This is a genomic window from Pseudomonas sp. 18-147, assembly GCF_051048045.1.
GTDB lineage: Bacteria > Pseudomonadota > Gammaproteobacteria > Pseudomonadales > Pseudomonadaceae > Pseudomonas > Pseudomonas aeruginosa.
The window spans coordinates 4,527,187-4,637,991 of record NZ_CP182296.1; the positions used below are offsets into that span (position 1 = coordinate 4,527,187).

Annotated in this window: 111 protein-coding genes, 2 tRNA genes and 5 pseudogenes (2 of these 118 cut by a window edge); 40 read left to right on the forward strand and 78 right to left on the reverse strand. The window is 63.2% G+C overall.

From position 1 onward, the window contains the following. The 4 genes from ACM0M4_RS21390 to ACM0M4_RS21405 all read left to right on the forward strand — a co-directional run. Positions 1-440, forward strand: the 3' portion of a protein-coding gene (locus tag ACM0M4_RS21390; protein ID WP_003086343.1) for a DUF6231 family protein. 58 nt of this gene lie to the left of the window's left edge; the window shows 440 of its 498 coding nt (coding positions 59-498); its start codon lies beyond the left edge, outside the window; it ends in the stop codon at positions 438-440. 2 nt (positions 441-442) lie between these two features. Then, positions 443-916: a YchJ family protein gene (locus ACM0M4_RS21395; protein WP_003125052.1), complete on the forward strand. Its 474-nt coding sequence runs from the start codon at positions 443-445 to the stop codon at positions 914-916. After that, positions 916-1,233, forward strand: a complete 318-nt coding sequence (locus tag ACM0M4_RS21400) for a hypothetical protein (RefSeq protein ID WP_009315410.1) — start codon at positions 916-918, stop codon at positions 1,231-1,233. Before ACM0M4_RS21395 ends, ACM0M4_RS21400 begins: the two co-directional genes overlap by 1 nt. A gap of 82 nt (positions 1,234-1,315) precedes the next feature. Beyond that, entirely contained in the window at positions 1,316-1,936 is a 621-nt protein-coding gene (locus tag ACM0M4_RS21405) for a trimeric intracellular cation channel family protein (RefSeq protein ID WP_003081997.1), read from the forward strand. A 116-nt stretch (positions 1,937-2,052) separates the two neighbouring features. On the opposite strand, the gene ACM0M4_RS21410 is transcribed toward ACM0M4_RS21405, so the two are convergent. Beyond that, on the reverse strand, positions 2,053-2,613 hold the full coding sequence (locus ACM0M4_RS21410) for a hypothetical protein (RefSeq protein WP_003123185.1): 561 nt from the start codon (positions 2,611-2,613) through the stop codon (positions 2,053-2,055). A 314-nt stretch (positions 2,614-2,927) separates the two neighbouring features. Between ACM0M4_RS21410 and ACM0M4_RS21415 the strand changes: the two genes are divergently transcribed. The 4 genes from ACM0M4_RS21415 to quiP all read left to right on the forward strand — a co-directional run bounded on the left by ACM0M4_RS21415 (position 2,928) and on the right by quiP (position 7,104). Then, positions 2,928-3,422, forward strand: coding sequence for an LEA type 2 family protein (locus ACM0M4_RS21415; protein WP_003123186.1), 495 nt, complete (start codon positions 2,928-2,930; stop codon positions 3,420-3,422). A 7-nt stretch (positions 3,423-3,429) separates the two neighbouring features. After that, positions 3,430-3,630, forward strand: a complete 201-nt coding sequence (locus tag ACM0M4_RS21420; RefSeq protein WP_003081984.1) for an SEC-C metal-binding domain-containing protein — start codon at positions 3,430-3,432, stop codon at positions 3,628-3,630. Between the two features lie 166 nt (positions 3,631-3,796). After that, on the forward strand, positions 3,797-4,438 hold the full coding sequence (locus ACM0M4_RS21425; protein WP_003112525.1) for a glutathione binding-like protein: 642 nt from the start codon (positions 3,797-3,799) through the stop codon (positions 4,436-4,438). Positions 4,439-4,560: 122 nt separating this feature from the next. Next, positions 4,561-7,104, forward strand: a complete 2,544-nt coding sequence (gene quiP / locus ACM0M4_RS21430; RefSeq protein WP_033876574.1) for an acyl-homoserine-lactone acylase QuiP — start codon at positions 4,561-4,563, stop codon at positions 7,102-7,104. Positions 7,105-7,258: 154 nt separating this feature from the next. Here the strand turns inward: quiP and rmuC are convergent, their stop codons facing one another. The 5 genes from rmuC to amaB all read right to left on the reverse strand — a co-directional run bounded on the left by rmuC (position 7,259) and on the right by amaB (position 13,555). After that, complete coding sequence (gene rmuC / locus ACM0M4_RS21435) at positions 7,259-8,620, reverse strand: DNA recombination protein RmuC (protein WP_003081943.1); 1,362 nt, start codon at positions 8,618-8,620, stop codon at positions 7,259-7,261. 768 nt (positions 8,621-9,388) lie between these two features. Continuing rightward, positions 9,389-10,144: an RES family NAD+ phosphorylase gene (locus tag ACM0M4_RS21440; protein WP_023109087.1), complete on the reverse strand. Its 756-nt coding sequence runs from the start codon at positions 10,142-10,144 to the stop codon at positions 9,389-9,391. Between the two features lie 134 nt (positions 10,145-10,278). Beyond that, the gene (locus ACM0M4_RS21445) at positions 10,279-10,647 is read right to left on the reverse strand and encodes an antitoxin Xre/MbcA/ParS toxin-binding domain-containing protein (protein WP_003086329.1); all 369 of its coding nucleotides are present in this window, start codon (positions 10,645-10,647) and stop codon (positions 10,279-10,281) included. A 72-nt stretch (positions 10,648-10,719) separates the two neighbouring features. Continuing rightward, positions 10,720-12,006 (reverse strand): L-pipecolate oxidase, encoded by a 1,287-nt coding sequence (gene amaA / locus ACM0M4_RS21450; RefSeq protein WP_054376095.1) that lies wholly within the window; start codon positions 12,004-12,006, stop codon positions 10,720-10,722. Positions 12,007-12,061: 55 nt separating this feature from the next. Further along, a complete protein-coding gene (amaB, locus tag ACM0M4_RS21455; protein ID WP_015648322.1) occupies positions 12,062-13,555 on the reverse strand; it encodes an L-piperidine-6-carboxylate dehydrogenase in 1,494 nt (497 codons plus the stop codon). A gap of 174 nt (positions 13,556-13,729) precedes the next feature. On the opposite strand from amaB, the gene ACM0M4_RS21460 reads away from it, so the two are divergent. After that, entirely contained in the window at positions 13,730-14,206 is a 477-nt protein-coding gene (locus ACM0M4_RS21460; protein WP_004353334.1) for a GreA/GreB family elongation factor, read from the forward strand. 2 nt (positions 14,207-14,208) lie between these two features. Here the strand turns inward: ACM0M4_RS21460 and ACM0M4_RS21465 are convergent, their stop codons facing one another. From ACM0M4_RS21465 to ACM0M4_RS21525, 13 genes are all read right to left on the reverse strand, one after another. Next, positions 14,209-14,484, reverse strand: a complete 276-nt coding sequence (locus ACM0M4_RS21465; RefSeq protein ID WP_023088486.1) for a zinc ribbon domain-containing protein — start codon at positions 14,482-14,484, stop codon at positions 14,209-14,211. Positions 14,485-14,582: 98 nt separating this feature from the next. Then, positions 14,583-15,833 carry an OprD family porin gene (locus ACM0M4_RS21470; RefSeq protein WP_003120635.1) on the reverse strand — a complete coding sequence of 417 codons (1,251 nt, stop codon included), beginning with the start codon at positions 15,831-15,833 and terminating at the stop codon, positions 14,583-14,585. Between the two features lie 78 nt (positions 15,834-15,911). Continuing rightward, positions 15,912-16,898, reverse strand: a complete 987-nt coding sequence (locus ACM0M4_RS21475; RefSeq protein ID WP_015648321.1) for an NADH:ubiquinone reductase — start codon at positions 16,896-16,898, stop codon at positions 15,912-15,914. A gap of 15 nt (positions 16,899-16,913) precedes the next feature. Next, on the reverse strand, positions 16,914-17,831 hold the full coding sequence (locus tag ACM0M4_RS21480; RefSeq protein ID WP_003120637.1) for an SDR family NAD(P)-dependent oxidoreductase: 918 nt from the start codon (positions 17,829-17,831) through the stop codon (positions 16,914-16,916). Between the two features lie 40 nt (positions 17,832-17,871). Beyond that, the gene (locus tag ACM0M4_RS21485) at positions 17,872-19,017 is read right to left on the reverse strand and encodes an acyl-CoA dehydrogenase family protein (protein WP_003145549.1); all 1,146 of its coding nucleotides are present in this window, start codon (positions 19,015-19,017) and stop codon (positions 17,872-17,874) included. 1 nt (position 19,018) lies between these two features. Beyond that, the gene (locus tag ACM0M4_RS21490) at positions 19,019-19,780 is read right to left on the reverse strand and encodes an enoyl-CoA hydratase/isomerase family protein (RefSeq protein ID WP_003145551.1); all 762 of its coding nucleotides are present in this window, start codon (positions 19,778-19,780) and stop codon (positions 19,019-19,021) included. Further along, entirely contained in the window at positions 19,780-20,844 is a 1,065-nt protein-coding gene (locus tag ACM0M4_RS21495) for an acyl-CoA dehydrogenase family protein (protein WP_023131841.1), read from the reverse strand. Before ACM0M4_RS21495 ends, ACM0M4_RS21490 begins: the two co-directional genes overlap by 1 nt. A gap of 140 nt (positions 20,845-20,984) precedes the next feature. Next, entirely contained in the window at positions 20,985-21,392 is a 408-nt protein-coding gene (locus ACM0M4_RS21500) for a PaaI family thioesterase (protein ID WP_003108633.1), read from the reverse strand. A 23-nt stretch (positions 21,393-21,415) separates the two neighbouring features. Further along, positions 21,416-22,771, reverse strand: a complete 1,356-nt coding sequence (locus ACM0M4_RS21505) for an MFS transporter (RefSeq protein ID WP_042931112.1) — start codon at positions 22,769-22,771, stop codon at positions 21,416-21,418. An 81-nt stretch (positions 22,772-22,852) separates the two neighbouring features. After that, positions 22,853-23,719 carry a MaoC/PaaZ C-terminal domain-containing protein gene (locus ACM0M4_RS21510; RefSeq protein WP_003123198.1) on the reverse strand — a complete coding sequence of 289 codons (867 nt, stop codon included), beginning with the start codon at positions 23,717-23,719 and terminating at the stop codon, positions 22,853-22,855. Then, positions 23,703-25,850, reverse strand: coding sequence for an acetate--CoA ligase family protein (locus ACM0M4_RS21515; protein ID WP_054376094.1), 2,148 nt, complete (start codon positions 25,848-25,850; stop codon positions 23,703-23,705). The genes ACM0M4_RS21510 and ACM0M4_RS21515 overlap by 17 nt, the downstream gene beginning before the upstream one ends. 109 nt (positions 25,851-25,959) lie before the next feature. After that, on the reverse strand, positions 25,960-27,111 hold the full coding sequence (locus ACM0M4_RS21520; protein WP_004348416.1) for a thiolase: 1,152 nt from the start codon (positions 27,109-27,111) through the stop codon (positions 25,960-25,962). After that, a complete protein-coding gene (locus ACM0M4_RS21525) occupies positions 27,108-27,494 on the reverse strand; it encodes a Zn-ribbon domain-containing OB-fold protein (protein WP_003086280.1) in 387 nt (128 codons plus the stop codon). The genes ACM0M4_RS21520 and ACM0M4_RS21525 overlap by 4 nt, the downstream gene beginning before the upstream one ends. 157 nt (positions 27,495-27,651) lie before the next feature. Here ACM0M4_RS21525 and ACM0M4_RS21530 point away from each other — a divergent pair, with 157 nt between their 5' ends. Further along, complete coding sequence (locus tag ACM0M4_RS21530) at positions 27,652-28,452, forward strand: IclR family transcriptional regulator (protein ID WP_023110299.1); 801 nt, start codon at positions 27,652-27,654, stop codon at positions 28,450-28,452. 39 nt (positions 28,453-28,491) lie between these two features. Here the strand turns inward: ACM0M4_RS21530 and wapB are convergent, their stop codons facing one another. The 6 genes from wapB to dapA all read right to left on the reverse strand — a co-directional run bounded on the left by wapB (position 28,492) and on the right by dapA (position 33,540). Continuing rightward, a complete protein-coding gene (wapB, locus tag ACM0M4_RS21535; protein WP_012614415.1) occupies positions 28,492-29,484 on the reverse strand; it encodes a 1,2-glucosyltransferase WapB in 993 nt (330 codons plus the stop codon). Positions 29,485-29,834: 350 nt separating this feature from the next. Then, a tRNA-Ser gene (locus ACM0M4_RS21540) sits at positions 29,835-29,924 on the reverse strand. 93 nt (positions 29,925-30,017) lie between these two features. Then, a complete protein-coding gene (gene purC / locus ACM0M4_RS21545) occupies positions 30,018-30,728 on the reverse strand; it encodes a phosphoribosylaminoimidazolesuccinocarboxamide synthase (RefSeq protein ID WP_221345427.1) in 711 nt (236 codons plus the stop codon). 28 nt (positions 30,729-30,756) lie between these two features. Beyond that, positions 30,757-31,515 (reverse strand): MBL fold metallo-hydrolase, encoded by a 759-nt coding sequence (locus tag ACM0M4_RS21550; protein ID WP_003123205.1) that lies wholly within the window; start codon positions 31,513-31,515, stop codon positions 30,757-30,759. Continuing rightward, entirely contained in the window at positions 31,454-32,644 is a 1,191-nt protein-coding gene (gene bamC, locus ACM0M4_RS21555; RefSeq protein ID WP_221345428.1) for an outer membrane protein assembly factor BamC, read from the reverse strand. The genes ACM0M4_RS21550 and bamC overlap by 62 nt, the downstream gene beginning before the upstream one ends. Positions 32,645-32,661: 17 nt before the next feature. Then, the gene (gene dapA, locus ACM0M4_RS21560) at positions 32,662-33,540 is read right to left on the reverse strand and encodes a 4-hydroxy-tetrahydrodipicolinate synthase (RefSeq protein WP_003086270.1); all 879 of its coding nucleotides are present in this window, start codon (positions 33,538-33,540) and stop codon (positions 32,662-32,664) included. 183 nt (positions 33,541-33,723) lie between these two features. Between dapA and ACM0M4_RS21565 the strand changes: the two genes are divergently transcribed. Together ACM0M4_RS21565 and ACM0M4_RS21570 are read left to right on the forward strand one after the other, a co-directional pair. Further along, the gene (locus tag ACM0M4_RS21565) at positions 33,724-34,281 is read left to right on the forward strand and encodes a glycine cleavage system protein R (RefSeq protein ID WP_003086267.1); all 558 of its coding nucleotides are present in this window, start codon (positions 33,724-33,726) and stop codon (positions 34,279-34,281) included. Positions 34,282-34,292: 11 nt separating this feature from the next. Next, positions 34,293-34,766, forward strand: coding sequence for a peroxiredoxin (locus ACM0M4_RS21570; protein ID WP_003120646.1), 474 nt, complete (start codon positions 34,293-34,295; stop codon positions 34,764-34,766). A 60-nt stretch (positions 34,767-34,826) separates the two neighbouring features. On the opposite strand, the gene ACM0M4_RS21575 is transcribed toward ACM0M4_RS21570, so the two are convergent. Further along, entirely contained in the window at positions 34,827-35,900 is a 1,074-nt protein-coding gene (locus ACM0M4_RS21575; protein ID WP_003108615.1) for an AI-2E family transporter, read from the reverse strand. A gap of 33 nt (positions 35,901-35,933) precedes the next feature. Next, the gene (locus ACM0M4_RS21580; RefSeq protein WP_003086258.1) at positions 35,934-36,185 is read right to left on the reverse strand and encodes a sulfurtransferase TusA family protein; all 252 of its coding nucleotides are present in this window, start codon (positions 36,183-36,185) and stop codon (positions 35,934-35,936) included. A 162-nt stretch (positions 36,186-36,347) separates the two neighbouring features. Here ACM0M4_RS21580 and ACM0M4_RS21585 point away from each other — a divergent pair, with 162 nt between their 5' ends. Then, a complete protein-coding gene (locus tag ACM0M4_RS21585; protein WP_003112546.1) occupies positions 36,348-37,781 on the forward strand; it encodes a tetratricopeptide repeat protein in 1,434 nt (477 codons plus the stop codon). A gap of 108 nt (positions 37,782-37,889) precedes the next feature. Here the strand turns inward: ACM0M4_RS21585 and nadA are convergent, their stop codons facing one another. Continuing rightward, positions 37,890-38,948 carry a quinolinate synthase NadA gene (gene nadA / locus ACM0M4_RS21590; RefSeq protein WP_003112547.1) on the reverse strand — a complete coding sequence of 353 codons (1,059 nt, stop codon included), beginning with the start codon at positions 38,946-38,948 and terminating at the stop codon, positions 37,890-37,892. A 747-nt stretch (positions 38,949-39,695) separates the two neighbouring features. Here nadA and mvfR point away from each other — a divergent pair. Beyond that, positions 39,696-40,694, forward strand: a complete 999-nt coding sequence (mvfR, locus tag ACM0M4_RS21595; protein ID WP_003108614.1) for a multiple virulence factor transcriptional regulator MvfR — start codon at positions 39,696-39,698, stop codon at positions 40,692-40,694. Here the strand turns inward: mvfR and phnB are convergent. The 7 genes from phnB to pqsA all read right to left on the reverse strand — a co-directional run bounded on the left by phnB (position 40,647) and on the right by pqsA (position 48,329). Beyond that, the gene (phnB, locus tag ACM0M4_RS21600) at positions 40,647-41,249 is read right to left on the reverse strand and encodes an anthranilate synthase component II (RefSeq protein ID WP_054376091.1); all 603 of its coding nucleotides are present in this window, start codon (positions 41,247-41,249) and stop codon (positions 40,647-40,649) included. The two genes, mvfR and phnB, sit on opposite strands and share 48 nt — an antisense overlap. Continuing rightward, entirely contained in the window at positions 41,227-42,819 is a 1,593-nt protein-coding gene (locus ACM0M4_RS21605) for an anthranilate synthase component 1 (protein ID WP_054376090.1), read from the reverse strand. Before ACM0M4_RS21605 ends, phnB begins: the two co-directional genes overlap by 23 nt. Before the next feature lie 117 nt (positions 42,820-42,936). Continuing rightward, on the reverse strand, positions 42,937-43,842 hold the full coding sequence (pqsE, locus tag ACM0M4_RS21610) for a 2-aminobenzoylacetyl-CoA thioesterase PqsE (RefSeq protein ID WP_003086247.1): 906 nt from the start codon (positions 43,840-43,842) through the stop codon (positions 42,937-42,939). Next, positions 43,836-44,849, reverse strand: coding sequence for an anthraniloyl-CoA anthraniloyltransferase (gene pqsD, locus ACM0M4_RS21615; RefSeq protein ID WP_003117014.1), 1,014 nt, complete (start codon positions 44,847-44,849; stop codon positions 43,836-43,838). Before pqsD ends, pqsE begins: the two co-directional genes overlap by 7 nt. 42 nt (positions 44,850-44,891) lie before the next feature. Continuing rightward, entirely contained in the window at positions 44,892-45,938 is a 1,047-nt protein-coding gene (pqsC, locus tag ACM0M4_RS21620; protein WP_003108612.1) for a 2-heptyl-4(1H)-quinolone synthase subunit PqsC, read from the reverse strand. Further along, positions 45,931-46,782, reverse strand: coding sequence for a 2-heptyl-4(1H)-quinolone synthase subunit PqsB (gene pqsB / locus ACM0M4_RS21625; RefSeq protein WP_003108611.1), 852 nt, complete (start codon positions 46,780-46,782; stop codon positions 45,931-45,933). Before pqsB ends, pqsC begins: the two co-directional genes overlap by 8 nt. Beyond that, the gene (gene pqsA / locus ACM0M4_RS21630; protein ID WP_003112552.1) at positions 46,776-48,329 is read right to left on the reverse strand and encodes an anthranilate--CoA ligase; all 1,554 of its coding nucleotides are present in this window, start codon (positions 48,327-48,329) and stop codon (positions 46,776-46,778) included. The genes pqsB and pqsA overlap by 7 nt, the downstream gene beginning before the upstream one ends. A gap of 557 nt (positions 48,330-48,886) precedes the next feature. Here pqsA and ACM0M4_RS21635 point away from each other — a divergent pair. Beyond that, on the forward strand, positions 48,887-49,408 hold the full coding sequence (locus ACM0M4_RS21635) for a methylated-DNA--[protein]-cysteine S-methyltransferase (RefSeq protein ID WP_003086236.1): 522 nt from the start codon (positions 48,887-48,889) through the stop codon (positions 49,406-49,408). Positions 49,409-49,487: 79 nt separating this feature from the next. On the opposite strand, the gene ACM0M4_RS21640 is transcribed toward ACM0M4_RS21635, so the two are convergent. The 4 genes from ACM0M4_RS21640 to ACM0M4_RS21655 form a co-directional block, all read right to left on the reverse strand. After that, a complete protein-coding gene (locus ACM0M4_RS21640) occupies positions 49,488-52,007 on the reverse strand; it encodes a fimbria/pilus outer membrane usher protein (RefSeq protein ID WP_054376089.1) in 2,520 nt (839 codons plus the stop codon). Between the two features lie 110 nt (positions 52,008-52,117). Beyond that, positions 52,118-52,831, reverse strand: coding sequence for a fimbrial biogenesis chaperone (locus tag ACM0M4_RS21645; protein ID WP_003112554.1), 714 nt, complete (start codon positions 52,829-52,831; stop codon positions 52,118-52,120). 57 nt (positions 52,832-52,888) lie between these two features. Next, positions 52,889-53,506, reverse strand: a complete 618-nt coding sequence (locus ACM0M4_RS21650) for a fimbrial protein (RefSeq protein WP_003145562.1) — start codon at positions 53,504-53,506, stop codon at positions 52,889-52,891. A 445-nt stretch (positions 53,507-53,951) separates the two neighbouring features. Further along, positions 53,952-54,329: an Hpt domain-containing protein gene (locus tag ACM0M4_RS21655; RefSeq protein ID WP_054376088.1), complete on the reverse strand. Its 378-nt coding sequence runs from the start codon at positions 54,327-54,329 to the stop codon at positions 53,952-53,954. Between the two features lie 584 nt (positions 54,330-54,913). Here ACM0M4_RS21655 and ACM0M4_RS21660 point away from each other — a divergent pair. Further along, positions 54,914-55,552, forward strand: coding sequence for an NUDIX hydrolase (locus ACM0M4_RS21660; RefSeq protein ID WP_003145564.1), 639 nt, complete (start codon positions 54,914-54,916; stop codon positions 55,550-55,552). Between the two features lie 384 nt (positions 55,553-55,936). Continuing rightward, positions 55,937-56,497, forward strand: coding sequence for a hypothetical protein (locus tag ACM0M4_RS21665; protein ID WP_003112558.1), 561 nt, complete (start codon positions 55,937-55,939; stop codon positions 56,495-56,497). 120 nt (positions 56,498-56,617) lie between these two features. Here the strand turns inward: ACM0M4_RS21665 and ACM0M4_RS21670 are convergent, their stop codons facing one another. Both ACM0M4_RS21670 and ACM0M4_RS21675 read right to left on the reverse strand, forming a co-directional pair. After that, entirely contained in the window at positions 56,618-57,022 is a 405-nt protein-coding gene (locus ACM0M4_RS21670; RefSeq protein WP_003112559.1) for an acyl-CoA thioesterase, read from the reverse strand. 437 nt (positions 57,023-57,459) lie between these two features. After that, positions 57,460-58,598 (reverse strand): IS3-like element ISPa32 family transposase gene (locus tag ACM0M4_RS21675; RefSeq protein WP_086005743.1). Its coding sequence is split into 2 segments (ribosomal slippage): positions 57,460-58,349 and positions 58,349-58,598, totalling 1,140 coding nucleotides; the frame shifts between segments, so codons are not numbered across the junction. 915 nt (positions 58,599-59,513) lie between these two features. Here ACM0M4_RS21675 and ACM0M4_RS21680 point away from each other — a divergent pair. After that, positions 59,514-59,741: pseudogene (locus ACM0M4_RS21680) on the forward strand (pyocin S5); the annotation flags it as partial. 87 nt (positions 59,742-59,828) lie between these two features. Further along, positions 59,829-60,470 carry a colicin-like pore-forming protein gene (locus ACM0M4_RS21685; protein ID WP_223686075.1) on the forward strand — a complete coding sequence of 214 codons (642 nt, stop codon included), beginning with the start codon at positions 59,829-59,831 and terminating at the stop codon, positions 60,468-60,470. Between the two features lie 24 nt (positions 60,471-60,494). Here ACM0M4_RS21685 and ACM0M4_RS21690 read toward each other — a convergent pair whose 3' ends face one another. Then, a complete protein-coding gene (locus tag ACM0M4_RS21690) occupies positions 60,495-60,764 on the reverse strand; it encodes a colicin E1 immunity protein (RefSeq protein WP_409263013.1) in 270 nt (89 codons plus the stop codon). A 330-nt stretch (positions 60,765-61,094) separates the two neighbouring features. Here ACM0M4_RS21690 and ACM0M4_RS21695 point away from each other — a divergent pair. Then, positions 61,095-61,418, forward strand: a pseudogene (locus ACM0M4_RS21695) (TcpQ domain-containing protein); the annotation flags it as partial. Here ACM0M4_RS21695 and ACM0M4_RS21700 read toward each other — a convergent pair. Beyond that, positions 61,396-61,653: pseudogene (locus ACM0M4_RS21700) on the reverse strand (transposase); the annotation flags it as partial. The pseudogenes ACM0M4_RS21695 and ACM0M4_RS21700 overlap by 23 nt on opposite strands. On the opposite strand from ACM0M4_RS21700, the gene ACM0M4_RS21705 reads away from it, so the two are divergent. After that, positions 61,652-62,236: a DsbA family protein gene (locus tag ACM0M4_RS21705; protein WP_094775650.1), complete on the forward strand. Its 585-nt coding sequence runs from the start codon at positions 61,652-61,654 to the stop codon at positions 62,234-62,236. The pseudogene ACM0M4_RS21700 and the gene ACM0M4_RS21705 overlap by 2 nt on opposite strands. Here the strand turns inward: ACM0M4_RS21705 and ACM0M4_RS21710 are convergent. Continuing rightward, positions 62,233-62,451, reverse strand: a complete 219-nt coding sequence (locus ACM0M4_RS21710; protein WP_003112568.1) for a hypothetical protein — start codon at positions 62,449-62,451, stop codon at positions 62,233-62,235. The two genes, ACM0M4_RS21705 and ACM0M4_RS21710, sit on opposite strands and share 4 nt — an antisense overlap. 1,971 nt (positions 62,452-64,422) lie before the next feature. Here ACM0M4_RS21710 and ACM0M4_RS21715 point away from each other — a divergent pair. Both ACM0M4_RS21715 and ACM0M4_RS21720 read left to right on the forward strand, forming a co-directional pair. Further along, positions 64,423-65,585 (forward strand): IS3-like element IS222 family transposase gene (locus tag ACM0M4_RS21715; protein ID WP_086006801.1). Its coding sequence is split into 2 segments (ribosomal slippage): positions 64,423-64,678 and positions 64,678-65,585, totalling 1,164 coding nucleotides; the frame shifts between segments, so codons are not numbered across the junction. An 11-nt stretch (positions 65,586-65,596) separates the two neighbouring features. After that, positions 65,597-65,992, forward strand: a pseudogene (locus tag ACM0M4_RS21720) (site-specific integrase); the annotation flags it as partial. Positions 65,993-66,359: 367 nt separating this feature from the next. Here ACM0M4_RS21720 and ACM0M4_RS21725 read toward each other — a convergent pair. The 15 genes from ACM0M4_RS21725 to aspS form a co-directional block, all read right to left on the reverse strand. Continuing rightward, positions 66,360-66,435, reverse strand: a tRNA-Lys gene (locus tag ACM0M4_RS21725). Between the two features lie 59 nt (positions 66,436-66,494). Further along, on the reverse strand, positions 66,495-67,169 hold the full coding sequence (gene queC / locus ACM0M4_RS21730) for a 7-cyano-7-deazaguanine synthase QueC (protein WP_003111415.1): 675 nt from the start codon (positions 67,167-67,169) through the stop codon (positions 66,495-66,497). A 15-nt stretch (positions 67,170-67,184) separates the two neighbouring features. Continuing rightward, positions 67,185-67,832: a 7-carboxy-7-deazaguanine synthase QueE gene (gene queE / locus ACM0M4_RS21735; RefSeq protein ID WP_003112571.1), complete on the reverse strand. Its 648-nt coding sequence runs from the start codon at positions 67,830-67,832 to the stop codon at positions 67,185-67,187. Between the two features lie 219 nt (positions 67,833-68,051). Next, complete coding sequence (ybgF, locus tag ACM0M4_RS21740; protein WP_003120698.1) at positions 68,052-68,876, reverse strand: tol-pal system protein YbgF; 825 nt, start codon at positions 68,874-68,876, stop codon at positions 68,052-68,054. Between the two features lie 9 nt (positions 68,877-68,885). Continuing rightward, positions 68,886-69,392, reverse strand: coding sequence for a peptidoglycan-associated lipoprotein Pal (gene pal / locus ACM0M4_RS21745; protein WP_003111417.1), 507 nt, complete (start codon positions 69,390-69,392; stop codon positions 68,886-68,888). A 52-nt stretch (positions 69,393-69,444) separates the two neighbouring features. Next, positions 69,445-70,743, reverse strand: coding sequence for a Tol-Pal system beta propeller repeat protein TolB (gene tolB / locus ACM0M4_RS21750; protein ID WP_003086128.1), 1,299 nt, complete (start codon positions 70,741-70,743; stop codon positions 69,445-69,447). Beyond that, positions 70,740-71,783 (reverse strand): cell envelope integrity protein TolA, encoded by a 1,044-nt coding sequence (tolA, locus tag ACM0M4_RS21755; protein WP_003086127.1) that lies wholly within the window; start codon positions 71,781-71,783, stop codon positions 70,740-70,742. The genes tolB and tolA overlap by 4 nt, the downstream gene beginning before the upstream one ends. Before the next feature lie 2 nt (positions 71,784-71,785). Continuing rightward, positions 71,786-72,226, reverse strand: coding sequence for a protein TolR (tolR, locus tag ACM0M4_RS21760; RefSeq protein WP_003086126.1), 441 nt, complete (start codon positions 72,224-72,226; stop codon positions 71,786-71,788). A 22-nt stretch (positions 72,227-72,248) separates the two neighbouring features. Beyond that, entirely contained in the window at positions 72,249-72,944 is a 696-nt protein-coding gene (gene tolQ / locus ACM0M4_RS21765; RefSeq protein WP_003086125.1) for a protein TolQ, read from the reverse strand. 1 nt (position 72,945) lies between these two features. Further along, positions 72,946-73,392: a tol-pal system-associated acyl-CoA thioesterase gene (gene ybgC, locus ACM0M4_RS21770; protein WP_003086124.1), complete on the reverse strand. Its 447-nt coding sequence runs from the start codon at positions 73,390-73,392 to the stop codon at positions 72,946-72,948. 52 nt (positions 73,393-73,444) lie between these two features. Next, complete coding sequence (gene ruvB, locus ACM0M4_RS21775) at positions 73,445-74,503, reverse strand: Holliday junction branch migration DNA helicase RuvB (RefSeq protein WP_003086123.1); 1,059 nt, start codon at positions 74,501-74,503, stop codon at positions 73,445-73,447. 10 nt (positions 74,504-74,513) lie between these two features. Beyond that, positions 74,514-75,119: a Holliday junction branch migration protein RuvA gene (gene ruvA / locus ACM0M4_RS21780; RefSeq protein ID WP_003086122.1), complete on the reverse strand. Its 606-nt coding sequence runs from the start codon at positions 75,117-75,119 to the stop codon at positions 74,514-74,516. 16 nt (positions 75,120-75,135) lie between these two features. Then, positions 75,136-75,660, reverse strand: coding sequence for a crossover junction endodeoxyribonuclease RuvC (gene ruvC, locus ACM0M4_RS21785; protein WP_003112575.1), 525 nt, complete (start codon positions 75,658-75,660; stop codon positions 75,136-75,138). 84 nt (positions 75,661-75,744) lie between these two features. Further along, on the reverse strand, positions 75,745-76,491 hold the full coding sequence (locus tag ACM0M4_RS21790) for a YebC/PmpR family DNA-binding transcriptional regulator (protein WP_003086107.1): 747 nt from the start codon (positions 76,489-76,491) through the stop codon (positions 75,745-75,747). Positions 76,492-76,557: 66 nt separating this feature from the next. Beyond that, complete coding sequence (gene aspS / locus ACM0M4_RS21795; RefSeq protein WP_054376009.1) at positions 76,558-78,333, reverse strand: aspartate--tRNA ligase; 1,776 nt, start codon at positions 78,331-78,333, stop codon at positions 76,558-76,560. A 439-nt stretch (positions 78,334-78,772) separates the two neighbouring features. Here aspS and ACM0M4_RS21800 point away from each other — a divergent pair, with 439 nt between their 5' ends. Both ACM0M4_RS21800 and ACM0M4_RS21805 read left to right on the forward strand, forming a co-directional pair. Next, positions 78,773-79,243, forward strand: a complete 471-nt coding sequence (locus ACM0M4_RS21800; protein WP_003086103.1) for a Dps family protein — start codon at positions 78,773-78,775, stop codon at positions 79,241-79,243. A 214-nt stretch (positions 79,244-79,457) separates the two neighbouring features. Then, a complete protein-coding gene (locus tag ACM0M4_RS21805) occupies positions 79,458-80,072 on the forward strand; it encodes a cold-shock protein (protein ID WP_003086101.1) in 615 nt (204 codons plus the stop codon). Positions 80,073-80,120: 48 nt separating this feature from the next. Here ACM0M4_RS21805 and ACM0M4_RS21810 read toward each other — a convergent pair whose 3' ends face one another. Both ACM0M4_RS21810 and ACM0M4_RS21815 read right to left on the reverse strand, forming a co-directional pair. Continuing rightward, positions 80,121-80,330 carry a SlyX family protein gene (locus ACM0M4_RS21810; RefSeq protein WP_003086099.1) on the reverse strand — a complete coding sequence of 70 codons (210 nt, stop codon included), beginning with the start codon at positions 80,328-80,330 and terminating at the stop codon, positions 80,121-80,123. Continuing rightward, positions 80,331-80,759 (reverse strand): HIT family protein, encoded by a 429-nt coding sequence (locus ACM0M4_RS21815; protein WP_054376010.1) that lies wholly within the window; start codon positions 80,757-80,759, stop codon positions 80,331-80,333. A 718-nt stretch (positions 80,760-81,477) separates the two neighbouring features. On the opposite strand from ACM0M4_RS21815, the pseudogene oprD reads away from it, so the two are divergent. Next, positions 81,478-82,808: pseudogene (gene oprD / locus ACM0M4_RS21820) on the forward strand (outer membrane porin OprD). Positions 82,809-82,871: 63 nt separating this feature from the next. Here the strand turns inward: oprD and ACM0M4_RS21825 are convergent. Then, positions 82,872-83,279, reverse strand: a complete 408-nt coding sequence (locus tag ACM0M4_RS21825; RefSeq protein ID WP_003086091.1) for a PaaI family thioesterase — start codon at positions 83,277-83,279, stop codon at positions 82,872-82,874. 107 nt (positions 83,280-83,386) lie between these two features. On the opposite strand from ACM0M4_RS21825, the gene ACM0M4_RS21830 reads away from it, so the two are divergent. Then, positions 83,387-85,102: a proline--tRNA ligase gene (locus ACM0M4_RS21830; protein ID WP_003120706.1), complete on the forward strand. Its 1,716-nt coding sequence runs from the start codon at positions 83,387-83,389 to the stop codon at positions 85,100-85,102. 8 nt (positions 85,103-85,110) lie between these two features. Continuing rightward, a complete protein-coding gene (locus ACM0M4_RS21835; protein ID WP_115288843.1) occupies positions 85,111-86,067 on the forward strand; it encodes a hypothetical protein in 957 nt (318 codons plus the stop codon). Positions 86,068-86,083: 16 nt separating this feature from the next. On the opposite strand, the gene ACM0M4_RS21840 is transcribed toward ACM0M4_RS21835, so the two are convergent. Then, positions 86,084-86,359 carry an acylphosphatase gene (locus tag ACM0M4_RS21840; RefSeq protein ID WP_003102385.1) on the reverse strand — a complete coding sequence of 92 codons (276 nt, stop codon included), beginning with the start codon at positions 86,357-86,359 and terminating at the stop codon, positions 86,084-86,086. Further along, complete coding sequence (locus tag ACM0M4_RS21845; protein ID WP_017148810.1) at positions 86,359-86,823, reverse strand: TlpA disulfide reductase family protein; 465 nt, start codon at positions 86,821-86,823, stop codon at positions 86,359-86,361. The genes ACM0M4_RS21840 and ACM0M4_RS21845 overlap by 1 nt, the downstream gene beginning before the upstream one ends. Before the next feature lie 344 nt (positions 86,824-87,167). Here ACM0M4_RS21845 and ACM0M4_RS21850 point away from each other — a divergent pair, with 344 nt between their 5' ends. Continuing rightward, positions 87,168-87,551, forward strand: coding sequence for a hypothetical protein (locus tag ACM0M4_RS21850; protein ID WP_003109947.1), 384 nt, complete (start codon positions 87,168-87,170; stop codon positions 87,549-87,551). Positions 87,552-87,561: 10 nt separating this feature from the next. Here the strand turns inward: ACM0M4_RS21850 and ACM0M4_RS21855 are convergent, their stop codons facing one another. Beyond that, entirely contained in the window at positions 87,562-87,747 is a 186-nt protein-coding gene (locus ACM0M4_RS21855; RefSeq protein WP_003112577.1) for a hypothetical protein, read from the reverse strand. Positions 87,748-87,905: 158 nt separating this feature from the next. Continuing rightward, the gene (locus tag ACM0M4_RS21860; RefSeq protein WP_029611031.1) at positions 87,906-89,141 is read right to left on the reverse strand and encodes a YihY family inner membrane protein; all 1,236 of its coding nucleotides are present in this window, start codon (positions 89,139-89,141) and stop codon (positions 87,906-87,908) included. A 124-nt stretch (positions 89,142-89,265) separates the two neighbouring features. Here ACM0M4_RS21860 and arsC point away from each other — a divergent pair, with 124 nt between their 5' ends. The 3 genes from arsC to ACM0M4_RS21875 are packed head-to-tail and all read left to right on the forward strand — an operon-like array spanning position 89,266 to position 90,633. Beyond that, positions 89,266-89,619: an arsenate reductase (glutaredoxin) gene (gene arsC / locus ACM0M4_RS21865; protein ID WP_003112580.1), complete on the forward strand. Its 354-nt coding sequence runs from the start codon at positions 89,266-89,268 to the stop codon at positions 89,617-89,619. Further along, positions 89,616-90,212 carry an NAD(P)H:quinone oxidoreductase gene (gene wrbA / locus ACM0M4_RS21870; RefSeq protein WP_003102394.1) on the forward strand — a complete coding sequence of 199 codons (597 nt, stop codon included), beginning with the start codon at positions 89,616-89,618 and terminating at the stop codon, positions 90,210-90,212. The genes arsC and wrbA overlap by 4 nt, the downstream gene beginning before the upstream one ends. Before the next feature lies 1 nt (position 90,213). After that, complete coding sequence (locus ACM0M4_RS21875) at positions 90,214-90,633, forward strand: DUF2069 domain-containing protein (RefSeq protein ID WP_003117100.1); 420 nt, start codon at positions 90,214-90,216, stop codon at positions 90,631-90,633. 180 nt (positions 90,634-90,813) lie between these two features. Here ACM0M4_RS21875 and hda read toward each other — a convergent pair whose 3' ends face one another. After that, entirely contained in the window at positions 90,814-91,518 is a 705-nt protein-coding gene (gene hda, locus ACM0M4_RS21880; protein WP_003102398.1) for a DnaA regulatory inactivator Hda, read from the reverse strand. A 201-nt stretch (positions 91,519-91,719) separates the two neighbouring features. Further along, positions 91,720-92,757 carry a DUF2066 domain-containing protein gene (locus ACM0M4_RS21885; protein WP_003112582.1) on the reverse strand — a complete coding sequence of 346 codons (1,038 nt, stop codon included), beginning with the start codon at positions 92,755-92,757 and terminating at the stop codon, positions 91,720-91,722. 213 nt (positions 92,758-92,970) lie between these two features. Here ACM0M4_RS21885 and purM point away from each other — a divergent pair, with 213 nt between their 5' ends. The 3 genes from purM to ACM0M4_RS21900 are packed head-to-tail and all read left to right on the forward strand — an operon-like array spanning position 92,971 to position 95,409. Beyond that, complete coding sequence (gene purM / locus ACM0M4_RS21890) at positions 92,971-94,032, forward strand: phosphoribosylformylglycinamidine cyclo-ligase (RefSeq protein ID WP_003112583.1); 1,062 nt, start codon at positions 92,971-92,973, stop codon at positions 94,030-94,032. Beyond that, complete coding sequence (gene purN, locus ACM0M4_RS21895) at positions 94,032-94,700, forward strand: phosphoribosylglycinamide formyltransferase (protein ID WP_003112584.1); 669 nt, start codon at positions 94,032-94,034, stop codon at positions 94,698-94,700. The genes purM and purN overlap by 1 nt, the downstream gene beginning before the upstream one ends. Continuing rightward, positions 94,693-95,409, forward strand: a complete 717-nt coding sequence (locus ACM0M4_RS21900) for a DUF3108 domain-containing protein (RefSeq protein ID WP_003086061.1) — start codon at positions 94,693-94,695, stop codon at positions 95,407-95,409. The genes purN and ACM0M4_RS21900 overlap by 8 nt, the downstream gene beginning before the upstream one ends. 53 nt (positions 95,410-95,462) lie before the next feature. Here ACM0M4_RS21900 and ACM0M4_RS21905 read toward each other — a convergent pair whose 3' ends face one another. Continuing rightward, positions 95,463-96,023: a MarR family winged helix-turn-helix transcriptional regulator gene (locus tag ACM0M4_RS21905; RefSeq protein ID WP_003086060.1), complete on the reverse strand. Its 561-nt coding sequence runs from the start codon at positions 96,021-96,023 to the stop codon at positions 95,463-95,465. Positions 96,024-96,138: 115 nt separating this feature from the next. On the opposite strand from ACM0M4_RS21905, the gene ACM0M4_RS21910 reads away from it, so the two are divergent. The 4 genes from ACM0M4_RS21910 to ACM0M4_RS21925 all read left to right on the forward strand — a co-directional run bounded on the left by ACM0M4_RS21910 (position 96,139) and on the right by ACM0M4_RS21925 (position 97,253). Next, positions 96,139-96,372 (forward strand): glutaredoxin family protein, encoded by a 234-nt coding sequence (locus ACM0M4_RS21910; protein WP_003086058.1) that lies wholly within the window; start codon positions 96,139-96,141, stop codon positions 96,370-96,372. Between the two features lie 11 nt (positions 96,373-96,383). Then, the gene (locus ACM0M4_RS21915; RefSeq protein WP_003086057.1) at positions 96,384-96,638 is read left to right on the forward strand and encodes a DUF2024 family protein; all 255 of its coding nucleotides are present in this window, start codon (positions 96,384-96,386) and stop codon (positions 96,636-96,638) included. 5 nt (positions 96,639-96,643) lie between these two features. Next, positions 96,644-96,967 carry a Rho-binding antiterminator gene (locus ACM0M4_RS21920; protein ID WP_019725916.1) on the forward strand — a complete coding sequence of 108 codons (324 nt, stop codon included), beginning with the start codon at positions 96,644-96,646 and terminating at the stop codon, positions 96,965-96,967. A gap of 94 nt (positions 96,968-97,061) precedes the next feature. Then, a complete protein-coding gene (locus tag ACM0M4_RS21925; protein WP_003454532.1) occupies positions 97,062-97,253 on the forward strand; it encodes a hypothetical protein in 192 nt (63 codons plus the stop codon). A gap of 40 nt (positions 97,254-97,293) precedes the next feature. Here the strand turns inward: ACM0M4_RS21925 and ACM0M4_RS21930 are convergent, their stop codons facing one another. Next, complete coding sequence (locus ACM0M4_RS21930) at positions 97,294-98,622, reverse strand: Wzz/FepE/Etk N-terminal domain-containing protein (RefSeq protein ID WP_047689616.1); 1,329 nt, start codon at positions 98,620-98,622, stop codon at positions 97,294-97,296. Between the two features lie 187 nt (positions 98,623-98,809). Continuing rightward, positions 98,810-99,349 (reverse strand): DUF2058 domain-containing protein, encoded by a 540-nt coding sequence (locus ACM0M4_RS21935; RefSeq protein WP_003086049.1) that lies wholly within the window; start codon positions 99,347-99,349, stop codon positions 98,810-98,812. 232 nt (positions 99,350-99,581) lie between these two features. Between ACM0M4_RS21935 and lpxO2 the strand changes: the two genes are divergently transcribed. Next, entirely contained in the window at positions 99,582-100,520 is a 939-nt protein-coding gene (lpxO2, locus tag ACM0M4_RS21940) for a lipid A hydroxylase LpxO2 (RefSeq protein ID WP_079741943.1), read from the forward strand. A 42-nt stretch (positions 100,521-100,562) separates the two neighbouring features. Here the strand turns inward: lpxO2 and mazG are convergent, their stop codons facing one another. The 7 genes from mazG to pirR form a co-directional block, all read right to left on the reverse strand. Further along, the gene (gene mazG, locus ACM0M4_RS21945) at positions 100,563-101,393 is read right to left on the reverse strand and encodes a nucleoside triphosphate pyrophosphohydrolase (protein ID WP_003086045.1); all 831 of its coding nucleotides are present in this window, start codon (positions 101,391-101,393) and stop codon (positions 100,563-100,565) included. 104 nt (positions 101,394-101,497) lie between these two features. After that, positions 101,498-103,741 (reverse strand): GTP diphosphokinase, encoded by a 2,244-nt coding sequence (relA, locus tag ACM0M4_RS21950; protein WP_003086042.1) that lies wholly within the window; start codon positions 103,739-103,741, stop codon positions 101,498-101,500. Positions 103,742-103,825: 84 nt separating this feature from the next. Beyond that, positions 103,826-105,178, reverse strand: coding sequence for a 23S rRNA (uracil(1939)-C(5))-methyltransferase RlmD (rlmD, locus tag ACM0M4_RS21955; protein ID WP_023117551.1), 1,353 nt, complete (start codon positions 105,176-105,178; stop codon positions 103,826-103,828). Positions 105,179-105,186: 8 nt separating this feature from the next. Further along, complete coding sequence (cysM, locus tag ACM0M4_RS21960; RefSeq protein WP_003102419.1) at positions 105,187-106,086, reverse strand: cysteine synthase B; 900 nt, start codon at positions 106,084-106,086, stop codon at positions 105,187-105,189. A 249-nt stretch (positions 106,087-106,335) separates the two neighbouring features. After that, positions 106,336-108,564, reverse strand: a complete 2,229-nt coding sequence (gene pirA / locus ACM0M4_RS21965; RefSeq protein ID WP_054376011.1) for a TonB-dependent siderophore receptor PirA — start codon at positions 108,562-108,564, stop codon at positions 106,336-106,338. Positions 108,565-108,794: 230 nt separating this feature from the next. Then, positions 108,795-110,132: a sensor histidine kinase PirS gene (pirS, locus tag ACM0M4_RS21970; protein WP_010895528.1), complete on the reverse strand. Its 1,338-nt coding sequence runs from the start codon at positions 110,130-110,132 to the stop codon at positions 108,795-108,797. Further along, positions 110,132-110,805 carry the 3' portion of a response regulator transcription factor PirR gene (gene pirR / locus ACM0M4_RS21975; protein WP_054376012.1) on the reverse strand. The gene runs 46 nt beyond the window's last position, so only the last 674 of its 720 coding nucleotides appear in the window; its start codon lies beyond the right edge, outside the window — the gene reads right to left on this strand; its stop codon occupies positions 110,132-110,134. Before pirR ends, pirS begins: the two co-directional genes overlap by 1 nt.

Sequence of the window (110,805 nt, forward strand, 5' to 3'; positions counted from 1 at the left end):
GCTACGCGCCGAAGCGCTTGCTGCTGGTCGGCGCCAGCCGGCTGCCGGCGGTGGAGGCCTTCATCCACAACCATCCCCAGTGCCAACTGGCGCACAGCCCGGCGGCGGCATTGCCCGCCGAACTGGCCGGCCAGCGCTTCGACCTGGCGCTGTTCGTCGATTGCCTGGAACACCTGCCGCAGCGCACCGGTCTGCAGTTGCTCGCGGGTGTGCGCAACCTGAACGCCAGCCGGGTCGCCGTACTGGTCGACCTCGAGGCCAGCGACTGGCAGGAAACCGACTTCTTCGCCCTCGCCATGCAGAACAGCGAACGCTTCCAGCGCGAAGGCCAGACGCTGACCCTGTACACCTACGACCTGTACGAATACAAGCAGGTCCCCGATTGGCTGAACGCCAAGTTCTGGGCCAACCCGGAAAACTTCGGCAAGTACTGGTGGTAACCATGACCCAACCCTCCTGCCCCTGCGGCAGCGGCGACCCGCTCGACGATTGCTGCGGCCGCTATCACCAGGGACATCCCGCGCCCACCGCGGAAGCCCTGATGCGCTCGCGCTACAGCGCCTATGCTCTCGGACTGGTGGACTACCTGCGCGACACCACGCTGCCGGCGCAACAGGCCGGCCTCGATCTCGACGGCATCCGCGCCTGGAGCCACGGCAGCACCTGGCTCGGCCTGGAGGTGGAAAACCACGAGGTGCTCGGCGGCCAGCCGGAGCATGCGCGAGTCACCTTCGTCGCGCGCTGGCACGACGCCGAGGGGGAACATGCCCATCGCGAATGTTCCGGCTTCGTCCAGCGCAACGGTCGCTGGTACTTCCTCGATCCGACCGTGGCCCTGAAACTCGGCCGCAACGACCCCTGCCCCTGCGGCGCCGGCGGCAAGCTGAAGAAATGCTGCGGTCCGTGGATCACCTGATGCATTCGCTCGCCAGCTATATCCGCGCCATCCATGCCCTGCCCTCGCCAGTCTCGATAAGCGATGCACAGGTCGAAGAGCAACAGCGCTGCGAGGACGGCGTCGAGATCCACAGCTGCGAAGCGCTCTACCGTTTCGACAACGGCGTGCGCCTGCGCCAGCACTGCGAGCGCGACCTCCTGCCGAGCAGCGGGGCCTGCGAGGAATGCTGGATCGGCTACGAAGTGCTGGATTCCGCCGGGCAGGAAATCAGCCCACGCCACAAGCACTTCGTCAACGCCTGCCAGGAACGCTTCTGGTTGCGCATGCACGCCTGAGATGCAGCGCCAGGCGGCGCGGTTTGGGCGTTGACGAGCGCTCGGGTAGAATGCGCAGCCTTTTCATCCGGGCCCCATCCCCATGCTGCTGACCGTGCTCTACATCATCGCCATCACCGCCGAAGCCATGACCGGTGCGCTGTCGGCCGGCCGGCGCAGCATGGACCTGTTCGGCGTGGTGCTGATCGCCTGCGTCACCGCCCTGGGCGGCGGCTCGGTACGCGACATGCTGCTGGGCCATTACCCGCTGACCTGGGTCCGTCACCCGGAATACCTGGCGCTGACCGCAGTCGCCGCGCTGGTGACAGTGTTCATCGCGCCGCTGATGCGCCACCTGCGCTCGCTGTTCCTGGTACTCGACGCGGTCGGCCTGGTGGCCTTCACCCTGATCGGCTGCCAGGTCAGCCTGGAAATGGGCCACAGCCTGCTGATCGCGGCGATCAGCGGGGTGATCACCGGGGTGTTCGGCGGCATTCTCCGCGACATCCTGTGCAACGACGTACCCTTGATCTTCCGCCGCGAACTCTATGCCAGCGTGTCCTTCGCCAGCGCCTGGTGCTACCTGATCTGCGTGGAGCTGGAACTGCCCTCCGAACAGGCGATGCTGATCACCCTGTTCAGCGGCTTCCTGTTCCGCCTGCTGGCCATCCGCTTCCACTGGGAAATGCCCAAGTTCGTCTACCAGGACGATTTCGACCACTGAAGCAAGCGCCTGCCCCTGGTCGACGCGTTCCTCCAACCCCTCGCCTGCCCCGATGCCACGGCCCGCGACGCGGTTATCCGCCCCACGCCCACGCTTGTCGCAGGCCGCTGCCCGCCTCAGTCCTGCAGGCGCAGGTGGCTGGTGTCCGGAGCCGGAGCCGCTGGCTCGGGGCGTGCCTGGCCCATGTCGCTACCGACCGGGGCGACGCTGAAGCGGCTCAGGTCGAGCTTCGGCGCCTCGGCTTCGGCCTTGGCGTCCTGTAGGTCGGCGCCTACCGGAGCCAGGCCGAAATCCGGCGCATCGACCTCGGCGAACGCCGCCATGTAGCCGTCCCGCGGCGCTACCTGCAAACGTCCGGAGGGCGCGCTGTCCCGCGCAGCGACGCGGGCCTGTGGGGCTTCCACGGCGGCCTGCTGCGCAGGCGGCGGCGCCATGACCACCTCCTCGATCTCCATCTCGGCGACCACGGCGATCGCTCCCGCTCGCTCCAGCACGCTGCGGTATTTTTCCGCGGAGGCGGCATCGAGGTTGTTCTTGATCACCACCCGGCGGCCGGAGAACAGCAGTTCGATACGCTGCGCGTCGGCCTGGAACAGCTTGGCCAGGTTGGCCTTGACCACCTCGGGCCGGGCGCCGGCGACCAACTGGCCGGAAAAGGCGATTTCAAAGCGGCTCATTGGCATCTCTCCGAGTGAAGGGCCGCTCGGCATGGCGGCCCTGGCGTTTCGTCGAACGATTGTACCCATCGACAGCCACGCGTGGAGTGACTGGGTCCGGCAGATTGGCCGGCGGGTCCGTTCAGGTTAGCCGAGCCGGTCACGCCAGCCGACGGGAAGACTTGCACGGGCGTACGCGCTTCTCCATGCTCCCCCGACTGCGCTACGGGAAACATATGGACACAGGCCTGTACCTGAAACATCTTTCCTCTATACAACAATAAGTTGCAGCACAATCACTGCTTGTTAAACTGGGGCGTCTCGGGGGGAATAGCATGAATTACCAGGCGCAAATGATAAGAATTATCAGCCTAATAATGGCGTGGGGAGTTCTCTCCAATCTCTCGGGCTGCAGCTGGATGACCGGCAGCTTCGAAGACCCCGACGTCAAGCTGCTGAAGGTGGAAGTGGTCAAGGCACGCTTGCTGGAACAGGAGTTCGTGATGCGCTTCCGTATCGACAACCCCAACGATTTCAGCCTGCCGGTACGCGGCCTGCAGTACGCCGTGCAACTGAACGACATCCAGCTCGCAGAAGGCGAGTCCGGGCAGTGGTTCACGGTTCCCGCCCACGGCCACGAGGTATTCGACGTGCCGGTGCGAACCAATCTCTGGCGCCACATGAAATACATCGTCAAGCTCCTCGAGCGTCCCGAGGAGCCGATCCGCTACCGCCTGCAGGGCGAAGTGAAGACCGGACTGATGTTCGGCCGCAGCGTGCACCTGAGACGAAATGGCGAGATAATTCCCGGCGATTTCATCCCAGAATAGGTCCACCATGAGTCAGGAACCCCACGTACACGGCCCGAACTGCAACCACGACCACGATCATCATCACGATCATGGCCATGGTCATGTCCATGGTCCGCACTGCAACCACAGCCACGAGCCGGTGCGCAATCCGCTCAAGGCCGTAGGCCGCAACGATCCCTGCCCCTGCGGCAGCGAGAAGAAATTCAAGAAGTGCCACGGCGCCTGACCCTTCGCACGCGCCGGCATCCGAAGGCCCGCTGAGCAGCGGGCCTTTTCGTTGGCGCGCCACCAGCCCCGCCGGGGCGTCATGCGCGACAGCGGTTTGCATCGAACCTACGTTCCTGGCGTAGAGTCTTCCGTTCGTAGCCCATCAACGAGCCGGAGACGCACCGATGATCGACCTGTACTACTGGACCACCCCGAACGGCCACAAGATTACTCTTTTCCTGGAAGAAACCGGCCTGCCCTACGCCATCCATCCGATCAACATCAGCCAGGGCGACCAGTTCCAGGCGGATTTCCTGAAGGTGTCGCCGAACAACAAGATTCCCGCCATCGTCGATCGCCAACCGGCCGACGGCGGCGCTCCCCTGTCGCTGTTCGAGTCCGGCGCCATCCTGCTCTATCTCGCGGAAAAGACCGGACGCTTCCTCGCCAAGGACCTGCGCGCGCGCCAGGAAACCCTGCAGTGGCTGTTCTGGCAGATGGGCGGGCTGGGGCCGATGGCCGGGCAGAACCACCATTTCAACCGCTTCGCCCCGGAGAAGATTCCCTACGCCATCGACCGGTACGTCAAGGAAACCGCGCGCCTGTACGGCGTTCTCGACCAGCGCCTGGCGGACCGCGCCTTCGTCGCCGGCGACGACTACAGCATCGCCGACATGGCCATCTATCCGTGGATCGTCCCGCACCAGTGGCAGGAGCAGGATCTCGCCGACTTCCCGCACCTGCAGCGCTGGTTCGAGAGCATTCGCCAGCGTCCGGCGACGCAACGCGCCTATGCTTTGGTGGAGCGCATCAATCCGCCGAAGTAGCGAGTCCCGAGCCGGCCTGCGGACGTCCTCGCGGACGACCGCAGGCGGAGCTTGCGCAGCCCTGCGCTCCTCACTAACGTAGCGCCTCTCGACGCGACCACTCCCGCAGGAGCCCCCACCCCATGGCCTCGCCAGCCTTCATGCGTTTTCTTCCCCGTTGCGGCGCCGCCGCGGCCTTCGGCACCCTCCTGGGCCTGGCCGGTTGCCAGTCCTGGCTCGACGATCGCTACGCCGACAGCCTGCCGCCGACCTCCGGCGTACAACCGATCAAGGGCCTGGCGCAAAACGTATCGATCCGGCGCAACGCGCTGGGCATGCCACTGATCGAAACCGGCACCTTCCATGACGCGCTGTTCGCCCTGGGCTACGTACACGCCTCCGACCGCCTGAGCCAGATGGTCAGCCTGCGCCTGCTGGCCCAGGGACGGCTGGCCGAGATGGTCGGCCCCGGCGCGCTGGAGATCGACCGTTTCATGCGTACCGTGAACCTGCGCCAGGCTGCGGAGATCCAGTACAGGAACGCCTCGCCGCGCCTGCAACGCTTCTTCGAGGTTTACGCGCGCGGGGTCAACGCCTACCTGTATCGCTATCGCGACAAGCTGCCGATGGACCTGGCCCAGTCCGGCTACCGTCCGGAATACTGGAAGCCCGAGGACTCGGCGCTGGTCTTCGCCCTGCTCAACTTCGGCCTGGCGGTGAACCTGCAGGAAGAAATCGCCTCGCTGACGCTCGCGCAGAAGGTCGGCAGCGACAAGCTGGCCTGGCTGACGCCGACCTATCCCGACGAAAACCTGCCGTTCGACGAGGCGGAAAAGCTCAAGGGCCTGCGCCTGGACGGGCAGGTTCCCGGCCTCGCGGGCGTCGAGGGCGCGGCGCGGCAGGTCGCAGCGCTGAGCATGCTCGGGGTCGCCGCCTCGAACAACTGGGCTATCGCGCCGCAACGCAGCCGCAGCGGCAAGAGCCTGATGGCCAACGACACCCACCTGCCGCTGAGCATGCCGTCGGTGTGGAACTACGTGCAGATCCGCTCGCCCAAGTACCAGGCCGCGGGCGTTTCCATTGCCGGTCTGCCGGGCGTGGTGGCGGGCTTCAACGGCAAGCTGGCCTGGGGCATGACCATGGTCCTGGGCGACAATCAGGATCTCTACCTGGAACAGTTGCGACGCCAGGGCAACCGGCTCTATTACCTGGCCGACGGCAAGTGGCAGCCAACCCGCGAACGCCAGGAAACCTTCTTCATCAAGGGCCAGCGGCCGATCCGCGAGGTCATCCACGAAACCCGCCATGGCCCGCTGCTCAACAGCGCCCTGGGCGAGCGCAAGAACATCCTCCAGCCGCTGCCGCTGAAGAGCGGCTACGGACTGGCCTACCGGAGCATCCAGCAGGAAGCCGACAAGACCCTGGACGGCTTCTTCGACCTGTCGCGGGCCAAGACCATCGAGCAGGCCTTCGACGCCACCCGCGAGATTCGCGCGATGCCGCTGAACATCGTGTTCGCCGACGAAAAGCACATCGGCTGGCAGGTCACCGGACGCTATCCGAACCGCAAGGAAGGTCGTGGCCTGCTGCCCTCCCCTGGCTGGGACGGCCGCTACGACTGGGATGGCTATGCCGACCCGATCCTCCACCCGTCCGACCAGGACCCGCAGCAGGGCTGGCTGGGTACCGCCAACCACCGCACCGTGCAGCCCGGCTACGGCGCCCAGTTGTCCAATTCCTGGTACTACCCGGAGCGCGCCGAGCGCATCGCCCAGCTCGCCGGTGCCAGCAAGAGCCACGACACCCAGAGCATGATCCGCATGCAGTACGACCAGACCTCGCTGTTCGTCGCCAAGCTGCAAGCCATGTTCGACAATCCCGGCATGGCGCTGCCGCTGCGCCAGGCCATCGACGCCTTGCCGGAGGCGCAACGCAGCCGGGCGCGGGAGGCCTACGACCGGCTGATGGCGTTCGACGGCAAGCTGACAGCCAGCTCCAGCGACGCCGCGCTGTACGGCGCCTTCCTCCACGAGAGCGCCAGGCAGATATTCCTCGACGAGCTAGGACCGGAGGACGGCCCTGCCTGGAAAGCCTTCGTCGAGACCGCCAACCTCTCCTACTCGGCGCAAGCCGACCACCTGCTCGGGCGCGACGACAGTCCGTTCTGGGACGATACCCGCACTCCGCAGAAGGAGGACAAGCCGGCAATCCTCGCGCGCAGCCTCGCCGCCGCCGTGGAGTTCTGCGAACAGCGACTGGGGAGCGAGCGCAAGGCCTGGCAATGGGGCAAGCTGCACACCTACGAATGGCGGAGCGACAGCTCGAAAATGGCCCCCTACCTGGGCGCCGGCGAGCGCGCCGGACTCGGCGCGATCAAGGGCTATCTCGATCGCGGGCCCTATCCGGCCGGCGGCGACCACACCACGCTGGACGTATCGGCCTACGGCTGGGGCCAGGACTTCGACACTTGGCTGATCCCGGCGATGCGGCTAATCGTCGACTTCGGCCAGAGCGAACCGATGATCGGCGTGAACAGCAGCGGCCAATCCGGCAATCCGGCCAGCCCGCACTACGCCGACGGTATCGACGCCTGGCTCAAGGGGCGCTACGTCAGCTTCCCGTTCCAGCCACAGAACCTCGATCGCGTTTACGGCAACAAGCGGCTGACGCTCACTCCCGCTCGCTGAACGGACGGCGCGGAACTTTCCTCCGCGCCGTGGCTCTGAACAGCCGACTTACTCCATGATCATCTTCAGGGCGTCCTTCCGGACGCCCTTCTTTTATCCCCCTCCCGGAAAGCCTCCGTTTTCTCGAAAGCCCGGGCACGGGATCGAACTGATCTCACTCCTCTCCGGCCTCTTCCACGGGCGCCACCAGCGCCCGGTCCAGCCAGTCCGTCGGCAGGCTCTTGCTGGCGCGGGCACCGAGCAGCTTGAGTTGCTCGCTGCGACTGATCAGGTTGCCACGTCCCTCGGTGAGCTTGTTGCGCGCCGCGGCATAGGCCTTGTCCAGTTGCTGCAGGCGCGAACCGACCTCATCGAGGTCCTGGACGAAGAGCACGAACTTGTCATACAGCGAACCGGCACGTTCGGCGATTTCCCGCGCATTCTGGTTCTGCCGCTCCTGGCGCCAGAGGCTGTCGATTACCCGCAGGGTGGCCAGCAGGGTGGTCGGGCTGACGATCACGATATTCTGCGCGAAGGCGTCCTGGAACAGGTTCGGCTCGGCCTGCAGGGCCGTCGAAAAAGCCGCCTCGATCGGCATGAACAGCAGGACGAAGTCGAGGCTGTGCAATCCTTCCAGGCGTCGATAGTCCTTGCCGGAGAGGCCTTTCACATGGTTGCGCAACGACGTTACGTGCTGCTTCAGCGCCTGCTGGCGCAGCAGATCGTCGTCAGCGGCGATGTACTGCTGGTAGGCCGTGAGACTGACCTTGGCATCCACCACCACCTGCTTGTCGCCGGGCAGGCGGATCAGCACGTCCGGCTGGAAGCGTTCGCCCTCGGCACCCTTCAGGCTGACCTGGGTCTCGTATTCCCGACCTTTTTCCAGGCCTGCATGCTCGAGCACCCGCTCCAGCACCAGTTCGCCCCAGTTGCCCTGGGTCTTCTGGCCCTTGAGCGCGCGGGTCAGGTTGGTCGCTTCCTCGCCCAGGCGCAGGTTGAGCTGCTGCAGACGCTCCAGTTCCTTGCTCAGGGAGAAACGCTCGCGCGCTTCCTGCTGGTAGCTTTCCTCCACCCGCTTCTCGAACGCCTGGATGCGCTCCTTCAGTGGATCGAGCATCTGCCCCAGGCGCTGCTGGCTGGTCTCGGCGAAACGCTGTTCGCGCTCGTCGAAGATCTTTCCCGCCAGTTCGGCGAACTGTGCCCGCAACTCGTCGCGGGCCGACTGCAGGTCGGTCAGGCGCTGCTGGTGGCTTTCCTGCTGCTCGCGAAGTTCCGCAGCCAGCGCAGCCCGTTCGGAAGCCAGGCGACGCACTTCCTCTTCCCGGCCCTGGCGCTCGCTGGCCCAACGTGCCTCCGCCTGGGACGCCCGTTGCCGCTCCTCCCCCATCAACTCGGCTTCCCGACGCAGCGCGGCGACCTCGCCGGAGAGCCTGGCATGGCGCTCGCCGAGTTGCTGGTAAGCCTCCCTACTCGTCTCCAACTGCGCATTCAGCCCGTCCTGGGCCAGTTGCGCGGTCGCCAGTCGCTCGCCGAGCAAGGCTATCTCGCGCTCCGCCAGGCTGGCCCTTCTCTGTAGCTGCCATGCCAGGCCGGCCAGGGGAATCGCGGCAGCCAGCAGGCCAAGCAACAGGTTCGGTAGATCGACGGGCATGGGGCACTCCAGCGGAAAACGACGCAACACCCGCCTGGCAGGCGCGCGTGCAGCGGATTCTAGGTTCTTGGGAAAAGACCGTCGAGCGAATAGCGCCGCGCCGAACGAGCACTCCGCTTCCGAGCTGTGCGTACCCCATGCGCAGGACATCTCAGATACTTCCGTAACGGAAGCCATCGCCCTGAGCCCTTCGCCGCCGGGACATTTCTGCTTCCACGGCATTTTTGTCGCGGCTACAGGGCTTGCCTTGGAGCGTGCGATGTGCTGTCGAGCAAGCGCTTGGGAAATCCACAGATCCTGTGGATAACCCAGTGGAAAAGCCCCTAAAAAACTGCCGAACCCCCGATGGAGTGGGGCTATGGGACAGATTGACGATTTTTTCACCAACTATTTTTATCGTTATTTTTCAATAAGTTACGTTTCAAACATGAAAAATCAAGCGTTTAGAGCCTAACGCTCTCAACCCTTGACAAGCTGCTTTCCATTTGTGCACAAATTTTCGCCGAAGCCTCTTGCCGCCCCATTGCAGGGCAATGCCGTTCGAAATCCTCAGCCGCTCTTTCCCTCGGCGCATGCAGGCCAGCCCTGCCCAACAGGCAGGTGGCGGCCTTCAGATGGCGCCCCCGGATCGCTGGCAACCGTGCCCCCCTCCACTCACGCCGGATGCGGCAACTTTCCGTCCACCAGGAACAGCTCCCAGGAGAAGATTTTCGGCGACCCCGGCACATGCGCCGGCTTGAAGGCCACGTAACCGGCCGTGGTTTCGCACAGCCAGGGCGTCAGGTTGCGAGGACGCTTTTCGGTGAAGGCCGCGGGCGTGAACAGGGCGACATTGCAGCCGCGCTCCGGGCAACGCGCCGAACGGTATTCGAATGCCTGCACCCCGGCGCTGCGCATGGCAGTTCCCAGTTCCTGGGGAGCGCGGTAGTCGGCGATGTCGGTCAGCGCAGCCTCGTGATCGGAGAAAGGCGGCGCCTGCAGACGGATTCCCCGCTCCACCTTCCAGCCCGCCTCGAACGAAGCGTGCTCGGACAGAATCCTCCCGCTCGGTGGCGGCACCGCCATGCCACTCCACAGGACGCAACGGTAATACGCGCTTTCGGCCATGGCCGTTTCCAGCTTCAACGCGGCGTAGAACAGGCTTGGCTCGTGGCGACGGCCAAACCGCGACCCCCAGCGCAAGGGCGGATAACGGAACGGGGTCTTCAACAGGTAATGCAATGGCTCGGCATCCGCCGGCACCGGCGGCTTGCTCGACTCGAGCAGTTCCTCGAGCAACGCCTGTTCTTCCAGGGTGTCGACCAATTGCAGGGTCGCCACCTGCTCCTGGCTCTCCACCAACCGCACCAGGCGCCCCTGGAGCGGTCGGATATGCCGCTCACCCTTGCACTGTCGCCAGATCTCGCTCACCTTCCGCCCCTCGCTTCCTGTGGTGTCGGATGCCAGCGTAGCGGCACCGCAGTCTCCATTCAGCCAGGCTTGTCGCCTCTGGCTGCCAGCCTTTTCCGTGACAGGCGTAGGCCCCCGTACAGGCGCGCCGGGTATCAGACCTTGCCGCGGATCGCATCGAGGTATTCCAGCACATGAACCAGGCCCTGCACCTGTCCCATCAGTGCCAGCGGCTCGCCCGCCAGGTGATGGTTGGGAGTGCGCAGGAAGTGGCGCATGTCCTCCTGCTGCCCGCCGAACAGGGCATACAGTGCGCGATAGACTCGCACCAGCAGCAGAGCCAGCTCGCCGGTCTTGCTGTCCACCCGCAGGCCCTGGGTCTTCCAGCGGCTGATGGCGCTGCGATCGACGCCGACGATGCCGGCCAGTTCGAGCTGCGTCAGCCCCAATTGCTCGCGCGCGGCCAGGACGGCCTTGGCCAGGACGGCATCGGCGCTGGGACGTTCCTTGATGAGAGCGCTCATGACGACCTCCTCATGTGTGTTTACAACAAACTATCATTATTTTGCTGAAAACACACCTTGATTCGGTCGAGCCTAGAGAATCACGCGCAAGCATTGACCGGCGTGATAGAGAGAAAAACCCATCTCGTAGGCGCAACTGCGCAGCCTGGCCGCGGGGACGGGCTTCATGTCACTGAACGGCAACGGCAATGTCGCTCGCTCGCCGCTCAGCAAGTAGTCGGCGAACGCCTTGCCCACTACCGTACCGGTGGTCACGCCGCGTCCGTTGTAGCCGGTCACCGCCAGCAAGCCTTCCGCAGGCTCGAACAGGCGCATCAGATGATCGGGGGTGAAGGCGATGCAACCCGTCCAGCTGTACTCCCAGTTGACCTGGCCCAGGTCGGGAAAGTAATGGCTCTGGATTCGATCGGCCCATTGCCGCAGGAACCAGGCGGGCTTGTTCGCGCCATTGCCGAGGCTTCCCAGCAACAGGCGACCCTGGGCATCGCGACGAATGCTGCTGAGCACCGTCCTGGTATCCCAGGAACCCTGGCCGTGAGGCAGGATGCGCTCGGCCGCGGCGCCGTGCAGCGGCGGCGAAGCCACCTGGTAGTAGTAGCCGGGAAAGAAGTGCCGCCTCAGGTTGGTCCACTCGCCCTCGGTATAGGCGTTGGAGGCGATCACCACCTGTTCCGCCAGTACCGCCCCCGCGGCGCTGCGCACCGCCCACAGCGCGCCCTGCCGCTCCAGGGCGAGCACCGGCGAGCGCTGGTACAGTTGGCCGCCCCGCTGTACGACGGCGGTAGCCAGTCCACGCGAATAGGCCATGGGATTGAGAGTGCCGGCGCGTCGGTCGAGCAACGCCGCGCTGATTCGCCGGGTGCCGCAGGCCTCGTGGCAAGCCGCGCCGGTCAGCAACTCCAGCGGAGCGCCGCGGCGCGTCCACTGCGCGTGACGGCGTTGCAGATCGGCCACGCCGCTGGCGTTGTGCGACATGTGCAGGGTGCCCTCGCGGCGCAACTGGCAATCGATGCCGAGGCGTTCGATGGTCTCCATCACCAGCGCCGGCGCCCGCCCCAGCACGGCGTTGAGCTTTTCTCCCTGCTCGGCGCCGAGGGTGGCGACCACCTCGTCCGGGGGAATCCAGGTGCCGGCGTTGATCAATCCGACATTACGTCCCGACCCGCCGTGGCCGACCTCGTACGCTTCCAGCACGCACACCGAACGGCCAGCCTCCAGCAGGTGGAGCGCCGCCGAAAGCCCGGTGAAACCGGCGCCGATCACACATACGTCGGCGCGCTGCTCGCCGTTCAGGCTCGCCGCTCCGGACAGGCGAGGCGTAACCACTTCCCACAGACACCGTTGCTGCAAACCGCCCATGCGCGACTCCGCTGCCAGCCTCATTGCCATGCGGCGGGAGCCCGCCGCGCCCCGTTCAATCGAAGGTGATGCCCTGTGCCAGCGGCAGCTCGCGGGAATAGTTGACGGTGTTGGTCTGCCGTCGCATGTAGGCCTTCCAGGCGTCCGAGCCGGACTCGCGACCGCCGCCGGTCTCTTTCTCGCCGCCGAACGCCCCGCCGATTTCCGCCCCGCTGGTGCCGATGTTGACGTTGGCGATCCCACAGTCACTGCCCGCCGCGCCCTGGAACAGTTCCGCCTCGCGCAGGTCGGTGGTGAAGATGCACGACGACAGTCCCTGGGGAACCTCGTTGTTTAGGCGCAGGGCCTCGTCGAAATCGCGGTAGCCGACTACGTACAGGATCGGTGCGAAGGTCTCCGTGCGCACCACTTCGGTCTGTCCCGGCATCTCGACGATGGCCGGCGACACGTAGTAGGCATCCGGATAGCGCTCCTGCAATTGCCGCTCGCCGCCGAACACCCGCCCCCCCTGCTCGCGGGCTCGCGCCAGGGCGTCCTGCATGGCCAGGTAGCTGCGTTCGTCGATCAGCGGCCCGACCAGGTTGCCCTCCAGCGGATGACCGATACGGACCCTGGAATAGGCTGCCTTGAGGCGCTCGACTATCTCGTCCTTCACCGACTCATGGGCAATCAACCGGCGCAAGGTGGTGCAGCGCTGCCCGGCGGTGCCCACTGCGCCGAACAGGATGCCGCGCACCGCCAGGTCGAGGTCGGCGCTTGGCGCCAGGATCATCGCGTTGTTGCCGCCCAGTTCGAGGATGCAGCGAGCGAAACGCGCCGCCACCCGCGGCGCCACTTCGCGCCCCATGCGAGTGCTGCCGGTGGCGCTGACCAGGGCGACGCGACGGTCGTCCACCAGCGCTTCGCCGGCCTCGCGGTCGCCGATCAGCAATTGGCTCAGGTGCGCAGGCGCATCGCCGCCGAAGGCCCGCGCGGCACGCTCGAACAGTGCCTGGCAGGCCAGTGCGGTGAGGGGGGTCTTCTCCGAAGGCTTCCAGACCACGGAATTACCGCAGACCAGCGCCAGCGCGGTATTCCACGACCACACCGCGACTGGGAAGTTGAACGCGCTGATCACGCCTACCACGCCCAGCGGGTGCCAGGTCTCGCGCATGTGGTGGCCGGGACGCTCGGATGCGATGGTAAGACCGTACAACTGGCGCGAGAGGCCCACCGCGAAGTCGCAGATATCGATCATTTCCTGGACTTCGCCGAGGCCTTCCTGGGTGATCTTGCCCGCCTCCCAGGACACCAGTTCGCCGAGTTCGGCCTTGTGCCGACGCAATTCCTCGCCGAACAGCCGCACCAGTTCACCACGGCGCGGCGCCGGCACCTGGCGCCAGGCACGGAACGCCTGTTCGGCGCGCTCGACCTTGACGGCAACGGCGGCGCGCCCCTCCAGTCGCACCGCAGCCAGGCGACTGCCGTCGATGGGGGTATGCACGGCAAGCTCGCCATCGCGAAAAGCATTGGGGTCGAGGCCGAGACTGCGCAGCAATCCGTCGATCATGTGAGGTTCTCCTGGCTGTTCGTTTCCGCTCGTTTTAGTCGGTTTGCCCGGTAGCGACAAACGACCTTTATTCGCCACGTCATTCCGAGTTTTCATACTGGCTCCGAGCTGTCGCGATCCGCCGTCTTTCCCGTACCATGCACGCCTTCGCCGGCCAGCCCCCGCCTACCCGATATGGACAAGAAACAGCTGTTGCGCCTGATCACGGAAAAGCTCGCCGCGGACCTGGAAATCGCCGTCCGCGCCGCGCAGACCGCCCATGAGACGGCAACCCACGAAGAGAACGTCGCCGAGAACAAGTACGACACCCTCGGCCTGGAAGCGGCCTACCTGGCCGCCGGGCAGTCGCGCCGGGTCGAGGAGATCCGCCAGGCGCTGGGCCTGTACCGCAACCTGGTGCTGCGCGATTTCGACGAGGAACAGGGCATCCAGCTCACCGCGCTGGTCACCCTGCTGAACGCCGACGGCAGCCGGCGAACAGTGTTCCTCGGCCCTGAGGCGGCCGGGCTGAAGATCGATTGCGAAGGTCGCGAGGTGTTGGTCATCACGCCTCGCTCGCCACTGGGCCAGAGCCTGATCGGCAGGCACCCGGGCGACGAGACCGGGGCGAAGGACTCCCTCCTTGCGGTGGAAATCCTCGCCGTCGACTAAGGCTACTGCTGCGGCGCACCGCAGGCGCCGCAGAACTTCGCGCCCGCCGCGAGATCGGCGTTGCAGGCGATACAGCGCAGCGGCGCCAGGGCGCCGCCGCAGCCCTGGCAGAATCGTGCCGTCGCCGCATTCGCGGTGCGGCAGGCGGGACAGGCCATTCCCGCCGCGACTGGCGCCGGCGGATAGCCGCCCTGACCGCGGTGATGACCGCCGCCGTGATGACCACCGCCCTGTCCATGATGACGCCCACCCATCAACAACCGTTCGAAGAACCCCATGGCACAACCCTCTCGTCTGGATCTGACGGCTTCCAGTGAAAAGGCTGTAGCCACTACAGGGTCAATGGCGCGGAAACATCGGGAAACTCAAGTCCACTTCACCACAGCGGCAACGCGTAGCTGACGATCAGCCGGGTCTCGTCGATGTCGTTGCCGAAATCGCTGCGGAAGGTGCCGTTGCGCAACTTGATCCCCAGGTTCTTCAGCGGCCCCGATTGCACCAGGTAGGCGATATCGGTGTCCCGCTCCCATTCCTTGCCGCGCCCACCGCCGTCCAGAAGGTCGATGTGTTCGCCACGCAGGTAGCGGCTCATGAATGTCAGGCCGGGCAGGCCGATGGCGGCGAAGTCGTAGTCGTAGCGCAACTGCCAGGAGCGCTCGTCCTTGTTGGCGAAATCGCCGATCTGCACGAAGTTGACCAGATACGGATCGGTCCCGGCCAGGTAGGCGAAGCCGCTGTCGCCGGACATGCGCTGGTAGCCGAGGCCGAAGGCGTGGCCACCCAGGCGATAGGTGAACAGCGCATTCAGCGCGCGATTGTCGACGCGGCTGCCGCCCTCGTCGGTGGAACGCGCCCAGCGGATGTCGGACTTCAGCGACTGGTCATCGGTGAGCGGCAAGAGGTGCTGCACGCCGAGATAATGCTGGCGGTAGAAATCCTCCAGGTTGGCGTAGTGGTAGCTGCTGCTCAGGCGCTCGCTCCAGCGGTAGGTACCGCCGGCGAAGTCGAAGCGGTCGCTGCCGGGGTGCCGGCCCGCCAGTACGTTGCGCTTGTTGCCGCGGGTGATGCCGAGGTCTTCGGCGTTGGTCGAGTCGCGCTGCTTGACCTGGCGCAACTGGCCAAACTGCAGCGCCAGCCCGTCGATCTCGTTCACTTCCAGCAGTCCACCCTGGAAGGTTTGCGGGTGCAGGCGCGTGTCGTTGAACTGCACCACCGGCAGCCTGGGCATCAGGCTGCCGATCTTCAGCGTACTGTGCGAGACCCGTAGCTTGGCGGTCAGGCCCAGGCTGGAATAGTCGTGGGCGGCGCGCCGGTCGCTCGTCGAATACGGCAACAGACCACTACCGGATCGCTCTGGCGAGGAGTCCAGCCTGACGCCCAGCAGGCCCAGCGCATCGACGCCCAGGCCGAAGAGCCCCTCGGTGTAGCCGGACTCGTAGCGCAACAGGAAACCCTGCGCCCACTCCTCCGAATAGGACTGGCTGGCGCCGGGCTGGCGATAGTCGCGATTGAAATAGAAATTGCGCAGTTCGAGGCCGGCCTTGCCGTCGGCGAAAAACTCCGCCTGGGCGAACGACGGCAGCAACGCCAGCCCCGCGGCCAGCATCGGAACGGGAAGAATTTTCATTGTTGTTGTCTCTTCGTCGTCAGTGGATAGACACGGCGCCGCGAGCACTCCCTGCCGCGACCGCCGTGGCGGAGCGGATCAGACCCCGGCGAGCATGCCCTCCAGGCGTTGACGCACCAGTTGGCGCGCCTGCTCGACGATGTCCCTGAGCAACTCGGCGCAGGCCGGTTCGTCGTCGATCAGGCCCTGGACCATGCCGGCCGACCAGATCCCCAGGTCGGTATCGCCCTGCCGGTACACCTGGCGACCGCGCTGGCCGCTGACCAGCGCGGCGATATCGGCGTAGCCGGCGCCGCCGCGTGCCTCGATCGCCAGTACTTCCTGGCTGATCGCGTTGCGCGCCACCCGCGCGGTATTGCGCAGGGAACGCATGATCAGGTCGGTGGAACGCTCGTCGGCCGCACGGATCGCCGCCTTCACCGCAGGGTGTATCGGACATTCGCGAGTGGCCAGGAAGCGCGTGCCCATGTTGATCGCGTCGGCGCCCAGCGCCAGCGCCGCGACCAGGCCACGTCCATCGGCGAAACCGCCGGAGGCGATGATCGGCACGCGTAGCCGGTTGGCCGCGGCCGGCAGCAACACCAGGCCGGGGATGTCGTCCTCGCCCGGGTGGCCGGCACACTCGAAGCCGTCGATGGAGACGGCGTCCACGCCCAGTCGCTCGGCCTTGAGCGCATGGCGCACGGCGGTGCACTTGTGGATCACCTTGACGCCGTGTCGACGGAATTCGGCGATGTGCTCGCCGGGGTCGTTGCCGGCGGTTTCGACGACGGGGATTCCCGTCTCGATGATGGCTGCGCGATATTCGGCATAGGGCACCGGCTTCTGCGTCGGCAGCAAGGTCAGGTTGACCCCGAACGGCCGATCGGTCAGCTCGCGGCAGCGGGCAATCTCCGCAGCCAGTGCCTCCGGGCTCGGCTGGGTCAACGCCGACAGCGTCGCCAGGCCACCGGCGTTGGCCACCGCCGCAGCCATCTCGGCACGGCCGACCCACTGCATGCCGCCCTGCATGATCGGGTGTTCGACGCCGAAGGTCTCGGTGAAACGGGTCCTGAACACGCCCATGGATTGCCTCCTCGGTCAGATCGGGTCCCAGGAGAACACGTCCGGGCTGCGCGCCAGGTCCATGAAGCTGCCGCGCAACGCCGGCATGCCGTGCTCGGCGATGCTCTCCGGGGTCCAGCCGTGCTCGCTATGCACACTGCGCAGCGGCCGGCTCTGGCTCATCAGGAAGAGTTCGTGGTGACGCGCGGCGAACACCTGGCCGGTGACCTCGCGGGCGGCGTCGGACGCCAGGTAGACGGCCAGCGGCGCGTTCTTCTCGGGGGTCATGCGCTGCAGCTTGTCGACGCGGGCCTTCTGCTCCGGGGTTGCGGCCGGGATCGAGTCGGTCATCCGGCTCCAGGCGAACGGCGCGATGCAATTCGAACGCACGTTGTAGCGCTGCATGTCGAGGGCGATGGATTTGCTCAAGGCGACGATGCCCAGCTTGGCCGCGGAATAATTGGCCTGGCCGAAGTTGCCGATCAGCCCGGAAGTGCTGGTCATGTGTACGAAGGCGCCGGCCTGCTGGGTACGGAAGCGTTCGGCGGCGGCCCGGCTGACGAAGAAGCTGCCGTTGAGATGGACATTGATCACCGACAGCCAGTCGTCGGCGCTCATCTTGTGGAAGATCGCATCGCGCAGGATGCCAGCGTTGTTCACCACGATATCCAGACGCCCGAAACCGTCCATGGCGCATTCGACGATACGCCGCGCGCTGTCCCAGTCGGCGACGCTGTCGGTGTTGATCAGACCTTCGCCGCCTCGCTGGCGGATCAGGCCAAGGGTCTCTTCGGCCGGCGAGGCCGACCCGCCCTCGCCCTGTAGCGATACGCCGATATCGTTGATCACCACCCGTGCCCCGGAATCGGCCAGGGCCAGGGCGATCTCGCGGCCGATGCCGCCGCCCGCGCCGGTAACGATCGCGACCTTGCCTTCATTGAGTCTGCTGCTCATGGGTAATCCTCTTCGTCCCGTGGATGTCGTTCGGTTGCGCTCAGCCCGACAGGCCGAGGACGCTCTTGGCCAGGATGTTGCGCTGGATTTCGTTGCTGCCGCCGTAGATGGTGGTCGGCCGCGACTGGATGAAGATCCCCGCCGGATGCAACTCGGGGTCTTCGGCGAAGGGCTGCAGCAGGGCCGAATCCTCCCCGGCGACCTCCAGGCCCAGCTCGCTGATGCGCTGGAACAGTTCGGACTGGAAGATCTTCAGCATGGATACCTCCGGGCCGAGGCTCTCCCCACGCCGCAGGCGTTCGGCGAAACGCTCGTAGAGCGCCTTGTGGCTGTCCAGGTCCATGCTCAGCGCGGCGAAGCGGCGCACGAACAGAGGGTCGTGCCACAGTCCCAGGTGCCGGGCCAGGCGCTCCAGGCGCTGGAGAGCGAAGGTGGACTGCTTGGGCGAACCGAGGAAGATCCGCTCGAAACCGAGCAGCGCCTTGGCCATGCTCCAACCCTGGTTGATTCCGCCGACCAGGCTGTCGTAGGGCACCCGCACGTCGTTGAAAAACACTTCGCAGAACTCGCCGTGCAGCTCCAGGTTGAGGATCGGCCGCACCTCGATGCCCGGGCTGTCCATCGGCACCAGCAGGAAGCTGATGCCGTGCTGCGCCTTGGCGCTGCGCTCGGTGCGGACCAGCAGGAAGATCCAGTTGGCCTCCGAGCCCATGGTGGTCCAGGTCTTCTGTCCGTTGATCACCCACTCGCCGTTTTCCAGGCGCGCCTCGGTGCGCAGGCTGGCCAGGTCGGAGCCGGCGTTGGGCTCGCTGTAGCCCTGGCACCAGATGTCTTCGCCGCTGAGAATGCGCGGCAGGAAGCGCGCCCGTTGCGCCTCGTCGCCATAGCGGATCAACAATGGGCCGAGCATGGTCACGCCGCTGTCGGGCAGGCGCGCGCAGCCGTACTCCTCCATTTCCTCCATCATGATCAGTTGCTTGCCGGCGCTCAGCCCCATGCCGCCGTACTCCCTGGGCCAGCCGGGACACAGCCAGCCCTGGCGCGACAACAGCAGGTACCACTCGCGGGTTTCCTCGCGCCCCAGGCGACGGGGCGGATTGCGGATGCGCTGCGGATAGTTGGCGGCGATCCACTCACGGACCATCAGGCGAAAGGCGTTGTCGTCGAGACTGTCGTAGTCGGTCATCTCAGTTTCCTCTGAATACGGGGGGACGCTTGGCGAGAAAGGCCGCCTTGCCCTCGGCGTGGTCGGCGCTGAGAAACAACTGGCTCTGCAACTCGCCCTCCCGCTCCAGCAATAGGTCAAGGCCCTCGGCGAGCAACGCCTTGGTCATCGCCAGGGGCAACGGCGCCTGCTGCTCCACCCGCCCGGCCAGTTCCAGCGCCATCGCCAAGGCGCCGCCAGCGGCGCAGAGGCGGTCGGCCAGGCCGATGCGCAGTGCCTCCTCGGCCTCTACCACCTGGCCGAACATCAGGATCTGCCGTGCCCGCCCCCAACCGATGCGCGCCGGCAAGGTATGCAACTGGCCAAGGTCGGCGAGCAGCCCGACCTTGCCGAAGCCGGCGGCGAAGCGGGCGCTGGCGCCGCAAACGATGCTGTCGCAGGCCAGCGCCACGGACAGCCCGGCCCCCACCGCCCAGCCCTCGACCGCGGCGATCAGCGGCTTGCCCATGCGCACCATCTGCCGCACCAGCCGCGCGTTGTCCTGCATTCGCGCCCTGCCGGCGGCCAACTCGGTCACCCGCATGTCGCCCAGGTCGCCGCCGGCGCAGAACACCTCTTCGCCACCGGTCAGCAGCACGCTGCGAATCGATGGGTCGCATTCGGCCGCCTCCAGGGCCCGCAGCAATTCCATGCGCAGCGCCGGCGACAGTGCGTTGCGCCGGGCCGGGTTGTCGAAGCGCAGCAGGCGCACCGTGCCGCGCGTTTCCTGCAACAAACCGCTCATCAGGCCACCTCCCGCTGTAGCAGCGCGGCGTAGCGCGCCTTGTGGAACGCCAGCGAGCCGTGGGCATTGAGCAGTACCATGGCGCGGCGCAGGAACAGGCCGATGTCCGCCTCGTCGGTGTAGCCGATGCCGCCGTGCAACTGGATGGCCTGACGGGTCACCAGCAGAGCCGCTTCCGAGGCCCGTACCCGTGCGCTGGAGACCTGCCGCTGGCGCTCGCTTTCCGACGCCCCGGCATCGATCGCGGCGGCGGCCTGCTCGACCATGGCGCGCGACAGTTCGATCTGGATCCTCAGGTCGACCATGCGGTGCTGCAGCGCCTGGAAACTGCCGATCTCGCGGCCGAACTGGCGACGTACCTTGAGGTACTCCAGGGTTCGCTCGAAGGCGCCATCCATCAGTCCGACCAGATAGGCCGCGCAGGCCAGCCCTGCCTCGTCCAGAACCTGTTCCGTTACCTCGCCGGACAACCACCGTGCCGGCGCATCGCGGAAACGCAGGCGCGCCAGGTGAGCGCCATCCTGGGTCGCCTCGCAGAGCAGTTCCACGCCATCGGCATCGCGCTCGACCAGCGCCAGGCCCTGCTCGCAGGCCACCAGCCAGGCATCGGCGGCACCAGCCAGATGTACGTGAGCGACTTCGCCGTACAACCGCCCTTCCTGCATACGAGGGCGTCGCCGCCCATCGCGGTAGGCGATGCCCACCGGCAGGACCAGCCGCTCAGCGGCCAGCAACGCAACGCGCTCGTCTTCCGGCAGCAGCGGCGCCACCAGCCCGGCCTCGATCAGCGGCTCGGGCAGCAGGCCGCGCCCCAGCGCCTCCAGCAACGCCGCGTATTCGCTCATGCCCAGGCCGCTGCCGCCCAACGCTTCATCCAGGCGCAGCGCCGGCCAGCCCATGGCGCAGACCTCGCGCCAGGCCTGGCGGTCCACCCCGCTACTGGTGAAACGACCGCGGCGCACGCGGGTCAGGTCGCCGTCGCGCGGCACCAGCGAAGCCGCGCTGTCGCGGATCATCCGCAGACGCTGCTCGCGCTCGCCGGCCCACTCGTCTTGCTCACTCATCTGTTCGCCCTCCTGTCGATACGCCGTCCGCCCGTCCGTCATCTGCACGGGCGGCGCCGGCTTGTCCGCGCGGAGCGACCGCGCAGGCCGTGGTCCGGACGCGCGACGGATGGCTCCGCTGCCGCGCCGCCGGAACTCCGCTACGGCTTAGCCGCGCGGTACCTGAAGCTGCCCGAGGCCATGGCGATGACCTCGCCGTCCTCGTTGCAGATTTCCGCCGTGCAGAAGCAGATCGTGCGGGTCCGTCGCACCACCCTGCCAACCGCACGAAGCTCGCCGCGGGCGCTACCCATGAAGTGGGTAGCCATGTCGATGGTCACCATCGAGCAGTCCGGCAGGCAGGCACGGATCGCCTGGGCCATGGCGGCGTCCAGCACCGACATCAACACCCCGCCGTGGAACTGTTGCAGGTAGTTCATCAGTTCCGGGCGATGCCCCAGGCGCACCCGCGCCATCCCGTCGGCATCGGTCCAGCGCTCGAGGCCGATGAACTCCTGGAAGCTGGCGGGCCGCTGCTCCGCCGCTGGCTGTCGTGGAAAAGAACTCATGGATGTGCACTCCTTCCGCAGGATCAGGCCTTGGCCGCGCGCCGCTCGGCGGTATCCACGGCACTGCCCGGCGCTTGCCGTCGGGAAGCGCTCTCGGCATCGCGGGACTCGCGGTTCGGGTCGTAGAGCCGGTCCGCAATGAACAGCGCCGGGATCAGTCCGGTGAGCACGTAGGTGATGCCCATCACCAGGAAACCCGCGCCGATCGACACGTGGGTGGCCAGCAGGCCGATGCCGGCGGGCGCCACCGCCGCGCCGATACGACCCAGGTTGTAGGCGGTGCCCACCGCCGAGCCGCGGACGCGGGTGGAGAAGCTCTCGGTCATGTAGGTGGCCAGCACCCCGACCGGAACGCCGTAGATGAAGCCGAAGGTGATGAGGATCCAGAGGATGTTGGAAGGCGAGTGGTAGAACACGATCAACGGCATGAAGGCGGCGCTGCCGATGGCCCCGGCGGCGAAGGTCAGGCGCCGGCCGAAGAGATCGGCGCAGACGCCGGCGGCGACCTTGCCAAGGATCATCGCACTGTAGGTGCCGACCATGTAGCCGGTCATCGACTTGAAGTTCATCCCCAACTCGCTCTCCAGGTAGGACGGCATCCAGTTGTTGGTGCCGTAGTAGCCGAACAGCAGGAAGCAGGAGGTGAGGCTCCAGAGCAGGAACATGCCGCGCGTTTCCGGATCGCCCAGCATCCGTCCCAGCGGGCCGGCGCCGCCAGCCTCGGCGTGGCTCTGCGGAGCCGCGCCGGGACGCTGGCGCCCGGCCTGGGCCGCGAGCCAGGACGGCGACTCCGGCACCCAGGGCCGCAGGGCCAGGCAGACCAGCGCCGGCGCCACGGCGGTGAAGAACAAGACGCGCCAGCCGAACTCGGGGATGATCTGCCCCGCCAGCAGGGTCGCCACCAGGTAGCCCACGGTCCAGCCGGCCTGCATGGCGGCGAGGATGGTGGTGCGGTACCTGGTTCCGACGCACTCGGACATCAGGATGTTGCAGGCGACGAACAGCGAGCCGAGGCCGAGCGAGGCGACGAAGCGGATCAGCGCGAACTGCCAGTAGTTCTGGGTCAGCCCCAGCAACGCGGTACCGATGGAGAACAGCACGATGGTCCAGGTCACCACTCGCACCCGGCCGAAGCGGTCGCAGCACCAGCCGCCATAGATGCCGCCGACGGCCATGCCGGCGAGAGTCAGGCTGCCGAGGGAGCCGGCTTCGAAGTTGCTCAGGCCGAATTCGGCCTTCAGGCTGTTGAGGCTGTAGGCCAGGAACATCAGGTCGACGCCGTCGGCGAGCAGGCCGAGGAAGCAGAAGACGAAGGCGATCAGCATGGTGCGCCGGGAAATGGCCGGCGCCGGGTTCGGGGAAAGCGCGGTTGCATTCATTATTCTTGTTCTCGCAAGCAGGATTTCGGTTGATCTTCACGGCAGCCCGACGGTCGTTCCCTCGCGCCGCCGCCCTTCGCTTCAGTCCGGCCGCTCTGGCGGCGGACCTACCCGGCCGTTGTCCAGCACCACCACATCGCGCTCGACGACGCGAGTGCGGAACGAGCCGTCGCTCCACATCTCGGTACGCAAGGTCTCGCCGGGAAACACCGGAGCCGAGAAACGCACCTGCAGATGTCCCAGTTGCCCCGCGCGGTAGTCGGCGAGCCCGCGCAACACCGCGTGGAATGCCACGCCGAGGGTGCACAGGCCATGCAGGATCGGCCGCGGGAAGCCGGCCCGCAGCGCTGCCGCGGGCTCCGCGTGGAGCGGGTTGTCGTCGCCGTTGAGGCGGTAGTACAGGGCCTGCTCCGGACGGGTCGGCAGGTCGAGTCGCAGGTCGGGTGTCCGTTCAGGCAAGCGATGCGGCGTTTCCGGCACCTGCCGGGAACCACCGAAGCCGCCGTCGCCGCGAAGGAAGGTGGTGCTGCGGGCGACAGCCAGCACCTCGCCGCTGAGCGCGTCGCTGAGCACCTTCTCGCTGTAGAGCAGCGCGCCCTTGTCGGCGCCCTTGTCTACCAGACCGGTGACCCGGGTCCGACCGATCACCTCGCCTTCCGCCGGCAACGGCCGCCGCCACTCCAGGCGCTGCTCGCCGTGAACCAGGCGCAGCGCGTCCACGCCAGTCGCCGGATTGCCCAGCCAGAAGCCCGGATGACCGAGCACCAGGGCCATGCACGGCAATGCCTGGAGATCGCGGCACGGATCGACGTAGACCAGTTGGCGCTCGTCCAGCGGGTCGCCGCCCAGACCGAGGGTCAATGCATAGAAGGCGCTGTCGCGCCGGCTGTAGCGCTGGCGTACTTCGGGGATCGGGTAGTTCAGGAGCACCTCAGGATCGAGCGCCATCGGCCACCTCCTCGACTTCCAGCACCGCATCCACCGCCCAGGCGCCCTGGCCCTCCGGCAAGGCGATGACCGGGTTGAGGTCCACCGAGCGCAAGCGCTCTCCCGCCTCCCAGGCGAACCGCGAGAGATTCGACAGCAGCCGTGCCAGCGCCGCGACGTCGGCCCGCGGCCGGCCACGCGCGCCGAACAGGAGCGGCGCGCCTCTGATGCTACGGATCATCGCCTCGGCTTCGTCGACCTCGAACGGGCAGCGGCGGAACACCACGTCCTGCAGCACTTCGACGAAGATCCCGCCCAGGCCGAACAACGCCACCGGGCCGAACAGCGGATCGCGCTGGATCCCCATGAAGCACTCCACCCCGCCCTGCAGTTGGCGCGCCACCAGGACGCCATCGAGACGCGCCTGCGGCGCCTTCTCGGCGACCCGGCGCAGAAGCAGTTGGAAACCGGCGCGTACCGCGTCCGCATCGCTTACGCCAAGCAGCACGCCGCCGATTTCCGACTTGTGCTGGATGTCCGCCGAGGCGAGCTTCAGCACCACCGGGTATCCGATGCCCTCGGCGAAGGCAACCGCCTCTTCGGCACTGCCCAGCACCGCCTCGGCGGCGGACTCGATACCGGCGCGCGCCAGCAGGCGCTTGGCCTCGGCTTCGCCGGGCGTGGAGGCGGGCAACTGTAGCCCGCCGGCAGGCCGGCGCAGGCGCAACGGCCGGGCGAAGGCTTCGCCGAGCCGCCCCATGGCCTGGATCGCCACTACCGCCCGGGTGGGGTCTTCGAACAGTGCGAAGCCGGCCTCCTCGTAGGGTGCCAGCTCCTCCCCCTCGCCCATCACCGAGACCACGAACAGACGCTCGGGATGAGCCTCCTTGATCCGCCGGAACTGCTCGGCCAGACGCGCGCCGATGGAGGCGGCGGTGCCGGCCTGGGTGAAGAAGGCGAGCAGCGAACGGTAGCCACCGTCGACCACCATCGACTCGGTAAAGTCGCGCACCAGCGTCAGGTCGTTCAGGGCCTGCGCGGTGCAGTCCACCGGGTTGATCGGCGAAGCGAAGGACAGCCGTGCCTTCAGCCGCTCCTGGGCCATGTCCGGCATCGGCGGCATCGGCAGGCCGACTTCCTCGGCGACATCGCTGACGATGATCCCGGCGCCGCCGCTGACGGTGATCATGCCGAGGCTGTTGCCCACCGGATAGATACGCCGGGTGGCGAGGTAGGCGATGTCCATCAGTTCCTCGGTGGTCCTGGCGCGGATCACCGCATAGTCGCCCAGCACGGCGTCCAGCACCTTGTCGTCGCCGGCCAGCGAAGCGGTGTGGGACAGCGCCGCGCGGCTACCCAGGGCGCTGCGCCCGACCTTGTGCAGGATCACCGGCTTGCCGGCGCGATGCGCGGCCTCCAGGGCGGCGAGGAAGCTGTCGACGTTGCGGATGGATTCGGCGTAGGCCATCACCACGTCGATCTCCGGCGACTCCACCAGCCAGCCGATGCTGTCGCCCAGGGTGACGTCGGCCTCGTTACCGGTGGCCACGCAGATAGGGGTTCCCAGGCGCCGCTGGCGCGCCATGCCGAGCAGGTGCGCGCCGTAGGCGCCGGACTGGGTGGCGATGCCTACCCGGCCGGGCAGCGGTACGCCACGTTCCAGGCTGGTGGAGAAGAACGCGTAGTAACCGAGGTTACTGTTGAACGCGCCCAGCGCATTCGGACCGAGCAGACGCATACCGTACTCGCGGGCAGCGGCTACCACCGCATCCTGCATCGCCGCGCCGGCCTCGCCGACCTCGCTGAATCCGGAAGAGAACACGATGGCACTGCGCGCCCCCTGGCGGCCCAGTGCCCGGACGGTCTCCAGCACCTGAGGCGCAGGCACCGCGACAATGGCCGCGTCCGGTGCCTGCGGCAGCTCCGCGACGCTGGCGAAGGCCGGTAGCCCCTGGATTTCAGCACGGTTCGGATTGACCGGGAGGATTTGCCCGGCATAGCCATGGCGCAGCATGTAGGCGATGGGTCGGCCACCGATGCGGGTCGGGTCGCTGGAAGCGCCGATCACCGCGACCGAGCGTGGTTCGATCAATGGAGTAAGACTGGCGAAACGGGGAGCGTCGATGAGCTGTTGCGAGTGGTTCGCTGACATGGGTTCACCTGATCCGTTTGTCTGTGGCCGGCACGACAACCTTCTCGCGGGCGAGCGCGCCCGCGGGACGCCGCCACGGCAGCGCCCGGAAGGCCTGTCGGCCAGGGGTCTAGAGCGTGTCGCCGGTACCGAGCAACGCGGTTACCTGGCTGGACAGCGTGCCGCCGTTGCCGTGCAGCAACGCCACGTCGGCCTTGGCCAACTGCCGCTCGCCGGCCTGGCGGCGGAGCTGGGTCACCGCCTCGATGATCAGGAACATCCCGTACATCCCCGGATGCACGCAGGACAGCCCGCCACCGTTGGTGTTCACCGCCAACTCGCCGCCGGGCGCGATGCGTCCGCCCTGGACGAATGGGCCGCCCTCGCCCTTGGCGCAGAAACCCAGGTCCTCGAGGAACAGCAGGGTATTGATGGTAAAGGCGTCGTAGAGCATCACCAGGTCGATGTCGGCGTGCCGCACACCGGCCATCTGCATGGCTCGCGGACCGCTTTCCGAGGCCGCCGTCACGGTGAGATCGGGCATCGACACGATCGAGCGATGCCACTGCGCTCCGGCCGCGCCAAGGAAGTACACCGGCGCATTGGGCAAGTCGCGGGCGCGCTCGGCGCGCACTACCACGCAGGCGCCGCCGCCGTCGGTGACCAGGCAGCAGTCGGCGGCGCTCAGCGGGTCGCTGACCATTCGCGCGGCAAGGACGTCATCGACGCTCAACGGCCCGCGGGCGAACGCCTCGGGATTCAGGTTGGCCCATTGCCGGGCAGAGACCGCCACCTCGGCGAGCTGCTCGCGTGTGGTGCCGTACTGGTGCATGTGCCGGCTGGCCGCCAGGGCATAGGCGGTGATCGGGTGGCGCGGCTTGTAGGGCGTCTCGTGCCATTGTGGCTCGCTCATCGATACCAGGCGGCCGCCGGCGGTTCGCTGGTTGGAGCCGTAGCAGATCAGCGCAGCGTCGCAGAGACCGGCCTCCAGTGCCAAAGTGGCCTGCAGCAGGTGCAGCTCGAAACTGGAGCCGCCGATATTGGTGCCATCCACGAATTTCGGGCGGATGCCGAGGTATTCGGCAACCGACAAGGTGGGAAAGGCATGGGAGCTGGTGGCTGCGAAGATCGCGTCGATGTCGGAAAGCTTCAGGCCGGCATCGGCAATGGCCCTGAGCGACGCCTGGCCGAGCAGTTCGATGGCGCTGTAGCCCGGCGCCTCGCCGACGCCGGCGCTACCGATGCCGACGATGGCGGTCTTGCCACGGATGGCTGCGCTCATGGTCGTCCCTCCTGGTGGGGAACGAACACCACGACATTGGCACCATCCTGCTCGACGATGCGCGCCTGCACACGGGTGCCGATCGGCAGGCTCTGGTGCCCGTCGATCCGCGACATCATGCGCACGCCCTCGTCCAGGTCGACCAGCGCGACATTGTGATTGCCGCCGCGGGAGCGATTGACAGTGATCGCGTAGAGCGTACCCAGGCCGCTGGCGGGAACCCACTCGAGATCAGTCTCGCCGCTACCCGGCACCAACTGGCGCGGGTAGAACACATGGCGACCGCTGGAACGGCTGCGCTGCAACATGAAACGGCCCTGGGCGAGAAACGCTAGGTACTGCGCCTCAGGTCCCGGAGTACTGCCATCGGGAAGATCTGCCACGAGGTTTCTCCTTTGTTCTTGTAGCCCTTTGCTGCAAAGTGCATCGCGCTGGACGCCGAACCGGATACTGCTTCCGCCCCCGGTTGTACGTTCCGGAAGGCCAGAATATATTCACTATCGTGAATGTCAATCACAATACTGAATGAAAAGAGGAAAAATGACCAAGGACGCCACAACCAAAGGCACCAGCAGCAAAGATGTCGGCGCGGTAGTGAACGCCATTCAGATACTTCGCCACCTGGCCCACGCCGACGGACCGCAAGGCGTGGCCGCCATCGCTCGCGCCACCGGTATCAGCCCGAGCAGCGCCTTCAATATCCTGCGCACCCTGAGCAACGAACGACTGACATCCTTCGACGATGCGGGCAAGACCTACCAACTGGGCCTTGGCCTGTCGGAACTGGCCGTAGGATTCGTCGGACGCAGCTATGCCGACCTGATCCAGCCAGAGCTGGAGCGACTAAGCCTTGCCCACCACATCCTCATCGCCCTGTGGCAAGTCACCGACGATGCGCACATCCGCGTCATCGCCCTTGCCGCACCGCCCGTCGCCCACGTCAACGTCGCCGTCGGCACGCGCCTGCCGGAACTGGTCGGCGCCGCCGGGCGTTGCATTGCCGGCCTGCGCGAACTGCCGGAGGACGAACTGCGCCGCCGACTGACCCGCGTGCGCTGGGAAAATCCGCCGAGCTTCGAGCGCTACCAGGCCGAAGCGACCGAGGCCGTCGAGCGCGGCTGGGCTATCGACCAGGAACACCTTTACCGCGGCGTGAGCATGGTCGCCAGCGCCATCACCGACCGCGACGGACAACCGCGCTTCGCCATCTCCGCGATCGGCATCAGCGCCCAGCACCAGCCCGACGACCTGGAACGGATCGGCACCAGCCTGCGGGATACCGCGCGCTTCGTGAGCCGCGCGCTATTTCCTCAGGGCGAGACACTGAAGGGGAAATCCTGAAATGACATTCAACCCACTGAAAGATTAGCCGGCCCGCCGTTATCGACCCGCGACGTCGGTACCACCTTTCAACCCGAGGACCGGCAGATAACGGAGGAAGCGCCAGAATCGCTTCAGCGTCACCCGGTCCCACGCCCGCAGCGGCACCGAGCGGAACAGCTGCCAGGCATATCGCCCATCCTGGACAACAGCCTTCTTCAGCGCCTTGTTCAGGATCAGTTGCCGGGCCCGGCGATAATTCGGGTGAGCCCGATAAGGCTCGATGGCTTGCATATCCGCCTCGTAATTGAGCTTGTACCTGCCGGACAGACCGCTTCCATGCCGGCGATAACGCCCCATGTAGGCCGGTAGTCGATGAATTTCATAGCCCTGCGCCGCGATCCTGAGGGTGATCTGGAAATCCTGCACGCGAATCGACGGGTCGAAGAAATCCGCCCGCTTCATCGCGTCCATGCGGTAGAGCGCCGTCAGCGGCATGACCACCAGGGTCTCGGCCAATGCTGCATCGAACCCCCAACGCTCCACACAACCCTCGCTGAAACCGTCTCGCGCCACTTCGTTACCGGCACTGTCGATACAGATATTGAAACCGCCCACGCACCCGACCTCGGGGTGCGCAAGCAAGTAGTCGACGCGCGTGTCGAGCGCTCCAGGCAGGACAATGTCGTCGAGGTCGGGAGTCATCACGAACTCCCCCCGCGCATGACGCAAACCGTGATTGAGCGCATCGCTCACCCCTCGGTTAGCCTGGCGGTAGAGCTGGAAACCGTGACGCTCGCGGAGCATGGCGAGACGCTCATAGGTGTCGTCCGTGGATCCGTCATCCACCACGATCAACTCGAGATTGGGATAGCCCTGCGCGTAGATGCTGGCAATCGCCTCGTCCAGATACTTCGAGATATTGAAACAGGCGCAAACGACGGAAACGAGCGGTCGCATTTCTTCCTCCCCAGCCCCGGCTCCGGGACTCGGCACAAACCGATAACCTGGCTGTCCGCTGGAAGGAAACCGTGCCATGCAGCTCGGCCACACATCCGCGGCGCCTTCAAGCGCCGGGATACTAAGAAGAACCGCCCCGACCATCGAAACCGGCAGGTCGCCCGACCCGGCGCTCGAAGGACAGAAAATCGGAAGCAATGGAGAAATGCGCGCTCAGCGCACCCACGAAACCCAGACAGAGCGGGACGACCACCCAGAGGAGAAGGAAGGACAGAACGAAGGAAGGGCCCGCAGCATTCCTAGGAGAACTGCACGACCTGGCCAATACCCGAAACCATGGCACGGCTTTCTCGCCCGCCCCGCAGAGGGGACGCCCGAACGCTCGCCAGAAAAGACAAAGCCCCTGGAACGCCAGGCATTCCAGGGGCTTTGCTCATATGTAATGGCGGAGAGATAGGGATTTGAACCCTAGGAGCCATTGCTGACTCAACGGATTTCGAATCCGTCCCGTTCGACCACTCCGGCATCTCTCCGTGCGGCGCGCATGATACCAGCTTGTACGAAGAACGCGAAGCTTTCTTGAAGATTTTTTCGCGTTCTTTCAGATGGTTGCGCGCATTTTGAGGTTAAAGCGGCACGCCCAGGCGCTTGGCTACCTCTTCGTAGGCTTCGATCACATCGCCGAGGCCCTGGCGGAAGCGGTCCTTGTCCATCTTCTTGCGGGTTTCCTTGTCCCACAGACGGCAGCCGTCCGGGCTGAACTCGTCGCCGAGGACGATCTGGCCATGGAACAGGCCGAACTCCAGCTTGAAGTCCACCAGCAGCAGACCGGCATCGTCGAACAGCTTGTTCAGCACTTCATTGACCTTGAAGGAATAGGTCTTCATCTGCGCCAGCTGCTCGGGAGTGGCCCAGCCGAAGGCCTGGACGTGGGATTCGTTGATGAACGGATCGCCCAGGGCGTCGTTCTTCAGGAACAACTCGAAGGTGGGAGGAGTCAGGGCGATGCCCTCTTCCACGCCGAGGCGACGCACCAGGCTGCCGGCGGCGAAATTGCGCACCACGCACTCGACCGGGATCATGTTGAGCTTCTTCACCAGGCACTCGGTATCCGACAGCAGCTTGTCGAACTGGGTCGGAATGCCGGCAGCTTCCAGCTTCTGCATGATGAAGGCGTTGAACTTGTTGTTCACCTCGCCCTTGCGATCGAGCTGTTCGATGCGCTTGCCGTCGAAGGCGGAGGTGTCGTTGCGGAACAGCAGGATGAGACGATCGGCATCGTCGGTCTGGTAAACCGACTTGGCTTTGCCGCGGTAGAGTTCTTCGCGTTTTTCCATGATGGGCTCCGCTTACGGGTAATAGGGCCTAGGCGATCTCGCGCCAATCCAGGCCTGAATGCTGATCGGCCACCTGCAGCCAGCCCGGATCGCACCCGAGGGTGTCGACGAAGGTTTGCCGGGCCAGCTGCGGCGAGTTGTTCTTTTCGCTGAGATGGGCCAGCACCAGGTGCTGCATGCGACCCCAATCCAGCTGCTTCACCAGTTCTGCGGACTGATGGTTGTTCAAGTGCCCTCGCGAACCGCCTACGCGGGCCTTGAGAAAATAGGGATACGGGCCACCGGCAAGCATCGTGCTGTCGTGGTTGGCCTCAACCACCAGAGCATCCACCGCACGATAGCACTCCAGCACCTCGGCCGTGGCCATTCCCAGATCGGTGAGCATGCCGAAGCGCCGCTGCCCATCGGACAGCACGAACTGGGTAGGCTCGCGGGCGTCGTGCGAGACGCCAACCACCTGCACTTCCAGCCCGCGGATCGCCAGGCGCTGGCCGGCCCTCAACAGCTCGGCGGGGTGCACCGGGCGGCGCATGCCGCTCAGGGTACCCGCACTGAGATAGACCGGGATTTGGTAATGCCGCGCCAGCAGTTCGACGCCATGGATGTGATCGGCGTGTTCGTGCGTGACCAGGATCGCGTCCAGCTGCGCGGGGCTCAGCCCCAGGCGCGCCAGACGCTTGATGATTTCACGCAGCGGGAAGCCGCAATCGATCAGTATCCGGGTGTCAGAACTGCTCACCAAGGCCGAATTGCCCCGGCTTCCGCTGCCCAGAACCGCGAACCGCATTGCGCATGCTCTCCTGGAGTTTTTCCAGTACGTTTTGCGCGACATCGGCCGGCGCAGAGGTGTTGATGTCCTTGTCGACGGTGACCTGCACGGCGTCGCTGACGGTGGTCAGGCGGACCTGGTAGCGCTGCGCCTTGGCGTCTTCCTCTTCCTCGGTCTTCTCGCCGCCGCCGAACAGGCGACTGAAGAACCCGGGCTTGTCTTCGTCGGGCTTCTTCGCCCCTTCGGCGATGTTCACGTAGTACACGCCAAGGCTGCGGTTGAGGTCGTCGACGCGGATATCGGCGTTATCCAGGGCACGCCCGACACTGACCCAGGAGCGGTCGAAGTCGGATTGCAAGGTCAGCACTGGGTTGCCGCTGCCGTCCTTGCTCAACTCGAAGGTGCCGGGCGTGTCGTAGATCGAGTTGGCTGCCAGCAGGGAGACCGAGCCGCCCTGCTCGGCGCTGCGCGCCATGCTCGCGACCATCTCGTCGAGCAGCGCCGCGTCGAGGCTCGGCGCCACCGACTTGCTCGGCCAGCTCGGGCTGCTGGTGTCACCGGCGGCGCGGGTCTGGCTGAGCACGTAGACCTCGCTGGTATTGCTTTGCACGCCGGGCTCGATACGCACCCGAACCCGTGCCTGGCCGTCCGGCTCGACACCGCTCACGCGGCTGCTAAGGCGGCGTGCCAGCGGCGCGGAAAGCTGCGACAGCGATTGCCAGTCGGAACTAAACTCGCCGGTCTGCGGGCGCTCGTCGGCGATGCGGAAACCGTTCTCCTCGAAGAACTGCCGGGCCACCGGCCAGACTTCCGCCGGCGGACGCTGGGCCACGACCCAGCGGCTATCACCGCTGCGCTGCAGGCTGTAGTCGCTGATGTCGCCGGCGTTGGCCAGCGGCTGCGGACGCGGAACCTCGTACTCACCCTCTTTTTCGTGGGTGGTGGCGACGTTCAGCGGAATCGGCAGCAGCGGATCGAGCGGCTTGCTGTGCACCCCTTCGGGCAATTGCATGGGAGGCGTTTCGCGGGCGCCGAGGTAGTCGTCACCGCGGTCGCGGAAATAGCCCTCCGGCCCCCACAGCCAGCCGCAGCCGGAAGTGTTGCCGATAACCAGGGCGAGGGCGGTCAGTCCAGCCAGTCGCTTCATTGCGTGGAGCTCCTTGATCAAGCCAATACGCCGGTCTGGCGCATGGCCTGACGCAGCGGCTCGTGGCAACGCGGGCTGAGCCAGGTCAGGGGCAGGCGGATGCCCTCGGGGATCAGACCCATCTCATGCAGGGCCCACTTCACCGGAATGGGGTTGGATTCGATGAACAGCGCCTTGTGCAGCGGCATCAGGCGATCGTTGATGGCGCGCGCGGCTGCGGCGTCGCCGCGCATGGCGGCGGCGCACAGGTCGCTCATGGCGCGCGGCGCGACGTTGGCGGTCACGGAGATGTTGCCCTTGCCACCCAGCAGCATCAGCTCGACGGCCGTGGCGTCGTCGCCGGAATAGACGAGGAAGTCCTTGCCGACGCGCTCGATGACTTCCTTGGCGCGTTGCAGGTCGCCGGTGGCCTCCTTGATGCCGATGATGTTCGGCACCTTGGACAGGCGCTCGACGGTCTCCGGAAGCATGTCGCAGGAGGTGCGGCCCGGTACGTTGTAGAGGATCTGCGGGATCGCAACGGCTTCGGCGATATGGCGGAAGTGCTGGTACATGCCTTCCTGGGTCGGCTTGTTGTAGTACGGCGTCACCAGCAGGCAGGCGTCGGCGCCGCCGCTTTTCGCGGCCTCGGTCAGCGCCACCGCCTCGCGGGTTGAGTTGGCGCCGGTGCCGGCGATCACCGGGATGCGGCCCTTGACCTGGTCGACCACGCGACGGATCACCTGGATGTGCTCTTCCACGTCCAGCGTGGCCGATTCACCGGTGGTGCCGACGGCGACGATGGCGTTGGTGCCTTCCTGCAAGTGGAAGTCCACCAGCTTGGCGAGGCTGTCCCAGTCCAGTCGACCCTGAGCATCGAAGGGGGTGACCAGTGCCACCATACTGCCCGCAATCATGCAACCGCTCCTGCCGCGAAATTAAAGCGGTAATGGTACTGTCGGCGGCAGGCCTTGCACAAGACGAGCGCCACCTCGTCGGAAGCCGCTGACAGGCGGCAGACGTTTCCCTCGGCGGCGCTTTTCGCTACCCTTCCCGCTTTAGGTACGGCCCGTGCCGCCAGCGTATTCCAGGAAAGTTGAATGTCCACCAGCCAACCCCGCGAACAATTCCTTCTGATCAGCGCCCTCGGCCCCAATCCGATGGAGCTGACCACCCTGCTCTGCCGCGCCTGCGTCGAGAGCCGCTGCGCCGTGGTCAGCAGCCGCCTGACCCGCCACGGAGAGTTCAGCGCCCTGGTGCTGCAGATCTCCGGAAGCTGGGATGCCCTCGCCCGCCTCGAGGGCAGCCTGCCGGCCCTCACCAAGCGCGGCGACATCACCCTCAGCATGACCCGCAGCAACGCCCACGTGACCCGCGCCCAGGCGTTGCCTTACGTGGCCTATGTCAGCGCGGTGTATCGCCCGGACATCCTCAACGAACTCTGCCAGTTCTTCATCGACCACAACATCGAGCTGGAGAACCTGACCTGCGACACCTACCAGGCGCCGCACACCAACACCACCATGCTCAACGCCACGATTACCGTGACGCTGCCCGCCGGCACCCAGATCAGCTGGCTGCGCGACCAGTTCCTGGACTTCGCCGACGCCCTGAACCTGGATGCCCTGATCGAACCCTGGCGCCCCCAACACCCCTGAGGAGCCGAGCCATGCCGGTCGCAATCGACAAACCCGTACCCGACTTCACCGCCCCCGCAACCAGCGGCAAGGAGGTGACCCTGTCCGCGCTGAAGGGCAAGCAGGTCGTCCTGTATTTCTACCCGAAGGACAGCACCCCCGGTTGCACCACCGAGGGCCAGGGCTTCCGCGACCAGTACGCGGCGTTCCAGAAGGCCAATACCGAGGTCTTCGGCATCTCCCGCGACGGCCTGAAGTCCCACGAGAACTTCAAGTGCAAACAGGAATTCCCCTTCGAGCTGATCAGCGACAAGGATGAAGCGGTCTGCCAGCTGTTCGACGTGATCAAGCTGAAGAAGCTCTACGGCAAGGAATACATGGGCGTCGACCGCAGCACCTTCCTGATCGACAGGGACGGCGTACTGCGCCAGGAGTGGCGCGGCGTGAAGGTGCCCGGGCATGTCGACGCGGTTCTCGCCGCCGCCCAAGCGCTCAACGGCACCTGAGCCCCGCCCCGAAAAAAAAGGCCGCATCCGCGGCCTTTTGCATTTTTCATGCGGCCGATGCTATCGCGTGGCTGCCGGAGTCTCGGGAAGGTCCTTGGGCCAGGCATCCAGCACCGCTTTCACCAGGGTCGCCAGGGGGATCGCGAAGAACACGCCCCAGAAGCCCCAGAGCCCGCCGAACAGCAACACCGCGCAGATGATCGCCACCGGGTGCAGGTTCACCGCCTCGGAGAACAGCAGCGGCACCAGCACGTTGCCATCCAGCGCCTGGATGATCGCGTGGGCCACCATCAGGTAGATGAACTGGTCGCTCCAGCCCCACTGGAAGAAGGCGATCATCGCCACCGGTACGCTCACCACCACCGCGCCGATGTACGGCACCACCACCGACAGGCCGACCAGCAGGGCCAGCAGCGCTGCGTAGTTGAGCCCCAGGTAGGCGAAGGCGATGTAGGTCACCGCGCCGGTAATAACGATCTCGATGACCTTGCCGCGAATGTAATTGGCGATCTGCTGGTTCATCTCGGCCCAGACCTGTTTCATCAGCCCGCGCTCGCGCGGCAGGTAGCGGTGGAACCAGGTATGGAAGCGCTTCTTGTCCTTGAGGAAGAAGAACACCAGGATCGGCACCAGCACCAGGTAGATCATGACGTTCACCACCACCGGCAGGCTGGCCAGCGACGAGGTCAGCGCCCACTGGCCGATCTGGCCGAATTCGCCGCGCGCGGTCTCGATGGCCTTGAGCACCTGCTCCTCGCTGATCAGGCTAGGATAGCGCTCGGGCAGCATCAGCAGCACGCTCTGCCATTCGCCGAGCATCCGCGGCAGTTCGTTGAACAGGGTGAACAATTGCTGCCAGAGCAGCGGCAGCAGGACCACCAGGAACAGCGCCAGCAAGCCGAGGAACAGGCTGTAGACCAGCCACACGGCGAACAGGTGCGGCACCCGGAAGCGTTCCAGCATGCCGACCACGCCCTGGATCAGGAAGGCGATCACCATCGCCGCCAGTACCGGCGCGAGCATCCCGCCGAAGGCGAGGATGACGCTGAAGCCGAGCACCAGCATGATCGCCAGCACCACTGCCTCCTCGTCGGAGAAGTAGCGCTGCATCCAGTCGCGTAACACCTTGATCATCGGAAATCCTGAATCGGAACGGCGAAGGCTCCGCTAACGCTTGCGCAGCCAGTATCGATAGACGCCTTCGGCGGCCTCTTCGCGCAGCAGTTCATGGCCGGCGAGCTGGGCGAAGGCCCGGAAGTCTCGCTGCGACCCGGCATCGGTGGCGATCACCTTGAGCACCCCGCCGCTGGGCAGGCGGTTCAGCTCCAGCTTGGCCTTTAGCAGGGGCAGCGGACAATTGAGACCACTGGCATCCAGCTCCGCGTCACATACCAGGGGGGATGAATCGTTATCCGTCATGACAGCCTCTCCCGAAGGGCCGACAAGCATACCCAAGCCTATCCGCCGCTGGCCAGTTGAAACGGCGCTCGAAGTCCAACAGCTTCGGGTCTCGGGCAGATACCTAGGCAGTGCCGATAACCAACGGCTAAAGTAAGGCCTTTGCCAACCTGAGCCTCCTGCATGAATGTACTGCGCCCTGCCCTGTTGACGCTCGCCTGCATGCTCGCTTCGCCGGTCATGTCGGACGATCTGCCCTCCCTGGGCGACGCATCTTCCTCGATCGTTTCGCCGGAGCAGGAGTTCCAGCTGGGCCGCGCCTGGCTGAGCATGCTGCGCAACCAGGTCGATGCGATCTCCGACCCGCAGCTCAAGGACTTCGTCGAAAGCAGCGTCTACCGGCTGGCCGAAACCAGCGACCTGCAGGACCACCGGCTGGCCTTCATCCTCATCCGCGACGCACAGATCAACGCCTTCGCCGCGCCCGGCGGCGTGATCGGGGTCAACGGCGGGCTACTGCTCAACGCCCAGACCGAAGGCGAGTATGCCGCGGTGCTGGCCCACGAACTCGGCCACCTGATCCAGCGCCACTTCGCCCGCGGCATCGAGGCACAGCAGCGCATGCAACTGCCGGTGATGGCAGCGATGCTCGCCGGCATCGTCGCCGCGGCCGCCGGCGCAGGGGATGCGGGTATCGCGGCGATCGCCGGGACCCAGGCGGCGGCGATCCAGAACCAGTTGCGCTTTTCCCGGCAGAACGAGCAGGAAGCCGACCGCGTCGGCGTCACCAACATGGTTCGCGCCGGTTACGATCCGCGCTCGATGCCGAACATGTTCGAGCGCCTGGCGCGGCAGTACCGCTACGACGGCAAGCCGCCGGAGTTCCTCCTCACCCACCCGGTCACCGAATCGCGTATCGCCGACACCCGTAACCGCGCCGAACAGTATCCCCAGGGCGGCAAGGAAGACAGCTTGCGCTACCAGCAGATGCGCGCGCGCACCCAGTTGCTCTTCGAGGAAACCCCGGGGATGGCCGGCAAGCGCTTCCGCGCCATGCTCAACGACAATCCCAAGCTGGATGCCGCGCGCTACGGACTGGCCATCTCGCAGACGCGCATCGGCCAGCTCAACGATGCCCGTGACAACCTCAGGCAATTGCTGGCGAAGGCACCCAACGACGTGGCCTACAACCTGGCCCAGGTCGAGCTGGACATCACCGCCAACCGCCTTCCGGATGCCGATCAGCGGTTGAAGAAGATGCTCGCCCAGTTCCCCAGCAGCTACCCGCTGAAACAGGTGCGCGCCGACCTGATGCTGAAGATGGGCAAGCCGCAGGAATCGGAGAAGATCCTCGACGACCTGAGCAAGGCGCGGCCGCTGGACCCGGATGTCTGGAACCGCCTGGCCGAGGTGCGCAGCCTGACCAACAACGCCATCGGCGTGCACCAGGCCCGTGCCGAGTACCTGTCTCTGACCGGCGACTACCAGGCCGCCATCGAGCAGCTCGATTTCGCCAAGCGCCGCGCTGGCGGCAACTTCCAACTGGCTGCGCGACTCGACGCTCGCCAGCAGGAAATTCGCCAACAGGAAAAGATGGTCAAGGAAATGTTCCGCTGAGCGGCATATCCGAGGAAAAACACCCGGCGAAGCTCATCGAAACAGGGGGTTGGGCGAACAACCGCACCGCGCTTACTCGCCCTACGCAGCGGGACGCCCTCGCCAGGATCAGGCGTTCCCGGCCTGGCGCAGGCGCGCGGCCTGGGTGAAGTCGAGCATGCGCTTCAGCGGACGGACCGCCCTCGGGATCAACGCCGGGTCGACGAAGATTTCCCCGCTGCCCTCGCGCAGGCAGGCCAGGGTCCGCTCGAGCGTGTTCATCGCCATCCACGGGCAGTGCGCGCAGCTGCGGCAGGCGGCGCCGTTGCCGGCGGTGGGGGCCTCGATGAAATCCTTGTCCGGGCACAACTGCTGCATCTTGTAGAAGATGCCGCGATCGGTGGCGACGATGAAGGTCTTGTTCGGCAGGGTCTGCGCGGCCTTGATCAACTGGCTGGTCGAGCCCACGGCATCGGCCAGCGCGACCACGCTTTCCGGCGATTCGGGGTGGACCAGGATGGCGGCGTCCGGGTAGAGCGCCTTCATGTCTTCCAGCTGCTTGGCCTTGAACTCCTCGTGGACGATACAGGCGCCATCCCAGAGCAGCATGTCGGCCCCCGTCTCGCGCTGGATGTAGCGTCCCAGGTGCTGGTCCGGCGCCCAGAGGATAGGCTCGCCGTTGTCCATCAGGTGTTCGACGATCTCCACCGCGCAACTGGAGGTCACGACCCAGTCGGCGCGTGCCTTCACCGCCGCGGAGGTGTTCGCATAGACCACCACGGTCCGTTCCGGGTGCTGGTCGCAGAATGCCGAGAATTCATCCACCGGGCAGCCCAGGTCGAGCGAGCAGGTCGCTTCGAGGGTCGGCATCAGCACGCGCTTCTCAGGGTTGAGGATCTTCGCCGTCTCGCCCATGAAGCGCACCCCGGCCACGACCACCGTCTGCGCCGGATGCTGGTTGCCGAACCGGGCCATCTCCAGCGAATCGGACACGCAACCGCCGGTCTCCTCGGCCAACGCCTGGATCACCGGATCACAGTAGTAATGCGCCACCAGTACCGCGTTCTGCGCCTTCAGTTCGGCCGCGATCGCCGCGCGATGCTCGGCGCTCTCCTGCTCGCTCAACACACGGGGTTGCTTGGCGGCCAAGTGGGCCTGTACCAGGAGTCGTTCGGAAATGTGCGTCATAGTCGCTACACCTGAAGGCGCAACAGCGCGTCTCTCGATTTTATACCCGGCGGCAGGCTGGACCGCAGGGAACTGACGATTGCAGGTTTCGGGCACGGCACCCGTGTCCCCTTGAGCAAACCCCGGGGATCCGCCTGCAAGGCCGCGGATTCTAACCGCATAGGTCGCGCCAGGGCCATCCCGGCATCCGTACCGGCCTGGCCGGTGGCTACGCTAACAAAAGACATAGGTTTCGGTCGTTAGACCTACGCGACATAATTTTTTCGTTTCTTAGAACCGTTCCTGGCTCGGCTCGCTCCACGACCGAACACGACATGCCGGCATGCCAGCGTTAATACTTTGGTATTAGGCCCTTGGTATTAACGTTAAATAACCGGTAAATATCCGGATTTTCTTTTCGTCGAATTTACGAGCAATATGAAACATATTTCGTTGAAATAAGCTCTTCTTTCACATAATTATAAAAATATCCTGAAACAGAGCCGTCATCCCTCACCTCCAAAACGACGACTCCCCGTGCCGTGCGCCCGCCGCGCAGAAAACGAGCCGGCGGCCGATTCCACCCTCGCACGCCAGCCCTTGCGCTTCACTGACCGACGGGAGGTTTCCCCGATGAAAACGTCATCCAGAAGACAAGTTGAAACACTCGGGCGCTATCTATCGAGTCCTCGACGCTTCTTCCACAGTAGCGGCAACCTGACCCGATCAAGGGAAGCGGCACGCGCCACCCAATAAAAGGAATAAGGGATGCCTATTCATAACCTGAATCACGTGAACATGTTCCTCCAGGTCATCGCCTCCGGTTCGATTTCCTCCGCTGCGCGGATCCTGCGCAAGTCGCACACCGCGGTCAGCTCGGCGGTCAGCAACCTGGAAATCGACCTGTGCGTGGAGCTGGTCCGTCGGGACGGCTACAAGGTCGAACCCACCGAGCAGGCGCTTCGCCTGATCCCTTACATGCGCAGCCTGCTGAACTACCAGCAGCTGATCGGCGACATCGCCTTCAATCTCAACAAGGGTCCGCGCAATCTCCGGGTGTTGCTGGACACCGCCATCCCGCCGTCGTTCTGCGATACGGTGAGCAGCGTACTGCTCGACGATTTCAACATGGTCAGCCTGATACGCACCTCGCCCGCCGATAGCCTGGCGACGATCAAGCAGGACAACGCGGAAATCGATATCGCCATCACCATCGACGAGGAACTGAAGATCTCCCGCTTCAACCAGTGCGTGCTCGGCTACACCAAGGCGTTCGTCGTCGCCCATCCGCAGCACCCGTTGTGCAATGCCTCCCTGCACAGCATCGCGAGCCTGGCCAATTACCGGCAGATCAGCCTCGGCAGCCGCTCCGGGCAGCATTCGAACCTGCTGCGGCCGGTCAGCGACAAGGTGCTCTTCGTGGAAAACTTCGACGACATGCTGCGTCTGGTGGAAGCCGGCGTCGGATGGGGCATCGCGCCGCATTATTTCGTCGAGGAACGCCTGCGCAACGGTACCCTGGCAGTCCTCAGCGAACTCTACGAACCGGGCGGCATCGACACCAAGGTGTATTGCTACTACAACACCGCGCTGGAATCCGAGCGCAGCTTCCTGCGCTTTCTCGAAAGCGCCCGCCAGCGCCTGCGCGAACTCGGCCGCCAGCGTTTCGACGATGCGCCGGCCTGGCAACCGAGCATCGTCGAAACGGCGCAGCGCCGCTCAGGCCCGAAAGCGCTCGCGTACCGCCAGCGCGCCGCACCAGAGTAGAGCGTTCTCCAGCAGACGCTGGCCGTGGGTGGTGAGAATCGACTCGGGATGGAACTGCAAGCCCAGCTGTCGATTGCGCGGATCGGCCATCGCCATGATCTCGCCATCGGCATCGGCCAGGCAGTCGAAACCTTCCGGCAGGCGACTGACCACCAGCGAGTGGTAGCGCGCGACGCGCAGGTCAGCGATGCCGTCGAACAGCGGGTGACGCTGATCGAAACGCAGGGACGTGCTCTTGCCGTGCAGCGGCTTCCTCGCCTCGCCCACCGCGCCACCGGCGGCCAGCGCCAGCGCCTGGTGGCCGAGGCAGACGCCGAGCACCGGCAAGCGCCCGCGGGCCCAGGCGAGCAATTCCAGCATGCAGCCGGCGTCTTCCGGCCGACCGGGCCCCGGCGACAGCACCAGCAGTTCGCAACCGTCGGCCAGCAATGCCGCCTGGATCGTCGGCAACGGCGTATCGTTGCGCATCACCCGGACCTCCGCGCCGAGCAGGCAGAACTGCTCGACCAGGTTGTAGGTGAAGGAATCGAAGTTATCCAACAGCGTGATGCGCATCGCGCTCTCCCCTTTCGCGTTCGGCAGCGGCCACGGCGGTCAGCACCGCCAGCGCCTTGTTGCGGGTTTCCTCGGCCTCCAGCCGTGGATCCGAATCCAGCACCACGCCGGCGCCTGCCCGGACCCGGGCGATACCTTCGCGGACCTCGGCGGAGCGGATGACGATGCTGGTATCGAGGTTGCCGGCGCTGTCGAGAATGCCGATCGCGCCACCGTAGCTGCCGCGATAGCCATCCTCGTACTGCCGCAGCAACTGCATGGCACGGACCTTCGGCGCACCGACCAGGGTGCCCATGTTCAGGCAGGCACGGTAGGCATGCAGCGCATCCAGTTCGCCATGCAGTTCGCCAGCCACGCGCGAGACCAGGTGCATCACGTGGCTGTAGCGATCGACCTTGAGCATGTCGCGCACCTGCCGCGTACCGCTGCGGCAGACCCGCGCCAGATCGTTGCGCGCCAGGTCGACCAGCATCATGTGCTCGGCGATCTCCTTGGCGTCCAGGCGCAACTCCGCTTCCAGGCGATTGTCCAGTTCCGCATCGATGGCGCCCCGGGCATCGCGTCCGCGCGGGCGGGTGCCGGCGATGGGATAGAGTTCCACCTCGCGACTCTCCGCGTCGTACTTCAATGCCGACTCCGGCGAAGCGCCGAACAGGCAGAAGTCCCCCGCATCGAGGAAGAAGCGGTACGGGCTGGGGTTGCGCAGGCACAACTGGCGATAGGCCCGCCAGGGGTCCGCACACGGCATGCTGAAGCTGCGCGACGGTACGATCTGGAACACGTCGCCGGCCCTCACGTGGGCCTGCAGGCGCTCTACCTGGCGGGCAAAGCTCGCATCGTCCAGGTCGACCTGGTAGTTGCCGGCCCGTACGCCTGCCACCGGCGACTCGGAAGCCTCCTCCACGGCGCCATGGAATTCGTCGGCACACTGGCGCAGGCTGGCGGCCAACCGGTCGTGCCCGGCCGGATCGTGGACGAACGCCTGCAGCGAAGTCCGGCGCGCCAGGTGATCGATGTCCAGCAGCAACTCCGGCACCAGGAACAGGTAGTCCGGGCAATGCCGCGCAGGTTCGGCCGGCGCCGGCAAGGGTTCGAACTGCTCGGCCAGGTCGAAGCTGAACAGGCCGCCCAGCAGCGCGGGCCCCTCCGCGTCGCCCAGCGTTCCGAGCACGCGGCGCAGCGCCTCCAGGCTGGACAGGCCATGCAGGCGTCGCCACTCGTCCGCATGCGACTCTTCCTGGGGGAAGCGCCAGTGCAGGGTGTCGCCGTCACGCAAGCAGGTGACCTGGGCCGGACAGGCCTCGCTCAACGGCGCCAGCAAGGCGCGTCCGTTGGAGTTCAACGCCCGCAGCACCACATCGCGCGCCCAGCACTCGATGCGCAGGCAGCTGGAAAGGATCGCCACGCTACGCCGCGCAGCCTTGCTGTCCACGTCGAAGCAGTCGAACAGCATCCGGTTGGCGCCGGCCATGCGCCAGATCGACAGCGCCTCCGGCACCAGCGTGCGGTACTCCAGACTTTCTTCCAGTCGATAGCCAACCCCGCTCACGAGCCACCTCCTCGCGCCCATGGGCGACTGGCCTGCGCGACGCTAGCGCGCAACGGCATGTTCATCATCGATACCCCCCCTTTTCCCCCAATTGCGACCGCTGCCGTCGGCGGCGATCGCCGCAATGGATGTCCCGTCTCAGTCCAGAGGCAGCGCCTGGCGGGAGAGAATCTCCAGCATCCGGCGCATGCTCCCCAGGTGCAGTTCGCCGGGCAGGAAGTCGACGCTCTGCCCACCCCAGGCGCGGTGCAGCTCCTCGCTCAGTTCGTCGAGGGATTCGCCCATGGACTGGCGCCAGAGCAACCGCCGGCACAGGCGCAGACACTCGGTATAGGCCGACTCGGCCCCATCCGCGGCCAGCCGCCCCCGCAGCAGGCCGCCGTGTCCCGGGATCAGTTGCAGCAGGGTCGGCAGACGCTGCAGACGTTCCAGGGACTCCAGGTAAGCCTCCATGTCGTCGAACACCAGCGGCCGCCACACCCCCTCTGCCTCGTCGAACTCGCCCAGGGCATCGCCGCAGAACAGGCGGCGGCGTCGCACGTCGTAGAAAACCACGTGATCGTCGCTGTGGCCGTGGGCCTCTATGACCTGCAGGCGATGCCGCGGTCCCAGCTCCAGCCACTCGCCGTCGGCCACCGCGCGAACCGGCAGAGCGTCCCAGGCACAGGCCTCGGGCAACCGCTGCTCCGCACGCAACAGTTGCCGGTTCAAGCGCTCGACCACCCGCACCGCGCTTTCCGACTTCCAGGCCTGGCAGGTCCGCTCGGACGCCAGGACCTGTACGTTCGGCAGCCGCGGACACAGGTAGGGCAGCAGGCCGCAGTGGTCGTAGTGCTTGTGGGTGATCAGCCAGTAGTGCACCTGGGACGGGTCGGCGACCCAGCGGCACAGGTCCGCCCAAACCAATTCGGCATCCCGGCTGATCCCTCCTTCAACCAGCGCCCAGCTCGCCTCACCGAGACGCAGCAGGAACACCGGCACCTGGACGTCCCCCAACAGGCACAGGTCATCATCCAGTTGACCGGGAGCCGAAAGCCTCAACATGGCCGGTTCACCTCCTCAGGTTTGCGGTACAGCGCCGCGCCCCAGGTCGCGCCGGAGCCGTAGGTCAGGACCAGCACTCGCTGTCCCGGCTGGATGTCCGGCCAGAACATCGCCAGCGTGACCGGGGTCGAGGCCGAAGCCATGTTGCCCAGACGATCCACGGTCACCGCGAACTTGTGCTGGGGAATGCCCAGTTGCTCCTGCACCGCATCGAGGATGCGCAGGTTCGGTTGATGGCAGATCACATGGTCGATGTCGTCCAGGGTCAGCTCATGGGCCGCGAGCATTTCGCCGGCGATCCGTACCAGGGTCTGGCTGGCATGCTCGAACATCGGCCGGCCGCGCATGAGGAACTCGCCCCCGCCCTCGCGCAGGACATTCTCGTCGAGGAAGGTCGGCGAGGCACTGCCCGGCGCCGCAGTCATCAGCAGGTCGAAGTAGTTGCCGTCGGCGCCCAGGCGCAGGTCCAGCAGGCCGTCGTCGAGGCTCTCGCCGGCGCTGACCACCACTGCGCCGGCACCGTCGCCGAGCAGGATCGACAGGTTGCGGCCGCGGTCCGAACAGTCCATGCGCTTGGACAGCACCTCGCCGCAGACCACCAGGACATGCCGTGCCAGCCCGGCGAGGATCTGCCCGCGAGCCATCTGCAAGCCGTACAGCAACCCGCTGCACTGTGCCCGGATATCCAGCACCGGGATGTGCCGCAGGCCCAGCAGCGGCTGGATCAGGCAGGCCTGGGACGGGTCGTGGTGGTCCGGCGACAGGGTGTTCACCAGCAACAGGTCGATGTCCTCCGGCAGCAGCCCGGCAGCCTCGATGGCCTGGCGCGCCGCCGGCACCATCAGCGCGCTGACCGCCTGTTCCGGCTCGACGTGATAGCGGGTGCGCACGCCGGTACGTTCGACGATGAACTCGTCCGACGTATTGATGCGCCCTACCAGGTCATGATTGCTGACCTGGCGTTTCGGCAGGCTGAAACCCAGCCCGGCCAGGATCGGATTACCCATGTGCAGCCCTCCTCGGACACCGTGGTTCAACATGGCGATGCCTCAGCACACCAGCACCTCGCCCAATTGCCAGACCTGGGCGGCGAACCCCCAGCCAGTGGCTGCGCCGGCCATGACGATACGATCGCCGGGGCGGATCTTGCCCTCGCGCAGGCCGGTCATCAGGGTGTACGGGATGGAAACGGAGATCATCACGCCGGTATCGCCCATCGTCAGTTGGTACTGCTCAGGACGGGCACCGATGCCCTCGGCCCAGGCCTTGACCAGGAACGGCGCTGGCTGGTGGAAGACGAAATAATCGATGTCATCGCTGCCCAGGCCGGCCTTTTCCAACGCCCGGCGCATCGCGATCGGCACGTTGGTCGGGACGAAGCTGGCCATCTTGTTCTGGCCGTCGCTGAACAACGAGAAATACAGCCGCGGCTTGGCCTCGCCGGTCGGGTTTTCCGGCAGGCGCCAGCGACCGGTGGCCACTTCATAGAACGTAGCGTCGCTGTGTTCGGCCGAAGCCAGCAGGTCGCAGCTGTCATCGTCGCCGCGGGTCAGCAGGGCCACCGCGCAGCCATCGGCGAACAGGGTCGAGGTACGCGAGGTGAAGTCGAGCAGGTTGGAGATGTACTCGCTGCACACCACCAGCACTTTCTCGGCCTTACCCTGGCGGATCATGCTCGCTGCCAGGCGCAGGTTGAGCAGGAAGCTGGCGCACTCCATCTGCGAATCCAATGGCAGCGCCCGACTCAGGCCGAGCTGCTTGGACAGCACGTTGGCCATGCGCGGGTAGAGACGTCCGCGCAGGTCCGGCAGGACATCGCCGGCGTCGGTCATGATCGGCGAGGAAGCCGAACAGATCAGCATGTCCACGCTATCCGGCGCGGTATCGCTGCTGCGCAGCAGGCGCTCGGCGGCCCGGACCACCAGGCTGAACTCGTTCTCGCCGTTCCGCGGGTCGAAATAGCCCCGCCGATTGACGCCCCAGAATTGCCACCAGGACTCGCTGAGGTCCGGTACCGCAGCGAACACCGGATCGTCGTTTTCGTAGCTGCGAGCCGGAAGTTCACAGGTGATCGCTGCCAGTTTGACCTTATGCATGAGCTTCTCCCGCCAGTTCCAGGGTCACGCCCTCCACCACCATGCCGAACGGATCGAAGCTGATCAGCAGCAGTTCATCCAGACGGTCGCGCTGTGCCGCGCGCAGTTGCGACGCCAGTTCGAACGGCCCCAGGCAACGACCATCGGGCCGTCCCTGGCCGAACCATTCCTCGCGCACCCAGTTCAGTTGCGGGAAGTCCCCGGCCAGACGGGTGAATCCGGCGCGTACCGCTTCGGGCAATCCAGGTTGGGCCGGCAGGTTGAGGTGTCCCTTGACGTCGCCTACCTGGCGAATATCGGTATTCAGCGGAATGCTCAGCGGCAGCCATTCCTGCGCCGGATCACCGCCCAGCGCACCGCGACGGAACGCGGCCTTGCCGGTCGGCCGGCAGAGCAGCGCCAGGGCGCCGTCGGCAAGGGCGAAGCCGGACTCGCTGTCCACTTCCAATCCCTGGCTGGATTCGCCGCGCACGACCAGGACGTTGCGATAGCCCTGGTCGCTGGCGAGGGTATCGACCACGTAGAGGGCGCGGGCCAGGCTCGAGTCGGTGAGGTCGAAGACATGCGCGCGATTCGCGCCGAGGACCTTCTGCAACGGATGGCCGATCTTCGGCGCCATGATGTCGCGGTTCTCGATCAGATGGTCGGGAGACAGGGCGAGGCCGACGATCAGGTCGATCTCCTCGGGCTTGACCGCCGCCTCGTCCAGGGCTTCGCGAACCGCCGGCAGCAAGCGCTGCATCAGCATCTCGTCGCCCTGGGCGCGAGGGCGTTCGCCTCCCAGCGGCCCCTCCAGACACACATAGGATGGGGGCAGGTTCACCCCCACAGCCTGAATCAACATGCCCGTTCCTCCGGAAGGTTGTCGTGATAAAGGGTGTCGGCCAGGTGGCGCAGCTCGGCGCGCGCCAACTTGCCGTTGTCGTTGCGCGGCAAGGCCGGCAGCACATGCAATTGGCTGGGCAGCATGTGCGAGGGAATCTGTTCGGCGAGATGCTGGTCGATGCGCTGCGCCAGCAGGATCTGGTTGTCGTCCAGCGGAGTGGCCAGGGTGACGAACAGGGTCGGACGCAAGCCGTCGTGCAGCCGGCAGGTAGGAACCAGAACCGCCTCGCTCACTTCCGGCAGATGACGGCAGATCGCCTGCTCGACCTGGGTCGGCACCACCCAGCGGCCATTCACCTTGAACAGATCGTCTTCCCGCCCACAGTGACGGTAGGCACCCGACTCGTCGCGCTCGAACAGGTCGCCGGTGCGGTACCAGCCACCTGCGAAGCGCGCCTGCTGCTCTTCGCTGGCCCGCCAGTAACCCGGACTCAGCCCAGGGCCACGCACCAACAGCACGCCTTGCCGGCCCGCTTCCTCGATAGTGTGTCCTTCGCGGTCCACCAGCCGGCACTCATAGCCAGGCAACGGCAGCCCGGTGCTGTCGGCACGCGCCTGGCCCGGGCGGTTGGCGAGGAACACATGGCCGACCTCGGTAGCCCCGATGCCGTCGCAGATCTCCAGCCCGTGCGCGGCCCAGAATTCGAACTCGCCGCGCGGCAGCGGCGAGCCGGCGGAAAACGCCAGGCGCACGCTGCTCAACAGCTCCCTGGCCTGCGGACGCAGCGAGGCATAGATGGCCGGCACCCCAAACAGGACCCGGGGGCGGAAGGCGACCAGGTTCTCCAGAACCCGCTCCGGGCTCGGCCAGGTATCGTCGAGCAGCGCCGAGGCTCCGCTGAACCAGGGAAAGAACAGGCTGTTGCCCATGCCATAGCCGAAGAACATCTTGGGAATCGAATACAGCCGGTCTCCCGCCTGCAATGCCAGCAACTCCGTAGCGAACGCCCGGCAGAAACCGAGCGTGTTGCGCAGGCTGTGCATCACCCCCTTGGGCGCCCCGGTGGAACCCGAGGTGTATTGCAGGAAACAGGCTGCCGCCGGGTCCTGGCGATGGAAGGCACTCCAATCGAGGTCCGCAGGACCGACCAGCGCGTCCAGCGAGAAATCGTCGAGCAAAGGGCGTCCGGCGGCCGCACGCAGGGTCAACGGCGCCAAAGGACCGCTCAGCGACGGTGCATCGGCTTCACGCACCACCAGGCTGGCCTGGCAGTCGGCAGCGATATCGGCCAGGGCCTGCTCGCGGGACTTGGGATTGATCACGGCGGGAATGGCGCCGACCGCGATGCAGGCCAGGAACAGGCAGGCCAGCGAAGGCGAGTCGTTCAACGCCAGCACCACGCGATCGCCGGGCTTGAGCAGGCGGGCCAGTTGGCTGGCCTGGGAGAGAATGTAGGTCCGGCATTGCAGCCGGCTGAGAGTCTGGCCCCGATAGTGATAAACGGCGGTATCGGGATCGAAATCGAGGCGGAACAGAACCTCGGTCAGGTTGGCCAATGTGGACATGACAGAACGTTCCCTCTTCAGCGATATGCATCCGGATCAGGAGATACCTGAGCCAGAGCGCTTGCTTTGTCAGGAACGGGAAACTAGCGGCGCTGGGCGAAGCGCGATATTCGGAGTCCGAACGAAAAAGTTTCGGGGAGAAGAACCACGGGCTTCGTAGGCCGCGGCAATCGGCGCGATCCAAACCGCGAGAAATTTGGCACACCCACCGGGCTGCGCGGGATCCGAGAACGGCAACCAAGCAAGAAGGGCGGCAGCCTTTTTACGCAAGAGCCCATTGGCCAGACAAAAACCGTTACAACCCTTGCTCGAGGCCTCGTCCGAACCCATGAGATGGCAAACCAATGACAACCCACTTTGCTCGGCAAATCGCCTCCCAGATCTCACAGTTCGAGGCGCTCGGCCTGGGCTCCAAGGGGGCGACGGCATGCCTGGAAGCAGGCGGCCATCCATCGGGCCGATAGCGCTCCGCCCCGCCTCGCCTGCCATTTGCAGGCTTCCCTGTTGAAATCCCATTGCGTAGTACACTGGGCGAGCCTGCCGAAGAGGACACCTACATGCCCCATAGCTACAGGAAAATGGAATCGCCGGTCGGGACACTGACCCTGGTAGCCAGGGACGATGCCTTTCTGGTCGCGATTCTTTGGCAGCATGAGCGTCCCAACCGAGTACCGCTGGACGAGATGCGGCTCTCCGAGGACAGCTCCCTCCTGGCGGAAACCGAACGCCAGTTGCGGGAATATTTTTCCGGCAAACGTTCCCGGTTCGAACTCCCGCTCGACTTCCAAGGTACCGAATTTCAGAAAAAGGTCTGGTCCGCCCTGCTCACCATTCCATTCGGCGAGACCCGCAGCTATACGGAAATAGCCGTGCAGATCGGCAGCCCCAACGCAGTACGGGCGGTTGGAGCCGCCAACGGACGGAACCCACTGTCCATTGTTGCACCTTGCCATAGGGTGATCGGAGCCTCTGGCGGCCTCACCGGTTTCGCCGGTGGGTTGGCCGCCAAGCAGTGGTTGCTGCGTTTGGAAACCCGAGGCAGGACACCAGACCTGTTGAGCATGATCGAGGACGAGTGAGCTGCCGCTTGCCCTCGCGCCCGGTGTTCACCGGAAAAATCCTCGCCTTTTGACTTGACCCGACTGCAGCGGTGACATTTCAGATCGAGGACCGACGGCAACTGAGCGCAACTCGTTCGTAAGTCAGGTCCTTGTTCCTGGGCGGCAACTGATAGTCGACGGAACAGGAGCCATCGCTCCAGCGAATGGACAGGCGCCCCTGGTCCTCAATACCGAACACCAGCAAACGGGACAGGTTGTCGACCATTCCCACGACCCGCTCTTCCTTGTCGTATGCCTGTGCACCGAAGGGAATCTTTCCTCCAGAGTCCATGCTCAGGTCGAACTGCACCCGCCGACCGGACTCCGCGGAGAAACGCTTGGCGATCACGGCGCCCCGGGTCGGCACGGCCATTTGCGTGCTGTCGCTGATCTCGGTATCGCTTCCAAGGGTATTGGTATCCAGGTTCACCCAGTTGTAACGATAGGGTTGCATGTAGGGGAGCACGGCATAGCCACGGCCGTCGGTGCGAACCGAAGAGTAGCCGTCGAGGCCGACGCCGCCGACCTCCGGAACCTCCACCAGGCCGAACGTTTCCCCCACCGGCTGGCCGAAGGTCACTCCCCCCGGATGCACCACTACCGAACCGCTTGCTCCCAGGTTGATCTGCTTGTTGTCGCGCCCCTGGCTGTAATTGGCGGACAACTTGGCCTTGGACGTGTCCCAACCCAGGCCGACGCTGCCGGAGTTGCCGCCGTCCTTGCTGTAGTTGGCCTGTGCGCTGTAGTTGAACGCATTGGCTTCATCCAGGTATCCGGAGATACCGGTGTTCAGACTCGAATCACCATGCTGTGAACTCACGGCATTGGCATATACCTGACTGGAGCGTGCGCTACCGCCCAAGGGGATGCTGACGGAGGCCGTGAACTGGGTATCGGAGCGCCCGAACGCCCCCGTCTCCTGGGTACGGGAAACCGCCAGGCTGTAGCTCGCGCGCTTGATGCCGCTGCTGAAGCCGAACTGCACGCGACGGCTGCTGCCGGGGCGATTCCAATATGTGGTTTCGCCCGCCGTGAGATAGAGCGAACTGCGTCGGAACAGCGTCTGGTTCACCGTCAGGTCTATGCGGCTCTTCTGCCGACTGGAACTTGAGCCATAGAGGTAGCTCTCGTCGGACATGTCGTCGATATGCTGGCTGAGATTACGGTAGCCTTCCGTGGAATAGCGATAGCCCACCACGGTAAAGCTGGTTTCGGTGGCGTTGATGGTCTTGGAATAGAGAAGCCGCAGACTCTGCCCCTGGTTGCGCCCACCCCGTCGCGTGCGGGACTGGCTATGGGTCACGTCCGCAGAAAGACCGCCCAGGGGCGTGTTGAAGCCGAGGCCCAGGTTGGTGGCATTGTACTTCTCGGCAGCCAGCAGGCCGCCAAAGCCGGTAACCCTGTCGGACAAGCCATACACAGCCGATCCCTGGAGCAGGTTGACCGACGGCTGGCCGTCATTATGGTATTCACCGGCGGCCAGGCCATAGCGCAGGTTCCCCTTGCGGGTCATGACCGGCAGGTAGGAATAGGACTGCTTGAAGGACCGCTGGCGTCCGTCCGCCTCAATGATCTTGACCTCTAGGTCGCCATTGGAGCCGCTGGGATAGATGTCGGTGATCTCGAACGCACCGGGCGGTACGTTGGTGGAATAGATCACGAAGCCATTCTGGCTCACCTCGACCGTCGCATTGGTTTCAGCGATACCGCGCACCACCGGGGTATAGCTGATCTCGTTGTCGGGCAGCATGCCGATATCGGATTGCAGTTGCACGCCGCGCATACGCACGCTCTCGAAAGCATCCCCCTGAGCGGAGGTATACAACTCACCGAGGGACAAGGTCCCCTTCAGGGCACGAATGTCACGTTCCACATAGGTACGGTTGCTACTGAACTTGTTGCGCATGCCGGTACCCCCGCTCAGGGAGGAGTCGTTGCGCAGGCGCCAGCCAAATAGGTTGAAGCCATTGCGCAGGCCCAGGTAGCGGTAATCGCTGTTCTGGCCAAAATTGGTGTTGCGCGTGAAGTTGGCCTGGTAGTTGGAAAACAACGCGGTGACACCGTCATCCCAAAGAGAGGGATCCACATAGCCACGCGAGTGCCGCTGTACATACAGCTGTGGAATGCTGACCAACAGGGAAAGACTGTTGACGTCGAACTCGACGGATGCACCAGGGATGAGTTCGGCGACATTCAGGGGCGTATTGTTTTCCAGGTTGGCCGGAATGAGCTTGTCCCGAGTCAGCCGGGCAATATCGACCCCGATCTCCTTGAGCAGCCCCACCCGGATGACCGGGCGGACGCTTCCGGTTTCGGAATCGGCACTGAACACGACATCTTCGCGCCGGATCATGATCTGGTTCAAATGAATGTCGACGCTGTAAGTGCCGGGCGACACCGAGTTGCCGTTCTCGAAATACTTCAGTTCAACGGGCGCCCCGCCCTCGTTGTTCAGGAACTCGGCGTTGAATTCCACCGCGAAGGTTACGGCAGGCAAAGCCAATCCCAAGGCCACGAGACAGGAAGACCTGGAATAGACGGACACCTCGAAGTCGAACTTTTTCCTAAATATGGCCACGCGAATATTCCTTGGACTAATTTCCGACAAACCGGAAACACCCATCCATAGGGGAAGTTAAGAGCAGTTCTTCTGCTCTTCTGCTCTGCTCTGCTCTGCTCTTCTGAGCTTCAGTCGGATAAGGAGCTGGAATGTTTATCGAGTCCGCCATAGTCATTTACGCTCTGGAACTCGATATTTCCAGAAACGCCGGGGGGAGTTCCCTTGACTTCGAATCGGCGACTCGACTTCGGCGCGACCATGTCGGCATCAACGACATAGGAGGCATTGCCAGCTTTTAATTTCACGTTGGCGAAAGAGACATGAAACGCAGTATCGTTGGAAACTTCGACAACCGACTTTCCACCCTGCCGGACAAGACGCCAGTTCAACTTTCCAGGCGCTTCGGCGGAAGTTCCCGATAAGTTATCAGGGCGGTAGAAGACCTTGATACGCTGGCGCAAAGCTATCTGCAACGTATTAGCCGACGCAGATTTTTGTGGAATTTCCTGGACGTTCAGGCGGAATACGGATTCCCTGTCGCTCGGCAAGCCTTCCCCTTGAAACAGGATACGCAGGGTTTGCTGCTTATTGCCTCCCAAACGACTGAGGGCAGGCGTGATGACAAACGGAACCTCACGTTTATCTGCCCCATTATCAGCCTCTACCCAGGATTGAATCATCACGTCATTGGAAGCCTGGTTCCTGACCAGGATTGCAGCCTCCTTGGCAGGCGCCTGCAGAACGACCCGGGTTCCTCCCAGCGTGATTCCCGCATTGGCAAGGGTGGAAAAAAGCAAAAGGATGCCACCCCAGATAACTCTGGAAGAAAATGGATATTTCATGATGAACTCGCACCTTATGGAACGGGGTATATACATACCCCGCCCATGTAGCAGAACTTAGTTGTATTCCAGGGTGAACGGCAAGGAGCCGTTGGCAATACCTGCCGTAGCGGCCGCAGCGCCAGACTTGACGTAAGCAGCCCGCAGATTCAGATTGGCGCTGTAGACGGTGATGTCATTGCCTTCGCCATCTTTTTCAATATTGGAATTCAAGGGAGCATTAATGGTCTCGTTCGCCGACAGGTTCAGCAGCTTGCCATCGGAGCCATAGATGCCAATACCGACGCCAGTGGCAGTGGAGTCTTTACCAAGCTTCAGCAGGCTTTCGTTGTGCGAATCGATGCCGGTACCGGACACCGGGTCGAACTTCAGCTTCACGGTGGTCAGACCGGTACCGGTCTTGCCACAGTCCAGGTTCAGGTTCAGGCTGGTACCACCAGCGATGCTGCCGCCCGCGGTGCCGCCCAGCGAGTCGATGCTGATCTTGCCGAGGCTTACGTCGATGGTCTGGTTGCCCGCTGCACCGCCAACGGTGGTGCCGGCACCACCAGTGATGCTGCAAGCGGCCGCGGTGATTTCACCTTTGAAATTGATGGTGCCGTCTGCCGCCATGGCATTGCCGACGACCAGGCTGGCTACTGCGGCAGCCAGAATGCTTTTCATGGAAATGGACACGATTGAGCTTCCTTTTGACAGTGAAAGTGTTGCGATCTTTGAACTCTATAAGAGCCAGCAACATTCTCCGAAAAGCCGAATAGAACGACAACGAAGCACTTCCCAGGCAATCGTGTGAAATCTCCCCAGTGCTTGTATGAAGTTTCCTACAAGCGACAAAAACCTCGTAGTTAAAAACCCTCCGACACCACAAGCTCGCTGCCACTAACAGCCAAAGACAATGAACGATCCGAAAGAAGCGCCATCAGCTTCGATAGCGCCTCTTATATAGAAAGGATGAAAAGCCAAGGCAAATCAAAGAAAACCCAGCAAGTACCCACTTATCCCATTGCCCCAGTAGCAGACGCGGAGCTTACGGGATCGAGAAATCCATGCTGGAGAATAGATGCGATTCAGGTTGTGGAGAAACCTGAGCAGCTTCTGAAACCTCTATCTGGTCCGATCTCTAGAGCTTTGCCAATTCGGTTGAGATACTGATTTCGAACGCACTTAGTTTGCCTTCCAATGAAGAGGCCAGATTGGCTATCCGCTCGGAAGACTCCGATGGGTTCTGGCAAGCCTTTTCAAGGCAGGAACAAGACTCGACCAATAGGCTGCTGCCCACCACCCTCGCAGCCCCTTTTATCCTGTGCGCAAGTTCGGCCACTCCTTGCAGGTCTGCGAGTGCAAGCAATTCCGCCAACCGAGTACGATCATCCCGACTGCTGGCCAATAAAGTTTGCAGCAACCGCTGCAATGCAGCCGGCTCGCCGCCGGTAATGGCCTCCAGCGAACGAATGTCGAAAAGACTTTCCATCGGCGATTCCGAACCAAGCTCTTTCATACAGACTCCATCGATATGCTTAAAGGAAGGTCACTGCGCGTTGCGCTGTCCCGCCTGCGGGACTCCAGGCATCCGTAGAACGACAAGGCCGTACATGCCGTCCGGGCCAGTTATCCGCAAGCAGCATAAGGGAATTGCCTCCGCCTCTGCCGTCCAAACAGGGGAGCATCGCTTGTTGCGTCTCCTCGAACGGACCCAATCGGCCCTGGAAACGCTCATGGCCGGCACGGAGTCTACCTTTGCCAGCCGACCGCAGCCGGCCCGACCGCTCGTTTCGGGGAGGGAAACTCCTACGGTAAGTCTGTGCGAAGAGGCGTCATCGGTTGCGACCGCCTGACGGTTCGAAGCGAACCTGGCGGAGGAGCCATCGCTGCGACAGGCGAGTCTGGGTTACGCGCAGGTCGCGATGAAACAGCGGCATAAGCCACTATTGGCGCACACAGGCATACGAGGAAGACGCAGGGAACACCTGGTTGAAAACCAGCTCTACAGATCATCGAGCGCCGAGGGTTCTATCTATGGCAAATCCATTGGACGGCTTGCACGACGCGGACCACGCGAAGGCCGAAAAAACGGAAGGAAGGATGCCATCGGTCAGCGATCCCAGGGCGCTTGCCCGTCTTCTGGAATTGATACTGTCCACCGCCCAGGCCGGTCTCGCCTTCTCCAAGGACCGCTTCGACATCGGACGCTTTCGCGCGCTCCAGCATGCCGTCGCCGAATTCATCGCCAGCGACCAGGGGGTAGCGTACGAACGGGTCGAGAACTGGATCGCTCTGGACAGCCACTACCCGACCCCGAAACTGGACGTCCGTGCGTTGATCCTCGACTCGCAACAGCGGGTTCTGCTGGTTCGGGAGGCCTCGGATAGTCGCTGGACCCTACCAGGCGGCTGGTGCGACGTAAACGAGTCGCCGGCAGATGCGGTAGTTCGCGAAACCCAGGAAGAAAGCGGACTGGAAGTTCGAGCGATACGCCTGTTGGCATTGCTGGACAAGCACAAGCATCCCCACCCTCCCCAACTGCCGCATGCGTTGAAAGCCTTCTTCTTCTGCCACGTCACCGGTGGCAGTCTTCAGCAACAAACGGACGAAACGTCGGCGGCCGAGTACTTCACGGTGGACGCCTTGCCGCCGCTTTCCGAGCACCGGGTACTGGCCTCGCAGATCCAGACGTTATGGCAGCGAATCCACGCGGAAACGCCAGAGGCGCTTTTCGACTAGCCCCCCGACCTCATGGAGTCATCGCGCGGCAGACGGCCTGACCCTAACGACGTCCAGCAGGCGTACCCGGCAAATCGACCGGCCAGTCGACGAGCGCCTGCCGCCCTCCCCCATCGCCGGCAGCTTGATGCCGCCAACAGCGGCGCAGCGTGCCTTCCGAGCAGTAAAGCCGGCCCGTCGTTCTCGTTCGAATGCGTGGCGGAGCGCACCCGAGGCGCCAGCCATCGACCATCCCGAACGTGCCGATGGAGCGAACTCCGAGCGAGTTCCCCCGCTTCGTCCATAGCTCATCCGTGCTAGTCGACCCTCACCTTGGGCTGCACCTATGATTCGTCCCTTGGATGACCCTCCGCGGTCGGGAACAAGACACTCAAGGACGAACTCATGGGCAAACCATTCCTTCACGCTCGGCGCTGGCTGCTGCCGCTCACCTTCATCTGCACGGCAACGACTGCGGTCGCCGAAAGCACCGGCGACTACTGGATCGTCTACGGCAAGGGCGAACGCTACAACAACGAGGTATTCGTCGCCAACGCCACCGGCATCTTGCAGCAACCCAAAGGTATCCAGTCGGCGCAGATCATCCAGCTATTCGAAGACCGGTCGATGCCGACGCTGACGGCCTACGAGGTCCAGTTCAAGTGCAAGGAGCGCAGGGTTCGCTTCGACAACGCGCGCGCCATGCGCCGCATCGACAACGTCATCACCAACGTGAAAACCGTCGACGGCTGGATCGACCCGGAGAAATACGATTATTGGCTGCAACGCTCGTTCGCCTTCGTCTGCGCCCCGGCCATCCGCGACAACAACCAGATGTTGCCGCTGGGCAAGATGCCCATTGCGCGCATGGTGCAGACCGTCCAGGCAATGTTCGTCGAACTGCAGGGCGTCCAGGCCAAGAAACAGACCATGCGCGATCTGGATGCGATGCTCGGCAACGAGTAGAAATGAAGGAAGGCGGCTTGCCGCCCTCCTCCGGAGCGCCACGGAGCAGGTCAGCGGCATGCCGCTCGCAGCGTCCTGCCGGCCGTAGCCAGCGCCGCGACGAATAGCCAGAATGTGTCTCTATGCGAGGAGCGCGCGGAGCTGCGCGGGGACCTCCATGACTTCGCGGGTATCCGGGGAGACACAGACCTGCGTCAGGCTCGCAGTGAACGCCACCACGTCCGGCGAAAGACGTCCTTCGACTGAAAACGAGAAAGAATGCGTCCCCACGTTCGACACGCCCACCTGCATCGTGAGCTCGTCGTCCCAGGTGACCGGATGCAGGAATTCCAGGGAGAACGCTCTCGCCGGGGGAAGAATCCTGAACCCCAGGAGGGTTCTGAGCCCCGGGCCGCCCAGCCAGACCCCGAGCGCCTCCTGCACCGCTTCCAGCACAAAGTATGAAAAACGTGGCGTATAGACGATCCCTTCGGGATCACAGTCGCCAAACAGTACCGTTCTCTTTATGAAAACCGGGGTCGGCATCGGGTCACTCATCCGGTCGCCAGGAAAGGAACCTCACTCTATGGGAGTCCCGGTCCGCTGACAAATCCTCGGATAGCCGTGCACCAGTTCACCAGGCTGCGCGGGGTCTGACAGGAACACGCCAGAACGAACGGGAAAGCGGCTGCCAGTACCGATATGACTGGCGGAAGCGCGAAACCGGCCTTCTTCCCGATGTCGATAAGGATAAGAGTTGCGGTGCGCTGGGGATGAGATATCCGGACTGCGGAAACAGAAAAGCCCGCCTTGTCGGGCGGGCTTTTCATATCGACTCGGTCGATTCTGGCCAGTTTCCTGGCCAAGACATACTGCAGCTCCGAAGCTAAAGTTGTGAGCTCTACGGAGATCTACAGAAACTCCTTTCTAATATGGTGGGTCGTGTAGGATTCGTGACCTGCCCCCAGTTTTAGTACCGCTGCCTAGTTAGTAGGCCCTGGGGTTGATATTAATTTTTCCTGCTTCAGCTGCTGCTGGCGAGTTCGCCAACTTGCAGCAAATTCTGCCGGGGCGAGATTGCCAATCGCGCTGTGCGGTCGGTGTTCGTTGTAATCCCGCCGCCAGGCCGCGGTGCGGATTCTCGCTTCGGCCAGCGAACAGAACCAGTGCTCATTGAGGCATTCGTCCCGGAACTTACCGTTGAACGACTCGATGAAGGCATTCTGCGTGGGCTTACCAGGCTGAATCAGCTTCAGCTTGATGTCGCGCTGATAGGCCCATTGATCGAGTGCCTTGCCGGTGAACTCGGGCCCCTGGTCGGTGCGGATCGCTTTCGGGTAGCCGCGAAACCGCGCCATCTCGTCCAGCGCCCGTGTGACGCGAAAGCCGCTGATACCGTGCTCCACCAGGATGCCGACCGACTCCTTGGTGAAGTCATCGACCACCGTCAGGCATTTGATCCGCCGCCCGGTGCTCAGTGCATCGAAGACGAAGTCCATCGACCAGACCTGGTTTGGTGCGCTCGGCAAACTCAGACGTTCGCGCTCCACCGCGATGCCATGGCGGCGGCGCCGCCGTTTCACCATCAAGCCGGCAGCGCGGTACAGGCGATAGATCCGCTTGTGGTTGACCTGCACGCCAGCACGCCGCAGCAGGATGTGCAGGCGGCGATAGCCAAAGCGCCGGCGCTCTTGGGCCAGTTCCACCAGTTGGGCTTGCAGCTCGGTGTTTTGCACACTGGCTCGCGGCTGGTAGCGCAACACCGAGCGGGACAGCCCGATCAACTGACAGGCACGACGCTCGGAGATGCCGGTTCGCGCCTGCATCTCCTGCACCGCCTCCCGCCGTGCTGTCGGGCTTACCCTTTTCCCCGAGCGACCACTTTCAGCGACTCGATGTCGAGGTGGGCCTCGGCGAGCAACTTCTTCAATCGGCTATTTTCCAGTTCAAGATCCTTCAACCGTTTGGCGTCCGCCACGGTCATACCGCCAAACTTGGCCCGCCAGGTGTAGAACGAGGCATCACTGAAGCCGTGTCGGCGACACAGTTCCTTCACCGGTACACCGGCCTCCGCCTGCTTGAGGAAGTCGAGAATCTGCTCTTCGGTAAAACGCTTTTTCACTGCCGTCTTCTGCTCGGAAAACGGACTCTACTAAGTTCGGCGTGGTACTGAAATCGGGGAGCAGGTCATATCTTCACCCTTGAATTGTGTTGCGGATCAAGTAGCTGAATTTTGCAGAGAGCATCATATACCCAGCGTGAATCTTGCGCGCATGAACTCGTTATCAGAGATACATGACTCTTAGGGAATATCCCGTGGGCTCAGCCAATCCCACTCCTGAATATCGAGTTTAAGCAACCGTGATTATTACCACTATATCACAGCGCATTGACGTGCCTTCTTAGTGTATTGCCCGCACATTGAAGCCATGGGGTTCAATTTCTAGAACTGAATCGGCACTGTTTCTGTACCACACTCACCAATGGAGAAGTCTAAATGTCCAATGACAACGAAGTACCTGGTTCCATGGTTATTGTCGCACAAGGTCCAGACGATCAATACGCATACGAGGTTCCCCCTATCGATAGCGCGGCCGTTGCCGGGAATATGTTTGGCGACTTAATTCAAAGAGAAATATATCTACAGAAAAACATTTATTATCCAGTCCGATCTATTTTTGAACAAGGAACAAAAGAAAAGAAGGAGATCAACAAGAAAGTATCTGATCAAGTCGATGGCTTGCTAAAGCAGATCACTCAAGGAAAAAGGGAGGCCACAAGGCAAGAGCGAGTCGATGTCATGTCGGCAGTCCTGCACAAGATGGAATCTGATCTTGAAGGATACAAAAAGACCTTTACCAAAGGCCCATTCATTGACTACGAAAAGCAGTCAAGCCTCTCCATCTATGAGGCCTGGGTCAAGATCTGGGAGAAGAACTCTTGGGAAGAAAGAAAGAAGTACCCTTTTCAGCAGCTTGTTAGAGATGAACTGGAGCGGGCGGTTGCCTACTACAAACAAGATTCACTCTCTGAAGCGGTAAAAGTGCTAAGACAGGAGCTCAACAAGCAAAAAGCGCTAAAGGAAAAAGAGGACCTCTCTCAACTGGAGCGGGACTACAGAACCCGAAAGGCGAATCTCGAGATGAAAGTACAATCCGAGCTTGATCAAGCGGGAAGTGCTTTGCCTCCATTGGTCAGTCCAACGCCAGAGCAATGGCTTGAACGTGCCACAAGACTGGTTACGCAAGCAATTGCTGATAAAAAGCAGCTGCAGACCACAAACAATACTCTTATCAAGAATTCCCCAACCCCTCTAGAAAAGCAGAAAGCCATCTACAATGGTGAGCTACTTGTGGATGAGATAGCCAGTCTACAGGCCCGCTTAGTTAAGCTGAACGCCGAAACGACACGACGCAGGACAGAAGCAGAACGCAAGGCGGCCGAGGAACAAGCGTTGCAAGATGCTATTAAATTTACTGCCGACTTTTATAAGGAAGTAACTGAGAAATTTGGCGCACGAACATCGGAGATGGCGCGCCAACTGGCCGAAGGCGCCAGGGGGAAAAATATCAGGAGTTCGGCGGAAGCAATCAAGTCGTTTGAAAAGCACAAGGATGCGTTAAATAAAAAACTTAGCCTTAAAGATAGGCAAGCCATTGCCAAAGCCTTTGATTCTCTAGACAAGCAGATGATGGCGAAGAGCCTTGAGAAATTTAGCAAAGGCTTTGGAGTTGTAGGCAAAGCTATTGACGCCGCCAGCCTGTACCAAGAGTTCAAGATATCTACGGAAACCGGGGACTGGAAACCATTCTTTGTAAAAATTGAAACACTAGCTGCTGGTGCGGCCGCCAGTTGGCTTGTGGGTATTGCATTTGCCACGGCAACAGCCACTCCTATAGGCATTCTGGGGTTCGCACTGGTAATGGCAGTTACCGGGGCGATGATTGACGAAGACCTTCTAGAAAAAGCAAACAATCTTGTAATATCCATTTAAAACCAAGCAAGGCCTCATTAAACCCTACGAGGCCTTTCCATACTTATAGAATAAAAAAACCATCCCCAAGGGAATTGAAAACAAATAACAAGACAAATAAAAGACTGCATACAAACCTGTTTTGGCAGGGGTTTCGGAGAAAAAACCCGTGACCCAGAACTCTCTTTCCGTATATTTTAAAGCGAAGTTTTCAACAAGCTTTACCGAGAAAGGAAACAGGATAGTACTGAGCCCAGCCACTACCAAGGGGTTAACTGATGCCAGGCTGGGAAATACGGAGCCTTTCCAAGCCACTAAAACAAAGAAGAAAGCTCCCCAGAAAAACTTAGCCCAATAGTATTTAAAGCTCAATTAGCACCCCGTTCTGTCTGACCTGAGTTCAACAAAGCGTTCTAAACGATTAGAACTTCTATCTTATCCATTTCTAACAACGATTCCCACCTAGCTCCCTTTAGTAGGCGTAACATGAAAAACCTTCATCGCTCCTAATCCGTTTCCCTTACGCCTGCCTCGCTCACCCTCTGCCTAGTCATCGAGAAATCCCCTCCCCTGTTGCCGAGTATTTCCTGCTGAGGCATGGCGACTGGCCTGCCATTGTGTGCCCCATCATCAAAGGGGGTTTCAATGACCAGGCAGTTGACCACTCTCACGCTGTGCCTACTGCTCGCCAGCTGCACGACCCACAAGGCCGAGCCGGCTAGGCCAGCCTTTGACAGCAGCCGCAATCCAGACCTGCTCTCTCCGGACCTGTATCCAAACGGTGTGCAGCCGGAGAAAGAGCCCGTGGTGCGCTACGGGCGCTACACCCTGGTCAGCACCCAGCCTGATGCCGGTCAACGCGACCTGATGGCCCAGATCATCGACGTAACCATCCCGTCGAGCATGAACCCGAGCATCAAGGACGCCATGCAGTATGTGATGAGCCGCTCGGTTTTTTTAAGATGTCCCGTTCTTCTTCAAGGCGACGCATTTGGGCCCGCAGCCGCAGGATTTCGCTCTTGGCTTCCAACAGTTCGCTGGCCTGTTTCTCCGACTTGTCGGGGGTCACAGCCTTTACCCATTTGTAGAGGCTGTGAGTAGAGACGCCGAAGCCCGCGGCGATTTCCGCGACTGAGTATCCGCGCTCGATGACCTGCCTAACGGCTTCGGCCTTGAATTCCGGGGTGAATCGCTGGATGCTCATGGACTTCCTCCTATGCTCAAAGCGTAGGCCGGGAATGTCTATCGTACCGGGGGTAGTCCACAGCCTCTACGGCGACGCGAAAGCGCGCTGGACGATCAATGAATACGCCGACCTGGAGTGCCCCTTCTGCAAGGTCTACACCCCGCGGCTTAAGCGCTGGGTAGACAGCCACACGGACGTGAACCTGGTTTGGCGCCATCTTCCCCTGCAGATGCATGGCGAGGCGGCCCGCCACCAGGCTCGCCTGGTGGAGTGCGCGGGGATCCAAGGCGGCGCTAAAGCATTCTGGAGCGCTATCGATGCGATCTTCGCTCAGTCGGCCGGCAACGGGGGCGGGCTGCCTGGCGGCACATTGGACTTTCCTGATCTGGACCAGGCTCGACTGGAGAAATGTGCGAAAGACATGGACCTGGTGGACCAGTTGATCAAGACGGACATCGACACTGCACGGTCGAACGGCATTACAGCGACCCCGACCCTCGTCATCCAGGACAACCAGACGGGACGAAGCGTGAAGCTTGAAGGCATGGCCGACGAGACCACGTTGCTGTCGGCGATAGACTGGCTAGCCAAGGATCTCTAGCGTCGCGCCAAGAGACTCTTGGCTAAGAAATCGGCGAGGATTCCAACATCCCTCTTTTGGGCCTCCAGGATGCCCTGCACTTCACCTGACAGAACCTCGACCTCCTCCCCATCCACAACCTTTACAATTCTCTTGCGGCCGGAGCTGGTGAGGCTAAGCCTCAACTCCATAGCCGGCCGGGCATTGATGTAAATGCTCTCGAGCAAGCGTTCCATGACTTCGACCACTCCTTAATATCAGTTAGCCACTCCCATACAGGGATTATGCCCTCTAGGACATGAGGGAGTCACCCCTAACGCTGCAAGCAGCAGTTCTGGATACGGACGGGCTGATGGTTTCCTGCTGCCCCATCGCAAGCGATCCTGTCTGCTGTCTATTCCTTCCTCGAACCGGTACAAGCCCGCACCTCTTCATCGCTTCCCCAAATGGGCCACCACGCCCCTGGCTATCGGCTTACTCTTGGTACTACTCACTAGCGCGTGCCTGACCTAACCAAGACTACAAAACGATAGGCGGTTCATCTTTCCTCATAACTTGAGGTTACTATTGAATCTCATCCAACCCTCAGGTTTAAGGAGATTGGTATGTTTATTAAAATTCTTCGAATTATATTCTTGTTGCCTATAGTTGGTTTGGCACAGCAGGCTGTTGCCTCCCCGCCCGCAGAGTCACACTCGGATGAACAATCTGAATCTTCGTGTATCGAGGTCCAAGTCAATGGAGCACGTAGCCTGTCTTACAACTGCATGGCTCAGCAAATGACTCCACCCAAAGAGGATCCTCGGCGTCGGAACCCTACCTTGAACTCCACATTAGCGTCTGAACGCGCCACTCGCCTGCCACCCACACAGACAGGACTTTTTACCAGCCTTCATCAACGTGCCATATCGAACTCGAAAGACTAGCCCTCAGCCAAACGACTTCCAGCCTATGCAGGGCACTCTATAGAGCGCCCTGCAGCACATTCACAAGCTGAACACCTTGAAATATAAGCCTACTAAGGCGCATCCTTAGTTTAAAACCACATTTATTATTCCTGACACATTCTGGACCTCACCATACACTGCCCGCCCATCACGATAACTGTAGCTCATTATCACTGGAATCGTTGTTTTGAATGCAGTGCAACTGTAGTTTACAACAACAGATCCGCCATATGGCTCAACACCCAATTGAATGTCGGTCGGGCCGACCCATGACACATTACACCCTTGAGATGAATTCCCGGGTGTATTGTAACCAACACATCGTAGATCTGATGTTCCCCTGCTAACACCGTCTGGATAGAAATTGGCATAACGTGGAGCATAAAGATTTGCCCGGCAAGATGTTGTGAACTTCCTATCTCCGCTGGCAGAAACAGTGACCGTTCCTGGTGAAGGCATTGCCGAAATGATCATCCTTTGCAGAGGAGGGAGTGTAGGCGCTCTTTGACTCGACTTCATATTACTTGGAAGAATCGAACAAACTACAACATCTTCAACATCCACACCCTTTGAGACTTCCCCCAGACTTGTTATTTCAACTCCACCCTGCGCCCGACATATCTCACTTCCATCATTTGAGCCCTCATCAGCACACGCGAAATTGCTAGCCACCAAAAGCACAGTCGACATAACAAGTGATTTTTTCATTTTCAAAAAGACCTCTCCAGGCTAAAAATTATTCATTCAGTGAATACCCAGCTCATTGGGCGGCTTTCGTATCAGCTTCTCTGATTCAAGAACACGACCTTCAATTGGATCGCAGTTCAGCCGATTCAACCTCACACTCCCCTCTTCATTATCATTAACTCCGGAAAGCTTTTGCTCTCTCTCAAAGCAGTGCTGCCCAATCTCATCCGATCCACCTCCAGCACCGACACACCCATAGATAAGAGCAATTAAAGAAAATAGAGAGAAGTACCTATATCCGACCCAACCACCCATCTTCATACCGCAAGAAAAATACAACATTTGCGTCACACCTTTGTAATTCTAAATAGTTACCCTTCACCTAGAAAAACCCTACCCCCAATTTCGCTTCAGTTCTGTTTCAGAAGACAACAACTATCTAATTCACTAGTAGGAATCTCAGCGCAGCCTTCCTGCCTCTTAGCAACAAAAATAACTGTTTCGGCAGTGTAGTGGTCTACTGATCCCGGACACCGATTTAGGCGAGAATCCTCGCCGTGAAAGAGGTGTCTGATGAGCAAGCAACGACGTACGTTTTCCGCCGAGTTCAAACGAGAGGCCGCGGCCCTGGTGTTGGACCAAGGCTACAGCCATATCGACGCCTGCCGTTCGCTGGGGGTGGTGGATTCGGCCTTGCGCCGTTGGGTGAAACAGCTCCAGGCGGAACGCCAAGGCGTGACCCCGAAGAGCAAGGCGCTGACGCCCGAACAGCAGAAGATCCAGGAACTGGAAGCCCGGATCAACCGGCTGGAGCGGGAGAAAGCGATCCTAAAAAAGGCTACCGCTCTCTTGATGTCGGACGAACTCGATCGTACGCGCTGATAGACCAGTTGAGTGAGCAGGAATCGGTGGAAGTGGTCTGTTCAGCTTTCGATGTGGCGCGGTCTTGCTACTACGTCCACCGTCTTCGACGTCGTCGGGTCGATGCTCGTCGCATTGTGCTACGCAGCCAGGTCAACCAGTTGTTCAGCCAGAGTCGGGGCTCGGCCGGCAGCCGCAGCATCCTGGGCATGCTGCGCGAAGAGGGCGTGACCATCGGCCGTTTCCGAGTGCGTAGGTTGATGCGTGAGCTGGGCCTGGTCAGCAAGCAACCGGGCTCGCACGCCTACAAACAGGCCACGGTTGAGCGGCCGGATATCCCGAATCGGCTGAACCGCGAATTCGCGACCGAGCATCCCAATCAGGTGTGGTGTGGCGACATCACCTACGTCTGGGCGCAAGGCCGTTGGCACTACCTGGCCGCGGTGCTGGATCTGCATACCCGGCGGGTGATCGGCTGGGCGTTCTCGGCCAAGCCGGATGCCGAACTGGTGATCAAGGCCCTGGACATGGCCTACGAACAGCGCGGCAAGCCACAGCAGGTGCTGTTCCATTCAGACCAGGGCAGCCAGTACGCCAGCCGCCTGTTTCGGCAACGGCTCTGGCGCTATCGGATGCAGCAGAGCATGAGTCGCCGAGGGAATTGCTGGGATAACTCGCCGATGGAGCGCCTGTTCCGCAGTCTGAAGTCGGAGTGGGTCCCGTCAACGGGTTACCTGACGGCGCAGGAGGCCCAACGGGACATCAGTCATTACTTGATGCACCGCTACAACTGGATCAGGCCGCATCAATTCAACGACGGGTTACCACCTGCGGTGGCCGAAGAAAAACTCAACCCACTGTCCGGGATGGGTTGACCACTACAGACATGCGTGCCGTGCTACATGCTAGAAGCCTGGCCCAAGGCGCGCTGGAGAACGTCAGGAAGGTGGATTACAGCGGCTCCCCGCAGGCCTCTGCCAAACCGAAGCCATGCGGGCAACCTCTCGCTCGAGTGGGTGAAGTACCGCCAGCGGAGGCCTGGACAGAGCTTGCTGAACCAAGAGAGCACACACCAGGGAAAGGCATTCAGGGAGGTCCAACCGCGTGGGAAGCAGAAGCGCTACCACAGCCACCTGACACCTTCGAGCAAAGCGTGCTGTTCACTCTGATGGCTCAACACTTATCGAACCGTGCCGCCTCGGCATCCGCGGCTCCCGCTGCAACAAGCGGATCAGGCGGATCAGGCGGATGGGGATCTGCCGCCCGAAGCGATCTCGCCTAGCGATACCGGTACTGAGGGCCGGCTACCGGACGAAAGGTAGCCGCGCCTCCCAGCAGATCGCTAGGCCTGTAGGAAAAATCTGGAATTACCGAGAGCGCCTGGATTCCAGCGCCGGCATGCTGGCAGAGCCGGGCAATTTCAAGGCCAATACCAAAGTACCCTCTGTAATCGCTGATTACGTCGGGAGCGCATTGCTACGCCTGCAGAATGGTTTCAGGGCCTTAGAAACAGAAAAGCCCACCTATAAAGGCGGGCTATTCCATATTGACATCACGTCAATGCGGGCCTAATGTTCGGCCCAGACGGCTGCTAGACAAGAACCGGCGTAACACCCCTTCCTAGCCTATGCAACTCGCCCCGTAGAAAATGGTGGGTCGTGTAGGATTCGAACCTACGACCAATTGGTTAAAAGCCAACTGCTCTACCGACTGAGCTAACGACCCAACGCGAGGCGTATAATACTGATTTCTAACGTAAAAACAACACCCCTCGTGAATTTTTTTCAGAAATATGGCGTCGGGTCGGAAATACCAGCCGCCGCGAAGCCATCCGCACGCAGCCGGCAGCTATCGCATTTGCCGCACGCACGTCCCTGCTCATCGGCTTGATAACAGGACACCGTCAGGCCGTAATCCACCCCACGCGCCACGCCCGCCTGGATGATCTGCGCCTTGGACAGATACTGCAGCGGCGCCTGGATGCGGAAGCCATTGCCTTCCACGCCCGCCTTGGTTGCCAGATTCGCCATGCGTTCGAAAGCCTCGACGAACTCAGGGCGACAATCCGGATAACCAGAGTAATCCACCGCATTCACACCGATGAAGATGTCACGGGCATCCAGGACCTCGGCCCAGCCCAGGGCGAGCGAGAGGAACACCGTATTGCGCGCCGGCACGTAAGTCACCGGTATACCTTCGCTAGGCGACTCGGGCACCGCGATGCTCTCGTCGGTCAATGCCGAGCCGCCCATGCCATTGAGGTCGAGCCCTATCACCTTGTGCTCGATCACGCCCAACTGCCGGGCCACGCGCTCGGCGGCCTGCAGCTCGGCGCGATGGCGCTGGCCGTAGTCGAAACTCATGGTGTAGCAGGCGTAGCCGTCGGCCTTGGCCATGGCGACAACGGTGGCGGAGTCGAGGCCGCCGGAGAGCAGGATGACCGCTTTCTTCTGGTTCATGATGAATTCCTCGTCTCAATGGCCCGGTTCGTCGTTCCAGAGAATCTTGTGCAGTTGCAATTGCAGGCGGACCGGCAGGTTGTCGGCCACGATCCAATCGGCCAGTTCTCGCGCGCTGACCTGATGGTGGCTCGGCGAGAACAGGACTTCACCGGCACGCTGGTCGAGGCGGTACTCGATCAGCTTGGATACCGCCCAGTCGTAGTCCTCTCGCGAACAGACGACGAACTTCACCTGATCGTTGTCGGTCAGCAACGGGATATTTTCGTATCGGTTGCGTCCGACCTCGCCAGATCCCGGCGTCTTGAGGTCGAGAACCTTGCTTACGCGCGGGTCGACCCGTGACACGTCGAGAGCCCCGCTGGTTTCCAGGGAAACCTCGTAGCCGGCGTCGCAGAGCCGTTCCAGCAGAGAGATGCAATTCGGCTGGGCCAGCGGCTCCCCGCCGGTCACGCAGATGTAGCGGGGCTTGTAGGCGGCAACCCGCTCGAAAATGGCGTCCAGGCTAACGACGTCGCCGCCGCTGAAGGCATAGGCGGTATCGCAATAGTGACAGCGCAAGGGGCAGCCGGTCAGGCGCACGAAGACCGTCGGCAAGCCGGCGGTACGTGTTTCCCCCTGCAACGAGTAGAAAATCTCGGTGATGCGCAGGGTCTGTTGCATATTCAGCCACGGGCGTGACGACTGAACAGGTCGTCCGCCTCCGTTGCGGTAAATGAAGGAACGCCACGGGACGTATCCTGTCGTGGCGCTCGAAATCCCGGAAGGTCTCGCGTGGAGAGGCACGAAGATCAGCCGAGCTGAAACCATGCAGCTTCACGGGGGCGCCGATTCTAACGAAAAAACCCGCGACAGGCGCGGGTTTGTTCATCGGGAACGGGATCAGCGAAGGTTCTTGAGATCGCGCTGCGCCAGTTGAGCGGCCGAAGTGCCTGGGTACTGGGAAATGACCTGCTGGAGGATACCCTTGGCCTTGTCGTTGTTACCCAGGCGACGCTCGACGTCCGCCAGCTTGTACAGAGAGTCGGGCACCTTCTGGCTGCTGGGGTAGCTCTGGCTGACCCGCGCGAAGGCCTGGCCGGCACCTTGCAGGTCGCCCTTGGCCAGGTTCACCTCGCCGAGCCAGTACTGGGCGTTGCCGGAGTACTGGCTGTTCGGGTACTTGCGCAAGAAGGCATTGAACGCCTGGCTCGCCTTGTCGAAATCCTTGCTCTTTATCAGGTCGAAGGCCGCATCGTAGTAGAGCTTCTCCTTCGCCGGGTCGCCCGGCTCGCTGCTCGGCGCCGGTGCGTTGTTGCCTGCGGGAGCCGCAGGCGCCCCATTGGCGTTGATGGCGCCAGCGGGTGCGGAATTCTGTGCAGCGGGAGCGCCACCACCGGAAATCCGACGGTCGAGGTCCTGGTAGCGTTCCAGGCTTTCCTGCTTGAGCTGCTGGATCTGGTTCTGCTGCTCCTCGAGCGTGCCACGCAGGCGAGCCAACTCGTCCTGCATCTGCTGGAGCTGCATGAACAGTTCGCCCTGCACGGAGGTGGGGGTTGTCACCCCACCTCCGGCAAAGGCGCCGCCGGCACCTGCCGTGCCATACCCGGAAGGAGGAACGTTGCCGCCATTGTTGGCGGCAACGCCGTCATACACAGGAACTTCCGCCCAGGCCGCTAATGGCAGGCTGAGCGCGAGGAACGTCAGGACACGCAGGTGCTTGGGCATAACGACTTCTTACTTCTTCAGCTCGACGCGACGGTTCTGAGCCCAGGACTGCTCGTCGTGGCCGGTAGCGACCGGACGCTCTTTACCATAGGAAACCAGTTCCAGCTGGGCCGGCGAAACACCCTGCAGCACCAGGTAGCGCTGAACGGCCTTGGCACGACGCTCGCCCAGAGCCATGTTGTACTCGCGGGTGCCGCGTTCGTCGGTGTGGCCTTCCAGCACTACGCGCTGACCGCTGCCTTTCAGGTCTTTCGCGTGTACGTCCAGAGCGCGCATGGCTTCCGGCTTCAGGTCGGAGCTGTCGTACTCGAAGTAGAAGGTGGTGATCGCACGCAGAGCGGCTTCGTCGCTCAGGCTGCCGTCAACGGCACCGCTGTTGGCGCCATAGCCTGCGTTCGGGTCGACGCCGCCATTGGCACCTTCACCGGAAGCATCGCCGCCCTTGGAGGAGCAACCCACAGCCACAGCCATGGCCAGAGCCAGCGCAGCAAATTTGCCGAATTTCAGCATTTCCATCATGTAACTCCTAATGAACCCCAGTGTATAAGTTTGTAACCGTTGGCGACCGTCAGTTCAGGTAAGGGGACCAGGAAGGCTCGCGCACATCGCCCTGAGCGGTAGGGAGAGGTATCCGTACGCGTCCGTTGATGGATACGAGCATCAGCACGCCCCGGTCCTGCTGGCGGGTGGCGTAGATTAGCATGGTGCCATTGGGCGCAACAGTGGGCGAATCGTCCAGAGTGGTGTTCGACAGCACCCGCAGATTGCCGCGCTGGAGGTCCTGGGCGGCGATCTGGAAGTTGGTGTAGCCCTGCTGGCGGTGGACCATTACCAGGGTCTTCTCGTCGGCCGAAAGTTTCGGGTTGGCGTTGTAGTTGCCGATGAAGGTTACCCGGTCCACGGCACCGCTGTTCACGTTCATCTTGTAGATCTGCGGCTTGCCGCCACGGTCCGAGGTGAAGTACAGGGTAGAGCCGTCCTTGCCCCAGAAGGGTTCGGTATCGATCGCCAGGTTGTTGGTCAGGCGGCGCAGGGCGCGGCTGCCAAGGTCCATGACGTAGATTTCCGGGTTGCCGTCGCGCGACAGGACGAAGGCCAGGCGGTTGCCGTCAGGGGAGAATGCCGGAGCGCCATTCAGGCCCTCGAAATTGGTGATCTGCTCACGACGGCCAGTATCGACGTACTGGATGAAGATACGCGGGCGCTTCTGTTCGAAGGAGACATAGGCGATACGGCGGCCATCGGGCGAGAAGCGCGGCGACACGATGGGCTCGCGCGACTGCAGCAGGGTCACCGGGCGGGCGCCGTCGTAGTCGGAGCGCTGCAAGGTGTAGCGGGTGTTGTCGACCGAGAAACGCTCGGCGGTGACATAGAGCATCTTGGTGGAGAACGCGCCCTTGATACCGGTGAGCTTCTCGAACGACTGGTCGGCGATGTAGTGCGACATGTCGCGGAGCTGATCGGTGCTGCCGGTCACGCTGCCGGTCAGGACCTGCTGCTCGGTGCCGACATCGAACAATGCGTACTGCACCTGCAGGCGTCCGCCGGCAGGCACGATGTTGCCGACCATCACGTAGTTGACGCCAACTGCCTTCCAGTCACGGAAGATCACTTCGCTGGCCTGCGCCGGCTGGCTGATCATGTTCTGCCGGGGCAGCGGCTCGAAGTAGCCGGAGTTGCGCAGGTCGTTGCCGATGATATTGGACATGTCTTCCGGCAACACGTTGCCCCCCTGGAAGCCGAACGGCACCACGGCGATGGGAATGGCACGGTCGTTACCGCTGGAGATCACCAGCGGGTCGGCAGCCTGCGCAGCACCTGCCACCAGGGCCAGGGCGAACAGCGCAATGCGAATCAGGGTACTCACAGACTCAAATCCTCCGGTTTAAAGATGATGCGGCGCTGACGATACAGGCTGTCGAAGGTAGCCCGCGGCAATTGCTGCATCTCGGGAATACGGCCGACGTTGCGCACCGCCGCCACCGCCGAACTGTCGAAAGGCTTGTCGCCACTCGAACGGCTGACGCTGGCATTGGTGATGGTACCGTCCGGCAGCATTTCGATCAGTACTTCTACGCTCATTCCATTACGCGCCGATGGAGGACGCCGCCACTGCTGGCTCACCAGGTTGACGATCAGGTCGTCGAGACTGCCGGTGACCTCGCTGCCCACCTCGTCGGCCAGGGCCTGCTGGCGCTCGGTCGTATCCGAAAGCAACTCGGCCAATGCCTGCGCCTTTTTGTCCTCGGCAGCCTTGCGGGCTGCCGCGGCAGCGGCGGCGGCCTTTTTCTTGGCGGCCTCGACGGCGGCTTTCTTCTTCGCCGCTTCCGCAGCAGCCTTCTTCTTGGCCTCCTCGGCCGCTTTCTTCTTCGCGTCCTCGGCTGCCTTTTTCTTGGCGTCGTCAGCGGCCTTTTTCTTGGCCTCGTCCTCGGCGCGCTTCTTGGCTATGTCAGCCTGCTTCTTCTGTTCGGCGGCCTTGGCCTCGGCAGCTTTCTTGGCTTCATCGGCCTTCTTCGCCTCGGCGGCTTTCTGGGCCTCGGCCTTTCGAGCCTCGTCAGCCTTCTTTTGTTCCGCCGCTTTCGCAGCAGCGACCTGCTGCTGTTCCAGCTTTTGTTGCTCGAGTTTCTGCTGCTCGAGCTTCTTCTGTTCGAGCTGCTCGACTTCGTATTGCTTGGAGGCGGTCTTCTTCGCCTCGCCAGCGATCTTCTGGTTGGTCTGGGTCGTCGCCTGGCTCTTCGACTTGAGCTGGTAGAGCGTGGCCTGCACGATCGGCTTGGAGGGAGGAAGCTCCGGAGCAAACGCCCAGCTGACGAACAGCATGGCGAAGATCAGAACGTGCAGGACCACCGCCAGGACGACGGGCCAGAAATAACTCTCGGAAGGCGAGCGCTCGAACTGTTGCTTCAAGATCAGGGGGCCTCGGTAATCAACCCGACGTTGGGCACACCGGCCTGCTGCAAGGCACCCATGGCGCCAACCACCGCACCATAGTTCACCGCCTTGTCGCCGCGGATGAATACCTGGGTGTCCGGACGGGCACTCATGATCTTGGTGACTGCATCGGTCATCTGTTCCAACGACACGGCACTATCGGTCTGTTTTTCAGTATCCACTTCGCTGCCGACGTTCCAGTAATAGGAACCGTCGGCTTTCACCGAAAGGGTCAGGACCTGCTTGTTGTTGTCCTGAGGCAACGCCTCGCTGGACACCTTCGGCAGGTCGACCTTGACCCCCTGGTTGAGCATCGGTGCGGTCACCATGAAAATCACCAGCAGTACCAGCATCACGTCGATGTAAGGCACCACGTTCATTTCCGCGACCGGCTTGCGCTTGTGACGAACCCTTGCCATATCGGCTTACCTCTCAGTCGTCTTAGTCGTCGCTGGTGTGCACCTTGCGGTGCAGGATGGCCTGGAACTCGTCGGCGAAGGTGTAGTAACGACCGATCAGCATCTCAGAACGTGCGGAGAAGCGGTTGTAGGCGATGACCGCGGGGATCGCGGCGAACAGGCCGATGGCGGTGGCGATCAGCGCTTCGGCGATACCCGGGGCGACGGTGGCCAGGGTAGCCTGCTGCACGGTGGCCAGGCCACGGAAGGAATTCATGATACCCCAGACGGTACCGAACAGGCCGACGTACGGGCTGGTGGAGCCGACGGTTGCCAGGAACGGCAGGCTGGCCTCGAGTTTCTCCTCCTCACGGGAGATGGCCACACGCATGGCGCGCGCCACGCCCTCCATCACTGCATCGGGATCGACGCCGGGCTGCTGGCGCAGACGGGAAAACTCCTTGAAGCCGGCACGGAAGATCTGCTCGACGCCGGAGTCCGGGTCCGGATTGCTACCGGCCTGGCGATACAGCTTGGACAGGTCGATGCCCGACCAGAAGCGTTCTTCGAAGGCATCCAGTGCCTTCTTGGCAGCGCGCATGGCGTTGCCGCGCTGGAAAATCATGATCCAGGATGTGACCGAGGCGGCCACGAGGGTCAGCATGACCAGCTGCACCACGATACTGGCGTTGCTGATCAGGCTCCACATGGAGGTATGGTCGACGACGTTCGGTTCCACTTTAATCTCCTGCTGAAAAAGAATCCGGGCTTCCGGCAAAAGCCGCACGCAACGTTTCGGGGATAGCACGTGGCTTCAGGGTGTCCGCTCGCACGCACGCCACCAGGAACCGCCCCTCGCAGAGCAGGACGGAGTCCGACGCTCGACGAACCTGTTGACGAAACTTCAGGCTCGCCCGGTTCAACTCCTCGACCTCGGCGCTGACAAGCAGTTCATCGTCGAGCTTGGCCGGGGCGTGGTAACGCGCCTCGGCGGAGTGCACGACGAACAGCAGATTGTCGCCGACCAGTTGCGATTGGGCGAACCCCAAAGCTCGCAGCCGCTCGGTCCGCGCCCGTTCCATGAACTTGAGATAGTTGACGTAATAGACGATGCCGCCGGCATCCGTGTCCTCGTAATAGACCCGGAAACGCTGCTGGAACGGCTTTCCCCCGTGTTGCGCGCGCATACTCTAGAACCAAGTCCCGGCTTTGCCAATCGGCAATCGCCCACAAATGCAATTAATTACCATCTTCAGACGTGAACAGATCCGTCGTCACCCCCGGCCCCAACCTTTTCGGAATATTCAGGCCAAAGTGCAGGTACGCATGGCGTGTTACCACGCGTCCCCGCGGTGTCCGCATGATGTAGCCCTGCTGGATCAGATAGGGCTCCAGTACATCTTCGATCGTGTGCCGCTCCTCGCTCAACGCCGCAGCCAAGTTGTCGATTCCTACAGGCCCGCCATCGAACTTGTCGATCATGGTCAGCAACAGACGACGGTCGAGGTGGTCGAAGCCACGCTCGTCGACATCGAGCAGGTTCAATGCCTTGTCGGCGATCACCCGGGTAATGTCGCCCTGCCCCCGGACCTCGGCGAAGTCGCGTACCCGGCGCAGCAGGCGATTGGCGATTCGCGGCGTACCGCGGGCGCGCTTGGCGATTTCAGCCGCGCCCTGCGGCTCGATCTCCAGGCCGAGAATGCCGGCCGACCGACTGACGATGGTCGCCAGGTCCTCGACGTTGTAGAACTCCAGGCGCTGGACGATACCGAAGCGATCGCGCAGTGGATTGGTCAGCATGCCGGCACGAGTGGTCGCGCCGACCAGGGTGAACGGCGGCAGGTCCAGCTTGATGGAGCGGGCCGCGGGCCCTTCGCCGATCATGATGTCCAACTGGAAATCTTCCATGGCCGGATACAGCACTTCTTCGACGATGGGCGAAAGACGGTGGATCTCGTCGACGAACAGGACGTCGCCGGCCTCCAGGTTAGTCAGCAACGCGGCGAGATCGCCGGGACGCTCGAGCACCGGCCCGGAAGTACTCTTGATGGAAACGCCCATTTCCTGGGCGATGATATTCGCCAGGGTCGTCTTGCCCAGCCCCGGCGGACCGAAGATCAGCGTATGGTCGAGCGCCTCCTGGCGGCCGCGCGCGGCATGGATGAACAGCTCCATCTGCTCGCGCACGCTGGGCTGGCCGATGTAGTCGGCCAGCTTCAGCGGGCGAATGGCGCGGTCCAGCTGCTCATCGCGTTCGCGACCGGAAACGGCGGATATGAGGCGATCAGGCTCGATCATCGGGCGCCACCTAGACCATGCCCTTCAGGGCCTGGCGGATCATTTCTTCGCTGGACAAATCCTCTCCCGGTACGGCTGCGACGGCACGACTGGCTTCCTGTGGCTTGAAGCCGAGGGCGATCAGCGCGCTGACTGCATCGGCCTCGGCGCTTGAGACTGTAGCGCTGGCACGGGGTTCCATCACCAACGGTGCAATCGTGGGCATGTTTTCCCAAGCCTTGAAGCGGTCCTTCAACTCCACCAGCAGGCGCTCGGCGGTCTTCTTGCCAACACCGGGGATCTTCACCAGGGTGGAGGTGTCCTGTGCCTGGACGCAACGCACCAGTTCGTCCACTTCCAGGCCCGACATCAGCGCCAGGGCCAGTTTCGGACCCACGCCGTTGAGCCGGATCAGCTCACGGAACAGCTCTCGCTCGCGCTTTTCGGCGAAGCCATAGAGCAAGTGCGCATCCTCACGCACAACCAGGTGGGTATGCAAGGTCACCGGCTCGCCCACCGAAGGCAACCGATAGAGGGTCGTCATCGGCACTTCCACTTCATAGCCGACGCCATTCACATCGAGGATCAGGTGCGGCGGCTGTTTCTCCGCCAGGGTGCCACGCAAGCGTCCGATCACGAAGAGCTTTCCTTATTCAAAGACGCAGGCGCCCGCCACGTCGGCGTGCGCCCACCAGGCCATGGGGGACCAGACTCTGTTGGGTATGGGCATGACACAGGGCGATGGCCAGGGCGTCGGAGGCATCGATCTGCGGTTTCTGGGTCAGCTTCAACAGATGCATGACCATCATCTGCACCTGCTGCTTGTCTGCACCGCCGGTCCCCACGACTGCCTGCTTGACCTGCGAGGCGGTGTACTCCGCCACGCTCAACCCCTCCTCCATTGCCGCGACGATGGCCGCCCCCCGCGCCTGCCCCAGCTTCAGAGCCGAATCGGCGTTGCGCGCCATGAACACCTGCTCGATGCTCAGGGCCGTCGGGCCATGGGTGCGGATCACCTCGCGGACGCTGCGAAACACCACGTGTAGACGCTCGTGCAAGGGGCCATTACCGGTCCGTATACATCCGGACGCCACATATTCGCAACCGCGCGCCGTTTCCCGCACCACGCCGAAGCCGGTGATGCGCGAGCCCGGGTCAATCCCTAGAATCAAAGTCATAAGCTGGATACTAAAAGCCGGAAGCGGGGTTCGAACGCATCAAGCGTACCCCACTTCCGGCTTCGCGTTATCGCTCCGATCGGCTCAGCCGAGCTGCGCCATCACGTCGTCCGGGATATCGGCATTGGAATAGACGTTCTGCACGTCGTCCAGGTCCTCGAGCATGTCGATCAGCTTGAGCACCTTCTGCGCGGTTTCCAGGTCCAGGGTCGCGGTGGTCGAAGGGATCATGGTGACTTCGGCTTCGTCGCCCTTGAATCCGGCGGCGGCCAGCGCCTCGTTCACCGAAATGAAGTCGGCGAAGGTGGTGAACACGTCGATGGAGCCATCGTCGTTGACTACCACGTCATCGGCGCCAGCCTCCAGGGCCGCGTCCATCAGCGCTTCCTCGTCCACGCCGGGAGCGAAGCTGATCTGTCCCTTGCGCTCGAACATGTAGGCGACCGAACCATCGGTGCCCAGGTTGCCGCCACACTTGCTGAAGGCATGACGCACTTCGGCAGCGGTACGGTTGCGGTTGTCGGTCATCGCCTCGACGATGATCGCTACGCCGCTCGGCGCATAACCTTCATAGGAAAGCTCGACCATGTTGTCGGCATCGTTGGAGCCGACGCCGCGCGCAATGGCACGATCGATGGTATCGCGGGTCATGTTGGCGGTCAGCGCCTTGTCCACGGCCAGGCGCAGACGCGGGTTGTCCGCCGGGACGCCGCCGCCCTGCCTTGCAGCGACGGTCAGCTCACGGATCAGCTTGGTAAAGATCTTGCCTTTCTTGGCATCTTGCCGCTCTTTGCGGTGCTTGATGTTGGCCCATTTAGAATGACCAGCCATAACTCACTCCGTATTGCTCTCTCGGCAGGAGGCGCCGCAAGCGGCGCCTCCGCGGGTTGATTCGAATCACTCGGCCTTCGGCTGCTCGCGCAGGCGAATGTGCAGCTCGCGCAGGGCCTTGCCGTCCACGGAACCCGGTGCCTGGGTCATGACGTCGCCAGCGCTCTGGGTCTTCGGGAAGGCGATCACTTCGCGGATAGACGATGCACCGGTCACCAGCATGACCAGGCGATCCAGGCCGAAGGCCAGGCCGCCATGCGGCGGCGCACCGTACTTGAGCGCGTCGAGCAGGAAGCCGAATTTCTCTTCCTGTTCCGCCTCGTCGATGCCCAGCACACGGAACACCGCCTGCTGCATGGACTTGTCATGGATACGGATGGAACCGCCACCCAGCTCGGTACCGTTGAGCACCATGTCGTAGGCGCGGGAAAGCGCCGCGCCCGGATTGGCCTCAAGCTCGGCCGGGGTGCACTTGGGCGAGGTGAACGGGTGGTGCAGCGCGGACAGCGAGCCGTCGTCGTTCTCCTCGAACATCGGGAAGTCCACGACCCACATGGGCGCCCACTCCCGGGTGAGCAGCTTGAGGTCATGGCCGACCTTGATACGCAGCGCGCCCAGGGCATCGCAAACGATCTTGGCCTTGTCGGCACCAAAGAACACGATGTCGCCGTCGACCGCGCCAACGCGATCGAGGATCACGTTCAGGTTGGCCTCGGGGATAAACTTCACGATCGGCGACTGCAGACCTTCCACGCCCTTGGCGCGCTCGTTGACCTTGATGTAGGCCAGGCCCTTGGCACCATAGATGCCGACGAACTTGGTGTAGTCGTCGATCTGGCTGCGCGGCATGGAGGCGGCGCCCGGCACACGCAGGGCGGCGACACGCCCCTTCGGATCGTTGGCCGGACCGGAGAAGACCTTGAACTCCACTTCCTTCAACTGGTCGGCGACGTCCACCAACTCCAGCGGGATGCGCAGGTCGGGCTTGTCCGAACCGTAGCGGCGCATGGCCTCTTCGAACGGCATGTGCGGGAACTCGTCGAACTCGACATCCAGCACTTCCTTGAACAGCTGGCGCACCATCTTCTCGGTGATGCCGATGATGTCGCTCTCGTCGAGGAAGCTGGTCTCGATGTCGATCTGGGTGAATTCCGGCTGGCGGTCGGCACGCAGGTCCTCGTCACGGAAGCACTTGGCGATCTGGTAGTAGCGATCGAAGCCGGCGACCATCAGCAGTTGCTTGAACAGCTGTGGCGACTGCGGCAGGGCGAAGAAGTGGCCCGGGTAGGTACGGCTCGGCACCAGGTAATCGCGCGCGCCTTCCGGCGTCGGCCGGCCGAGGATCGGGGTCTCGACGTCGAGGAAGCCGTTGTCGTCCAGGTAGCGGCGAATGCTGCTGGTGATGCGCGCGCGCAGCTTCAGCTTGGCGGCCATCTCCGGACGACGCAGGTCGATGAAGCGGTAGCGCAGGCGGGTTTCCTCGCCCACATCGGAATATTCATCCAACGGGAACGGCGGAGTCTCGGCCTGGTTCAGCACTTCCAGTTCGTAGCCCAGTACCTCGATGGAGCCAGACGCCATGTTCGGGTTGCGCGCGCCTTCAGGGCGCAGGCGCACCTTGCCGGTGATCTTCACCACGAACTCGCTGCGCACCCGATCGGCCTTGGCGAAGGTTTCCGCACGGTCCGGATCGAACACCACCTGGGCCAGCCCCTCGCGATCGCGCACATCGAGGAAGATCACTCCACCATGGTCGCGGCGGCGGTGAACCCAACCGCAAAGGGTGACTTCCTGGCCGTCCAGGCTCTCGTTCAGTTGGCCGCAATAGTGGCTGCGCATCATGGTGTGGTTCGCTTCTCGTAAGTCTTGGATTCTGTGGAGCCGCCGGCTGCCTGGCGACCATTGCCGGGCTCTCGCCGGCCCTGACCGAGCACCGGAACCATCGGTACGCCCCCGGAAGGACATCTCCCGCGCTGCCCGGTGAACGGCAACGGCGAAGCACCCGCATCCGGGCCCACTTCGCATTGAAGGCGGGGATTATAGCCTGAAAAATCCATGGCTTGCAGCCAGCCCCGCCGGCCTGTCACGCGGGAAGCCAGGCCGTTGAACGGAAGCATTTCGCCTCCCCCTGCGAACCATTCGCTTGACCGGGCAGTCGGAATAGATTCTCCCTATCGCCGCCTTTGACATAGACCAAGAGCGCTGGGAAAAACCCTGTGTTAGCCTCACTCCAACTGTTTCGGAGTGCCCCATTCACAAGGCCGACTGAAAGGAGAACGCCATGGAAATCAATATCGGAATCGGCGAACAGGATCGCGCAGCCATTGCCGAGGGCCTGTCGCGGCTACTGGCCGACACCTACACCCTCTACCTGAAAACCCACAACTTCCACTGGAACGTCACCGGCCCGATGTTCAACACGTTGCACCTGATGTTCGAAGGCCAGTACACCGAACTGGCCGTTGCCGTGGACGACATCGCCGAGCGCATCCGGGCCCTGGGCTTCCCGGCGCCCGGCACCTACGCCGCCTACGCCCGCCTCTCGTCCATCAAGGAGGAGGAAGGCGTTCCGGAAGCCGAGGAGATGATCCGGCAACTGGTCCAGGGCCAGGAAGCCGTGGTGCGCACCGCCCGCAGCATCTTCCCGCTGCTGGACAAGGTCAGCGACGAACCCACCGCCGACCTGCTCACCCAACGTATGCAGGTGCATGAAAAGACCGCCTGGATGTTGCGCAGCCTTCTTGCCAGCTGATCGTCGATCGCTCGATAGAAAGCGGGGCCCGCCTCAGGGTCCCGCCCTCCCCCTCCGGCGCCAACCGCTTGATTTGAGTAGCCTCCTGCTTTCCTGTTAAATAGCCGCCGTGCGTCACGCGCATAGGCCGGCCTTCCTTCCGCACCTTTCGTTTCATGCACCGAAGCGCTGTCCGGCTACTTGATCGTTACCCCATCAAGGTGAACTCATTGACATGTTGAAAATCGTCCTTCTGGTCACGGGCGTCGCCGCCCTATTGCTGTCCTTCATTCCCAGCCTAAGAACCGAAGCCACACCCTTCCTGCAACATCCCGATGCCATCTACCTGGCCATTCTGGGCCTGATCAACCTGCTCTTCGCTCCCGTACTGCAATCGTCACATCCAACCCGCCCGCTGCAGGCCGGCGCAGCCGCCCTGCTGGTCCTGGGCGTCGTCCTGCAGGCACTGATCCTGCTGGCGCCGCTGCCGACCATCGCCGACCAGCCGGCGATCGTCCTGCCCCTGCTAAGCCTGGTGCTGGCCACGGCCCTGCAACTGGCGGGCAGCCTGAAGCCCGGCAAACCGGTCTCGCGCAGCGCCAGCGCCCCGACGGCCCTCGGCGGCAGCCAGGACAGCGGCAACCGGGAGACCGGTACCGTGAAGTGGTTCAACACCTCAAAAGGTTTCGGCTTCATTTCCCGCGATTCGGGCGAGGACATCTTCGTCCACTTCCGAGCGATTCGCGGCGAAGGCCACCGCATCCTCATCGAAGGCCAGCGCGTGGAGTTCTCGGTGGTACAACGGGACAAGGGCCTGCAGGCGGAAGACGTAATCGCCTCCCGCCGCTGACCGCCGCGAAAAACAGAAAACCCGCCGAACGGCGGGTTTTTTGTGCATTCAATAATGGGGAGGAGGCGCTTCGTCTTCCCCCGCCTCGCCCACCAGCCCCTGGACGTCTTCCAGACGCTTGATCAATGCCGCGACCTGAAGCTGCAGTCGCTCGATGCTGCGCTGCTGCTCGACCACCACATCGTTGAGAGCCTGCAAAGTGTCATCCTGGAAAGCCTGGCGGCATTCCAGGTCATCCATGCGCGCGTCCAGCTCCATCTAGGCCTCCCCGGCAAAACGGAAGCCGTCGGTCAGCACTATCCGCAACTTGCCGCGGATCGCCTCGACCTGCTCGGAAGAATAAGGCTGAGCCGGATGGCGCCCCCAGACAGGGCCGGGCCAGGCGTCGTCGCCACGTCGCCGGACGATCACGTGCATGTGGAGCTGACTGACCACATTGCCCAGGTTAGCGACATTCATCTTGTCCGCACGGAAGGTGTCCTTGAGCACCTCTGCCAGCAGCGTGGCCTCGCGCCACAGCGCCTGCTGGTCATCGACATCGAGCTGGAACAGCTCGGTGACATCCTCCCGCCTCGGCACCAGGATGAACCACGGATAGCGGGCATCGTTCATCAGCAGCAGGCGGCTGAGGGGAAAGTCGCCGAGCAACAGGGTGTCCTGCTCCAGCCGGGGATCCAAAGCGAACATACTGACCTCTCCTGTTCGACCGTCGTTCATGGACAGCTTAGCCCCTCCCTCCGGGAAGGGCCCCGCCGTAACTGCCGCGCAGGATACTTCGCCGCCCGGCCAAAGCAAGCCCACACATCCGCCCGCCCCAGCTTGGCGCGCCTCTCCAGCCGAACGCCCCATAAGATGCCGGCCAAATGAATACAGCGCGACGCCGAACATAAGACATGCCGTGGATACAAACGCATTCGCCACAGACAACTCGATGGCAACCAACCCTTGAAGCAGACGGATTACAATCAGGTTTCAAAGCATAATTCGTTTGCTTTCAAACAGAATAGCCTCGCTCTCGAAGAGACCAACTGGAATACATAGGCGAAGCCATTTTCCAATTTGTGCACGGAGTTTGCTTATACCTCTTTCATCACAGTAAGAGGGGCCGTACGGAACATGACATTTTTATTACAAGGCCCCGCCAATCGGGAAAAGCGACTTGAGAAGCGACCTCAACAAGAGTGACCAACCCCGCGACATACGTCATTTTTTCAACTGCGCACCTACGCAGATGCGACATGCGTCATGCAATTTTGCGACAGCACGGTAAAGAATCCGTTGCTTCGGAACCTCAACTATCGCCAAGAAACACTGCGTGCTATAAGTTAGCGCCGACAAGAAGAACTAGCCGTCACTGCGGCACTGTGATGGCAGAGATAATTTCAAAACCAAAGGAGCAATCACAATGAAAGTGATGAAGTGGAGCGCCATTGCACTGGCGGTTTCCGCAGGTAGCACTCAGTTCGCCGTGGCCGACGCATTCGTCAGCGATCAGGCCGAAGCGAAGGGGTTCATCGAAGACAGCAGCCTGAACCTGCTGCTCCGCAACTACTATTTCAACCGTGACGGCAAGAGCGGCAGCGGGGACCGCGTCGACTGGACCCAAGGCTTCCTCACCACCTATGAATCCGGCTTCACCCAAGGCACTGTGGGCTTCGGCGTCGATGCCTTCGGCTACCTCGGCCTGAAGCTCGACGGTACCTCTGACAAGAGCGGCACCGGCAACCTGCCAGTAATGAACGACGGAACGCCCCGTGACGACTACAGCCGCGCCGGTGGCGCCGTGAAGGTACGCATCTCCAAGACCATGCTGAAGTGGGGAGAGATGCAGCCGACCGCTCCGGTCTTCGCCGCTGGGGGCAGCCGCCTGTTCCCCCAGACCGCGACCGGCTTCCAGCTGCAGAGCAGCGAACTCGAAGGGCTCGACCTCGAGGCAGGCCACTTCACCGAGGGCAAGGAGCCGACCACCGTCAAATCGCGTGGCGAACTCTATGCCACCTACGCAGGCGAGACCGCCAAGAGCGCCGATTTCATTGGGGGCCGCTACGCAATCACCGATAACCTCAGCGCCTCCCTGTACGGCGCCGAACTCGAAGACATCTATCGCCAGTATTACCTGAACAGCAACTACACCATCCCACTGGCATCCGACCAATCGCTGGGCTTCGATTTCAACATCTACCGCACAAACGATGAAGGCAAGGCCAAGGCCGGCGACATCAGCAACACCACTTGGTCCCTGGCGGCAGCCTACACTCTGGATGCGCACACTTTCACCTTGGCCTACCAGAAGGTCCATGGCGATCAGCCGTTTGATTATATCGGCTTCGGCCGCAACGGCTCTGGCGCAGGTGGCGACTCGATTTTCCTCGCCAACTCTGTCCAGTACTCCGACTTCAACGGCCCTGGCGAGAAATCCGGCAGGCTCGCTACGACCTGAACCTAGCCTCCTATGGCGTTCCCGGCCTGACTTTCATGGTCCGCTATATCAATGGCAAGGACATCGATGGCACCAAGATGTCTGACAACAACGTCGGCTATAAGAACTACGGCTACGGCGAGGACGGCAAGCACCACGAGACCAACCTCGAAGCCAAGTACGTGGTCCAGTCCGGTCCGGCCAAGGACCTGTCGTTCCGCATCCGCCAGGCCTGGCACCGTGCCAACGCCGACCAGGGCGAAGGCGACCAGAACGAGTTCCGCCTGATCGTCGACTATCCGCTGTCGATCCTGTAATCGACCGACAGGCAACGAAAAAACCCGGCATCGCCGGGTTTTTTCTTCTTGGCGGCAACGCGCCTATAAAGGAAGGGCGTAGGTACCGGTGACATGGGCCACCAGGTCTTCCTCATTACTCTGCGAAAACACCCCGACCTCGCAGACGACCTGGCGCCGCCCCAGCTTGAGGATGCTCGCCTCGGCCAACAGGTCCTCGGGCCTGGGCTTGCTGAGGAAGTTGATGTTCAGGTTCGAGGTCACGGCCATCTCGACCGCCCCGAGACGCCCGAGAATGACCGCGTACATCGCCGCGTCGGCCAGCGCCATGATGGTCGGGCCGGACAGCGTTCCACCGGGACGCACCAGCTTGCCGTGAAAAGGTATGCGCGCCAGCGCATGTCGTTCGTCGAGACGCTCGACACGAAAATCGATGTCCTCGGCCATGGGCAGCCCCATGCGGATCAACGCCTGTACCTGCGCCGCGTTCATTGCCTGCTGACTCCTCATCATCGATGGCCGGCGCCCTGTACGCAGCCAGACCGGCACCGTACAATGCCCAGCCATTCCTCCCGATACAACCGACATAACGGCCAAAGATGCGTACCAGTCAGTATCTGCTTTCCACGCTCAAAGAAACCCCCGCCGACGCGGTGGTAATCAGCCATCAACTGCTGCTTCGCGCCGGCATGATCCGTCGCCTGGCCTCGGGTCTCTACACCTGGCTGCCAATGGGCCTGCGGGTACTGCGCAAGGTCGAGACCATCGTCCGCGAGGAAATGAACGCTGCCGGCGCCCTGGAAGTGCTGATGCCGGCGGTGCAGCCGGCCGAGCTGTGGCAGGAGTCGGGGCGCTGGGAGCAATACGGCCCTGAGCTGCTGCGCCTGAAGGACCGCCACGAGCGCGAATTCTGCGTAGGCCCGACCCACGAAGAAGTGATCACCGACCTCGCGCGCAACGAGCTGAACAGCTACAAGCAACTGCCGATCAACTTCTATCAGATCCAGACCAAGTTCCGCGATGAGATCCGCCCGCGCTTCGGCCTGATGCGCGGACGCGAATTCATCATGAAGGACGCCTATTCCTTCCACCTGAGCCAGGACTCGCTGCAGCAGACCTACGACGGGATGTACCAGGCGTACAGCAAGATCTTCTCCCGCCTCGGCCTGGATTTCCGTCCCGTGCAAGCCGACAACGGCTCCATCGGCGGCAGCGGCTCCCATGAGTTCCACGTGCTGGCCAACTCCGGCGAGGACGATATCGTCTTCAGCGACAGCTCCGACTACGCCGCGAACATCGAGAAGGCCGAAGCCGTGCCGCGCGAGAGCGCCCGCGGCAGCGCCACCGAGGACATGCGCCTGGTCGACACGCCCAACACCAAGACCATCGCGGCCCTGGTGGACGGCTTCCAGCTACCGATCGAGAAAACCATCAAGACCCTGGTGGTGCATGGCGCCGAAGAAGGCACCCTGGTCGCCCTGATCGTCCGCGGTGATCACGAGCTCAACGAAATCAAGGCTGCCAACCAGCCGCTGGTCGCCAGCCCGCTGGTATTCGCTTCGGAGGCCGAGATCCGTGCCGCCATCGGCGCCGGCCCCGGCTCGCTGGGCCCGGTCAACCTGCCGATCGCCTGCATCGTCGACCGCTCCGTCGCCCTGATGAGCGATTTCGCCGCTGGCGCCAACATCGAGGACAAGCACTACTTCGGCGTGAACTGGGAGCGCGACCTGCCGCTGCCCGAGGTCGCCGACCTGCGCAATGTCGTCGAAGGCGACCCCAGCCCGGACGGCAAGGGCACCCTGGTGATCAAGCGCGGCATCGAGGTCGGTCATATCTTCCAGCTTGGCACCAAGTACAGCGAAGCGATGAAGCTGAGCGTCCTGAGCGAACAGGGCAAGCCGGTCAACCTGATCATGGGCTGCTACGGCATCGGCGTATCCCGCGTGGTCGCCGCCGCCATCGAGCAGAACCATGACGAGCGCGGCATTCTCTGGCCAAGCGCACTGGCGCCGTTCCAGATCGCCCTGGTACCGCTGAAGTACGAAACCGAGAGCGTCAAGCAGGCGACCGACAAGCTCTATGCCGAGCTGACCGCAGCCGGTTTCGAAGTGCTGCTGGACGATCGCGACAAGAAGACCAGCCCCGGGGTGAAGTTCGCCGACATGGAGCTGATCGGCATTCCCCACCGCATCGTGGTCAGCGACCGCGGCCTCAGCGAAGGCGTCCTGGAATACAAGGGCCGCCGTGACAGCGAGTCGCAGAACCTGCCGATCGGCGAACTGATGTCGTTCATCACCGAAAAACTCAGCCGCTGAGCGTAACGATGCCCACCGGAAGACCCCTGCGCCTATTCGCCGCCGCCCTGTGCGGCGGCCTTCTGCTGAGCGGCTGTGCCAACCAGTTGCCGCAGCGTAGCGAGCATGAGGAGCGCGTCGAGCGGAAGCTGCTCGAACACACCCTGCAAGTCGATGTCGGCCAGCCCGATGTGCTCGAACTGCCGCAGCGCCGGGTCCGGATCAACGACCAGAAGTCCTTCGAGGTCACCGAGTTCGAGGTGACGCGCCGTTACGACCGCTATACGCCGTACCAGGCCTGGCGGGAGATCTACGAGATCCCGTTGGGCGCGATGGCGCTGGTGGCCGGCGTCGGAGCGAACATCGTCAACGTGGTGACCTTCGGCAGCGTACCGGACAACATCACCCACGGCTGGATCAACTACGGACTGGCCGGGGTGAATCCGTTCATGAACGTGGAATCCAACGGTCGCGCCGAACAGAATCTCGCGAGCATCGACGAGAAACAGCGCGACAAGCGCCTGGAATACTCCAGCCTGCCCTGGGCGGAGCGTCCGGTCCTGGTCAGTTCCGGCAAGGAACTCAACGAACTGCTTACCGACCGTCATGGCGTGCTGCGCCTCAACCTGCTCGACAGCCCCTTCGCCGAACAGGACATCAGCCGCATCTCGCAGATACACCTTTCGGTGAGCGACCCACAGGATGGTACCCGCGCCGATGCCAGCCTCCGCGTCAGCCGCAGCCTGCGCGGCAAGCTCCTGGAAGCTCACGCCCTGATCTATGACGACCTGGAAGGCGATGACGTCCACCACTGGGTCCATCGGGTGAAACGCCTCGCGGAGCTGGGCCTGGAAGAAGAAGCCAGCGAACTGGAACAGAGCCTGATCGAGCTCACGCGCAACGACCCCGAACTGCAGCAGCAGTTCATGCATGCCCTGCTCCGGGATGCCGGTCGCCTGGCCGCGGACCCTGGCGAGACGCCCTGACGGCGAACTCGCCTCGTCAGCGACGGACGACGAAGCCAGCGATCCCCTGCAGCGGCATTTGCTCGACCTCGACCGCAGAGACCTCCGCGTGCCGCGGGCCCCGCCCCAGCCATCGCTCCAGGGCTTTCGCCCGGTCCTCCTCACCCTCCCAGACGACTTCGACACGCCCGTCATCCAGGTTTCGCACCCAACCGTCGAGTTCGAGGCGATCAGCCTCTTCCCGGGTCGCCTGACGGAAACCGACGCCCTGTACCCGGCCGCCGACATAGGCATGCAAGCAGATCCTCGCCATCAGCGTCCCTCCCGCAAAGCCTCGAGCTGTTTCAATATGCCATCGGCCGTCTGCTCGCCCAGCAGACGCTGACGCATTTCCCCCCGAGCATCGACGATATAGGTGACGGGCAACGCTTCGCTGCGAGGGAGCTTGAAGCGAGGCGCCGGATCATCGGCCAGCACGGTGAAGCGAATCCCCATGCCATCGGCCGACTTCTTCAACTCGGCATCGCGCAGGCCATCGAAATTCACTCCAATGACGCGCCCGCCCTGCCCTCCCAGCACCTGCGCAAGGCGATTCATCTCCGGAATCTCGGTCCGGCAGGGCGCGCACCAGTCAGCCCAGTAATTGACCACCAGCCAATGCCCGTCCAACTGCTCCGCAGCGACAGGACGCCCGTCCTGGTCGACTCCGTAATCCGCCGAACAGCCCGCGAGAAACAACACCGCAGCAGCGCCCAGCGGGCGTAGCCAACTCCCCATGTCAGGAACCTCTCGAGTCAGGAAAACTTCGGCCGGACCAGGGCAACCCGGCGCGGCACTATGGCGAGACCTTACTGGAAGCCATCCACCTCTGCAAAACCGAGTGGAGACGAATATGGGAAGAAGAAGCCCCGATACTTCCTACAAGGCACAAAGTGCGAGAAGAGTCACGACGATCGCCGTCGAACCGCACAGTTTGACGCAAAGGACCACCCCTATAATCCGCGTGCCACACACGACACGACGACTCAACCGGCCGTATGCCCAGGCATCGGCAGGATCGACTTGGGGAGAAGTCGAGAGCGACGAGTCCGAAGCCCTTTTAAACGGACACACTGCTGCTTATGAAAGACCATCTGATCGGAAGCGTCCCCGCACACCTGGTGGATGCCGCACGCCCGACCCTGACAGCCCACGAGGGCCTGGTCGCGGACTACAACATTGCCGCCTGGCTACATCTTCCGGATGCCTGCGACCTGCTGGTGTCACTGGTGGTCAGCTATCTGGATGGCGGGCGCCAGCGCGAAGTGGCGGTGGATCACGGACGAATCGACCGCCAGCAACGCATCCTGCTTTCCGGCATTGCCCGCCTGCCCGTACGGCAGAAAGTGGAGAACATGCAGGTACGCCTGAAGTCGGCGACGGCCTTTTCCCGACTGGTCGTGGAGGAGTTCTTCGTACAAGCGGTGGAGCAGGAAAACAGGTCCCAGCAGGTGTCCGAAGCTTGAGCCGGATCGCTCAGCCCTGGCGCACCTGATCGAGCAGGGGTTCGTCCCGCGCTTTCTCAGGCGACGGTTCGCTGACGCTGCGCGCCGGCACCAGCGACTCCGGCCAACTGCTGAACTGCAGCCCGGTAATCCGGTTCAAACGCTCAAGCGCTGCCTGCTCATCCTTGTGATGCAAATGGACGACCTTGTTCGACATTGGGAGCATGAACGGGAACCTCGGCGGAACTACGGAGTGAAACGACTGTCACACGAGGGTTTGCCAGAAGCGTGCCAACAGCGCTTTCCCTGCGCTTGCTGGGGTTCCTCCGGCAGCATGCAGCGCCTCATGCACATCGTTCGCCGCAAACTGACACTTTACGTCACCTTCGCTCCCGAGGTTCCGTCCGCCAGCCAGTGGGCCAGGCTTTCTCCGAACAGCGCCTCCTGCTCCACCTGCAAGCGCTCCATGGCCTGCTGGAACGGCGGATACCACGCCTCGTCCAGATTCGCAGGCATGCGCTCTCGGCTAGGCATGGGCCAGGGGCAGCGATTCAGCAAGCGATGCAGACTGTAGGCGCCAAGATCCCGGCACAGCACCCACTCGCCTCCGCCGGCGCGGCAGACGAACTGCTCCTTCTCGAGAAAGTCCAGCAGTTCCTCCCACTCATCCTCGGGCAACAGCCAACCCGCACGATGCAAGTGGGTCAGGCGCAGCGACTGTCCAAGCTGCTGGCGCTGGTGGAACACCCTCAGCAAGCCGAGCAGGACGATCAGCTTGGGCAGCGAGCGCCGCCGCCAGAGACGGGAAGAAGAGAGATTGCAGACCAGCACCGCGCCGAACAGAACGATCATCCAGGAAAGATAGATCCACAGCAGGAAGATAGGCACGGTGGCGAAGGCACCGTAGATCAACTGGTAGCCGGGAAACAGGCTTACGTACAGCCCGAACAGGGTTTTCGCGGCTTCGAACAGTACCGCGGTGAACACGCCGCCCATCAGGGCATGGCGCACCGGGACCCGGGCGTTCGGGACCGCCGAATAGAGCAGGGTGAAGGCCGCCACGCTGAACGCCAGCGGCATCAGCCCCAGCAGCGTCTCTGCGCCCGGCAACGCGTCCGGGCCATGGAGCAGCGACAGCGAAGTGATGTAGGTGGTCACGGCGAAGCCGGCCCCCAGCAACAATGGGCCCAGGCTGAGGATCGCCCAGTAGAGGAGGAACCGCCCGACACCGCGGCGTGGCTGGCGAACCCGCCAGATCTCGTTGAAGGCTTTCTCGATGGTCACCAGCATGGTGAAGGCGGTGACTGCCAGAAAGACCACCCCGACCCAGGTCAGGTGCCGGGCCTGGGTGGTGAAACTCTTCAGGTAGGTTTCCACCGCTTCTCCAGCGGAAGGCACGAAATTGCGAAAGATGAAAGTCTGGATCGACTCGCCCATGCCATGGAATGCCGGAATCAGCGAAAGCATGGAAAACATCACCGTCATCATCGGCACTACCGCGAACAACGTGGTGTAGGTCAGCGCCGCCGCGCTGTTGGGAGCCTTGTCGGTGACGAAGCGATGAGCGAGGAAGCGAGCGAACTCGACCCCATCGTTGAAATGTTCGCGCATGCCCTCTCCTTGAAGTCGCGCCGGTTCTTCGCCGCTCGGGGCGGTACTTCGCGCCGACGGGTTCAGTCCTGGTCGACGAGGCGGTTAGAATAGCCGTCACTTCACCGGCCATGCGACCCCTGACATGAGCGAACTGATCCTGTTGCACAATCCGCGCTGCTCGAAATCCCGCGCAGCGCTCGAACTGCTCGAAGCCCGCGGCCTGCAACCGCAGGTGGTGCGCTATCTGGAAACCCCGCCGAGCGCCGCCGAGCTGAAAGCGATCCTGGCCAAGCTCGGCATTCCCGCCCGCCAGTTGCTGCGGACCGGGGAGGACGAATACAAGGCCCTCGGCCTGGATGAGCCCAGTCTTGGCGAAGAGGCCATCATCGAGGCAATGGCCAGGCATCCGAAGCTGATCGAGCGCCCGGTGCTGGTCGCGGGTGACAAGGCGGTGGTTGGCCGGCCTCCGGAAAGAGTCCTGGAGATCCTCGCTTGAGCAGTCCCTACATCCTGGTGCTGTACTACAGTCGCCATGGCGCTACCGCGGAAATGGCCCGGCAGATCGCCCGTGGCGTCGAACAGGGCGGCTTCGAGGCGCGCGTACGCACGGTTCCCGCGGTATCCACCGAATGCGAAGCGGTCGCCCCGGACATCCCCGCGGAGGGGGCGCTGTACGCAACCCTGGAGGACCTGAAGAACTGCGCGGGCCTGGCCCTCGGCAGCCCGACCCGCTTCGGTAACATGGCTTCCCCGCTGAAATACTTCCTCGACGGTACCAGTAGCCTGTGGCTGACCGGCGGCCTGGTCGGCAAGCCGGCAGCGGTCTTCACCTCCACCGCCAGCCTGCACGGCGGCCAGGAGACCACTCAGTTATCGATGCTGTTGCCGTTGCTGCACCACGGCATGCTGGTCCTGGGCATTCCCTACAGCGAACCCGCCCTGCTGGAAACCCGCGGCGGCGGCACGCCTTACGGCGCCAGCCACTTCGCCGGCGCCGATGGCAAGCGCAGCCTCGATGAGCACGAACTGACCCTGTGTCGCGCGCTGGGCAAACGCCTGGCGGAAACCGCCGGCAAGCTGGGGAGTTGAAATGGCCCGCAAGAACAAACCGCTGCCCGAAGTAGTGTGGCTGCAGCCGCGCCTGGCGCTCAGCCGCGCCATCAGCCTGGGAAGCTTCGTCGGCCTGGTCCTGCTCATCCTCATTCGCGACCTGATCTACGCGGACGCCCATGGTGCGGCGAGCTGGGTGCCCTGGCTGGTCCTCGCCTTCAAGCTGCTGCCGCTGCTGGTGGTGGCCCCCGGACTGCTCATGGGCAGCGCGCGCGGGCATGCCTGGGCCTGCTACGTGGTCAACCTGTATTTCATCCTCGGCGTACTCGCCGCCTTCGATCCCACGCAGCGCCTGTTCGGCTGGGCCGAAGTGCTACTCAGCGTGACCTTGTTCTGCGCCGCGCTGCTCTATACGCGCTGGCGATTCCAGTACGACCGACGGCTCGCCGGGGAACGCTGATGGTAAGGCAGGAGCCCCCTCCTGCCCTGCCGACCGCCGGGAAGCCTGCGGACAGCCAGCGCTCCGATACTGCCGGCGCATGGATGGAGAGACGGATAGAAGGCGGTCACTTCCTGCCGCAAGCGAAACCCAAGGACTGCGGCACGGCCATGCGGGAGTTCGCCGACGGACTGTCGACGCTTACCAGCCGAGGGTTTCCTTGAGGAAAGGAATGGTCAGCTTGCGCTGAGCCTGGAGCGAAGCGCGATCCAGTTGCTCCAGCAGATCGAACAGAGAGTTCATGCTGCGCGAACCGCGGTTGAGGATGAAACGACCGACTTCATCGGTCAGATGCAGGCCACGACGGGATGCCCGCAGTTGCAGGGCACGAAGCTTGTCCTCGTCGGAAAGACCGTGCAACTGGAAGATCAGCGCCATGGTGAGGCGGGACTTCAGGTCCGGCAGCTTGACCTGCAGCTCCCGGGGCGACTTCGATGCCGCCAGCAGCAGGCGCCGACCGGTATCACGCAGTCGATTGAACAGGTGGAACAGCCCCTCTTCCCATTCTCGCTTGCCAACCAGCACATCCAGGTCGTCGATGCAGACCAGCTCGCACTGCTCGAGATCGTCGAAGATTTCCGGGCCGTACTGCACCAGATCGGCCATCGGCAGGTAGATGGTTCGCTCTTCGAACTGCTCGAAACGCAAGCAGGCCGCCTGCAACAGGTGGCTGCGGCCGACGCCGTCGTGTCCCCAGAGGTAGATGAGGCTTTCCGCCCAGCCAGCCTCGGCTTCGCACAAACGCTCGACATATCCCAGTGCCGCGGCATTGGCACCGGGATAGTAGTTGGCGAAGGTGGCGTCGTCGCGCAGACGCACACTGAGGGGAAGCTGAATAGGTTTCATGCCAGGCTGGGCGGACAATCCGAAAACGCCGCAGGAGTCACCGTAAAGGCTGCAAAGTTTATACGCCTCGGCAAGGCCGCACAATGAGCAACTAGGCAAGCAAAATCAAAGGTTTGCCGATAGCCGAGGCTCCTTGCCCAGAGCATCGGCCGGTCGCGCGCCGGCCCGCTCCGTTGCATAGAAGCGGATCGGCGCGCCGACTCACTGCCAGCGGAAATTCAGTTGGGTCGACGACGGCACCGCCGCGCTGGGCGCTGCGGGCTGGCCGGAGGCATCCAGCGGTACGCTGTCGGCCGGGATTTCCTGCAACTGCGCCAGGCCCAGCTGGGCACGCAATTGCTCGGGACTGGCCTTCACGGAATAGTCGAGGCGATCGCCCCGCACGCCTACCAGACGCGCGCCGAACGGATCGAGCAGGCGTTGCAACTCGGCATAGCGTGCCAGTGTCGCGCCCTGGACCTGGAGGGTCAGGCCGGTCGCCGCTTCCGGCGTGGCAACGAAACGAGTGGACAGGCGGTTGCCGACGGCCAGCATCACGCTGTCTGCCAACGCGTCGGGCGTAGCGCCTTCAGCCTGGCCTTGCTCTCGCGAATCGCCCATCCACAGCCGCCATTGCGCCTGCCATTTGCCGTCCGCCTCCTTGGCGTCCACTGCCAGCAAGGCATCGGCGGCATAACGCTCAGAGGCTGCGCGCAGGGCATCGGGTTGGGCGGCGGTGAGGTTTTCCGGGGTACCGACGATCTGTTCGTCGAGATCCGCCAGAGGCAGGCGCAACGGCAAGCCGCGGTTCTGCGCCGCACGCTTGAGCGGTTCGGCCGAGGCCTGGTTGTCACCGACCAGGGAGCTGCCATCGGCGCTTTCGTTCAGCCACCAGGCCAGCACCGCCGGCCGGTTGGCGCCCCAGCTCGGCAGGCCGGCGGCCCGCAGCGCATTACCGGTGGCGGTCGGATCGAAATCGACCACCAGCGCCAGCGGCGGACCATTTTCGAAGGCGTACTGGCTGATCAGTTGCTGCGGATCCTTCAGGTACCCCGCCAATGCCGGGTTCTGCGGCGCCTGCGGATTGCCGGTCAGGCGCACCAGCAGGGTCTGCAGGGCTCGCACCAGTCCGGCATCGCGCTCCCCGGGCTGCTGCGACGAAACCGGCTCGTGGACCTGGTAGAGATTGGGGACCGTTGCCGCGAAGACGGGCAAGCCTAGCAGGGAAAAACAGAGAACGAAGAGTCGGGCTATGCGCATGGAGGGCTCTCGACGAACGGATGGGAACGGCGGCGACGAGCTGTGAAGGCCGCGCAAGTGGACCTATACCTTAAACAGCAGTCCGTCCAGCGGCAACCGAGATGGCCGCTGCGTGGCAAGCCTGATAAAATCGCGCGCCTTCAAAACCGGCAAACAGCGTTGCACGCCTGGGCGGCCGGCCGATCTCCGAATTACCCCTATAGGCCTGGATTTATGAGCAGCAAGCAACCCTCGTTGAGCTACAAGGACGCTGGTGTGGACATCGACGCCGGCGAAGCCCTGGTGGAACGCATCAAAGGCGTGGCCAAGCGCACCGCACGCCCGGAAGTGATGGGCGGCCTCGGCGGCTTCGGCGCCCTCTGCGAAATCCCGGCCGGCTACAAGCAGCCGGTGCTGGTATCCGGCACCGACGGGGTGGGCACCAAGCTGCGCCTGGCGCTCAACCTGAACAAGCACGACAGCATCGGCCAGGACCTGGTGGCGATGTGCGTCAACGACCTGGTGGTCTGCGGCGCCGAGCCGCTGTTCTTTCTCGACTACTACGCCACCGGCAAGCTCAACGTCGACGTCGCCGCCACCGTAGTCACCGGCATCGGTGCCGGTTGCGAACTGGCGGGCTGTTCCCTGGTCGGCGGCGAGACCGCCGAAATGCCCGGCATGTACGAAGGCGAAGACTATGACCTGGCCGGCTTCTGCGTCGGCGTCGTGGAAAAGGCCGAGATCATCGACGGCTCCAGGGTCCAGGCCGGCGACGCGCTTATCGCCCTGCCCTCCTCCGGCCCGCACTCCAACGGCTACTCCCTGATCCGCAAGATCATCGAGGTTTCCGGCGCCGACATCGCGCAGGTCCAACTCGACGGCAAGCCGCTGGCCGACCTGCTGATGGCGCCGACCCGCATCTACGTCAAGCCGCTGCTGCAACTGATCAAGCAGACCGGCGCGGTCAAGGCCATGGCTCACATTACCGGCGGCGGCCTGCTGGACAACATCCCGCGCGTCCTGCCGGACAACGCCCAGGCCGTGATCGATGTCGCCAGCTGGAACCGTCCGGCGGTATTCGACTGGCTGCAGGAACAGGGCAACGTCGACGAGACCGAGATGCATCGCGTACTCAACTGCGGCGTCGGCATGGTCATCTGCGTGGCCCAGAGCGACGCCGAGAAAGCCCTGGAAGTCCTGCGTGCCGCCGGCGAGCAACCCTGGCAGATCGGTCGCATCGAAACCTGCGGCGCGGACGCCGAGCGCGTGGTCCTGAACAATCTGAAAAACCACTGATGCCGAAACTCTGCAATGTCGTGGTGCTGATTTCCGGCTCCGGCAGCAACCTGCAGGCGCTGATCGACAGCCTCCGGGACGGCGCCACGCCGGCCCGGATCCGCGCGGTGATCTCCAACCGCGCGGACGCCTATGGCCTGGAACGCGCACGCCAGGCCGGCATCCAGACCGAGGTGCTCGATCACAAGGCCTATGCCGATCGCGAAAGCTTCGACGAGGCCCTGGCACAACGGATCGATGCCCATGAACCGCACCTGGTGATCCTTGCCGGGTTCATGCGCATCCTCAGCGCCGATTTCGTTCGCCATTACCAGGGGCGTCTGCTGAATATCCATCCCTCGTTGCTGCCGCGCCACAAAGGGCTGCATACCCATCAACGCGCCCTCGAAGCCGGCGACCGCGAGCACGGTTGCAGCGTGCACTTCGTGACGGAGGAACTCGATGGGGGGCCACTGGTCGTACAGGCAGTAATCCCGGTAGAGTCGCAAGATACGCCGGAACGCCTGGCCAGACGGGTTCACGAGGAAGAACACCGGATCTACCCGCTGGCCATGCGCTGGTTCGCCGAGGGCCGCTTGCGCCTGGGCGAACAGGGCGCCCTGCTGGATGGCCAGGCCCTGCCTGCCACCGGCCATCAGATTCGCACCAAGGAGATTCGCAATGCGTAAAGCCATGCTGTTCCTGCTGACGCTGCTGACCCTGCCGGCCTATGCTTTCGAGCTGAAGCCGTTCACCGCCAGCTATACCGCCGACTGGAAACAGATGCCCATCAGCGGCAACGCCTCCCGCAGCCTGAAGGCTCTCGGCGACGGCCGCTGGCAACTGGACTTCGAGGCCTCCATGCTGCTGGCCAGCCTCAACGAAGTCAGCACCTTCAAGGTCGAGAACGACACCTTCCTGCCGCAGACCTACCGCTTCGCCCGCCAGGGTCTGGGCAAAGGCAAGCAGATCGAACTGGACTTCGACTGGTCGCAGAAGCAGGTGCTCGGCAGCGACCGCGGCGATGCGGTGCGGCAACCCCTGAATCGCGGTCAACTGGACAAGTCCACCTATCAACTGGTCCTGCAGCATGACGTTGCCGACGGCAAGAAGAGCATGAGCTACCAGATCATCGAGGGCGAGGATGTCGATACCTACGACTTCCGGGTTCTCGGCGAGGAAAAGGTACGCACCCAGGCTGGCCTGATCAACGCGATCAAGGTCGAGCGCGTGCGTGATCCGGGCAAGAGCAACCGCAAGACCATCCTCTGGTTCGCCAAGGACTGGGACTACCTGCTGGTCCGCCTGTACCAGATGGAAACCGACGGCAAGGAATACCAGATCATGCTCAAGGAAGGCACCATCGACGGCAAGACCGTCACTGGCGAAAAGAGCTGATCCCCCCTCCCACGAAAAGCCGGGCCATTGCCCGGTTTTTTATTGCCCGCGGATCAGCCGCAGGCCTGGTGCTCGCGGCAGATCAGTTCGGCATCGACAGCGCTCAACGGCTCCCCGGTTAGACCGCAGAAGGGCGAACCCGCACGCCGTTGATGGAACCGGCAGGACCGACAAAGGCCGAAACCAGGCACATCCTCCTGACGCTGGATGACGACCAGAAGATCACGCAACAAGCCTTGCAAGTGTTCGCCCTTCTCGCCCAGTGCCGTGACGGCCTGCTCGAGGAACTGCGGCGGAATCACCGCCTCGATCAGCGCGCGCCCCGCATCGGTCAGCCGCAGATGAACGCTGCGCCGATCCCGCGCATCCGGCAGCTTGCTGATCAGCCCCCGCCCTTCCAGCACCTTGAGCGATTGCGACACTGTGCCCTTGGTCAAGCCGAGGTATTCGGTCACGCCCAGCGGAGTATCCGAATAGCGATTACAACGCGCCAGGTAATGCAAGGCGCTCAACTGCACCGGCTGCAGCTCAGCCACCAGCGGCTGCTCGCGGGACCAGGCACGCATCAGGCTGGTCAGCCTTTCCAGATAATCGTAAAGGGCGATGGCGGACATGGGATACCTCCTTGCCATTATAGTATCGACTAAAAACATGTTTGACAAAGAGGTCGCGCCTTGTTTAGGCTGAAAACGTATCGTATCGATACTAAATTCCTACAGGAGAATCAGCATGACCAAAGCCATCTACTACCACGCCGGCTGCGCAATCTGTGTCGAAGCCGAACGTTCCTTGCTGCCATTGCTCGATCGCAAGCAGGTGGACATCGAAGTGGTCCATCTCGCCGAACAATCGGCACGCATCGCCGAGGCGGAAAAGGCCGGGGTCAAGTCGGTTCCTGCCCTGGTTGTCGACGGACAGGTACTGCACCTTAACTTCGGTGCGGCGCTCAGCGATCTGAAATAAGGAGAACGGCCATGGAGGTGAAGATCTTCGACACCCATGTGCGAACCCGCGACGGCCGCTACCTGCACTTCGATGTCCTGGTCACGGAGGAGCTGGGGGCTCGCGCCGGCGAGTTCGCTCGACGCTGGCTCGCCGGAAGAGGCATAGACGAGGCCGATATCAGCCAGGGGCATTGCAGCTACTGCCATAGCGAGATTGCGACAGCAGAGGTTGCCGAAGCCATTCGGCTCCATGGCCATTACATCCTTCCCCTGGAAGGCTGTTGAGGCCAATGGACAGCTACCACCCGATCGCCTGCGATCTCCATGACTACCTGGAGATCGCCTGCCTCTACCGCTACCGGTTGCTCCTCGAACTCGAGGACGGTGTTCGCTTCGAAGCCGAGGCGCGCACGACGCATACCCGGGCCGTTCGGCCAGGCGGCAAGGAGGAATACCTTGAGGTGGCCGTCGAAGGAGCGACTCTGCTGCTGCGCCTGGATCGCCTGTTGGCGATTACCGCCCTCACGGAAGCGGCCTTGTTCGGCCGCATACGCCTGAGGGAAGAGGCCTGTTCCAGAGCATCCGGCATGCCATCTTCACACCTTGGAAACTGAAAAGGTTTTTCTCAATTCCAGGGCTATTTGATTAGCCTGCTATTGAAATAGGCTGGATTTGCCTTGATGCAGATCAACCCTGGAGCAGAGAAAGATGAGTGTGACAGTGACCGAGCGTGACGATGACCACAAATCCCGCGAGCTGCGTGCGCTTGGCCGCCGCTGCTGGGACGTGCATCAGCAGGGACTGCTGGTTGGCGTCTTCCATAACGAGGATGACGCCCACGCCTATCGGATCAAGCTGGAGAAAGAAGAAGAACTGCGGCAGATAGGTAAATCGGCCTGAACCATGCGCCCCCGCGTACTTCGGGGGCGCACCTTTGATCTCAGGTCCCGGAAAGGCTCCGGTCGAGACTGACGACTCCCGGCGGCAGGCTATCTTCCTGTACCCGTTGCCGAGGGGCACGCAACATTGCCCGAACCAGAGCCACCAGCACGCCGAACACCAACCCGCCCAGGAGACCCAAGGCCACCACCAAGGCCTTGCGCGGCTTGATCGGTTTCAGAGGGGTCGAAGCCTTCTGGTCGATCCGCACCAGTTCGATCTTCAGCTCGCTCGCCTTCAGAGTCTTGAGGCGCGCCTGCTCTCCACGCAGCTTGTCGATGTTTTCGAAGAAACGCTCCTCGCCCTTTCGAGCCTGCAGGTATTGCACTTCACGGTTGTTCTCCAGCTGCTTCAGCTCCTGCTGGATCTTCGCCACGCGGGGCTCGGTGAAGTCATCGCCCTTGCGTTTGAGCAAGGTATCGCGCTCGGCGGTCAAGGCATCGACACCCATGAAATACAGGGGTATCTGCTGGTTATTCACCTCGGTGCGGAAAACGCTGCGCGAGCCATCCTGCCCGACCTCTCCCAGTGCGCCCGGGGTCGTCGGCTTGACGATCCCCAGCCGGGTGGCGATCTGGATAGCCTCGTTGAGCTGCTGGATACGCGAATCGCGCACCATCTTCAGCCGCCCGCGCAACGCCTTGAGCTCATCCTCCAGGCCGGCCCGCCGGATGCTGTCCGCTTCCAGCAACCGGGCGATCTTGCCTTCCTTGCTAGCCTGGTAACTGGCACGCTTGCCTTCGATATCCTGCTCGAGGAATTGCAGGCGACCGTCGATACGTGCCTGGAGGTCGTCCAGGATTCGCTGGCGCTCGTTCTCGATGGTCGACGCGAGCATGCCGTTGAGAATGGCGGCACCATCCATGCCCTGGGGATACTGCATGGACAAGCGGAAGAAAGGCGCCGCCTGGGGGTCCTTCTTCAAGTCCGCCTGCTGCATGCTGAAGGCATCCTGGTTGAACTTCCAGAAAGCCTGCTCGGGGGACAGGCCCTCGGCGTTCAATTGCTGGAATAGCTCTGGATGGGCTTCGAAATACTCCAGCCTGCCGGAGTAGGCTGCCAGCTCGTTGCCGACGCGATCCAGCGCTTCCCGCGGAGTCAGGGCATACAGCCCGTTGACATTGACAGCCTCCAGGGCCTTGGTCTGGATCGGCCGCAACAGGACATCCACCTGGTAGGTCGGAACGGCCAACAGCGCGTAGGCGAGCGCAGCGGCGGTCGCCAAGGCCGCGATCAGCGCTATCAGCCATTTCGACGTCCACAATTGCTGGAACAGCTGAACGAGATCGATCTCCGAGGGCGAAGTCCCCGGAAGCTGTGAGGAAGGCATACCAACGTCCTTTTCGATAGGCGGCTAGCCCACAGATGCACGCAAAGGCAACCGTAGGATATTTCTGAGGAAAGGCATTATGCTATCGAAACGAAATCATCGGTAGTTATTTTAGAACTGCTTCGCATTCCAGAATTGGTAGTTGACCGGCATCCGTACCGGTCATGCGACACTCCGGATACAGACCTCACCACATGAGATCGTCGGGCACCACATAGTCCTTGTAGGGATCGTCTTCGTCCGGCTCCTGGCTCTGTACGTTGAGCAGCACCACCCGCCGCGGATCGCGCTCCTGGATCTTCACCGCCGCATCCCGGGGCACGATCTCGTAGCGTCCGTCATAGCTGACGATAGCCAGGCTGCCTCGGCTCAGCTTGTCGCGGATCAGGTCGTTGACCGCGATCCGCTTGACCTTCTTGGCGTCGACGAAATTGTAGTAGTCGTCGCTTTCCAGCTTGGGCAGGCGCGTCCCTTCGATAAGTTGCTTGATCTGCGCGGCCTTGGCCTTCTTCTCGGCTTTTTCCTGCTGCTGGCGGTTCAACTCCTGGTCGCGCGCCAGCTTTTCCGCCTTGGCCTGCTCCGCCGCCTGGCGCTGGGAGTCGTCCTTGTCGACCTGGTTCTTGTGCTCCAGACGCTGCTGTTTCTGTTTCTGCTTGGTGGCCTGCTTGGCCTGTTTCTCATTGACCAGCCCGGCTTTCAGCAACTGGTCACGCAATGACATACTCATTCGTCAACGACTCGCTCGCGTGGCACGCCCGGTGGGGTGCGGCATAATCTTCCAGCCGACTGGGGTTCAGCCGGCCCTCGCAGGGGGTATAATCCTCCAGCCTCAGCCGCCTCAACGCAAGTCTCGGCGGCTCGCAAACTGCCACGCATGCCCTGGAGACCCCTCCCTACCGTCCCGAGCACCCGCAGGCACTCCTCCCGGCCCCTGATATCGAAGGCATGGAAAGCAAGGCATGAGCGTTTCTCTCCTGGTAAAAGTCACTCTGGTGGGCCTGTTCGTCGCCAGCGTCCTGTTCGTCCATTTCCGTGGGCGCGCGCGCTTGCCCTTCCTGCGTCAACTGGTCAACCACTCCGCCTGGTTCGCCCCCTACAACTCGCTGATGTACCTGTTCTCCAGCGTTCCCTCGAAGCCCTATCTGGATCGCAGCCGTTTTCCGGAGCTGGACGAACTGAAGAACAATTGGCAAACCATCCGCGAAGAAGCCCTCAACCTGTTCGACGAGGGTTATATCCGGGCTGCCCTGAACAATAACGAAGCCGGCTTCGGCTCGTTCTTCAAGAAAGGCTGGAAGCGCTTCTACCTGACCTGGTACGACGGCCCGCTGCCCTCCGCCCAGCAGCTCTGCCCGAAGACCGTAGAGCTGGTGAGCCGCATCCCCAACGTCAAGGGCGCGATGTTCACCCTGCTTCCCGGCGGCAGCCACCTGAATCCGCACCGCGACCCCTTCGGCGGCTCGCTGCGCTATCACCTCGGCCTGTCCACGCCGAATTCGGACAGCTGCCGCATCTACGTCGACGGCCAGCCCTACGCGTGGCGTGATGGCGAAGACGTGATGTTCGACGAAACCTTCGTCCACTGGGTGAAGAACGAGACCGAGCAGACCCGGGTGATTCTCTTCTGCGATATCGAGCGGCCGCTCCGCTCCCGCCTGCTGACCCGCCTCAATCGCTGGATCAGCGGCATTCTCGGGCGTGCGACCGCACCGCAGAACGTCGAAGGCGAACGCGTCGGCAGCATCAACCAGGCCTACTCGGTCGCCATTCGCGGCGGCAATGCCATCGGCGCCCAGGTGAAGCGCTTCAAACGCGCCTACCCGAAGGCCTACCGAATCCTCCGCCCGGTGCTGGCGGTGATCCTGCTGGTCATCCTCTATCGTTGGATCTTCGGCTGATTCAGATGCCGTGGCAGCCCGGCTGCCACGGTAATTTTCCCATTAACAGCCGGGCGCGCTCCTCTCCGCTTTCTTGGCCTCGCCCCAGAGGCTGTCCAGTTCCTCCAGCGAACATTCTTCGGCTTTCCGGCCGGCTTCGCGCAGGTTCCGCTCGATGAATCGGAAGCGCCGCTCGAACTTGCCGTTGGCCTGGCGCAGAGCAGCCTCCGGATCGACCTTGAGATGCCGGGCCAGGTTGACCACGACGAACAGCAGGTCGCCAACCTCCTCGCCCACGGCACCCTCGTCACCCTCTGCCATCGCCTCGAGGACTTCGTCCAGCTCCTCGCGAACCTTGTCCACCACCGGCAGCGCTTCCGGCCAGTCGAAACCGACCTGCGCCGCGCGCTTCTGCAGCTTCGCCGCCCGTGACAACGCCGGCAGGGCGACAGGAACGTCATCCAGCAGCGACAACTGCTGCGGCTCCTTGGCCTTGGCGGCACGCTCCTCGGCCTTCAGTTCTTCCCAACGCTGCTTGACCGCCGCTTCGGCGAGCTTCGCCGCATCGGGCTTGCCATAGAGATCGCCATCGAGGAATACGTGGGGATGCCGACGGATCAGCTTGCGGGTGATGCCGTCCACCACCTCGTCGAAAGCGAAGCGATCCTCTTCGCGAGCCAACTGGCTGTAATAGACCACCTGGAACAGCAGGTCGCCCAGTTCCTCGCGCAATTGCGGGAAGTCCCCCTGCTCTATGGCGTCCGCTACTTCGTAGGCTTCTTCCAGGGTGTGCGGGACGATGGTCGCGTAGCTCTGCTGGAGATCCCAGGGGCAGCCGAATTCGGGATCGCGCAGGCGCGCCATGAGGTGGAGCAGGTCGTCGAGTCGGTACATGGGTATCTCGGGTCTTCAGTGAACGGTCCGGGCATTCTGCCCTTTCCGGAAACGAAAAGGCCACGGGCAGCCTGCGAGCGCCCGTGGCCTGTTTCCGCCTCGCCTCAAGGCGTACGGTTGCGCCGCGCCTCGATGATGTTGGGCAGTTGCGAAACGCGCGCCAGCAGGCGTCCAAGAGCGTCCAGACCGGGAATCTCGATGGTCAGTTGCATGGTCGCGGTGTTGTCTTCCTTGTTCGAACGGGTATTCACCGCCAGAACGTTGATCCGCTCATTGAGCAGCACCTGGGACACGTCGCGCAACAGGCCGGAACGATCATAGGCACGGATCGCGATATCCACCGGATAGGTGCGAACCGGCTCCGGCCCCCAGCTGACCTGGATCATCCGCTCCGGTTCGCGTCCCGCCAGTTGCAGCGCGGTGGCGCAATCCTGGCGGTGGATGGTGACCCCACGGCCCAGCGTGATGTAGCCGACGATGGGATCTCCCGGCAGCGGCTGGCAGCAGCCGGCCATCTGCGTCAGGAGGTTGCCGACACCCTGGATCTGCACGTCGCCGCGCTTGCCGTGGCCGATCTTGCTCGGCTTGCGCGGGATCAGTTCGAGTTGCTCGCTGTCGCGGTCCGGCTCGACCAGTTGCTGGGCATAGTTGACCAGGTGCGCCAAGCGCAGGTCGCCGGCGCCGAGAGCGGCGAACATATCCTCGGCGGTACGCACGTTGGCCTTCTCCGCCAGCCGGTCGAAATCCACCGGCGGCAGCGCCAGGCGCGACAGCTCGCGTTCGATCAGGGCCTTGCCGGCAGCGACGTTCTGGTCCCGCGCCTGCAGCTTGAACCAGTGGACGATCTTCGCCCGCGCCCGGGAGGTGGTGACGTAGCCCAGGTTGCTGTTCAGCCAGTCACGGCTCGGACCGCTGTGCTTGCCGGTGATGATCTCGACCTGCTCGCCGGTCTGCAGGCTGTAGTTCAGCGGCACGATGCGTCCGTTGATCTTCGCCCCGCGGCAGTTGTGCCCGACCTCAGTGTGGACCCGATAGGCGAAATCCAGCGGGGTCGCGCCCTTGGGCAGGTCGATGGCGTGGCCGTCGGGAGTGAAGACGTAGACCCTGTCCGGCTCGATATCGACCCGCAGTTGCTCCGCCAGGCCACCGATGTCGCCCAGTTCCTCGTGCCATTCGAGCACCTGGCGCAGCCAGGAGATCTTTTCCTCGTAATGGTTGGAACTGGCCTTGACGTCGGTCCCCTTGTAGCGCCAGTGCGCGCAGACCCCGAGCTCCGCCTCTTCGTGCATGGAGTGGGTACGGATCTGTACTTCCAGCACCTTCCCCTCGGGGCCGATCACTGCGGTATGCAGCGAGCGATAGCCGTTTTCCTTGGGGTTGGCGATGTAGTCGTCGAATTCCTTGGGAATGTGCCGCCAGAGGGTATGCACGATGCCCAGCGCGGTGTAGCAGTCGCGCATCTCCGGAACGAGCACGCGCACGGCGCGAACGTCGTAGATCTGGCTGAAGTCCAGGCCCTTGCGCTGCATCTTGCGCCAGATCGAATAGATGTGTTTCGCCCGCCCGCTGAGATCGGCCTGTACGCCGGTGGCCGCGAGAGCTTCCTTCAACTGGCTCATCACGTTGGCGATGTACTGCTCGCGATCCAGCCGGCGCTCGTGCAGCAGCTTGGCGATCTGCTTGTACTGGTCGGGCTCGAGGTAGCGGAAGGACAGGTCCTCCAGCTCCCACTTGATATGCCCGATGCCCAGGCGGTGGGCCAGCGGCGCGTAGATATCGAAGACTTCCCGGGCGACGCGGTGGCGCTTTTCCTCGTCGGCGTTCTTCACCGCGCGAATGGCGCAGGTGCGCTCGGCCAGCTTGATCAGGGCGACGCGAACGTCGTCGACCATCGCCACCAGCATCTTGCGCAGGTTCTCCACCTGCGCCTGGGTACCCAGCACCATGGAATGGCGCGGATTGAGGCTGGCGCTGATTGCGGCCATGCGCAGCACGCCCTCGATCAGCTTGGCCACCACCGGCCCGAAATGCTTGTTGACCGCTTCCAGGGTGATCTTGCCTTCCCGCACGCCTCGATAGATGACCGCGGCGACCAGGGACTCCTGATCCAGCTTGAGGTCCGCGAGGATCTCGGCGATTTCCAGTCCGGTCTGGAAGCTGGACGTGCCTTCCGCCCAGGAGTTCTGTGCGGCGATCGCTCGCTGCTCGGATTCGCGAGCGAACTCGCAAGCCTCCAGCAAGCCCTGACGATCGAGCCCGGGGACGAGGTTCTGGACGTGGTCCAGCCAGGCCTCGAGGTTGATACTGCCGTCGGTGTTGACCGGCTGGTGCGCTCTCACCTGTACCATCTTGCCTACCCTTTACCACGGTGCGCGTAGCCCACCGATGACTGCGCCAGCCTTCGAACGGGCTGGTCGGATTACGCAGGCATCCTAGCCTGCCTCGAACAAAGCCATGGCCTCGACATGTGCGGTCTGCGGAAACATATCGAGGATTCCGGCGCGCTTCAGACGATAGCCCTGCCTGGCCATTTCGCCAGCATCGCGCGCCAGGGTCGCCGGATTGCAGGATACATAGACTACCCTCCGGGCACCCAGAGAACTCATTTCGCGTACCGCCTCGAACGCGCCGTCGCGCGGCGGATCGAGCAGCACAGCGGTAAAACCTTGCTCCGCCCAGGGCGCTTCGGCAAGCGCTTTGGACAGGTCGGCCTGGAAAAAGTGCGCGTTGCCAAGGCCATTGGCCAGCGCGTTGGCGCCTGCCCGCTCGACCATCGCCGCCACGCCCTCCACCCCGACTACCCGCGCCACCCGGCGCGCCAACGGCAGGGAGAAATTGCCCAGCCCGCAGAACAGGTCGAGGACCCGCTCGTCGGCGGTCGGCGCCAGCCAGTCAAGGGCCTGGCGGATCATCGACTCGTTCACCGGCGCATTGACCTGGACGAAGTCTCCGGGTCGGTATGCCAGAGTCAGTTGCCAGTCACCCAAGGAGTAGCCCAGTTCGGCGGCCGGCTCCACCGGCAAGGGCTGTTCCGCACCTTGCAGCCAGAGCTGGGCTTGGTGTGCGGAGCAGAAAGCGGCCAGGCGCTGGCGATCCTCGTCGACCAGGGCCGTCGTATGCCGCAACAGCAATGCACTGGCCGTGCCATGGAAGAGCTCCACGTGGCCGATGCTTTCCGGCTTGCGGAAGTCCTGCAGAAGAGCAGGCAGGGCACGGGCAATCGTTTGCAAAGGCGGCACCAGGACCAGGCACTCATCGAAGGCGACGATCTCCTGGCTGGCCGAGGCACGGAAGCCGACATCCAGACGCCGCGCCCTGGCATCCCAGCGCACGGCGATCCGAGCGCGGCGCCGATAGCCGAATTCGGGCCCGACCAGGGGGGCGGCCCATTCTTCCGGCTCGATCCCGGCGAAACGCTGCAACTGCTCCTGCAAGGTACGCTGCTTCAGGGCCAACTGCTCGCCGTGTTCCAGGTGCTGCAGGGTGCAGCCGCCGCAGCGTCCCGCTACAGTGCAGGGCTCGCGGCGACGCAGGTCGCTACTGCTGAACAGGCGCTCGCTGCGCGCGTCGACCACCTTGCTTCGCGCGCCCAGCACCCGGGCCTCAAGTTCCTCGCCAGGCAGCCCGCCGCTGACGAACCAGGTCATCCCCGCCTCGTGGGCGATACCTCGGCCGTCATGGGCCAGGCGCTCGATGGCCAGGCGCTGCTTCTTGCCTACCGGTATCGCGGGACCGCGCGCACCACCGCTGGGCTGGAAGCGCAGCCCGCCCTTATTTCTGGCCATGGACATGCTCAGCGCGGGTCATAGACGCCGGAAGACAGGTAGCGGTCGCCGCGGTCGCAGATGATCGCCACCAGCACGGCATTCTCCAGTTCGCGGGACAGGCGCAGCATCGCCGCCACCGCCCCACCGGAGGACACGCCGCAGAAGATGCCTTCCTCGCGGGCCAGCCGGCGCATGATGTCCTCGGCTTCGTCCTGGTGCATGTCGACGACCCGGTCGACGCGACTGGCGTCATAGATCTTCGGCAGGTATTCCTGCGGCCAGCGTCGGATTCCCGGGATGGCCGAGCCCTCCATGGGTTGCAGGCCGACGATCTGCACCGCCGGGTTCTGCTCCTTGAGGTAGCGCGAGACGCCCATGATGGTCCCGGTGGTGCCCATGGAGCTGACGAAATGGGTGATGCTGCCGCCGGTCTGCTGCCAGATTTCCGGGCCGGTGCTGTGGTAATGGGCTTCCGGGTTGTCGCCATTGGCGAACTGGTCGAGGACCTTGCCGCGGCCTTCGCGCTGCAGCTTGTCGGCCAGATCGCGCGCGCCCTCCATGCCCTCTTCCTTGCTGACCAGAATGAGCTCGGCGCCATAGGCGGTCATCGCCGCCTTGCGTTCAGCCGTGGAGTTGTCCGGCATGATCAGGATCATCTTGTAACCCTTGATCGCCGCCGCCATGGCCAGGGCGATGCCGGTGTTGCCGGAAGTAGCCTCGATCAGCGTATCGCCGGGGCGGATGTCGCCGCGCAGTTCGGCACGGGTGATCATCGACAGGGCCGGGCGGTCCTTCACCGATCCCGCCGGGTTGTTGCCTTCGAGCTTCACCAGCAGGGTATTGGAGGTTTCCCCGGGAAGGCGCTGCAGACGCACCAGAGGGGTATTGCCAACGCAGTCGGCGATAGTCGGGTACTGCACGGTCATGGAGGCACTCGTTCGGCACTGACGGTAAAGGCTGAGCATGATACCGGGAAACTGGGGCCGGACCCTAGCACCGCAATATCCGGTCATGCATGCCGATTCAGCCGAAAGACCGCCCGAAACGGCATGCGATGCGATGACCAGAGGCGTCCGAAGAGAAAACCTGGCGTTGGACAGCCGATGCCTGACCAACGCCAAAGAAAGGTCCGACAGGCGTTGCGCCTGCCGGTGAAAGCACGTTGGCCGCGGCGATCAGAACGAGGTGGTCATCGAAACGTAGTAGGCGCGACCCGGCTCGTTGTAGGTTGCCGCGCCGGCGTCGAAGGAGTTGCCCTGGCGGTACAGGCGCTTGTCGAAGAGGTTGCTTACCCCGCCCCGTACGCTCAGGTTCTCGCTGAAGGTGTAGCCGGCGCTGACGCCCCAGATGCCATAGGTACCCACCTCTTTTCGCGAGACCACCGGCGTGTTGCGGCTGGTGCCATGCTTCGGCGGCTCCTGGCGGCCGTAGATGGTGCTGGTCAGTTGGGTGGAAAGACGCTCGCTGGCCTGCCAGTCCAGGGTCGAGTTCAGGGTGTACTCGGGGATCACCGAAAGCGGGTTGCCGGTGTCCTTGTCCTTGGATTGCAGCATATAGGTCAGGTTGGTGCTCCAGCTCAGGTCCTCGTGCAGGGGGACCAGCAGGTTGCCTTCCAGGCCCTCGACCACTGCTTTCTTCGCGTTGCTCCATTGCAGGATGTTGTTACCGGTCCCGGTCTGTCCCATGACATCCAGCGGCGCGACGATCTTGTTCTTGTAGTCGTTGCGGAAGTAGGTGAGCCCGGCGACCCAGCCGTCGCGCCGGAACTCGATGCCCAGTTCCTTGTTTACGCTGGTCTCGGCGTCCAGGCTCTCGTTGCCGACCAGGTAGCAGCCGCCGCTGCTGGTCTGGATCGGGCAGCCGTTGCCACGGGTATAGAGCAGGTAGTTCGGGTTGCTCTGGTACAGGTTGGGCGCCTTGAAGGCCCGTGCGATACCGGCCTTGACCGTGAAGTATTCGCCGAGCGTTTGGGAAGCGTTCAGGCTCGGGCTCCAGTTCAGGCCGAAGTCGCTGTGATCGTCCAGGCGCAGCCCGGGGGTGAGCATGGTGCCGGGGCGCAGTTCGATATTGTCTTCCACGTACAGCGCGCGGATCTCCGCCTTGCTTTTCGGGCTTCGCGAGCCAGCCGCGGGGGTCCCCGGCAAGCTATCGCTTCCCACGAAGCCCTGCTTGAGCGAGGACGGGTCATTGAGGGTTTCCTTGTTCCACTCCGCGCCCACCGTCAGCACCTGCTCGAACAACGCATGCAACGGAAGGTTGAGTTCGCCGCTGAGGCGATAGTTCTCCAGCTTGCTGGTGCTGAACGAACGGTCGGCGCCGATCTGCCCCTCGACGGAACCGGCCAGCCCCTCCTCCAGACGGTTGTTGCGGGTGGAGTCGTACTGGGCGACGAACCTGGAAGTACCGAACGACCAGGTCCCGTTGTGGGTGATGGCGTAGTTCTCGCGATACATGCGGTTGGTCTCCGCACCGTCGTCGGCGAGTCCCTGGGTATTGGCGGTGCCGTTGTTGTTCTGGGTATCGCCGGCATAGATGTTGCCCTGTCGGCTGAAGCCCGCTTCGAAATCGACGACCTGGTCGGGGGTCACCTGCCACGACAGCATCCCGCTGAGATCGCGATTGCGTACCCCTTCGCGTCCGGCCACGGTACGGCTCGGGTTGACGGTATGTCCGAGGTTGATGTCGGTATCGTCCGAATCGGTCTTGTTCGCGCTGCCGTACGCGCGGAAGCTCAAGGCTTCGGTCAGCGGCCCGCTGAGGCTGAAGTTGGCGCGGCGCGTGGCGCCATCCTTGGAGCTTTCCGGAATGTTGGTGAACACCGTCATGGAACCACGCAAACGATCGGTCGGGCGCTTGGTGATGATGTTGACTACCCCGCCCGCCGCGCCGGAACCGTAGCGTGCCGCCGCGGGCCCACGGAGGACCTCGATGCGCTCGACCTCCTCCGGCGGCACCCAGTTGCTGTCGCCGCGGGTGTCGCGTTCGCCGCGCCAGCCGTAGCGCACCGAGTTGCGCGAGCTGACCGGTTTGCCGTCGACCAGGATCAGGGTGTTCTCCGGCCCCATGCCGCGGATGTCGATCTGCCGGTTGTTGCCGCGCTGGCCGCTGGAACTGTTGCCGGTGAGGTTGACCCCGGGCATGGTGCGGATGATCTCGGAGAGATCGTTCACCGGCGGGCGCTTCCTGATGTCCTCGGCGGTGATGATGGATACCCCCGGTGCCTGCTTGAGCTCCTGTTCGGCGGTGCCCAGCACCACCTCGTCACCCAGCTGGACCACCGATTCGGCGCGTTCGTCCAGTTCTTCCAGGCGCTCGTCCTCGGCCAGGGCCTGCCCGCCCAGCAGGCTCGATGAAGCGAAAAGGACGGCAGCGGCGAGATGGCCGCGACGGAATTGGGGGTACATGCGTGACTACTCCTGTCGAGGGAAAACGGGTAGCAGGCGAGCCACGAGGGATACGTTGACGTTTTTTCTGAAGCCTGGGTCGCCGGCGTTGCGCGGGTGACGTCTCGGCACGGACAGGGCGCAGACCCGGAACAAGGCCGGCCGAGGAGATCGGCACGGATGATAATCATTAACAAAAGAGAGTAAAGATCATTTACATCCAGGCCAAATGTAAAGGCACCTGCGCCTCGCTAGGCAGAAGGCAGCACCAGGCACAGGCGCAGCCCCGGATCGGCGGCTTCCGCCCATAGGCGGCCGCCCTGGAGCACCACGGCGCGACGGGCAATGCTCAGTCCCAGGCCGAAGCCCTTGCCGGTACGTGCCGAAGACAGCCGGGTGAACGGGCGGAAGATGGTCTCCAACTGGTGCTCGGCCACACCCTCGCCCTGGTCTTCCAGGCAAAGCCACCAGCAACTTCCTTCGCGCCGACCATGCAGGCGGATCACGCCGCCTTCCGGCGAATGCCGGATGGCGTTGCGCAGCAGGTTCTCCAGGGCCTGGGCTAGTGCATTGAGGTTGCCACGCACGACACAATCCTCGGGCAGAGCGCTGCGGAACCGCTCGGCGGCCCAGCCGCTTTCGAAGCGTGCGTTCTCCACCAGCAGGTCCCATAACGCCGGGATGGAAATGTCCTCCAGCGCCAATACCGGGCGTTCGGTGTCCATCCAGGCCAGCTCCAGGGTGTTGTCCACCAGTTGCTGCATGCCCTGTACCTCCTGCTCCAGGCGCTCGCGCAGGAGCTGCGCGGACAGCGTGCCCTCTGCCGCCACCTGCAGGCGCGCCAGCGGCGTGCGCAGCTCGTGGGAGAGATCGCGGAGCAGTTGGCGCTGCAACACCATGTGCTCGTCGAGTCGCTCGGCCATATGGTCGAACGCCCGCCCCAGATCGCCCAGCTCGTCGCTGCGCCGGCTGATCTCTGCCTGCGTACGCGCCGTCAGGTCGTTGCCGCGCAGGGCATTGGCCTGCGCTCGCAGGCGTCCCAGCGGCACTATCCAGCGCCGATACAGCAACACTCCCAGCAGCAGGGCCAGCCCGGCCGGCACCAGGCCATGGGTGACCAGGCGCTTGGCCGGCGACAAGCCGGGAGGGACGAACTCGGCGGGAAGACGCAGGACCACCCGGCCTTGCTCCGGATGTTCGGGGAAGCGCAGGCTGATGAACGGCCGCGACAACGAGCGGGAGCTCATCGGCCAGTCGACGCCCCGCAGGAAAGTCAGGCGCTCGGCTTCCTCCGTGGTGAGCGGACGACTGCCCAGCGATTGCAACCGTCCGTCGAGCACGACCACCCAGTCCAGCGCCCGCTGGCGCGGCTCGGCCAGCCAACGGTCGATGCCCTCGCGGCCATCGTCGAGCCAGGCACGTTCGGCTCGCCGCGCATAATCCGCCAAGGCGGAGCGGGCTTCGGCGGACAGGTAGTAACCCTTCAGTTCGGCACTGCGTCCCCAGGTCCAGGACAGCCATACCGATAGCAGGAAGAACGCCACCAGCACCAGGGCCAGGCGCCAGAACAGAGAATGACGGTTGGGCATCATGGCGCCGGTGTCAGGACGTAACCCTTGCCCCAGACGGTATGCAACTGGTGACCGGCGTAACCGAGACGTTGCAGCTTGCGCCGCAGGTGACTGACGTGCATGTCCAGGCTGCGATCATGCTGGGTATGACCGCGGTGCAGGACATGCTGGTAAAGGAAGGCCTTGGTCAGGGTCTCGCCTTCCGCGGCGAGGAAGGTTTCCAGCAGGCGGTATTCGGTCGGCGTCAGGCCGGCGAACCGCTCGCCAAGGCTGACATCGCAGACATCGGCAGAGAATTGCAGCGAGGGCCGCGCCAGCGGTTCGGCGCAGCGGCCCGGCGCGCCCCCCCGCTCCAGGGCGATCCGACGCAGGATGGCATCGATGCGTACCCGCAGCTCGGCCAGGCTGAAAGGCTTCGGCAGATAATCGTCGGCGCCCTGGCTGAACCCGGCGATGCGGTCCTGCTCGGCGCCCAGGGCCGACATCAGGATCACCGGCAGCGCCTGCTCCTGGCGGAGTTGGCGAAGAATCTCGAGGCCATCGCGCCCGGGCAGCATGATGTCCATCAGGATCAGGTCATAGCCGCCGCTGCGCGCAGCCGCCAACCCCTCTTCCCCGTCTCGGCACCAGGTCACCTCGAAACCGCTGCCATTGAGGTGCTGGAACAGATGTGCGCCCAGTGTCGGATCGT

Bases quoted from the DNA above. Each gene is read 5' to 3' on its own strand.
- ACM0M4_RS21395 (WP_003125052.1), top strand. From the start codon at position 443: ATGACCCAACCCTCCTGCCCCTGCGGCAGCGGCGACCCGCTCGACGAT.
- ACM0M4_RS21400 (WP_009315410.1), top strand. From the start codon at position 916: ATGCATTCGCTCGCCAGCTATATCCGCGCCATCCATGCCCTGCCCTCG.
- ACM0M4_RS21405 (WP_003081997.1), top strand. From the start codon at position 1,316: ATGCTGCTGACCGTGCTCTACATCATCGCCATCACCGCCGAAGCCATG.
- ACM0M4_RS21410 (WP_003123185.1), bottom strand. From the start codon at position 2,613: ATGAGCCGCTTTGAAATCGCCTTTTCCGGCCAGTTGGTCGCCGGCGCC.
- ACM0M4_RS21415 (WP_003123186.1), top strand. From the start codon at position 2,928: ATGAATTACCAGGCGCAAATGATAAGAATTATCAGCCTAATAATGGCG.
- ACM0M4_RS21420 (WP_003081984.1), top strand. From the start codon at position 3,430: ATGAGTCAGGAACCCCACGTACACGGCCCGAACTGCAACCACGACCAC.
- ACM0M4_RS21425 (WP_003112525.1), top strand. From the start codon at position 3,797: ATGATCGACCTGTACTACTGGACCACCCCGAACGGCCACAAGATTACT.
- quiP (WP_033876574.1), top strand. From the start codon at position 4,561: ATGGCCTCGCCAGCCTTCATGCGTTTTCTTCCCCGTTGCGGCGCCGCC.
- ACM0M4_RS21445 (WP_003086329.1), bottom strand. From the start codon at position 10,647: ATGAGCGCTCTCATCAAGGAACGTCCCAGCGCCGATGCCGTCCTGGCC.
- amaA (WP_054376095.1), bottom strand. From the start codon at position 12,006: ATGGGCGGTTTGCAGCAACGGTGTCTGTGGGAAGTGGTTACGCCTCGC.
- amaB (WP_015648322.1), bottom strand. From the start codon at position 13,555: ATGATCGACGGATTGCTGCGCAGTCTCGGCCTCGACCCCAATGCTTTT.
- ACM0M4_RS21460 (WP_004353334.1), top strand. From the start codon at position 13,730: ATGGACAAGAAACAGCTGTTGCGCCTGATCACGGAAAAGCTCGCCGCG.
- ACM0M4_RS21465 (WP_023088486.1), bottom strand. From the start codon at position 14,484: ATGGGGTTCTTCGAACGGTTGTTGATGGGTGGGCGTCATCATGGACAG.
- ACM0M4_RS21470 (WP_003120635.1), bottom strand. From the start codon at position 15,833: ATGAAAATTCTTCCCGTTCCGATGCTGGCCGCGGGGCTGGCGTTGCTG.
- ACM0M4_RS21475 (WP_015648321.1), bottom strand. From the start codon at position 16,898: ATGGGCGTGTTCAGGACCCGTTTCACCGAGACCTTCGGCGTCGAACAC.
- ACM0M4_RS21480 (WP_003120637.1), bottom strand. From the start codon at position 17,831: ATGAGCAGCAGACTCAATGAAGGCAAGGTCGCGATCGTTACCGGCGCG.
- ACM0M4_RS21485 (WP_003145549.1), bottom strand. From the start codon at position 19,017: ATGACCGACTACGACAGTCTCGACGACAACGCCTTTCGCCTGATGGTC.
- ACM0M4_RS21490 (WP_003145551.1), bottom strand. From the start codon at position 19,780: ATGAGCGGTTTGTTGCAGGAAACGCGCGGCACGGTGCGCCTGCTGCGC.
- ACM0M4_RS21495 (WP_023131841.1), bottom strand. From the start codon at position 20,844: ATGAGTGAGCAAGACGAGTGGGCCGGCGAGCGCGAGCAGCGTCTGCGG.
- ACM0M4_RS21500 (WP_003108633.1), bottom strand. From the start codon at position 21,392: ATGAGTTCTTTTCCACGACAGCCAGCGGCGGAGCAGCGGCCCGCCAGC.
- ACM0M4_RS21505 (WP_042931112.1), bottom strand. From the start codon at position 22,771: ATGAATGCAACCGCGCTTTCCCCGAACCCGGCGCCGGCCATTTCCCGG.
- ACM0M4_RS21510 (WP_003123198.1), bottom strand. From the start codon at position 23,719: ATGGCGCTCGATCCTGAGGTGCTCCTGAACTACCCGATCCCCGAAGTA.
- ACM0M4_RS21515 (WP_054376094.1), bottom strand. From the start codon at position 25,850: ATGTCAGCGAACCACTCGCAACAGCTCATCGACGCTCCCCGTTTCGCC.
- ACM0M4_RS21520 (WP_004348416.1), bottom strand. From the start codon at position 27,111: ATGAGCGCAGCCATCCGTGGCAAGACCGCCATCGTCGGCATCGGTAGC.
- ACM0M4_RS21530 (WP_023110299.1), top strand. From the start codon at position 27,652: ATGACCAAGGACGCCACAACCAAAGGCACCAGCAGCAAAGATGTCGGC.
- purC (WP_221345427.1), bottom strand. From the start codon at position 30,728: ATGGAAAAACGCGAAGAACTCTACCGCGGCAAAGCCAAGTCGGTTTAC.
- ACM0M4_RS21550 (WP_003123205.1), bottom strand. From the start codon at position 31,515: ATGCGGTTCGCGGTTCTGGGCAGCGGAAGCCGGGGCAATTCGGCCTTG.
- bamC (WP_221345428.1), bottom strand. From the start codon at position 32,644: ATGAAGCGACTGGCTGGACTGACCGCCCTCGCCCTGGTTATCGGCAAC.
- dapA (WP_003086270.1), bottom strand. From the start codon at position 33,540: ATGATTGCGGGCAGTATGGTGGCACTGGTCACCCCCTTCGATGCTCAG.
- ACM0M4_RS21565 (WP_003086267.1), top strand. From the start codon at position 33,724: ATGTCCACCAGCCAACCCCGCGAACAATTCCTTCTGATCAGCGCCCTC.
- ACM0M4_RS21570 (WP_003120646.1), top strand. From the start codon at position 34,293: ATGCCGGTCGCAATCGACAAACCCGTACCCGACTTCACCGCCCCCGCA.
- ACM0M4_RS21575 (WP_003108615.1), bottom strand. From the start codon at position 35,900: ATGATCAAGGTGTTACGCGACTGGATGCAGCGCTACTTCTCCGACGAG.
- ACM0M4_RS21580 (WP_003086258.1), bottom strand. From the start codon at position 36,185: ATGACGGATAACGATTCATCCCCCCTGGTATGTGACGCGGAGCTGGAT.
- ACM0M4_RS21585 (WP_003112546.1), top strand. From the start codon at position 36,348: ATGAATGTACTGCGCCCTGCCCTGTTGACGCTCGCCTGCATGCTCGCT.
- nadA (WP_003112547.1), bottom strand. From the start codon at position 38,948: ATGACGCACATTTCCGAACGACTCCTGGTACAGGCCCACTTGGCCGCC.
- mvfR (WP_003108614.1), top strand. From the start codon at position 39,696: ATGCCTATTCATAACCTGAATCACGTGAACATGTTCCTCCAGGTCATC.
- phnB (WP_054376091.1), bottom strand. From the start codon at position 41,249: ATGCGCATCACGCTGTTGGATAACTTCGATTCCTTCACCTACAACCTG.
- ACM0M4_RS21605 (WP_054376090.1), bottom strand. From the start codon at position 42,819: ATGGGCGCGAGGAGGTGGCTCGTGAGCGGGGTTGGCTATCGACTGGAA.
- pqsE (WP_003086247.1), bottom strand. From the start codon at position 43,842: ATGTTGAGGCTTTCGGCTCCCGGTCAACTGGATGATGACCTGTGCCTG.
- pqsD (WP_003117014.1), bottom strand. From the start codon at position 44,849: ATGGGTAATCCGATCCTGGCCGGGCTGGGTTTCAGCCTGCCGAAACGC.
- pqsC (WP_003108612.1), bottom strand. From the start codon at position 45,938: ATGCATAAGGTCAAACTGGCAGCGATCACCTGTGAACTTCCGGCTCGC.
- pqsB (WP_003108611.1), bottom strand. From the start codon at position 46,782: ATGTTGATTCAGGCTGTGGGGGTGAACCTGCCCCCATCCTATGTGTGT.
- pqsA (WP_003112552.1), bottom strand. From the start codon at position 48,329: ATGTCCACATTGGCCAACCTGACCGAGGTTCTGTTCCGCCTCGATTTC.
- ACM0M4_RS21635 (WP_003086236.1), top strand. From the start codon at position 48,887: ATGCCCCATAGCTACAGGAAAATGGAATCGCCGGTCGGGACACTGACC.
- ACM0M4_RS21645 (WP_003112554.1), bottom strand. From the start codon at position 52,831: ATGAAATATCCATTTTCTTCCAGAGTTATCTGGGGTGGCATCCTTTTG.
- ACM0M4_RS21655 (WP_054376088.1), bottom strand. From the start codon at position 54,329: ATGAAAGAGCTTGGTTCGGAATCGCCGATGGAAAGTCTTTTCGACATT.
- ACM0M4_RS21660 (WP_003145564.1), top strand. From the start codon at position 54,914: ATGCCATCGGTCAGCGATCCCAGGGCGCTTGCCCGTCTTCTGGAATTG.
- ACM0M4_RS21665 (WP_003112558.1), top strand. From the start codon at position 55,937: ATGGGCAAACCATTCCTTCACGCTCGGCGCTGGCTGCTGCCGCTCACC.
- ACM0M4_RS21670 (WP_003112559.1), bottom strand. From the start codon at position 57,022: ATGCCGACCCCGGTTTTCATAAAGAGAACGGTACTGTTTGGCGACTGT.
- ACM0M4_RS21705 (WP_094775650.1), top strand. From the start codon at position 61,652: ATGGACTTCCTCCTATGCTCAAAGCGTAGGCCGGGAATGTCTATCGTA.
- ACM0M4_RS21710 (WP_003112568.1), bottom strand. From the start codon at position 62,451: ATGGAACGCTTGCTCGAGAGCATTTACATCAATGCCCGGCCGGCTATG.
- queC (WP_003111415.1), bottom strand. From the start codon at position 67,169: ATGAACCAGAAGAAAGCGGTCATCCTGCTCTCCGGCGGCCTCGACTCC.
- queE (WP_003112571.1), bottom strand. From the start codon at position 67,832: ATGCAACAGACCCTGCGCATCACCGAGATTTTCTACTCGTTGCAGGGG.
- ybgF (WP_003120698.1), bottom strand. From the start codon at position 68,876: ATGCCCAAGCACCTGCGTGTCCTGACGTTCCTCGCGCTCAGCCTGCCA.
- pal (WP_003111417.1), bottom strand. From the start codon at position 69,392: ATGGAAATGCTGAAATTCGGCAAATTTGCTGCGCTGGCTCTGGCCATG.
- tolR (WP_003086126.1), bottom strand. From the start codon at position 72,226: ATGGCAAGGGTTCGTCACAAGCGCAAGCCGGTCGCGGAAATGAACGTG.
- ybgC (WP_003086124.1), bottom strand. From the start codon at position 73,392: ATGCGCGCGCAACACGGGGGAAAGCCGTTCCAGCAGCGTTTCCGGGTC.
- ruvB (WP_003086123.1), bottom strand. From the start codon at position 74,503: ATGATCGAGCCTGATCGCCTCATATCCGCCGTTTCCGGTCGCGAACGC.
- ruvC (WP_003112575.1), bottom strand. From the start codon at position 75,660: ATGACTTTGATTCTAGGGATTGACCCGGGCTCGCGCATCACCGGCTTC.
- ACM0M4_RS21790 (WP_003086107.1), bottom strand. From the start codon at position 76,491: ATGGCTGGTCATTCTAAATGGGCCAACATCAAGCACCGCAAAGAGCGG.
- aspS (WP_054376009.1), bottom strand. From the start codon at position 78,333: ATGATGCGCAGCCACTATTGCGGCCAACTGAACGAGAGCCTGGACGGC.
- ACM0M4_RS21800 (WP_003086103.1), top strand. From the start codon at position 78,773: ATGGAAATCAATATCGGAATCGGCGAACAGGATCGCGCAGCCATTGCC.
- ACM0M4_RS21805 (WP_003086101.1), top strand. From the start codon at position 79,458: ATGTTGAAAATCGTCCTTCTGGTCACGGGCGTCGCCGCCCTATTGCTG.
- ACM0M4_RS21810 (WP_003086099.1), bottom strand. From the start codon at position 80,330: ATGGAGCTGGACGCGCGCATGGATGACCTGGAATGCCGCCAGGCTTTC.
- ACM0M4_RS21815 (WP_054376010.1), bottom strand. From the start codon at position 80,759: ATGTTCGCTTTGGATCCCCGGCTGGAGCAGGACACCCTGTTGCTCGGC.
- ACM0M4_RS21825 (WP_003086091.1), bottom strand. From the start codon at position 83,279: ATGAACGCGGCGCAGGTACAGGCGTTGATCCGCATGGGGCTGCCCATG.
- ACM0M4_RS21830 (WP_003120706.1), top strand. From the start codon at position 83,387: ATGCGTACCAGTCAGTATCTGCTTTCCACGCTCAAAGAAACCCCCGCC.
- ACM0M4_RS21835 (WP_115288843.1), top strand. From the start codon at position 85,111: ATGCCCACCGGAAGACCCCTGCGCCTATTCGCCGCCGCCCTGTGCGGC.
- ACM0M4_RS21840 (WP_003102385.1), bottom strand. From the start codon at position 86,359: ATGGCGAGGATCTGCTTGCATGCCTATGTCGGCGGCCGGGTACAGGGC.
- ACM0M4_RS21845 (WP_017148810.1), bottom strand. From the start codon at position 86,823: ATGGGGAGTTGGCTACGCCCGCTGGGCGCTGCTGCGGTGTTGTTTCTC.
- ACM0M4_RS21850 (WP_003109947.1), top strand. From the start codon at position 87,168: ATGAAAGACCATCTGATCGGAAGCGTCCCCGCACACCTGGTGGATGCC.
- ACM0M4_RS21855 (WP_003112577.1), bottom strand. From the start codon at position 87,747: ATGTCGAACAAGGTCGTCCATTTGCATCACAAGGATGAGCAGGCAGCG.
- ACM0M4_RS21860 (WP_029611031.1), bottom strand. From the start codon at position 89,141: ATGCGCGAACATTTCAACGATGGGGTCGAGTTCGCTCGCTTCCTCGCT.
- arsC (WP_003112580.1), top strand. From the start codon at position 89,266: ATGAGCGAACTGATCCTGTTGCACAATCCGCGCTGCTCGAAATCCCGC.
- ACM0M4_RS21875 (WP_003117100.1), top strand. From the start codon at position 90,214: ATGGCCCGCAAGAACAAACCGCTGCCCGAAGTAGTGTGGCTGCAGCCG.
- hda (WP_003102398.1), bottom strand. From the start codon at position 91,518: ATGAAACCTATTCAGCTTCCCCTCAGTGTGCGTCTGCGCGACGACGCC.
- ACM0M4_RS21885 (WP_003112582.1), bottom strand. From the start codon at position 92,757: ATGCGCATAGCCCGACTCTTCGTTCTCTGTTTTTCCCTGCTAGGCTTG.
- purM (WP_003112583.1), top strand. From the start codon at position 92,971: ATGAGCAGCAAGCAACCCTCGTTGAGCTACAAGGACGCTGGTGTGGAC.
- purN (WP_003112584.1), top strand. From the start codon at position 94,032: ATGCCGAAACTCTGCAATGTCGTGGTGCTGATTTCCGGCTCCGGCAGC.
- ACM0M4_RS21900 (WP_003086061.1), top strand. From the start codon at position 94,693: ATGCGTAAAGCCATGCTGTTCCTGCTGACGCTGCTGACCCTGCCGGCC.
- ACM0M4_RS21905 (WP_003086060.1), bottom strand. From the start codon at position 96,023: ATGTCCGCCATCGCCCTTTACGATTATCTGGAAAGGCTGACCAGCCTG.
- ACM0M4_RS21910 (WP_003086058.1), top strand. From the start codon at position 96,139: ATGACCAAAGCCATCTACTACCACGCCGGCTGCGCAATCTGTGTCGAA.
- ACM0M4_RS21915 (WP_003086057.1), top strand. From the start codon at position 96,384: ATGGAGGTGAAGATCTTCGACACCCATGTGCGAACCCGCGACGGCCGC.
- ACM0M4_RS21920 (WP_019725916.1), top strand. From the start codon at position 96,644: ATGGACAGCTACCACCCGATCGCCTGCGATCTCCATGACTACCTGGAG.
- ACM0M4_RS21925 (WP_003454532.1), top strand. From the start codon at position 97,062: ATGAGTGTGACAGTGACCGAGCGTGACGATGACCACAAATCCCGCGAG.
- ACM0M4_RS21930 (WP_047689616.1), bottom strand. From the start codon at position 98,622: ATGCCTTCCTCACAGCTTCCGGGGACTTCGCCCTCGGAGATCGATCTC.
- ACM0M4_RS21935 (WP_003086049.1), bottom strand. From the start codon at position 99,349: ATGAGTATGTCATTGCGTGACCAGTTGCTGAAAGCCGGGCTGGTCAAT.
- lpxO2 (WP_079741943.1), top strand. From the start codon at position 99,582: ATGAGCGTTTCTCTCCTGGTAAAAGTCACTCTGGTGGGCCTGTTCGTC.
- mazG (WP_003086045.1), bottom strand. From the start codon at position 101,393: ATGTACCGACTCGACGACCTGCTCCACCTCATGGCGCGCCTGCGCGAT.
- relA (WP_003086042.1), bottom strand. From the start codon at position 103,741: ATGGTACAGGTGAGAGCGCACCAGCCGGTCAACACCGACGGCAGTATC.
- rlmD (WP_023117551.1), bottom strand. From the start codon at position 105,178: ATGGCCAGAAATAAGGGCGGGCTGCGCTTCCAGCCCAGCGGTGGTGCG.
- cysM (WP_003102419.1), bottom strand. From the start codon at position 106,086: ATGACCGTGCAGTACCCGACTATCGCCGACTGCGTTGGCAATACCCCT.
- pirA (WP_054376011.1), bottom strand. From the start codon at position 108,564: ATGTACCCCCAATTCCGTCGCGGCCATCTCGCCGCTGCCGTCCTTTTC.
- pirS (WP_010895528.1), bottom strand. From the start codon at position 110,132: ATGCCCAACCGTCATTCTCTGTTCTGGCGCCTGGCCCTGGTGCTGGTG.